Here is a 115343-nt window from a genome sequence, read left to right on the forward strand (position 1 = left end):
GCCGAACACCGGCGCAGGCTGGGCAGTCGGCAATGGTTCTGCGATGGTGGTCATCGCCGTCCTTGTCACTTGACCGGTCGGGGCGGCACGCACCGCCGAGCGAGCGGACAAGACAGTGACGGGTGCTTGCTGGCACAAGCTCCTATGAGGTCACGAACCCTCGACCGGTGAGTGCAAACGAGCCCCGCAGCGGACCGAACCGACAGATCGGCTTGAAGACCCGAAGTCAGTCAGGCGCTGGGTCAGGAACGACCGCTGCGGGGCTCTCCCACATCCTCACTGTCAGGCGCTGAGCGACCGCTGCGCCGGCACGGCGACGGCCGGCTCGGCCCGCGGGACGTCGGCGCTGCGCCCGGCGAGCAGGGCCGCGGTGGCCGGCGTCACGGGCCGGTCGCCGCGAACGACGGCGATCCGGGCCGGTGCCGCGACCGGTGCGGCCGGTGCGGCCGCGGCCGGCCGGCGCGTCGGGAGGACCCGGCGCAGTCCCTTGCGGGCCGGCTCCTCGACGAAGCGGTGGGCCAGGTGCGCCAGGACGAACGTCGACAGCAGCACCGGGGCCAGCAGCAGCGCCCACAGCGAGGTGCCGGCGGCGATCTTCGGCCACCAGTCCATCAGGGTCCAGAAGACCTCGAACACCGGGATGTGCACCAGGTACAGGCCGAAGGAGATCCGGCCGCCGTGCACCACGGACTCCCGGGACAGCAGGGCGCTCAGGCCGGTGCGGGAGAGGGCGAGGGCTCCCACGAGCACGGGGAAGAACAGGACGACGATGCCGCCGAACGCGGAGTGGTCGTTGTCGATCCCCCGCCAGTCGCCCCACCACAGGCCGACGGCGACGGCGCCGAGGCTGGCCAGGGCCCAGGTGGCGGCGGCGGCCTCGACGCGCGGGGTCCGGCGCACCCGGCGGACCACCAGGCAGGTGAGGGCGCCGGCCAGGAACGCCGCGCCGATGCGCAGCAGCCAGGACCACGCGATCACCGGCCCACCATGGACGTAGGTGGTGTAGGCCAGGGGCACCATGAGCAGGACGGCGGTGGCCCCGAGCAGCACCAGCGGCGCGTTGCGGACCCGCCAGAGCAGCAGCGCGACCAGCGGGAAGGCGACGTAGGCCAGCCACTCGGCGCTGATCGACCAGGCCGAGCCCATCCACGATTCGCCGCCCGAGGCGGGGTACCACCACAGCTGGACCATCGTGAGCTGGAGCAGGAAGTTCCAGACGTCGAGCACCGGCTGCTGCACCTGGTAGGCGACGACCCCGTCGGTCACCCGGGTGGCCTTGATCAGCAGCCAGCCGCCGTAGACGACGGTGACCAGGGCGTACACCGGCCAGATGCGGCAGACCCGGGCCCAGAGGAAGGTCCCGGCCTCGCGTACCGAGGGCGTGCGGCCGACGCGCTCGAGGTAGGTCAGCGTGATCACGAAGCCGCTGAGGACGAAGAACAGGTCCACGCCGGTGGCGCCGGCGCGGATCACCGGCCGGAGCGGCTCCCAGTAGCCGTCGTACCCGAGGCCGGGCGTGAACTGGAAGTGGTAGACGACCACCCAGACGGCCGCGACCGCCCGCAGGCCGGTCAGCGACCGGATTTCCCCCGAGCCGACCGGCTGCGCACCGCCCGCTCGGATCGCCTGAGCTGGTGTGGACACGCGGATCTCCCTCGCTGCCGTCTTCGACTACAGGGCGCTCATGTCCCGTGACAGGAACGTAATCAAAGTGCGGCGACGTGTTGAGTTGACGACACGACAGAGATCCCCCGCCGGCATGGCAACACCTGCCGGAGTCCGGCCGTCCGACGCGCCTCCTGGACCGGACGGGGGACGAGTCGTCCGGTGCCACCCGGGCGCGGGGAGCGCGACCCGGTCGAGGCGCTCGCAGGTCCGCTCGCGCCCGGACGCGTACCCTGGCCCTTCGTGACTGCCGTCTCCGAGCGCGCGCCGCGCCGCAGCCGCTCCCTGGGGTCCGTCGTCCGCCACCTCGGGGCCTTCGGTGTCGTCGGCGGGGTCGGCTTCGTCATCGAGGTCGGGCTCTTCCAGCTGCTCTACGGGCACCTGGGCAGCGGCGCGGTCGTCGCGAAGGCGGTGGCGACGATCGTGGCGATGACCGTCGCCTTCTTCGGCCACCGACACTGGTCGTTCGCCCACCGGGCGCGCACCGGGTTCAAGCGCGAGTACCCGATGTTCCTGGCCATCAACGGCCTGACGCTGCTGCTGGGCCTGGGGATCGTCGCCTTCGCCCGCTACGGCCTCGACCTGACCAGCGCGTGGGCCCTGCAGGGCGCCAACCTGGTGTCCATCGCCGTCGGCACCGTCGTGCGCTACCTCATGTACCGACGCTGGGTCTTCCCGGCCGCCGACGCCGTCGGCTGACCGCCGGGACACTCCCGACGGACCGGCCTCAGCGGCGCCGGCCGGCCGCCGGCGCCTCCTCCGCGGCTCGCGGGGCACCCGCGGGCCGCACCGAGGGAGCCGCCGCGCGCGGCCTCGGGGGCGCGTCGAGGGGCCACGGACGGGCGAGGGCACCGGTCACCGGGGCCGGCCAGCGCGACGTGGCCGCCTCCTCCGCGGACGCCGGGCCGGTCGCCGCGGGCGGCCGCTGAGCAGGGACGCCCGTGTCGAGCGCACGCCGCCCGCCCCAAAGGCGGACCAGCCGGCGCCGGGCCGGCTCCTCGACGCCGTGGTGGAGCCCGGCGGCGCCGAGGAAGCAGAGCGCGATCAGCACGGGCACCACCAGGGCACCCCCCGGCGTGTGGGCGCCCCAGCCGGGAGCGGCCGGGTCGCGCCCGAGCACGGCCATGCCGACGTCCCGCACCACCCAGTGCACGAGGTAGAGGCAGTAGGAGATGCGGCCGCCGTAGACCATGGCGTCCCTCGACAGGAACCGCGCCGCGCCACCGTCGGTCAGAGCCAGCCCGGCGATGAGCGGCGGCCAGCACAGCACCGCCACGGCCGCGTACTTGCCGACCTCGCCACCGGCCGCCAGGTCCTGGCCGGACCGCCAGTTGGCCCACAGCAGGACGACGGCCCCGACCACCAGGCCGGCCGTCGTGAGCCGGCGGCCCCACCGCTCGCCGCGCTCGGTGCCCTCCAGCCCGGCGACGGCGCAGGAGCCGAGGATGCCGGCGGTGAAGCTGCAGGCGATGCGCAGCACCCAATTCATCTCGATGTCGTCGGTGCCGTGCAGGAAGGCCGTCAGGGCCAGCGGGGACATCGCCGCGGTCGCGAGGACCAGGTTGGCCGCCGGGTGCGCCCGGAGGAGGGGGCGCATCGCCAGCGCCAGCACCGGGAAGGCCAGGTAGGCCAGCCACTCGGCACTGATCGACCAGCCCGGCGCGACGTAGCTGACGTCGATGAGCGAGGACTCGCCCCACATCTGCGTCATGGTCACCTGGCGGAGCAGGGTCGTGAGCTCCAGCGGCGGGTGCCCGCTGACGACGTTCGGGTTCAGCCCCAGCCGGGGGCACACCACGAGCCAGGCGCAGGCCACCACCGTGACCGCCATCCACGCCGGCCACACCCGGGCGAAGCGGTTGAGCACGAACCGGGCCGCGCCTGCGGTCGACCAGCGCCGGCCGCACTCGTCGAGGTAGCTGCGCGCGATGACGAAGCCGCTGAGCACGAAGAACAGCTCCACGCCGATCCAGCCGGCGCTGAGGACGGCGTGCACACTGGGCAGCTGCTCGACGTAGGGCACGAGCTGGCCTTCGAAGTGGAACAGGACGACCCACGTGGCGGCGACGACGCGCAGCCCGGTCAGCGCCCGGATCTCCGACCGGGACCGGCGCACGGCACCCGTCGCCTGCGGACTGGGGGCGACCGTGCGTGGCGCGACGGACATGGGCGTCTCCCGGGGAGGGCGTGGAGGCGGGCTCCGGACCTGTGGGCTCCCTGGACGTTAGTGACGCTGCGCGCACGGTCGTTGACTCGAAAAGCACCGACAACCGTGGGCGTTCGGGCAGGAACTGCCAGGAGTGCCACTCCCCCGTCACACCCTCCCCAGCGGCCCCGCGGACCCGGGCTCAGCTCGCCAGGCGGGACCCGTGCCGGCCGGCGACGACCTCCAACCGGGTGGGGATGCGGGTGCGCAGCTCCTCCAGGTGGCTGATGACGCCGACCGTCCGGCCACCCCGGCGCAGCTCGTCGAGCACGTTCATGACCGCGTCGAGGGCGAGCGCGTCGAGCGTGCCGAACCCCTCGTCGACGAACAGCGTGTCCATCTGGATGCCGCCGGCCTCGGCGGTGACGACGTCGGCGAGGCCGAGGGCGAGCGCCAGCGACGCCATGAAGCTCTCCCCGCCGGACAGGGTCTTCGTGGGCCGCCGGGTGCCGGTGTACTCGTCGAAGACGTCCAGGCCCAGCCCGCCCCGGGCGCCGTGCCGAGCCTGCGCGTCGCTGTGCAGGAACGTGTACCGGCCGCCGGACATCTCCTGCAGCCGCCGGCTGGCGACCTCGGCGACCTGCTCGAGCCGGGCGGCGAGCACGAAGGACTGCAGCCGCATCCGCAGCGTGTTGGCGCCGCGGCCGTTGACCAGCTCGGCCAGGCCGGCGACCCGACCGGCCCAGGCACGACGCTCGGCGAGCTGCACCTCGGCGGAGACCACCTCCCCGGCCAGGCCGTCGAGCGCACCGGCGCAGCGCCGCGCCTGCACGAGGGCGGCGACCGCCGCCTCGCGTCGGGCGGTCAGCTCCCCGCAGCGCTCCTGCAGCGCGGCGACGTCGGGCGGCGGGGCCAGGTCGGTCAGCTGAGGGTCGGCGAGGGTGGCGGCGAGGACCGACCGGCCCTCGTCGTGCTCCCGGAGCCGCCGCTCGAGGCCGGCCAGCTCCCCGGCCGGGAGCAGGGCGTCGGCGGCGTCGAGCAGGTCGGCGAAGCCGACGCCCGTGGCCCGCTCCCCCGCGGTCTGCCGGGCGGTCTCGGCGGCCGTCCGGGCGCGCTGCTCCTCGGCCGCGGCGGCCAGCACCGCCTCGCAGCGCTCCGCGTGCCCGGTGAGCCGCCGGACCCGCGCCGGCAGGTCGGCGTCCTCCCCGCGGGCGGCGTCGAGCCGCGCGGTGAGCTCGGTGAGCGCCTCGGCGCGGCCGTCGCGCTCCGCGGTGCGCCGGTGCAGCTCCTCGCGGTCGGCCGCGAGCTGCGCCGCCGCGGCGTCACGGCCGGCCTCCCGGGCGGCCAGCTGCCGGCGGGCGGCCTCGGCGCCCTCGGCCAGGGCCGCCACCGCCTCCCGCTCGACCCGGGCCCGCTCGGCCCGCGCGACCAGCTCGGCCGCCGGGAGCTCCCCGGCCCGCTCGCGGAGGACGGCGAGCTCGCGCTCGCGTTGCTCGACGGCCCGGCGGGCGGCGGCAGCGCGCTCCTCGGCCGCGTCGACGACCGCCCGCGCCCGCTCCTCGTCGTCGGCGGCGACGCGGGGGCCGGTGTGCGTGGCCGGCCGCGGGTGCTCGGTGGCACCGCAGACGGGGCAGTCGGCCCCTGGCGCCAGCCCGGCCGCGAGCTCGGCGGCCATGCCGTCGAGGCGGACGGCACGCACCTCGACGAGGGTCTCGCGGGCGTCGACCCACGCGCTCCGCGCGGCCGCCGCGGCCTCGCGCACGGCGGCCAGGTCGGCGGTGACCCGCTCGGCACGGGTGGCCGCGTCGCGGGCCGCGCGGGCGGCGTCGGCGGCGGCAGCGAGGCCGGGCAGCCGGGCGGCGGCCGCCGAGGCGGCGTCGAGCCGGCGCTGCGCCTCGGTGACCCGGTCCGGCCAGCCCGCCGCGGCACGGGTGCCCTCCGCGCAGCGGGCGGCCAGCGCCGCGACGTCCCGGTCCAGCCGGGCGACCTCGCGGGTGAGTCCCGCGGCCCGGTCGGCCTCGGGCACCAGCGCGCGGGCCGCCGCCGCCTGGTCGCGCAGCTCGCGGGCCAGCAGCGTGTCGGCGTCGCGCTCGTCGGCCACCCCGGCCCAGGCGGCCCGCGCCGACTCCAGCGCGGCGGCCGCGGCCTCGGCGGCCAGCGCCGTCCGGCCGGCGGTCTCCAGCACGTCGCGCAGCGCCTCGGCCCGGCGTCCGGCGTCGGCCCGGGACCGCAGCGGGGTCAGCCGTTCCTCCGCCGCGTCGAGCCCGGCCAGCTCCGCGCGGGCCCGGTCGCGCCGGGCGTGCCGGTCGGCCAGGGCCCGGGCCTCGGCCAGCTCGCCGTCCAGGCGCGCGCCCTCCGCGGCCGCCGCCTCGGCCGCCGCGGTCGCGGTGGCCAGGTCGCCGGCGGCGCGGGCGCGCACGGTGGCGACCCACGCGCCGACCGACGCCCCGGGCTGCGCGCCGACCAGCTCGGGCGCCAGCTCCTCGGGCACGCCGACGTCGGCGATCTGCGCGACCCGGTGCAGCAGGGTGCTGATCCGGTGCCGGTCGGCGCGGAGCGACTCCTCCGCGGCGCGCCGCTCGCCGGCCAGCCAGTCCTCGGCGCGGGCGAAGCGGCCCACGTCGAAGAGGGTGCGCAGCAGCCGGGCGCGGTCCTCGGGCTCGGCCCGCAGGAAGCGGGCGAAGTCGCCCTGCGGGAGCAGCACCACCTGGCAGAACTGCTCGGCGGACAGGCCCAGCCGCACCCGCAGGTACTCCGAGCCCTCGTCGATGCGGGTGCTCACCGGCTGCCACACGCCGCCGTCCCAGCGCTGCACGGTCAGCCGGGCCTGTTCGGTGGTCTCACCGGCGCCGCGCTTCTTCGGCCGGGTCTGCTCGGGCCGGCGGACGACGAGCAGCCGCTCCCCTGCCAGGGTCAGCTCGCAGCACACCTCGGTGCGGGTGGCGGCGTCGGCGTGGTCGCTGCGCAGCCGCTTCTCCTCGCCGCGCGCGCCCGGGACGGTTCCGTACAGCGCGTAGACCACGGCGTCGAGCAGCGTCGTCTTGCCCGCGCCCGTGGGACCCCACAGCAGGAACAGCCCGTCGCGGGCGACGGCGTCCACGTCGACGGTCTCGGTGCCGGCGAAGGGACCGAACGCGGTGATCGACAGCGAGTGCAGCCTCACTGGACGAGCTCCTCCCGGGCCGCGGCGCCGAGGGCCCGGACCAGCAGGTCGCGCTCGACGTCGCTCATCGCGATGCCGTTGCGGACGTGGCTGACGAACTCCCGGGCCACCTCCAGGTCGCTGCGTCCGCGCAGCCGCTCCTGGTAGCTGCGCCCGTCGCCCCCGCCGGCGCTGCCGGTCCACTCCAGGTGCACGCAGTGCCGGAAGCGGGTCTGCAGCTGCCGCATCGGGTCCGACGGGCGGACGTCGTCGGTCAACCGGGCGGAGACGAAGTGCTCTTCGACCGTGGCGTGGGCCGGGTCGGCGAGCAGCTCGTCGAGGGTGCCGGCGAGCACGGTCAGCGGGCGCGGGGTGGGCAGCGCCAGCGCGCGCACGCCGGCCAGCCCGGCGGCGTCCAGGTCGACCAGCCACACCTGCTTGTCCTGCCCGGCCTCGCCGAAGGAGTACGCCAGCGGCGACCCGCTGTAGCGCAGCCGCTCGGTGATCGTCTGCGGCCGGTGCAGGTGCCCGAGGGCGACGTAGTCGACCCCGTCGAACACCGGCGCGGGCACCAGGTCGACGCCGCCGACGCAGATGTCGCGCTCGCTGTCGCTGGGCACGCCGCCGCCGACGAACGCGTGCGCCAGCACGACCGACCGGGCGCCGGGGCGCAGGAACAGGTCGCGGCGCACCCGCTCCATCGCCTCGGTCAGCACCGCCTCGTGCGACCGGGCTGCCGACAGACCCAGCTCGTGCCGGGCGAGCTCCGGCTCCAGGTAGGGCAGCCCGTAGACGGCCACCTCGCCGTGCTCGTCGCGCAGCAGCACCGGCTCGTCGAGCCCGGCGGTGGTGGCGCGCACGTGCACGCCGGAGCGGGCCATCAGACCCGCCCCGAAGGAGAGCCGCCGCGCCGAGTCGTGGTTGCCCGGCGTGAGGACCACGACGGCCCCCGCGCTGCGGAGCCGCATCAGCACCCGGTCGAGCACGCCGGTGGCGTCCGCCGAGGGCACCGCGCGGTCGTAGACGTCACCGGCGACGACCACGACGTCGACGGACTCGGCGACCACGACGTCGGCCAGCCCGGAGAGCACCGCCTCCTGCTCGCGCAACAGGTCGGCACCGTGCAGGGCGCGGCCGATGTGCCAGTCCGAGGTGTGCAGCAGCCGCATGGCCGCAGAAGGTAGGTCGGGGTACCGACAGGTTCGCCACGCCACGCCGTGACGGGCCCGTCACACCCGGCTCAGAGCCGGGTGGTGCGCTGCGGGGTGGTCCAGCCGGCGGGGGTCCACCCGTCGTCGTCCCACCCCTGCCGTGGCGGCACGGGGGCGCCGCGCCGGTCGGCGTCCTCCGCCACCAGCGCGACGAGCAGCTGCTGCACCCCGTCGCTGTCGGGGACCCGCTCGAGCACGGTCGTCCCGCCGTCACCGAGGGTCTCGATGGTCAGCGTGCCCGAGCGGACCAGCCGCTGACCCAGCGACTGCTGGAAGGAGACGTCGGCGATCCGGGACAGCGCGATGTCACGGCCCCGCCGCGCGAGGACGCCCTCTCGCAGCAGCAGCCGCTGCGTCGTGATGACGTGGTGCGTGGTGCGCCAGCGCAGCACCGGCCGGAGGACGGCGACGACGAGGACCAGCAGCGCGACCCCCGCCAGCACCGCCCGCACCGTGCCCTGGGAGGGGCCGGCGGGCATTAGTGCTGCACCGAAGGAGGTGCCACCCACCACGAGCAGCAGGACGGCGACCGGCCGGGCGAGGGTCAGCCAGTGCGGGTGCAGGTGCCGGACGACCTCTTCGTCCTCGGCGAGCAGCTTGTCCGGGTAGGGCACCCGGACAGGATCGCCCGGCCGGGCGTCGTCAGGGCGTCCCCGACGGGACACGCGGGCGTGTCCGCACCACGGGCACCACGGGCCGCACCACACCCTCCTCGACCGCGGGGACCGGCAGGACCGACGGCGCCTCGGGCGTCCCGGGGCGTCGGGGCGCGAGGGTCGCGGGGAGCACGCGCAGCGTCTCGTCGGCGGTCTCGTGCCGTGCCGGCGCCAGATGCCGGGGTCGGGCCAGGTCCCGCAGCCAGCGGCGCGCCGGCTCCTCGACGAAGCGGTGGAGGACGTAGGCGAGGGGCACGGTCAGCAGCAGGACGTGCGGCGTCAGCAGGCCGGCCAGGGTGCTCCCCGGCGCCAGCCGCGGGTACCAGCCCATGAGGGTCCAGAACACCTCGAAGACGGGGACGTGCACCAGGTACAGGGCGAAGGAGAGCCGGCCGCCCTGCACCATGGCCGGCGTCCCCAGCGCTCGGCTGGGACCGCGCGTGGAGTGCGCCAACGCGCCCACGAGGAAGGGGAAGGTGACACCGGCGACGCCGGCGTACCCGCCTGCACCCCGGGTCGCGCTCCACCACACGCAGAGCAGCACCTCCGCCGTCGCGAGCGCCGCGATCCACGTCGCCGCCCGGTCGCTCCGCTCGGTACGGGGGATCCGGCGGACGGTGAGGCAGGTGAAGGCGCCGGCCAGGAAACCGCCGCCGATGCGCAGGGCCCAGGCGTACGGGAAGGCCGCGCCACCCTCGGTGAGGGCGAACCAGGCGAGGGGCGCCATGCAACCCACCGCGATGGCCCCGGTGACGACCGGCGGCGCCGACCGCAGTCGCCACAGCAGCAGCGCCAGGAGGGGGAAGCACACGTAGGCGAGCCACTCGGCGCTGATGGACCACGCCGGTCCCGACCAGGAGGCCCCGGCGTGGGAGGGACGGTGCCAGAGCTGGACCATGAGCATCTGCTCGAGCCAGTGCAGCGGGTCCACGACCGGCTGCAGGTGCTGGTAGGCGATCTGACCGTCGGGGACCCGGGTCGCCTTGTAGAGCAGCCAGAACCCGAAGACCGACGTGACGAGCGCGTGCACCGGCCAGAGGCGGCAGACCCGCGCCCACCAGAACCTCGCCACGGCACCGACACCGGGCCGCGGCCCCAGCTGGTCGAGGTAGGTGAGCGTGATGACGAAGCCGCTGAGCACGAAGAAGAGGTCCACCCCCAGCCCGCCGCTGGCCACGAGCGGGCGCAGGGGCTCCCAGGACCCGGTCCAGGTGTTCCCCGGGGTGAAGCTGAAGTGGAAGCAGACGACCCACGCCGCCGCGACGATCCGCAGCCCCGTCAGCGACCGGATCTCGCCGCCCGGAGCGGTGGTCGACGATCGCGTGGCGACCGAGAGTGCTCCCATGAGCACGAAAGGTAGCCGGAGTCGTTCCCCGTTCCCCGTCCCGACGCCGCCCGGGCGGACCCACCCGTCACTCGCGACTGCGCAGGTGCCTCACGTCACCGCTGGCGAGCTGGACCGTGCCCTGCGCCGTCCGGACGGCGAGCCGGCCGTCCCAGTCGACGGACTCGGCCACCCCCTCGAGCGTGGAGCCGTCGGGCAGGGTGACGACGACCTCCGCGCCGACCGTCGAGCACCAGGCGAGGTAGTCGCGGGCCAGGCCGCTGGCGACCGGGTCGCCGAGGGTCTGCGCCCAGGCCAGGTACCGGCGCTCGAAGGTGCGGAGGAACTGCAGCAGCACCGCGGCCCGGTCGACCGGCCGCCCGGCCACCAGGGCCAACGAGGTGCCGGTCTCGGGGAGCTCGTCGGCGCGGGTGGAGACGTTGAGGCCCACGCCCACGACCACCGCCCCGCCGCCGACCTCGGCGAGGATGCCGGCCAGCTTCGCGCCGCGGGGGGCGAGCAGGTCGTTGGGCCACTTCAGCGAGGACCGCACGCCCGGCACCTCGCCCACGGCCTCGGCGAGGGCGACGCCGGTGAGCAGCGAAAGCCACCCGCGGCGCGCGCCCGGGACGTCGGGGCGCAGCAGGAACGACACCGTGAGGCCCGCGCCGGGCGGGGAGGTCCAGACCCGGTCCAGCCGGCCCCGGCCGGTGACCTGGTGCTCGGCCACCAGGACCGTCCCGTCGGGGGCGTCCTCGGCCGCGGCGGCGAGGAGGGCGGCGTTGGTGGAGCCGATCTCGGGTACCACCTCCAGCGAACGCCACAGGGCGCTCTCGCCGGTCAGCGCGGTCGTCAGCGCCGGGCCGTCGAGCGGGGCCCGGGAGGGGCCGGAGGAGGCGGACGGCGGCGACTCGGGCACTCTTCTACGCTACGGAACCCGTGAGCGAGGGAGCTCACTCCCGGGCACGGCAGCGCGCGGACGCGGCCGGCGAGCCCCAGCGAGGAGAGACGTGTGAGCGCTGCTGAACTGGAGAGCGTCGGGGACCCCGTCCCGGGCGACGTCGACATCCACACGACCGCCGGCAAGCTGGCGGAGTTCGAGCGTCGCGTGCAGGAGGCCACCCACGCGGGGTCCGAGCGCGCCGTGGAGAAGCAGCACGCCGCCGGGAAGATGACCGCCCGCGAGCGGATCGAGGCGCTGCTGGACCCCGGGTCGTTCACCGAGCTCGACGAGTTCGCCCGCCACCGCTCCACCACCTTCGGCATGGAGGCCAAGCGGCCCTTCGGGGACGGCGTCGTCACCGGGTACGGCACCGTCGACGGCCGGCCGGTGTGCGTCTTCTCCCAGGACGTCACGGTGTTCGGCGGCAGCCTCGGCGAGGTCTACGGCGAGAAGATCGTGAAGGTGCTCGACCTGGCCATCCGCAACGGCTGCCCGATCATCGGCATCAACGAGGGCGGCGGCGCGCGGATCCAGGAGGGCGTGGTGGCCCTGGGCCTCTACGCGGAGATCTTCCGGCGCAACGTGCACGCCTCCGGCGTCATCCCGCAGATCTCGCTGGTGATGGGCGCCGCGGCCGGCGGTCACGTCTACTCTCCCGCGCTCACCGACTTCGTCGTGATGGTCGACCAGACCAGCCAGATGTTCATCACCGGCCCCGACGTCGTGAAGACCGTGACCGGCGAGGACGTCACGCTCGAGGAGCTCGGCGGCGCCCGCACGCACAACACCAAGTCCGGCGTCGCGCACTACCTCGCCGAGGACGAGGCGGACGCGCTGGACTACGTCAAGGCGCTGCTGTCCTACCTGCCGAGCAACAACCTCGACCCGCTGCCGGCCCTCGAGGTCGCCCCGGCCGACACCACGAACGACGGGGTGACCGACGAGGACCGCGAGCTCGACACCTTCATCCCCGACTCGGCCAACACCCCTTACGACATGCACACCGCCATCGAGCACGTGCTCGACGACGGCGAGTTCCTCGAGGTGCAGCCGCTGTTCGCGCCGAACATCGTCGTCGGCTTCGGCCGGGTCGAGGGACGGCCCGTCGGGGTCGTGGCCAACCAGCCCACCCAGCTCGCCGGCACGCTCGACATCGACGCCAGCGAGAAGGCGGCGCGGTTCGTGCGCACCTGCGACGCGTTCAACGTCCCGGTGCTGACCTTCGTCGACGTCCCCGGCTTCCTGCCCGGCACCTCCCAGGAGTGGGAGGGGATCATCCGCCGCGGCGCGAAGCTGATCTACGCCTACGCCGAGGCGACCGTCCCGAAGATCACCGTGATCACCCGCAAGGCGTACGGCGGCGCCTACGACGTCATGGGCTCCAAGCACCTCGGCGCGGACCTCAACCTGGCCTGGCCGACCGCGCAGATCGCCGTCATGGGCGCGCAGGGCGCGGTCAACATCCTCTACCGCCGCGAGCTGGCCGACGCCGACGACGCCGACGCGCGCCGCACCGAGCTGATCACCGAGTACGAGGACGCGCTGCTCTCGCCGTACATCGCGGCCGACCGTGGGTACGTCGACCAGGTGATCCGGCCGTCGGAGACCCGCATCGAGGTCACCAAGGGGCTGCGCCTGCTGGCCAACAAGCGCCAGACGCTGCCCCCGAAGAAGCACGGGAACATCCCGCTATGACGACGACACCGTCGTCCTCCGGACGACACCGCGACCAGGTGCCGTTCCCCCCGTCCGCGGAGCCCACCCGGCCACTCGTCGGGGACCCTCCGGGCCCCACTCCTCGCGGCCACGAAGTACCAGCAGCACCTCCCCTGCTGCGGGTCGTCAGGGGCGAGCCCTCGGCCGAGGAGCTCGCCGCACTCACCGTCGTCGTCGCCGCCCTGGCACAGCGGCGCACCCGCCGTCGGCCGACCCCGGTCGGGGCCTGGGCGTCGTTCGGGGACGTCCACCGGCGTCCGCTGCGTCCCGGCCCCGGCGGCTGGCGCGCCTCCGGGAGGTTCGCATGAGTGTGGATCGCCGGCTGGTGCTGGCCTCGGCGTCGCCGGCCCGGTTGGCCCTCCTGCGCCAGGCCGGGCTGGCACCCGAGGTCGTCGTGAGCCACGTCGACGAGTCGTCGGTGCGCGCCGCGCGGGTCGGCGAGCAGGTCGCCCTGCTGGCCGCCGCCAAGGCCAAGGCCGTCGCCGAGCAGGAATCCGACGCGCTCGTCGTGGGCGCCGACTCGCTGCTGGAGTTCCGCGGGGAGCCGATGGGCAAGCCCGCCGACGCGCACGACGCCCGCGACCGCTGGCAGCGGATGAGCGGCCGGAGCGGCGTGTTGCACACCGGCCAGGCGCTGTTCGACGTCCGGGACGGCCAGGTGGTCAGCCGCGACGTCGCCGTCGTCTCCACCGTCGTGCACTTCGCCAGCCCCACGCCGCAGGAGCTCGAGGCCTACCTCGCCACCGGCGAGCCGCTGGCCGTGGCCGGCGCCTTCACCCTCGACGGGCTCGGCGCGCCGTTCGTCCGTCGGGTGGACGGCGACCCGGCAGCGGTCGTCGGGCTGTCGCTGGCCACGCTGCGCACCCAGCTCGCCAAGCGTGGGCTGGCCGTCACCGACCTCTGGCGGCGCTGAGCCCGCGCTCGCCCGTCCCACCCGCTGCCCGAGCAGCACGACCCCGAGGGAGAACACCGGTGCAGAAGGTCCTGATCGCCAACCGCGGCGAGATCGCGGTGCGCGTCGCCCGCGCCTGCAAGGACGCCGGGCTGACCAGCGTGGCCGTGTACGCCGAGCCCGACCGCGACGCGCTGCACGTGCGCGCGGCCGACGAGGCCTTCGCCCTCGGGGGGACGACGCCCGGCGACTCCTACTTGGTGATCGACAAGATCCTGGACGCCGCGAAGCGGTCCGGCGCGGACGCGATCCACCCCGGCTACGGCTTCCTGTCGGAGAACGCCGGCTTCGCCCAGGCGGTGATCGACGCCGGGCTCACCTGGATCGGCCCCTCCCCCGAGGCGATCATCGCCCTCGGCGACAAGGTGCAGGCGCGGCACATCGCCACGGCGGCCGGCGCGCCGCTGGTGCCCGGCACCACCGACCCGGTCGGCGGCGCCGACGAGGTCGTGGCCTTCGCCGAGGAGCACGGTCTCCCGGTGGCCATCAAGGCCGCCTTCGGCGGCGGCGGGCGCGGGCTCAAGGTCGCCCGCACCACAGAGGAGATCCCCGAGCTGTTCGACTCCGCCGTCCGGGAGGCCGTGTCGGCCTTCGGCCGCGGCGAGTGCTTCGTCGAGCGCTTCCTCGACCAGCCGCGGCACGTGGAGGCGCAGGTGCTGGCCGACACCCACGGAAACGTGGTCGTCGTCGGCACCCGCGACTGCTCGCTGCAGCGGCGCAACCAGAAGCTCGTCGAGGAGGCCCCCGCGCCGTTCCTGACCGACGAGCAGCGGGCGCGCATCCACGAGTCGGCCAAGGCCATCTGCCGAGAGGCCGGCTACCACGGCGCCGGCACCGTGGAGTACCTCGTCGGCGTCGACGGGGCGATCTCCTTCCTCGAGGTCAACACCCGGCTGCAGGTCGAGCACCCGGTCTCGGAGGAGACCAGCGGCCTCGACCTGGTCCGCCAGCAGTTCCGCATCGCCGACGGCCTGCCGTTGTCGATCACCGAGGACCCGGTCCCGCAGGGGCACAGCATCGAGTTCCGCATCAACGCCGAGGACGCCGGGCGCAACTTCATGCCGGCCCCCGGTCCGGTGACCCGGCTGGAGATCCCGCAGGGCCCGGGCGTGCGCTGGGACTCCGGCGTCGAGACCGGCGGCGAGGTCGTCGGCGCGTTCGACTCGATGCTGGCCAAGCTCATCGTCACCGGGGCCACCCGCGAGGAGGCGCTGCAGCGGGCCCGCCGCGCGCTCGACGAGCTGGTGGTCGAGGGCATGCCGACCGTCGTCCCGTTCCACCGGGCCGTCGTCCGCGACGAGGCGTTCACCAGCGAGCCGTTCACCGTGCACACCCGCTGGATCGAGACCGAGTGGGACAACCAGGTCCCGCCGTACGCCGCGGCCCCCGCCGGGCACGAGGAGCCCGAGGAGCGGCAGACCGTCGTCGTCGAGGTCGGCGGACGACGGCTGGAGGTGTCGCTGCCCGCGGGCCTGGCCGTCGGCGGCGGGGGCGCCCCGGCCGCAGCCAGTGGGGCCAAGCCGCGCAAGCGCGGCGGCGGGCACGGCGGGTCGGCGGCGTCCGGCGACTCCCTGGCCAGCCCGATGCAGGGCACCATCGTCAAGGTCGCGGTCGCCGACGGGGACACCGTGGCCGAGGGCGACCTGGTCGTCGTCCTGGAGGCGATGAAGATGGAGCAGCCGATCACCGCGCACAAGGCCGGCACGGTCAGCGGCCTGTCCGCCGAGGTGGGCGCCTCGGTGACCAGCGGCGCCGTCCTCTGCACGATCGCCGACTAGATGAACGATTCCAAGGGGTCCCGGCTACGGTCGGTGTGATCACAGGCGAGGGTGCTCAGGCTTGGCGTTGCTAACCCAACGTCGAGCCGGGAGGCCCTCGTGGACGCCGACCTGGACACCCTCGCGACGGCACTGTATGCCCGCACCGACGATCTGCTGAAGGCCGCGCCCGAGCGGCGGCCCTGGCGGCCGGCGATCGGCATCACCCCCCGACTCAGCGACGCCGAACTGGTGACCTTGGCGGTGCTGCAAGCCCTGCTGGGGTTCACCAGCGAGGCCCGCTGGCTGCGTTTCGCCGACAAGCATCTGCGCCCGCTGTTTCCCTACCTGCCCGGCCAGCCCGGCTACAACAAGCGGCTGCGCCGGCTCTCGGGCACCGTGATCTGGCTGATCCGGGCCTTGGCGACCGACACCAGCCTGTGGGCCGATGACGTGTGGGTGATCGACTCCACGCCGATCGAGTGCGCCCGCTCGCGGGAGGCGGTGCGGCGCTCGGAGCTGGCCGGCTGGGCCGAGTACGGCTACTGCGCCAGTCACAGCCGCTACTTCTGGGGGCTGCGGCTGCACCTGATCGCCACCCTGCACGGGCTTCCGGTCAGCTTCGCCGTCTCCGGCGCCAAGGCCGACGAACGCCAGGTGCTGCTCGACCTGCTCGGCACCGACCCCGCCCTCGTCCCGAGCCACCGAGGACAGATCCTCATCACCGACAAGCACTACTACGGCCGCCGCTTCGAAGCCGAGCTGACCGACGCCGGCCTGACCCTGCTGCGCCGCCCCCGCAGCGGTGAACCTGACCGGCCCGGGGCGTCGGTGTTCAGACCGCTACGCCAGACCATCGAGTCGGTCTTCGACACCCTCAAAGGCCAGCTCGACCTCGAGCTGCACGGCGGACACACCCCCGCCGGGGTCCTGATCCGGGTGCTGCAGCGACTGCTGGCCCTCACCGCAGCGATCTGGCACAACGACCACACCGACCAAACCGTCCGGCGATCCCTACTCGCCTACGACCACTGACCCCTTGGAATCGGTCATCTAGTCCCCCGGCGGCCTCCCTGCAGGGTCCCGCCGCGAGCCTGCGAGCGGTGGGGGGCAGGGAGGTCCTTCTCCTCAGCCGGTGGTCGTCTCGACCGTGCCGTCGGGCCGCTCGACGAGCGTGCCGTGCTGGAAGCGGACCTGCCAGCCGCCGCCGTCGGGCAGCGCAGCCTGGTCGGTCACCGGGAAGCCGAGCGCCCCGGTCGGTCCCCCCTGCTGCAGCCAGAGCGACAGGATCCCACCCCGGACCGCGTGCGCCCCGGTGGACGGCGACCAGTAGATCGACCCGCCGGCGAAGTCGGTCTTGAACCCACCGGGCACCGGGGTGTCGTCCCCGGTCGGGTAGCCGAGTATCCCGCTCTGCGCACTCAGGGACCGCCAGCGCTCCAGGATCGCGCCGCGCACGACGTGCGCACCGGTCCGCGGCGACCAGTAGACGACCCCGCCCTGCAGGCGGACGAGCGCACCGGTGCCGTCCGCGGTGCCGCCGTCGTCGGCGACCGGGAAGCCCAGCGCGGCCGGGCCACCGGCGGCGACGTAGCGCTGCAGGATCGCTCCCCGCACGAACCGTGCACCAGTGGGTCCCGACCAGTAGATCGAGCCCCCCGCGAAGTCGGTCCTGAAGCCGCCGGGCACCGCGGTGTCGTCGCCGGTCGGGTAGCCGAGCACGCCGGTCTGCGCGCCCAGCGACCGCCAGCGCTCCAGGATCGCCCCGCGCACGTCGTGCGCACCGGTCCGCGGCGACCAGTAGACGACCCCGCCCTGCAGCCGCACCAGCGCACCGGTGCCGTCCGCGGTGCCGCCGTCGTCGGCGACCGGGAAGCCCAGCGCGGCCGGGCCGCCCGCGGCGACGTACCGCTGCAGGATCGCCCCGCGCACCATCCGCGCGCCGGTGGCCGCCGACCAGTAGAGGGACCCGCCGGCGAAGTCGGTCTTGAAGCCGCCGGGCACCGCCACGTCGTCGCCGGTCGGGTAACCCAGGACACCGGTCTGCGCGCCGAGCGACCGCCAGCGATCGAGGATCGCGCCCCGGACCACGTGCGCCCCCGTGCGCCCGGACCAGTAGATGGCCCCGCCCTGCAGGCGGACGAGCGCACCGGTCCCGTCGGCCGTGCCGCCGTCGTCCGCGACCGGGAAGCCCAGCGCGGCCGGGCCGCCCGCGGCGACGTACCGCTGCAGGATGGCGCCGCGCACCATCCGCGCCCCGGTGGCCGCAGACCAGTAGATCGAGCCCCTCGCGAAGTCGGTCCTGAACCCGCCGGGCACCGCCGCGTCGTCCCCGATCGGGTAGCCCAGCGGCCCGGTCTCCGCGCCCAGTGACTGCCAGCGCTCCAGGATCGCTCCGCGCACCACGTGCGCGCCGGTGGACGGCGTCCAGGCGATGACGCCGCCCGCGTACGAACGTCGGCAGCCGTCACCCGTGTACCCGCAGACCAGGCCACTGGTCGGCTCACCGAGCACCCGACTGCCGCCCAGCTGCGCGTAGGCGGCGTCGATGGGGTGCACGGGCGCCGGAGGGCCCGCCGAGACGCGCACCCGGGCTCCGGAGGGGGTGGCCTCCACCACCGTCACCGTGAAGGGCACGGCTCCGAAGGACAGGGGGGTGGTCGGGGGCAGCGCGACGGCGAGATCGGACTCCCAGCCGCTCTGCGAGGACGGGGTGCCGTCCATCAACCACGAGGTGTCGCCCTGGACGTAGGTCTCCTGCCGCAGCAGCACGCCGCTCTGGAGTCGCGCCACATCGGCCGCCGTCCCGAGCCAGCTGTCCTGGCCGGTCGGGGTCCGGTACTCGAGCCAGAACACGTAGCCGTCGCTGTCGACCAGCCGGACCGCCCGGGTACCGGTCCGGGCACCCACCGGCGCCAGGGTGTACTGCGTGGTGGCGGCGCCGGCCGTCAGCGTGGGGGCCGCGCTCGGGGGCAGCAACCCGAGGCTCGCCGCGTGGACGGCGTTGAGCGAGCCGACCTGCTCCCACGAGACACCCATGACGTCGTACAGGTCGTAGTAGCCGGTGACCTGGCAGGGGCCGCTGTCCACCACGCCGTCGCACTGGAGCAGGGACGAGTGCCCGAGGCCGAGGTTGTGCCCGAACTCGTGTGCGATGACCGCGGTCTCCGCCGCCTGCACGTAGGCCAGCCCGCCGGAGCCGAGGCCGTTGCCGATCGTGCCCAGTCCGTAGCCGCAGCCGGGTGAGTCGGCGGGCACGTAGACGAGCAGGTGCCTGCCGGGACCCTCGGTCCACCGGGCCCGGGTCGCCGCCTCCCTCCAGAGCGCGAACGGGTCGCTGCAGGTGAGCGCGGACTGAGTCGTCCAGTCGAGGCCCGCCACCGTACCGAGGCGGACGGCACCGTCGGTCTGCTGCTCCCAGAAGGCGGCGACCGGCCCGTTCACCGCTGCCATGACCTCCGCCAGGGTGGTGGTGTCCCGGGCCGCTCCGGCCGGCTGCAGCATGACCACGGTGACCTGGTGGTTCACCGCACCGGCGGCTGGTGCGGTGGCCTCGGCCGGCGCCGTGAGCACCTCGGCGGCGAGCACCTCCTGCGCGGGGGCGAGGTCGGCGGCGGCCACCTCGTCGGCGACGGCCGCGCCGAGCGTCACCTCGACGGTGGCACCGGTCTCGATGTCCTCGACGTCCGCCGTGGGCACCCGCACCGCGTCACCCGAGTCGGTCTCGATCCAGCTGACCAGGCTGTCGGCGTGGTCCTCGTCGGTCTCCAGAGCGGCCGACGGGGAGGGGTCCACGTAGCCCTGGACCAGTTCGCCGACGATGGTGTCCCCGGGAGCCGGGGCGTCCGGCGCGGCCGGGGCCGGCGGCTCCTCGGCGGTGGCCGGCGGTGCGCCGAGCACCGGGAGGACGGCGGCGGCTGCGACGGCGAGCGCCAGCAGCCGGGGGGAACGCGCAGGTGGCACGGGGTCTCCAAGCGACAGGGGGCCGGTCCCCTCATCGGCAGGTCGGCCCCGGAAGTGGAGGCGGGACCTCACTCCCGGCCGCGCGGACCACGCTTCCGGGTGACCGTCCAGCCGGCGAGCACCAGGACCCCGACGCCCGCTGCCGCCGCGGCCGGCGGCGCCCAGCCTGCGCGGGAGGCGGTTCGGACCGCGGCCGGCGCCGACTCGGTCAACAGCACGCCGGCGGCGACCGGGGCCACGGGGGCCTCTGGGGCCCCGGCGACGGCGGCCGCGGCGACGGGGGTCTCCGGCGCGACAGCCGCGGCGGGGACGGCGGTCACCGCGGGGACCGGCGCGGCGGCCAGGACCTGCGGCGCCGGGCCGGCCTCGGGCAGCGGGGTCACCGGGACGGCGGCGCCGGCCGCGGGGACGACGGTCAGCGTCGCCCCGGCCGCGGTGACGGCGTCCACGGTGACGGTGAAGGATCCACCGGCGACCGGCACCGGCACGCCCACCGGCAGCGCGGCCCGCAGGTCGTCTTCCCACCCGGCGGCCGGAGAAGGGGTGCCGTCGAGCAGCAGCGCGGTGTCGGGCATCCGGCCGGTGCGGTGCAGCAGGACGCCGGCGTCGAGGCCGAAGCGGTTCCCGAGCCCGCCCAGCCAGGCGTCGCGGCCGACCGCGGCGCGCAGCTCCAGCCAGTAGGTGCCGCCCGCCGCGTCGGTCAGCCGCACCGCGCGGGTGCCGGCCCGCGACCCCAGCGGGGCGAGGGTGACCGTCGTGGCCGGTCCGGCCACCTCGACCGGCAGCTGCGCCGAGGCGGGCAGCACGCCCAGCTGCGCGGCCTGCGGGGCGTTGAGCGACCCGACCGCGTTCCACGAGCCGCCCATGACGTCGTAGTAGTCGCGGTAGGGGGCGGTGCGGCAGGCGCCGGTCTCGACCGCGCCGTCGCACTGGTGCCCCGAGGAGTGGCCCAGGCCGAAGTTGTGGCCGAGCTCGTGGGCGATGACCGAGGGCAGCACGTCCCGGACGTAGACCCGCCCGCCCGCGCCGACGCCCGCGCCGACCTGGCCGAGCGCGTAGGAGCAGCCGGGCAGGTCCCGCGGCCGGCTGCTGACGTGGACGACGAGGTGCCGGCCGGGGCTGGGGACGAAGCCGGTGCGGTCGGCGACCTCGTTCCACAGCGCGGTCGGGTCGGCGCAGCCGGCGGTGGTCTGCAGCCAGTCGTGGGCCGCGGTCACGCCGAGCCGGACGGCGCCGTCGGTCTCCCCCGCCCAGAACTCCGCGACCGGCCCGTCGACGGCGGCCACCAGCTGGTCCAGGGTCGCGCCGTCCGCCGTGCCCCCGGCCGGGACGACCATCGCCACGGTCACCTGGTTGGTCAGCCCGGCCACCCGCGCGGCGCGCGCCTCGGGCGCCTCCTGCAGCAGCTGGGCGGCCAGCACGTCGCGGGCGGGCTCGAAGCCCTCCTGGCCGGCGGCGTCGGCGACGGGCGCGCCCACCGTCACCTCGACGGTGGCGCCGACCTCCAGGCCGGCGACCGCCTCGGTGGGCACGCGGACGGCGTCGCCCGCGGGCGTCTCGACCCAGGTCAGCGGGGCCGCGGCGTGCTCGGTCTCCGCGGCGGCACCGGCCAGCCCCGCCTCGGGCCAGGCCTGCACGATCTCGCCGACGACGGTGTCCGGCGCCGCGGCCTGCTCGGCCCGGGCCGCGGTCGCCGGCAGCGTCAGGGAGAGGGCCAGCGCGGTCGCCGCACCGGCCACCGCCCGGAGCGGGCGGCGGCGGGGGGCGGGGGCGTTCCGGTGGGGGCGCATCCCCCCTGTCCTCGGCAGCCCGCGCGCGCGTCGGCACCGGACGACCGGGATCCAGTCGAACCCGCCGTCACACCCGACCCAGGGCCCGCGGGCGCCCCTGCCGTCCCGTCACGTGCGCCCCAGGGGTTCCGCCGCCCCGCTGGGCGGGTCCCACCCGCCCCTTCGGCCCCCTGCAGGTGGAAGGACCCCTCCTCCCCACTGCTCGCAAGCTCGCGGCGGGCCCCTGGAGGGGGCCGGGTGGCGGGGGCAGGGGGTCCTTCAGGCCAGCGCGTCGGCCCTCATCAGCCGGCGGCCGGCCTCGGTGATGGACCCGGACAGCGACGGGTAGATCGCGAAGGTCTGCGCCAGGTCGCTCACCGTGAGCCCCTTGGTGACCGCCAGCGCGATCGGCAGGATCAGCTCCGAGGCCCCGGGGGCGACGACGACCCCGCCGACGACGACGCCGGTCGCCTGCCGGGCGAACAGCTTCACGAACCCGTCGCGCAGGTCGGCCATCTTGGCCCGCGCGTTGGTGGCCAGCGGCAGCCGGACGACCTCGATGTCGGCGCCCTCGGGCAGCGTCTTCTCCTGCACGCCGACCGTGGCGATCTCCGGGTGGGTGAAGACGTTCGCCGAGACCGTCTTGAGCCGGATCGGGGTGACGGCCTCGCCGAGCGCGTGCCACATGGCGATCCGGCCCTGCATCGCCGCGACCGACGCCAGCTGGAACACGCCGGTGACGTCGCCGGCGGCGTAGATGCCCGGCACGCTCGTGCGCGAGACGCGGTCGACGACGACGTGCCCGGCGGGCGCGAGCTCGACCCCGCACTGCTCCAGGTTCAGCCCGGCGGTGTTCGGCACCGTGCCGACGGTCATCAGCGCGTGCGAGCCCTCGACGGTGCGCCCGTCGGTCAGCTCGACGACGACCCCCTTCTCGGTGCGCCGCACCCCCGCGGCCCGGCCGCGCTCGAGGCGCCCGCCACGGGACTGGAAGACGTCCTCGAGCACCTCGGCGGCGTCGGAGTCCTCGCCGGGCAGGACCCGGTCGCGCGAGGACACCAGCGTCACCGGGACGCCGGCCTCCAGGTAGCCGGAGGCGAACTCCGCACCGGTGACGCCGGAGCCGACGACGACCAGGTGCTCGGGCATCTCCTGGATGTCGTAGACGTCGCGCCAGTCGAGGATCCGCTCGTGGTCGGGCTCGGCGCCGGGCAGCACGCGGGGGTCCGCGCCGGTGGCGATGAGGACGACGTCGCACTCCAGCGTCTCGCTGACCGCGCCCTCGGCGTCCTCCACCTGGACCCGGTGCTCCACCAGGCCGCGGACCTCGTCGGAGAGCCGGCCCTGCCCGGGGAGGACCCGCACGCCCTCGGCGACCAGCCGGGCCCGGATGTCGGCGGACTGCGCCACGGCCAGGCCCTTGACCCGCTGGTTGACCGCGGAGAGGTCGATGCCGACGGTGGCCAGCTCCGAGCCCTGGACGCCGAGCGCGCTGGAGTCGCGCACGTTGGTCATCACGCCGGCCGACGCGATGAAGGTCTTGGACGGGACGCAGTCGGTGAGCACGCTGGCCCCACCGACGCCGTCGCGCTCCACCACGGTGACCTCCGCGCCGAGGGAGGCGGCGACCAGCGCGGCCTCGTAGCCGGCGGGGCCGCCGCCGATGATGACGATGCGGGTCATGGGAGTCCTTCTCGGTGCGGTGCGGACACGTGGCGCCCGCCATTCTCCCCGTTCCGGGGAACGACGTGGCCCATCTCCCACCGAGGGGCGCGCCACACGGCCGTAGGCTGCCCGGTGATGGGCCTCTACGCCGCCTACGGGTCGAACATGGACCCCGCACAGATGCTCCGGCGCTGTCCCTCCTCCCCGCACACCGGCACCGGCTGGATCAACGGCTGGCGGCTGACCTTCGGGGCCGAGGAGTACGGCTGGGAGGGGGCGCTGGCCACCCTCGTCCCGGACGACACCACGCCCGGCGAGTCGCTCTCCCCCGGCGTCTTCGTCGCCCTCTACGACCTCACCGAGGCCGACGAGGAGACGCTCGACGCGTGGGAGGGCGCCGACCAGGGCCTCTACCGGAAACTGCACCTGCGGGTGCACTCCCTCACCGGCGACCAGGTGGCCTGGGTGTACGTGCTCGACGCCTTCGAGGGCGGGCTGCCCTCGGCGCGGTACCTGGGCGCGCTCGCCGACGCCGCGGAGGCCGCCGGCGCCCCAGCCGACTACCTCGCCGAGCTGCGCGCCCGGGAGTGCCGCTCCACCGGCGTCTGACCCGCGCGCCCTCGCGATCATGATGTTGCGGAAGCGACATGCCGGGCGAGGTCGGGGTGTCGCTTTCGGAACCTCATGATCGCCAACTGCCAGGACGCAGGCCCAGCGCCCGGGCGGTGACCGCGAGCATCTGCCGGTGCTCGCGGTACACGTCGGCCTTGGTGAAGTGCAGCAGCGTCCAACGGTGCTCCGTCAGCCAGTTGTGCCGGTGCCGGTCGTCGCGGAGCTGCTGAGGGGTCATGTGCGCCTCCTGACCGTCGAACTCGGCACCGACACGCTCCTCGTGCCAGCCGATGTCGAGCCAGCGGGCACGGCCACCGGCCGGCACCCGGACCTGGACGTCCGGGACGGGGAACCGCGCGGCGATGAAGCGCCAGCGCATCCGGGACTCCATCGGGGAGTCGCTCCGCGGGTCGGCGTGGGGCACGAGTCCGCGCAGCCGGACCACCTGACGCAGTCCTGCCTGCCCCCGTGCCGCACCGGCGAGCTCGTCCCGGGTGCAGGAGCGGAGCGCAGCGCGGCGTCCAGCGTGGCCAGACCGTCGATCGGCGGGGTCAGCCGCACCACGTCACACGCCGTCCGGGCAGCCGGAGTGCACCACACGCCGTCGACCAGCACCGCATCCTCCGTACCGAGGCTGGACGGGTGGACCTGGATGCCGGGCCGCCGGCGGTTGACCAGCTCGGGCGGGCCGAGGAAGTGCAGCGTCTCTGAGCCGAGGACGTCGAAGCCCCAGAGCAGCGCAGCGGTCGAGTGGCAGGCCACCAGGTCGCCACCCACCGCGAGCGCCGCGGCACGGACCAGCAGCGCGGGTGCGTCCGGGAGCTCGCCGTCCACCAACACCCCGCGGTACCGGCTCCTGCGCCACCGGCCGCTGCGCACGAGCGCACGGACCTCGGTGTCGCTGCAGTGGTCGAGTGCCTGCGAGGTCGAGACGACCCCGCCCTGGGCGGCGATGAGGCGGTAGAGGGCGAAGTCCACGCCGGGCAGCGTCGGACGGTGCCCGGCGGACGGGGGACGGCCGACCGCACCTGTGGATCACCGCCGCCCTGTGGATGCCCGGTGATCATGAGGCTCGGGAAGCGACACGCGGTCTCGACCCCGCGTGTCACTTCCCGGACTACATGATCGCGGGGGTGGGGCGGCAGCTCGCGCCCCAGCTCAGGCCGGCGTCTCGAGCAGCTTGCGCAGCGCGTCGTCCACCTGCTCGAGGTAGGACGGCGAGAGCCCGAACACCGAGGCGTGGCCGTGCATGTCCTCGATCACCCGGAAGTCGCTGTCGGGGATGAGCTCCTGCTCGGGGGCACAGTCCTCGGGCGGGAAGAACTTGTCGGTGCTGATGGGCATGACGACCGTCTTCGCGGTGATCCGGCCCAGCGCGGCGGCGAGGTCCCCGTCGGTGTGCCGGCTGACGTCGCCGTGCTGCCACTTCCAGGCCTGGGCCAGCAGGTCGCCGGCGTCCATCGGCTGGAAGTAGGCCTCCAGGAAGCCGACCACGAAGTCCTCCGGCGAGCTGAAGCCCAGCGCCCGCCAGTGCTCGCCGGTCCAGAACTCGTTGGACAGCACGTGCAGCGCGAACAGCCCGGCGTGCCGCTGCAGCCCGCCGCGGACGTCCTCCGGGTCGCGGTACCAGCCCCCGGCGTACCCGGGGTCGGAGGTGAGGGCGTCGACCAGCGTCTGCGCCCAGACGACGCAGTGCTGGTACATCCGCGCGGTGCCGGCCAGCGGCGCGGCCCGATGTACCCGGTCGGGGAACCGGACCGCCCACTCGTAGGTCTGCTGGGCGCCCATCGACCCGCCGAAGACCAGCGCCAGCTCCTCGACGCCGAGCACCTCGCGCAGCAGCCGCTCCTGGGCGACCACGTCGTCCCCGATGCGCACCCGCGGGAACCGGCCCCGGCCGTAGGGGCCGGCCAGGTTGTGCGGCGAGGTGCCCAGCCCGCTGCCGAGCTGGTTGACCAGGACGACGAAGTGCTCGGCGGGGTCGATCGGCCGGCCCGACCCGACGTAGGTGTCCCGCATGACCGAGTGGTTGCCCGAGTACCAGGTCGGGATCAGGACCGCGTTGTCCTTGGCCGCGTTCAGCGTGCCGAGGGTCTGATAGGCCAGCTGGCAGCCGCGGAGGGTGACGCCCTCCTCCAGCACGAGGTCGCCGATGTCGGCGAGCTCGAACTCGCCGTGGACCGCAGCGGAGTAGTACGGGTTGTCGATCGGCATGGCCGGCCTCGTCTCGGCAGCGGGGCTGGACCGCGGTCACGGCCCTCACTGGACGCTAATGGTCCGTGACAGTGCTCACACCTCGGGCTCAGGAGTCGTGCAGGAACGTCTCCAGCAGCTGCTGCGCGGCCAGCGCCGGGGTCAGCTCGCCGGCCAGCACCGCCTTCTCCAGCTCCGGCGCGGCCGCCCGGACGCCCGGGTGCGCACGCAGCCGGTGCTCCAGCCCGTCGCGTACCAGCTGCCGGGTCCAGCGCACCTGCTGCGACCGGCGCTGCTCGTCGAACGCGCCGGAGGCCCTCCGCCGGTCCTGGTGCTCGACCAGCTTGGCCCAGACCTCGTCGAGCCCCTCACCGGTGAGCCCGGCGCAGGTCAGCACCGGCACCTGCCAGTCCTCCCCGTGACCGCGCAGCATGCGGATCGCCCCGGCCAGCTCGCGGGCCGCCTTGCGCGCGTCCGGGGCACCGGGCCCGTCCGCCTTGTTCACCGCGATGACGTCGGCGATCTCGAGGATGCCGCGCTTGATGCCCTGCAGCTGGTCGCCGGTGCGGGCCAGCGTGAGGAACAGGAACGAGTCGACCATCTCGGCGACGGTGATCTCCGACTGCCCGACACCGACCGTCTCCACCAGGACGACGTCGTACCCGGCCGCCTCGACGACGACCATCGACTCCCGCGTGGCCTGCGCGACCCCGCCGAGCGTGCCCGACGTGGGCGAGGGGCGGATGAACGCCTGCGGGTCGACCGACAGCCGCGCCATCCGGGTCTTGTCGCCGAGAATCGACCCGCCGGACCGTGCGGACGACGGGTCGACGGCCAGCACCGCCACCCTCGACCCCGACGCGGTGAGCGTCACGCCGAGCTGGTCGATGAAGGTCGACTTCCCCACCCCGGGGACGCCGCTGATGCCGACCCGCCGCGCCGCCCCGGCGTGCGGCAGCAGCTCGACCAGCAGCTCCTGCGCGCGCTCCCGGTGGTCGGTGCGGTGCGACTCCACCAGCGTGATCGCGCGCGCCACGGCCCGCCGGTCCCCCGCGAGCACGCCCTCGACCAGCGCCGGGACGTCGACGGACCGGCCCATCAGTGCCCGAGGTTCGAGGACAGCGTCCGCAGCAGCCGCTGCGCCGCCTCGGCGACCACCGTGCCGGGCAGGAACACCTCGGCGGCGCCCATCTCCTTGAGCGTCGGCACGTCGTCGGGCGGGATGACCCCGCCGACCACGATGACGACGTCCTCGGCCCCGAGGTCGGCGAGCGCCTGCTTGAGCGCCGGCACCAGCGTCAGGTGGCCGGCGGCCAGCGACGAGACGCCGACGACGTGCACGTCGGCCTCGACCGCCTGCCGGGCGACCTCCTCGGGGGTCTGGAACAGCGGGCCCACGTCGACGTCGAAGCCGAGGTCGGCGAACGCGGTCGCGATGACCTTCTGGCCGCGGTCGTGGCCGTCCTGGCCCATCTTGGCGACCAGGATGCGGGGACGGCGTCCCTCGGCCTCCTCGAACGCCTCGGCCATGCTGCGGGTCTCCTCCATCGGACCGGAGCTCCCTGCCTCGTCGCGGTAGACGCCCGAGATGGTGCGCACCTGGCCCGCGTGTCGCCCGTAGACCTCCTCCAGCGCGTCGGAGATCTCCCCGACGGTGGCCTTGGCGCGTGCGGCGTCGACGGCGAGCTTGAGCAGGTTCGCGTCCAGCTCGCGCCCCCGCCGTCCCTCGGCGGCGGCCCGCGCGGCGTCGGTGAGCCGGCGCAGGGCCTCCTGCACGGCTGAGCCGTCCCGGGAGGCCCGCAGCTCCTCGAGCTTGGCCTTCTGCTGGGCGAGCACGTCGGCGTTGTCCACCCGCAGGACCTCGATCGCCTCGTCGGCGTCGACCCGGTACTTGTTGATGCCGATCACTGGCTGCCGGCCGGAGTCGATGCGCGCCTGGGTGCGGGCGGCGGCCTCCTCGATGCGCAGCTTCGGGATGCCGTCGTCGATGGCCTGCGCCATGCCGCCGTGCTCGGCGACCTCCTCGATGTGCGCCCAGGCGCGGCGGGCCAGGTCGTAGGTCAGCTTCTCCACGTACGCCGAGCCGCCCCACGGGTCGATCACCCGTGTCGTCCCGGACTCCTGCTGCAGCAGCAGCTGGGTGTTGCGGGCGATCCGGGCGGAGAAGTCGGTGGGCAGCGCCAGCGCCTCGTCGAGTGCGTTGGTGTGCAGCGACTGGGTGTGCCCCTGGGTGGCGGCCATCGCCTCCAGGCAGGTGCGGACGACGTTGTTGTAGACGTCCTGCGCCGTCAGCGACCAGCCCGAGGTCTGCGAGTGGGTGCGCAGCGACAGCGACTTGTCCCGCTGCGCGCCGGCGTCCTCGACCAGCCGCGCCCACAGCAGCCGCCCGGCCCGCAGCTTGGCGACCTCCATGAAGAAGTTCATGCCGATGGCCCAGAAGAAGCTCAGCCGCGGCGCGAAGGCGTCGACGTCGAGCCCGGCATCCTTGCCCGCGTTCAGGTACTCCACGCCGTCCGCGAGCGTGTAGGCCAGCTCCAGGTCGGCCGTCGCCCCGGCCTCCTGGATGTGGTAGCCGGAGATGGAGATCGAGTTGAACCGCGGCATCTGCTGCGAGGTGAACGCGAAGATGTCGCTGATGATCTGCATCGACGGCTTGGGCGGGTAGATGTAGGTGTTGCGGACCATGAACTCCTTGAGGATGTCGTTCTGGATGGTCCCGGTCAGCTGACCGTGCTCGACCCCCTGCTCCTCGGCGGCGACGATGTAGAGCGCCAGCACCGGCAGGACGGCGCCGTTCATGGTCATCGAGACGCTCATCCGGTCCAGCGGGATGCCGTCGAACAGCTGCCGCATGTCCAGGATCGAGTCGACCGCCACCCCGGCCATGCCGACGTCGCCGACGACGCGCGGGTGGTCGGAGTCGTAGCCCCGGTGGGTGGGCAGGTCGAAGGCGATCGACAGGCCCTTCTGCCCCGCGGCGAGGTTGCGCCGGTAGAAGGCGTTGGACGCCGCGGCGGTGGAGAAGCCCGCGTACTGGCGGACCGTCCACGGCTGCGTCGTGTACATCGTGGGATAGGGCCCGCGCAGGTAGGGCGGCAGCCCCGGGTAGGTCTGCAGGAAGTCCAGACCCCGCAGGTCCGCGGGGGTGGACAGCGGCGGGACGGCGATGCCCTCCGGCGTCTCCCAGGTGGCCTCCTCCACGCCACGGCCGGTGGTCTCCTTGAACCGCTTGGCCCAGTCGTCGGCCGAGGCGGCCGCCGCGGGGCGGCCCAGCTCGACGCCGCCGAAGTCGGGGATCGTGCTCATGCGGGGACTCCCAACTGCTCGTGGACGCTGCGGAGGACGTCGAGCGCGTCGCACCCGGCGTACACGTACCCGTCGACGCCCTCGACGGCGAGCGACGGCTTGCCGGCCAGCCACACCGCGGTGGCCCCGGCGGCGCGCAGCTCCGCGGCGAGTGCCGCCGCGGACTCCGCGTAGTCCCGGTCGGTCCCGCAGATGCAGGCGACCGTCGTCCCCGCGTCGGCGAGGCCGGTGACCCCGTCGCCCGACGGCGTCACCACTCCCCCGGCCTGGAACAGGTTGCCGGCAAAGGTGGCACGGGCGGTGTGCCGGGCGATCGGCCCGATGGTGGCCAGGTAGACCCTCGGCTCGGACCCCGTCTGCCGGGCGGCGTCGGCGCGGTCGCGCAGCTCCTCGAACGCCTGCGCCGCCCGCACCCGCGGCAGCCCCCCGGTCGGCTGCAGGTCCGCGGCGGGCTGCCGCTCGGGCAGCTTCTCGCTGAGGTTGGGGAACTCGCTGACGCCGGTGATCGCGTCGGTGCGGTGCGCCAGCCGCTCGACGCGGGCGTCCCACGCGGCGGCGATCCGGTCGCGGACCAGACCCGAGCCGAGCGCGGCGACCAGCCCGCCGGCCCGCTCGATCTCGGTGAACCAGCTCCAGGCGGCCTCGGCGAGCGCGTCGGTGAGCGACTCGACGTACCAGGAGCCGCCGGCCGGGTCGAGCACGCGGGCGACGTGGGCCTCCTCGACCAGCAGGGCCTGGGTGTTGCGGGCGATCCGGCGGGAGAAGGCGTCGGGCAGGCCGAGCGCGGCGTCGAAGGGCTGCACGGTGACGACGTCGGCGCCGCCCACGCCCGCGGCGAAGCAGGCCACCGTCGTCCGGAGCATGTTGACCCAGGGATCGCGTTTCGTCGTCATCACCGAGGAGGTGACGGCGTGCTGCCGCTGGCCGCGGACGTCGGGCGAGGCGCCGCTGACCTCGCCGACCCGGTCCCACAGCCGGCGGGCGGCGCGCAGCGCGGCGATCGTCGTGAACTGGTCGGCGCTGGCGGCGTAGCGGAACTCGATCGCGGCGAACGCCTCGTCGGTCGACAGCCCGCCGTCGGTCAGCGTCCGCAGGTAGGCCACCCCCGCGGCCAGCGAGCAGCCCAGCTCCTCGACGGCGGAGGCGCCGGCGTCGTGGAAGACCGTGCCGTCGACGACGACGGTGCGCCAGCCCGCGGGCGCCCGGCGGGCGACGTCGGCCAGCCCGGTGAGGTCCTGCTCCTCGCCGGAGGCGGCCTGCACGCCGAGCGGGTCCAGGCCCAGGGAGCCGCCGGGAGCGAGGTCGGTGCGGCCGGCGACGTGGGCGAGCAGCGCCTCCGCGGCCGGCAGCCCGCCGGAGACGGACACCGGCGCGAGGTCGAGGTACACGTCGGCCAGGACGTCGCCGAGCGCGTCGACCGGGACCGCGCCCTCGCCGAGCGCCAGCCACAGGGAGGTGACGCCGTTCTCCAGGTCGGCCGCGATCGCCTCCCTCGTCGACGCGACGTCGGGGTGGGCGTGCCGCTGGCGGACGTCCCAGCCACCGGGCACGTCGCCGCCGGCCGAACCCGCCCGGGAGCCGCGGACGAAGGGGGCCAGCCCCGGGACGCCGACCGCGGCCGGCAGGTCGCCGGCGTCCTCGGCGGTGTAGAGCGGGGCGACGCTGACGCCGGTGGCCACCGGCACCCGCAGGGCGTCCTCGACCGGTTCGGGCAGGTCCTCACGGCCGGCCTTGCGGAGCACCACGGCGACCAGCTCGCGCCACGCCTCCCGGGTCGCGGCCGGGAAGCCGGCGGCGAGCCTGAGGTCGTCGGGGACGGCGTGCTCGGCCGGCACCTCGGCGTCGGCGTGCGCGGTGGTCTGCTGGTCGCTGGAACTCATCATCGGGCTCCCGGCCTCGTCGGACGATCCGCGTCAGTGTCTACCGCCGAGCGCCCGGACCGGAACCGCTGGGGTGCGGCGACGGGCCGGGCGGCGGGGCGCCCGCGTCGGCGGCCAGCGCGTGCAGGGCCGTGCGCGCCAGCAGCCGGACGCCGATCCCGATCGCCCGCTCATCGACGTCGAAGGTGCCCCGGTGCAGGTCCAGCGGCGCGCCGCCGCCGTGGGTGCCCAGCCGGGCGAGGGCGATGGGCAGGACGTCGGCGAACCAGCCGAAGTCCTCGCCGCCCATGCTCTGCGCGGAGAGCCGCAGCCCGTCGCTGCCCACCGTCTCCAGCGTCGCCGAGCGCAGCAGCGCCACCGCCCGCGGGTCGTTGACCACCGGCGGCACGCCGCGGACGTAGTCGACCTCCACGTCGGCGCCGGTGGTGGCGGCTACCCGCTCCACCAGAGAGCGCAGCAGCGTCTCGGCGTCCTGCCAGGCGTCGCGGTCGAGCACCCGCACCGTGCCGCTCAGGTGGCCGCGCTGCGGGATGGCGTTGGCCGCCACCCCGGCCTTGACCGCGCCCCACACCAGCGACATCCCGGCGCGCGGGTCGACCTGCCGGGACAGCAGCGACGGCAGGTCGGTGATCAGCCGGCCGAGGGCGTCGACGAGGTCGACGGTCAGCTGGGGGCGGGCGGTGTGCCCGCCGGGGCCGGTGAGGGTGACGTCCATCCGGTCGCAGGCCGCGGTGATCGCGCCGGTGCGCAGACCGACGCAGCCGGCCGGGATGGAGGGGTCGCAGTGCAGGGCGAACGCCCGCGAGGCGCCGTCCAGCACCCCGGCGGCCACCACCCCGGTGGCGCCGCCGGGCACCGTCTCCTCGGCGGGCTGGAAGACGCAGCGCACCGTGCCGGGCAGGCCGTCCAGCGAGTTCAGCGCCAGCGCCGCGCCGAGCAGGACGGTGGTGTGCACGTCGTGCCCGCAGGCGTGGCAGGTGTTCTCGCGGGTGGAGGCGTAGGGGACGTCCTTGAGGTCGGCCAGCGGCAGCGCGTCGATGTCGGCGCGCAGCACCACGATCGGGTCCCCGGAGCCCACCTCGACGACGAGCCCGGTGCCCGACGGCAGCCGCTTGGGCTCCAGGCCGGCGTTGCGCAGCCGCTGCTCGAGGAAGGACGTCGTCTCGAACTCGGCGTAGGACAGCTCGGGGTGGGCGTGCAGGTGCCGGCGCACGGCGACCAGCTGCGACTGCCGCTCGGCGACCCACTCGTCGACCGCCGTCCCCAGCTCCTCCGGAAAGGAGGTCATCCGGCGATACCCGTCATGCCGCGGCGCCCGTCATGCCGCGTGGCCGCCGGTGCACCGGGCCGGGCCGGGCACCGGCCCGGGCGGCAGGCCGGCCGGGCCGCTGGTGGGCAGGCCGTCCCGGAGCTCGGCGAGCAGGCTGTCGACGACGGCGGTGAGGTCGCCGTCGTGCGCCGCGGCGACCGCGCGCTGCCGCTGGTAGGAGGCGCCGACGGCCAGGACGCGCTCGACGTCGGCCAGCTCGGCCTCGCAGCCCAGCCGACGGGCGGTGGGCTCGAGCTCCTCGACCAGGTCGGCGATCGCCTGCCGCACCGGCCGCACGGTGCCCTTGTCGTCGACGACGATGTCGGCGTCGAGGCCGTACCGGGCCGCCCGCCACTTGTTCTCGCGCAGCACCCACGAGGCCGGCACCGGCAGGGTGTAGCCGCGGTCGAGCTGGGTGTCGAACTGCTCGACCAGGCACTGCGAGAGCGCGGCGACCGCGCCGACCTCGTCGAGGGTCGGCAGCCCGTCGCAGATGCGCAGCTCGACGGTGCCGAAGTCCGGGTGCGGGCGGATGTCCCACCACACCTCGCGGACGCTCTCGATGGCGTGCGTGGAGATCAGCGTCTCCATGTACTCCTCGAAGCGGTCCCAGCCCGACAGCTGGTAGGGCAGCCCGGCGGTCGGCATCCCCTCGAAGACCTTGGAGCGGGCCGAGGCCAGCCCGGTGTCGCAGCCGACCCAGAACGGGGAGGACGCCGACAGCGCCAGGAAGTGCGGCACGTACTGGGTGAGCGCGTTGACGATCGGGATCGCCTTCTCCGGCGCCCGGACGCCGACGTGCACGTGGACGCCGAAGATCTGCAGCCGGCGGGCCAGCCACTGCATCTTCTCGACCAGCTGCAGGTAGCGCTCCTTGGGCGAGATCTGCTGCGTCTGCCAGTCGGTGATCGGGTGGGTGCCGGCGCACATCAGGCCCAGGCCGCGGCGCTCGGCGGCCGCCCTGACCTCGGCGACGGTGCCGGCGAGGTCGCGCTTGGCCTCGTCGACGGTGGTGCAGATGCCGGTGATGACCTCGACGGTCGACTGCAGCAGCTCGTGCTTGGCCTTGGGGTGCTCCTGAGCGCCCTCGGGCCGCATCTCCTCGAGGATCTCGACCGCCCCCGCGGTCAGCTGCCGGGTCTGGACGTCGACGAGCTGCAGCTCCCACTCGACGCCGAGGCTGGCTCGCTCGGAGGAGTGGAAGGGGATCTGCACGCCCGGAGTGTAGGGATGATCAGCGCCGTGCACCCCTCGGGAGCTGCACCGCAACCGGGCCGCAACCGCACCCGACCGGGTCGCAACCAGCCGGGCCTGTGCTGGGGGCCTCAGCCGGGACCGTCCCGGCTCGCGTCCCCGGAGGTCACCGGTCATGACTGTCAGAACCCGCACTTCGCTCACTGCCGCCGCCCTCGTCGCGGGGGCCGCGCTCCTCGTCCCGGCCGTCGCCGCCGCCGACCCACCCGCACTGGACGACCGCCCGGTGCTGTGCAGCGAGGTCCTCGCCCGCGCCGCCGACTTCCCCGGTGGGATGACCGGGGACGACGGCGAGATCCGCTTCGTCTCCGACGGCTACGTCAGCTTCCTCATGCGTCAGCCGGACTGCTCGCAGACCGGGGCCTGACCGACCCCGGCACGGCCCCGCCGTCGCGCCCACCGGCCCCGGCCTGGGGCGACGGTGCGCCCACCGGTCACCTCAGGTCGCTGCACGTCGGCTCGTAGGGCCGGCCGGGGAGGTAGCGGTCCCACTCGGTGGGGGTGAGATCGCGGGCCACGATCGCGCACGCCTCGGCCAGCCAGGCCGCGGGCTCCAGCGGGTACCGCCGTCCCGGCAGCTCCCAGCTGAAGGCGACCAGCTCCTCGGCCGCCCCCGGTAGCAGGTGGACGTGGCTCTCCGCCACCTCATCCGAGGCAGGCAACGGCGGGGCCCGCAGGAGCCCGCGGTCGACGTCGAACAACGAGACGGTGCCGTTGAGAGCCGCCACGACGACCGTCTCCCCGTCGGCCAGCCACTCTGCTTGCAGCAGCGGCGCGGCGAACCGGGCCGGGTCCCCGGCCTGCTCCCCCTCGGCGACATCCACGAACTGCAGGAAACCTTGGACCCCGGCCACCGCGAGCAGCCGCCCGTCGGGTGAGAAAGCCAGGTCCTCCACCGTGTCGGTGCCAGAGAGCGGAACAACGTCCACGGGGTCGAGGGTCAGCGCGTCGATGATGGTGACCCTCGGCATGAACTCACTCGCCACGGCGAGCAATCGGCCATCGGGACTACTAGCCGACACCCGCGCCCGACCAGAGACCGGCACGCGCCGCTCCACCTCCCCGGTGGCGGCATCCACCACCGCGAGGTCCCCCGTGCCGGAGAACGGACTTCCCCATGCGCACAGGAGGAGACGGGTGCCGTCCGGCGTCCACTCGGCGCAGGACACGACCCCGGCGGGCAGCGGTCGACCGTCCCGGCCCGGCTCCCCGGTCGCCGGGAGCTCGATCCGGGTCACCTTCTTCCGAGTGCCCGTGTCGAGCACCGTCGTCACCAGTCCGGTCGTGACGGCGACCCTCGTCCGATCGGGACTCACCGCGACGGAGGTGACCAGCCCCGGTTCAGCCGGCATGTCCGCCACCGCGACATCGCCCACCACGCCGCCGTCCCGGGGATCGATGAACGTCGCCGAGACCGTCCGTGTGTCGGCCGGAGGGAGGAAGATCGGGTCGCCGCCGCCGGTGCGGGACACCGGTCGGGTGGGCACGACGACCAGCCGTCCCGGTTCGACCACCTCGGGCCGCCCGGCCACCCAACGGCCGGGCAGGTCCGGGTAGGGGCCGCCGAAGCCGCCGTCGGCACGCACGTCCCAGACGATGGCCGTGCCGCCGGAGGACACGGTGAACAGCCGGTCGCCCCCGGCGGCGATCTCGACTGCCGACACGACGTCCGCATGGCCGGACAGCTCCTCCGTTGCCGCCACAGGCCGCTCACGGGGTCGACGTCCCACAGGAGCACGCCGGGTTCCCCGCCCGCCGTCGCCGCCCACGTGCCGTCCGGGGACGCCTCGACGTCGGTCACCATTCCCCGATGAGCGTCCAGGTGCTGCAGGACGGCACCGTCCCGGTCGTAGAGCGTGACGGCGCCATCAGCCCACAGCTGCGCGGCTCCGGAGGGCAGCGCGCGGAACCCCATGACGGCTGCGGCCCGCCGCGGGGTCTGCAGCGGCACCGACCGCGCCTGGCTCAGGTCGACCAGTGTCGCGCCGGCACCGGCGTCGACCCCCTCGGCGGTGCCGGCCCCGGCCCACACGACGACAGAGCGGCCGTCGTCGGCGAAGTCGGCGCCCGGGAGGTGGGCGACCCCGGGCACCGTGCCGTGCACCGCGGTGGCGGTGCGCGCCCCGGTCCGTGGGTCGACGTCGACGAGGTGCCAGGCCACGGGGTCGGCAGCTCCGTCCTGACCCGGCGTGACCACCAGCAGCTGGATGCGGGCACCGTCCCCGGTGTAGGAGACACCGAACGGGAACCCACCGACCGCCGGCCCGTCCAGGAGCAGCCGCTCCTTCGCGCCCGCCACGACGACCGGGGTCCCGTCGTCCCTCGTGAGCTCCAGCGGTCCGAGGACCGCGATCCGCATCCCGCGACGCTAGCCCCGGAGACCGGGTGCACACAGAGCCCTGCGCGCCCTCCGTCGGAGCGGCCGGGTCTCTCACCCGACGGGGACGACCTCTTGGTCCGCCGCGGTCCTCGGGCGCGGCAGCCAGCGGGTGGAGGGCACGCGCGCCTGCACCGCCGCGACCGCCCGCCGGCCGAACCGGTCCTCGTCCACGACGGCGCTGCACAGGTTGCGCCCGACGACGAAGACCGCCCGGCCGTCCTGGGTGGGCAGCGCGGCCTCGACCTGCTCCCACGGGATGCTGTGGACGTCGCCGTCGCTGTCGCGGTGCGCCAGCTCGCGCTCGCCGACGACCAGGGCGACCCGGCTCTGCCGCGAGAACAGCCGGGCCAGCGCCGAGGGCCGGAAGGTCTCCCCCACCGGCAGCCGGTCCTGCAGGTTGCAGACGTAGCGGCGCTCGACGGACCCGCCGGGGCCCGCGTAGTCGACCTCCTCGGGCACGTACAGGATCGCCGTCGGCCGAGTGCCGCGCAGCGCCGCCGCGACCCGCTCGGCCGTCGTCGTCCGCCAGGCCTCGAGCACGTCGTGCACCGGCCGGAACGGCAGCCCGCTGACCGCGCAATAGGCGGCGTCGGCGAGCTCGGACTCGACGACGGCGCGCTCGTCGGCGTCCAGCTCCTCCTCGAAACCGGCCACGGCGTGCGCGAGCTCGGCGGCGGTCGGGCCGGCGTCGCACAGCTCCGTGTAGGTCTGCCAGAGCAGCCCCGCGACGTCCGCCTCCCGCCCCTCCCGCGCGTCGACGACGACGGCGACCTCCCGCCGGTCGGCGGTGACGTCGAGGGCCAGCGAGTCGACGGAGTAGCTCAGCCCGCGGGCGAGGCGGGCCGTGTCGCGCAGCCGCTCCTTGAGCACCTCGACGCCGATGGTCAGCGCCGGGTCGCCCGCCCCGCCCGCGGACAGCAGCAGGCCGACGCCGGCGCCGTGCCCCTTGGTCCACACCGGACCCGGCTGCGGCCGGGGCGCCGGGACGGGCCGCTCGGGCCGCGGGCCGGCCGGCAGCGGCAGCCGCAGTCCGGGCGGGAGCGGTCCGGCGCACCACAGCGCGGCGTTCCCGCGGACGAACCAGCGGCGGGCGTGTTCCCGCACGGTCTCCTCGGTGAGGTACTCCGGCCCCGGCCCGTCGGCGACGGCCAGGCCGGGCCCGACCAGCCCGAACCGGGCGGCCCACAGCGCGCCGAGCGTGGAGTGCGCCGGGGAGCAGTTCTCCGCCTGCAGGACGCCGACCTCGACGTCCATCCGCTCGGTCGGCAGGTCGGCCAGCGCGCGGCAGATCCCCTCGAGGAACGCGCCCACGGCCTCCGGGCGGCCGGTGGCGTGGAAGGTCGTGGTGTCGACGTCGGTCACCGCGTTGCACCGCAGGTGCGACTTGGGCAGCGCCGCCATCGCCAGGTGCTCGACGAGGTGGGTGACCTCGATGGTCGCGAACGTCTCGTCGCGGACCCCGACCCCGAAGACGAGAGCGGCGGTGGTCCGCGCCGGGCCCTCGGCGGTGAGGACGGGGACGCCGTCGATGTCGATGCGCTGCACCCCGACACCCTCGGCTGCCCGCCGGCCGGCCTCCAGCGGACACGCCCGCAGCGGGACAGCTGGGACACGTGTGCCCCGTCACCGGCACGGGCGCTGCGTTAGCGTCCGAGCGTGAGTGCAGCCCCCGCGACCGACCCCGCCGCCCTCGCCGCCCGCGCGGCCGACGACCTGACCAGCGCCCTCGGCAGCGGCCACGAGGTGGCCGTCGTCATGGGGTCGGGCTGGGCCCCGGCCGCCGACGCCTTCGGCACCGTCGAGGGCAGCGTCGCCATCGGGGAGCTGCCCGGCTTCGCCGCCCCGACCGCGGTGGGCCACGGCGGCGAGGTGCGCTCGGTGCGGGTGGGCGACCGCCGGGTGCTGCTCTTCCTCGGCCGCACCCACCTGTACGAGGGCCGGGGTGTGGAGCCGGTCGCGCACGGCGTCCGGACGGCGGCGGCCGCGGGCGTGCGCACCGTCGTCCTCACCAACGCCGCGGGCGGGCTGGCCCCCGAACACCAGGTGGGCCAGGCGGTGCTGATCAGCGACCACCTCAACCTCACCGCCCGCTCCCCGCTGGTCGGCGCCACCTTCGTCGACCTCACCGACCTGTATTCCGCGCGGCTGCGGTCGCTGGCCCGCGAGCTGGACCCGTCCCTGACCGAGGGCGTCTACGCGGCGCTGCCGGGGCCGCACTACGAGACGCCGGCCGAGATCCGGATGCTGCGCACGCTGGGCGCGGACCTGGTGGGCATGTCGACGGCGCTGGAGGCGATCGCCGCGCGAGCTGCAGGGCTGGAGGTGCTGGGGCTGTCGATGGTCACCAACGCCGCCGCCGGGATCACCGGGGAGAAGCTGGACCACGAGGAGGTCCTCGCGGCGGGGAAGGCGGCGGCCGGCCGGCTCGGGGAGTTCCTGGTGAAGTTCACCGGGCGGCTGCCATGAGCGAGCTCGCGAGCTCATGCGGAGACACGGCAGCGCCGCCGCGAACGCGGCCGACGAGCGCCAGCGAGGAGGTCAAGTGAGCGGTCCGGTCCTGTTGACCGGCGCGGCGGGGCGGATCGGCACGGTGCTGCGCGGCGGGCTGCCCGAGCGCGGCTGGGCCCTGCGCTCGCTGGACGTCGTCCCGATCGTCGACGCCCGTCCCGGCGAGGAGCACGTCGTCGCCGACGTCACCGACCGGGCCGCGATGGCCGAGGCCGCCTCCGGCGCCGCCGCGGTCGTCCATCTAGGCGGCGTCTCCGGCGAGTCGACGTGGGCGGCGGTCTCCCACGCGAACATCGACGGCACCCAGTGCGTGCTGGAGGCGGCGCGGCGGGCCGGCGTCCCCCGGGTGGTGCTGGCGTCGAGCAACCACGCCACCGGCTTCACCCCGCGCCCGGCGTCCGGCCCCCTCCGGGAGGAAGACGGCCTCGCGCGGCCGGACACCTTCTACGGCGTGTCCAAGGTGGCGATGGAGGCGCTCGGCTCGCTGTACGCCGACCGGTACGGCCTGGACGTCGTGTGCCTGCGCATCGGCACCGCCGCTGCCGAGCCGACGGCGACCCGGCACCTGGCCACCTGGCTCTCCCCCCGCGACCAGGTGTCGCTGGTCGACGCCGCGCTGCGGGCGCCCTCCCCCGGGTTCGCCGTGGTGTGGGGCGTCTCGGCCAACACCCGCGGCTGGTGGGACCTCTCGGCTGCCCGGGCGCTGGGCTACGAGCCGGCCGACGACGCCGAGGAGTACGCGGCGGCGCTCGTCGCGGCGCACGGCGAGCCCGACCTGGCCGACCCGGTGCACGCCCGCGTGGGTGGGGAGTTCACGCTGCCGGAGTACGACGCCGAGGTGGACTCATGAGCCTGGTCGAGACCGCCCGCGCCTGGGCGGACGCCGACCCGCACGCCGGCGACCGCGCCGAGATCGAGGCGCTGGTCGAGGCCGGGGACACGGGAGAGCTGGAGCGGCGGTTCGCCGGGCCGCTAGCCTTCGGCACCGCCGGGCTGCGCGGCCCGCTGCGCGCCGGGCCGGCCGGGATGAACGCCGCCGTGGTCACCCGCGCGGCCGCAGGCCTGGGCCGCTGGCTGGCCGACTCCGGGCACGCGGGCGGCGGCGTGGTGATCGGCTTCGACGCGCGCCGCCGCTCCGACGAGTTCGCCCGGGTGTCCGCCGCGGTGCTGGCCGGCGCGGGGTTCGCCGTCCAGGTGCTGCCGCGGCCGCTGCCGACGCCGGTGCTCGCCTTCGCCGTCCGGCACCTCGGGTGCGTGGCCGGGGTGATGGTGACCGCCAGCCACAACCCGCCCGACGACAACGGCTACAAGGTCTACCTCGGCGACGGCGCGCAGCTGGTGCCGCCGGCCGACCGGGAGATCGAGGCGGCGATCGCCGCGGTCGGCCCGGCCCGCGAGGTGCCGGCGTCCGACGACTGGCTGACCGTCGGGGACGACGTCCAGGCCGACTACGTCGCCGCGGTCGTGCGCGCACTTGAGCCGTCGCACGTCCCCGACCGCGACCGCCTCGTCGTCGCCTACACGGCGATGCACGGCGTCGGCGCGGAGACGACCCGGGTGGCGTTCGCCGCCGCGGGGTTCACCCCGCCGGTGAGCGTGACCGAGCAGGACGAACCCGACCCGGCGTTCCCGACCGTTCCCTTCCCCAACCCGGAGGAGCCGGGCGCGGTCGACCTGCTGACCGCGCTGGCGGAGCGGGTGGGCGCCGACCTGGCGATCGCCGAGGACCCCGACGCCGACCGCTGCTCGGTGGTCTGCGGCGGGCGCCAGCTCACCGGCGACGAGGTGGGCGGCCTGCTGGGCGACTGGCTGCTGCACCGCGGGGTGCGCGGCACGTACGCCGCGTCGCTGGTCAGCGGCTCGCTGCTGCACGCGCTGGCCGAGGCGCACGGCGTCCGGTTCGCCGAGACCCCGACCGGGTTCAAGTGGATCGTCCGCGCCGGGTCCGACGACGAGCCGCTCGTTTTCGGCTACGAGGAGGCGCTGGGCTACGCCGTCGCGCCGGACGTGGTGAAGGACAAGGACGGCATCTCCGCCGCACTCGCCGTCGCGCTGCTGGCCGCCGAGCTCAAGGCGTCGGGCCGGACGCTGACCGACCGGCTCGACGAGCTGGCCCTCGAGCACGGGCTGTTCGCGACCGGGCAGCTGTCGGTGCGGGTCGAGGACCTCTCCCGGATCGGCGCGATGATGGCGCGGCTGCGGTCGTCGCCGCCGTCCCGACTGCTGGGGCGCGAGGTGACCTCCTCCGACCTGCTCGACGAGACGCCCGCGGTGGACGCCGTCCGGCTGCTCGGCGACGGCGTCCGGGTGATCGTGCGGCCCAGCGGCACCGAGCCCAAGCTCAAGGCCTACCTGGAGACCGTCGTCCCGGTGCACGAGGACGCCGGGATCATCGCCGCGCGCGGCCGGGGCGCCGACGAGCTCGACCGGTTGCGCGCCGAGATGTCGGCGGCCCTGGGGCTGTAGTGAACGTCCGCGCGCTCGTGTTCGACGTGTTCGGCACCGTCGTCGACTGGCGCGGCGGCGTCGCCCGCGAGGTGTCCCGGCTGCTGGGTCCGGCGGTGGACGCGACGGCGCTGGCCGACGACTGGCGCGGCCGGTACGTGCCGTCGATGGAGCGGGTGCGCTCGGGCGAGCTGCCGTGGACGCCGCTGGACGCGCTGCACCGCTCCTCCCTCTGCTCGGTGCTCGCGGACGCCGGGCTGGCCCCCGTGCCCGACGACGTGCAGGACGAGCTGGTGCTCGCCTGGCACCGGCTGGACCCGTGGCCGGACGTGGTGCCCGGGCTGCGCCGGCTGTCACGCCGGTTCGTGCTGGCGCCGCTGTCCAACGGCAACGTGGCGCTGCAGGTGGGCCTCGCGCGGCGGTCCGGGCTGCCGTGGGACTGCGTGCTGGGGGCCGAGGTCGTGCGGCACTACAAGCCCGACCCGGAGGTCTACGACTCCGCGCCGGAACTGCTGGCGGTGCCCCCGTCGTCGGTGGTCATGGTCGCGGCGCACGTCGACGACCTGGTCGCGGCACGGGCGCGGGGGCTGCGGACGGCGTACGTGCACCGGCCCGACGAGTTCGGTGGGCGCGTCGTGCCGCCCGCCTCGGATCCGGAAGCCGACTGGTCGGTGGCCTCGTTCGAGGAGCTGGCCGAGACGCTGGGCGCCTGAGACCGGCCGTTGCCGGGGTTCCTCGTGGGTCGCCGGTGCTGCAGCGCCGGCAGAGCGCGAGGAACCCCGGCAATGCGTTCGGGTGGTTGTCCACAGCGGCGCGTGCCCGGGGCGGCAGTGATCCGTAGTCTCCCGGCGACCGGTGATCGACACGGGGGTGGACGACGTGACACGGCGCTGGACCCGGCGACTCGCGGCGGGCCTCGCGGCCGGCGCAGTGGCGCTGAGCGCGTGCTCGGAGCGGCAGGAGGCCAACGACACCCTGCCCGGGGCGGAGGCCTCGCCCAGCGCGTCGGAGCCGGCGCTGCCACCGCTGGGTCCGCCGGACCTGCCGATGCCCGCCGAGGCCCGGACCCAGGACGCCGCCGGCGCCGAGGCCTTCGTCCGGTACTACATCGACCTCATCAACCGGACGTCGACCGTCATGGACGCCGCCCCTTTGCGCGAGTTCAGTGACGGCTGCGTGGAGTGCGATCGGATCGCTACCGACTATGACAGCGACGCGGCAGCTGGTTACCGTTATGAAGGCGGAAAGCTGAGAGTCCGCCAGGTTGGTGAACCTCTAATCAGCGACTCAACCATCGCCGAGCTGGCATTCAGATTCGACTTGGCACCCCTAGCTGTTGTCGACGCAAGTGGCGCCTCGGTTGCCGACTTGACCTTTCCAGGCTCTCAAGACAGCTTGGGCAGCGCCGCTCTTCGATGGGACGCCGCGAGCAACTCCTGGCGCGCGACGCAACTCGATCTGTGATGTTGACGCGCACAGCCGTCCTAGCTGTGGCCACGGGCGTCCTTCTTGCCACAGCCTTACCTGCGGAGGTCGCCAGTGCCGAACCGTGCCGCATCTCCTGCGACCACCCTGAGGTCGGCCTAGCTCCAGGCGCTTTAACGGCTAGCTACGCTGTCCAAGGTCCCGACAGCCAGTGGACTGCGACCAACAGCGCACCTATTGATCATCCGTGGACCTATCAGCTTTTGACCCCCTGCGAATTAGATACAGCTGCAGGCGGCTTGTGTCGGCCGGATGATGACATTGTCTGCGCAACAGTGCCCGACCGCGTATCGCAAGTGATGGTCATTCTGAGGCAACGACTAGTATTGTCTGATGGCAGCACCGTCGACGGCTTCGATGCCGTCGGGGAGGCGCCCGGGACCCCAATTGGGCCTTGGATTCCGCTCGGTCGTGGGTGCGTCGACATCACGGCGCTGAACCCGCCGCCGTCGCCGGGCGAGGTCTACCGCTACTTCCAGACCCTGCCGCTGCCCGACCTGCCCACCCAGCAGCAGCCGCCGGGCAACGCGCTGGCGGGCCTGCCGGTCGTCTTCTACACCGACGGCCCCACCACCCAGACCTTCACCGTGGACATCCGCGGCTTCACCGTCGACATCGTCGCCACCGCGAGCGCCTTCACCTGGGACACCGGCGACGGCACCGTCCTGCAGACCACCGACCCCGGCGCGCCCTACCCCGACCACACGATCAGCCACGACTACCGCAGCGGCACCTACACCGCCTCGCTTACCACCACCTGGAGCGGCACCTACAGCGTCGACGGGGGCGCCACCGCCGACGTCCCCGGCACCACGACCACCGACGGGCCGTCGGCCACCTTCACCGTCCTCCGGGCCAGCCCCGTCCTGACCAACCCCTTCGACTGACCCACTCTCGCGCTGTTGCACCCGCCCTCGCGCCGTTGCAGCAGCGTTGAGGCGTCAGGAACAGCGCGAGAGTGCGGCCATTGCCGGGGTTGCTCGCGCAGTGCCGGCGCTGCGGCGGCGGCAGAGCGCGAGGAACGCCGGCAGTGCCTCACCCCGAGGCCGGGACCTGTTCCCGGCAGCCTGACTCCAGCGCGCGGGCGGCGGTCGCCAGCACCGCGACGACGTCCCGCGCGAAAGCCACGTCGCAGGGGTGCGTCCCGCCGGTCACCACGGCCGCCGCCAGCTCGTCGACCGCCGCGGCGAAGGACTCGACCGGGCTCTCGGTGTCCGGCAGCAGCACTAGCCGGCCGGCGTCCCCGTGCACGAAGAACTCGACGCCCGTCGACATCGGCGCGACGGTGTGCGACAGCGTCAGCGTCGAGGCGACACCGGGCGTGGCGTGCTGCAGCACCAGGTGCACGGTGTCCCCCGCGCCGGCTCCGGCCTGCACCGAGACCACCGGCCCGAGCGTCGGCAGCAGCAAGGAGAGCGCGTGCGGGCCGATGTCCCACAGCGCGCCGTGCTCGCGTCGCCAGGCCGAGTCGAACGGACTGCCGGCCAGCGCGCTCAGCCACGAGCCGGCGCCACCGGCGAGCCGCGTGCGGGCCGCCTGGGCCATCCAGCTCGACGTCCCGGCCTGGAAGCGGAAGGTGAAGAACACCACCGAGGCGACCCCCGCGGCGCGCACCGCGGTGACCACCCGGTCGGCCTCGTCGAGCGAGAGCCCGATGGGCTTCTCCAGGAGCAGGTGCTTCCCGGCCGCCGCGGCCTGTTCGGCCAGCCCGACCTGCACCGATGGCGGGACGGCGATCGCCACGGCGTCGACCTGGTCGAGCAGGGCGGCCAGGTCCGCGAAGCCGGGGACGTCGAAGTCCGCGCCGATCGCCTTGGCCTTGGACAGGTCGCGGCCCCACGTTCCCACCAGCTCGGCGGTCGGGTGCTCGGCCAGGGCGGCCGCGTGGACCGTCCGCGCCCAGTGGCCGGTGCCGAGCACCCCGAAGCGCACGGTCAGACCGCCCCGAACTGACGGTCGCCGGCGTCCCCGAGCCCCGGGACGATGTAGGCCTTGTCGTTGAGCCCCTCGTCGACCGAGGCGGTGAACACCCGCAGCGGGAGCCCGCTCTCCTCCAGGCGGCGGACCCCCTCCGGCGCGGCCAGCGCGCAGAGCACCGTGATCGAGGTGGCGCCGCGCTCGGTGAGCAGCCCGCAGCAGTGCACGAGCGACCCGCCGGTGGCCAGCATCGGGTCCAGGACGAACACCTCGCGGTCGACCAGGGACGACGGGAGCGAGGCCATGTACGCCTCGGGCTGGAAGGTCGCCTCGTTGCGGGCCAGGCCGACGAAGCCCATCTGCGACTCCGGCAGCATCCCGTGCGCGGTGTCGGCCATCCCGAGCCCGGCCCGCAGCACCGGCACGATCAGCGGCGGCGCGGCCAGCCGGTAGCCGGTGGTGTCGGTGACCGGCGTGGTGATCGGCTCCTCGGCGACCGGCAGGTCGCGGGTGGCCTCGTAGACCAGCATCTGGGTCAGCTCCGCCAGGGCCGCGCGGAACGCCGCGTTGTCGGTCCGCTCGTCGCGCATGCGGGTCAGACGGGCACGGGCCAGCGGGTGGTCGACGACGGTGAGCTGCACGCGCGACACGGTAGCGGCCCGGTGGACCCCCGCTGGCGGCGCTGGCACGATCCCCGCCGTGACGACGACGCAGGGGTGGCACCGCCGGTAGGTGGCTGCCCTCGTCGTCCGGCCCACCCGTCCCCGGTGGGCCGCGCACCCGGTCCACCTCCGTCCGAGGAGACCGCCCGTGCCCCCGATCGAGATCGGACCCCTGCCGCCCGGCGCGGCCGGCGAGCTGCTCACCCTGCAGCGCGCCGCCTACATCCCCGAGGCCCAGCTGTACGACGACGTCCGGCTGCCGGCGCTCGTCCAGACCCTGGACGAGCTGGCCGACGAGCTGACGCGCAGCACCTGCCTGGCTGCACTCGCGGGCCGCAGGCTGGTCGGTGCGGTGCGCACCCACGAGCGGGACGGCGTCCTGCACGTCGGCCGGCTCGCCGTCGTCCCGGACCTGCAGGGACACGGCATCGGCACGCGGCTGCTGCTGGCCGCGGAGCGGGCGACGCCACTCGCGCGGGCGACCCTGTTCACCGGCGCACGCAGCACCGCCAACCTGCGGCTCTACCGCCGGCACGGCTACGTGGACGCCCACCGCGAGACCGTGCGCCCCGGCCTGGAGCTCGTGCACCTGGTCAAGGAGCTGCGGTGAGCGAGCTGCCCGGCGCGACCGACATCGGGGACTTCCTGGTCAGCGCCCGGTCGTTCGACGAGTACCGCGTGATGTTCGCCCTGACCGACGCCGACCTGCGCGGCCGGGTCCTCGACTGCCCCGGCGGAGGCGCGTCCTTCACCGCGGCCGCCCGGGTCGGCGGGACCGCGGCGTTCGCCGTCGACCCCGTGTACGCGACCCCTCACCGCGAGCTGGTCGCCCGCCTCGAGGGTGAGCTGGAGCGGGGCAGCGCCTGGGCCACCGCCCACGCCGAGCGCTACGTCTGGGACTTCCACGGCGACCCCGCCGGCCACGCGCGGCTCCGGGCGGAGTCGGCGGCGGTCTTCGCGGGCGACCTGGCCGAGTGCCCGGGACACCACGTGGCGGCCGCCCTGCCGGACCTGCCGTTCGCCGACGGCGCCTTCGACCTGGTCCTCTCCTCGCACCTGCTGTTCACCTACGCCGACCGGCTGGACACCGGGTTCCACGTCGCCGCCCTGCGCGAGATGGCCCGCGTGGGCGCCGAGGTGCGCGTCTACCCGCTGGTCGACCAGGCCGGCCGGGCGCTGCCCGACCTGCTGGCCTGCGTGGTGGCCGAGCTGGGCGACGCCGGCGTGCAGGCGGAGGTCGAGGACGTCCCCTACGAGTTCCAGCGCGGCGCCCGCAGCATGCTGCGGCTCGGGGCGGTCCCCACCCGCACGGGTGTCCGGAACGCGGGCGCACCGGCGGCGGGAGGGAGAATGCCCGCATGACCCACGTGCTCGACCCCCGTGCGCCGGCGGCGGCGATCCCGCCGCGGCGCGAACCCCCGGCGCCGTACCGCGACGTGACCCGCTCCGACGCCGCCTTCCGGGCCTTCCTGCACGGCCTCCCCGGGGTCGACCAGGTGGGCGCCGAGGCCCGCGTCGGCGTGCTCGGCACCCGGTCGATCAAGACCACCGCCAAGGCCTGGGCCATCGACACCGCGATCTCGATGGTCGACCTCACCACGCTCGAGGGCGCCGACACCCCGGGCAAGGTCCGCAGCCTGGCCGCCAAGGCCCGCCGTCCCGACCCGGGCGACCCGACGACACCGCAGGTCGCCGCCGTCTGCGTCTACGGCGACCTCGCCGGCGTGGCCAGGGAGGCCCTGGCGGGAACCGGTATCCACGTCGCCGCCGTCGCCACCGCCTTCCCCAGCGGCCGGGCCAGCCGCGAGGTCAAGCTCGCCGACGTGCGGGACGCCGTGGCCAACGGCGCCGACGAGATCGACATGGTCATCGACCGCGGCGCCTTCCTGTCCGGGCGCCACCTCGACGTGTTCGACGAGATCGTCGCGGTGAAGCAGGCGTGCGGGGACGCCCACCTCAAGGTCATCCTCGAGACCGGCGAGCTGGTCACCCTCGACAACGTCCGCCGCGCCTCCTGGCTGGCGATGCTGGCCGGCGGCGACTTCATCAAGACCTCCACCGGCAAGGTCTCCCCCGCGGCCACGCTGCCGGTCTGCCTGGTGATGATGGAGGCGGTCCGCGACTTCCGGGCCGCCACCGGCCGCCAGGTCGGCGTCAAGCCCGCCGGCGGCATCCGGACGACGAAGGACGCCGTCAAGCACCTGGTCCTCGTCAACGAGGTCGCCGGGCCCGACTGGCTCTCCCCCGACTGGTTCCGCTTCGGCGCCTCCAGCCTGCTCAACGACCTGCTCCTGCAGCGGCAGAAGCTGCGCACCGGCCACTACTCAGGGCCCGACCACGTGAGCGTCGACTGATGGCCGGGCCTGCGGTCCCGACCGTCCTCCAGCCCTCCGCCCCCGACCACGTGAGCGTCGACCAGCCATGAGCACCCAGACCCCACCCACCCACAGCCTGTTCGAGTACGCCCCCGCGCCCGAGTCGCGCTCCATCGTCGACATCGCGCCGTCCTACGGCCTGTTCGTCGACGGCGAGTTCGTCGACGGGTCCGGCACCCCCCTCAAGACGGTCAACCCGGCCACCGAGGAGGTCCTCTCCGAGGTCCCGACCGCCACCGACGCCGACGTCGACCGCGCCGTCCGCGCCGCCCGGCGCGCGTTCACCCGCGTGTGGGGCCCGATGCGCCCGGCCGACCGCGGCAAGTACCTGTTCCGCATCGCCCGGCTGCTGCAGGAGCGGGCGCGGGAGTTCGCCGTCCTGGAGTCGCTGGACAACGGCAAGCCGATCCGGGAGTCCCGCGACGTCGACGTCCCCCTGGCCGCGGCGCACTTCTTCTACCACGCGGGCTGGGCCGACAAGCTCGACTGGGCGGGCCTGGGCCCCGGCCCCCGGCCGCTCGGCGTGGCCGGCCAGGTCATCCCGTGGAACTTCCCGCTGCTCATGCTGGCGTGGAAGGTCGCCCCGGCGCTGGCCACCGGCAACACCGTCGTCCTCAAGCCGGCCGAGACCACCCCGCTGACCGCGCTGCTGTTCGCCGAGGTCTGCCGCCAGGCCGACCTGCCGCCGGGCGTGGTCAACATCGTGACCGGTGCCGGCGAGACCGGCCGGGCCGTCGTCGAGCACGAGGACGTCGACAAGGTCGCCTTCACCGGGTCGACCGAGGTGGGCCGCTCCATCGCCCGCTCCGTCGCCGGCACCCGCAAGAGGCTCACCCTGGAGCTCGGCGGCAAGGCGGCCAACATCGTCTTCGACGACGCCCCGATCGACCAGGCCGTCGAGGGCATCGTCCAGGGCATCTTCTTCAACCAGGGCCACGTGTGCTGCGCCGGTAGCCGGCTGCTGGTGCAGGAGTCGGTCCACGAGGAGGTCATCGCCTCGCTGCAGCGACGCATCGGCACGCTGCGCCTGGGCGACCCGCTGGACAAGAACACCGACATCGGCGCGATCAACTCCGCCGAGCAGCTCGCCCGCATCCGGGAGCTGTCCGACATCGGGGAGGCCGAGGGGGCCAACCGCTGGCAGCCGGCGTGCGAGCTCCCCGAGCGCGGCTACTGGTTCCCGCCGACGGTGTTCACCGACGTCTCCCCCGCCCACCGCATCGCCCGCGACGAGGTCTTCGGGCCGGTCCTGTCGGTGCTCACCTTCCGCACGCCCGACGAGGCGGTGGCCAAGGCCAACAACACCACCTACGGGCTCTCGGCGGGCATCTGGACCGAGAAGGGCTCGCGGATCCTCGCGATCGCCGACCGGCTGCGCGCCGGGGTGGTGTGGGCCAACACGTTCAACAAGTTCGACCCGACATCGCCCTTCGGCGGCTACAAGCAGTCCGGCTACGGCCACGAGGGCGGCCGCCACGGGCTCGCCGCGTACCTGGAGGGTGGCCAGTGAGCCCCGACCGTCTCGCCGTCCGCAAGACGTACAAGCTGTACGTGAACGGCGCCTTCCCGCGCTCGGAGTCCGGCCGGACCTATGAGGTGGCCGACGCCAAGGGGGCCTTCCTCGCCAACGCCGCGTGGGCCTCCCGCAAGGACGCCAGGGACGCCGTCGTCGCCGCCCGGGGCGCCTTCGCGAAGTGGTCGGGCGCCACCGCCTACAACCGCGGCCAGGTGCTGTACCGGGTGGCCGAGGTGATGGAGGGCCGGCACGCGCAGTTCTGCGAGGAGGTCGCGGCCGGGGAGGGCCTGTCCTCGTCGAGGGCGCGCGCCGCCGTGGACGCCGCCATCGACCGCTGGGTCTGGTACGCCGGGTGGACCGACAAGCTCGGCGCCCTCCTCGGCGGGGCCAACCCGGTCGCCGGGCCGTACTTCGACTTCTCGCTGCCCGAGCCGACCGGCGTCGTCGCCGTCCTCGCCCCGCAGCGCTCCTCGCTGCTGGGCCTGGTCAGCGTGCTGGCGCCGGTGCTCACCGGGGGCAACACGGCCGTGGTCGTCACCTCCCGGGCCCGCCCGCTGCCCGCGGTCACCCTCGGCGAGGTGCTGGCGACCAGCGACGTCCCGGCCGGGGTGGCCAACCTGCTCACGGGGGACGCCGCGGAGATCGGTCCCTGGCTCGCCGAGCACGACGACGTCGACGCCATCGACCTCACCGGGGCCCCCGCCGACCGTGCGATGGAGCTCGAGCGCCTCGCCGCGGGCAGCATCAAGCGCGTCGTGCGGCCGCCGGCCGAGGAGCCGGACTGGTCGGCCGACCCGGGACTGACCCGGCTGACGCCGTTCCTGGAGACCAAGACGGTCTGGCACCCGATCGGCCTCTGATCGGCCCCGTCCCGGGTCCCGCCCTGAGCTCGCGAAGGATGGGGAGGACGGGGTCCTCCTCCTGACACCCGATCGAGCTCTGACGGCCCTCAGTCCGCTGCGGGCGGCTCACCGGCCCGGTCGCCGGTGAGCCGCCGCGTCGCCTCCAACTGGGCGGCGGTCGCGGCGCGCAGGTACCGGACGACGGCCGTCAACTCGGTCTCGTCGAACCCGTCCCCCAGCGCCTCGAGCCGGTGCACCAGATCGGCGAAGACCTCCTGCTGGCGCACCAGGTGCCCGGGGTCGATCTCCACGAGGGAACGGCGGCCGTCGGTCGGGTGCGGCACCCGGCGCGCCACCTGCTTGCGCTCGAGCCGGTCCAGCAGCGCGGTCACCGACGCGGGCGCCAGCCCGGTGTGCCGCGCGAGATCGGCGGGGGTGAGCGGGCCCGCGCGGTGGATGACCTCCAGCGCCTTGGTCTCGGTGACCGACAGCCCGGCCAGCGCCCCGACGGCCGTGTGGAACATGACCACCGCCGTCGAGAGCTCGCGGCCGGCGGCCAACGTCTGCGCGACCAGCTCCTCGCGCTCCCTTGACACGACCGGAGCCTAGCCTCGACAGTTGTTTCGTTCGATCGAACGAACTTCTTTGGAGGCAGCGGTGGACGCGATCGTCGTGGGCGGCGGACTGGCGGGAGCGACGACGGCGCTGGCGTTGCACCGCATCGGCGCGGACGTGTCGGTCCATGAGGCGGCCGGACCGGCCGAGGGACTCGGCGCCTGGCTCACGCTGGCCGCGAACGGCCTCGACGCGCTGGCCCCGCTCGGCCTGACCGAGGAGGTGGGTGCGGCCGGCTTCGCCACCCCGCGGATGACCATGCGCACCGCCGCCGGGCGGGAACTGGTCGCCTTCGACTCCTCGGCCCCGCGCCCGGACGGCCTGCAGGCGACCAGCACCCGCCGCGCGGACCTGTATGCGGTCCTGCACGGGGCACTGGCCCGCAGCGGGGTGCCCGTGCACCACGGGCGGCGGCTGCGGGACGCCGAGCACCTGCCCGGCGGCCGGGTGCGGGCGCACTTCGGCGACGGGACCACGGCCGAGGGCGACCTGCTGGTCGGCGCCGACGGTCTGCGGTCACGGACCCGGACGATCGTCGACCCCGCGGCTCCGGCCGCTCGCTACACGGGACTGCTCAACGTCGGCGGCTACGCCCGCAACACGGACCTCGGCCGGCCGCCCGGGGTCATGGACTTCTGGTTCGGCCGCCGGTGCTTCCTCGGCACGGTCGCGAGCCCGGACGGCGACGTGTGGTGGTTCGCCAACCCGCCGAGCGCGCAGGAGCCGACGCGCGCTGAACTCGCGGCCGACGACCCCGAGGCCTGGCGCCCGCGGCTGCGGGAGCTGTTCGCCGGGGACGACCTGCCCGTCGAGGCACTGCTGGCGGCCAGCGACCGCCTCTTCGCCGGCTGGCCGACCCACGACCTCCCCCGGGTGCCCACCTGGCACCGCGACGGCGTGGTGCTCGTGGGCGACGCCGTGCACGCGGCATCCCCGGCGTCCGGGCAGGGGGCGGCGATGGCCTTCGAGGACGCCGTCACGCTGGCCCGCTGCCTGCGGGACCGGGCCACCCTCACCGAGGCCTGCACCGCGTACGAGACGCTGCGCCGGCGCCGGGTGCAGGCCGTCGTCCGGCGGGGCAAGCGGACCGGGGACACCAAGGCGCCGGGGCCCGTCGGCCGCTGGGCGCGCGACCGGGTGGCCATGCCGCTGTTCGCCCGCCACCTCGCCCGCACCGCGCGACGCGGCGCCACGCCCGACGACTGGCTCACCGGTCACCACGTCGACTGGGACGAGCCGGTGCGCGCCTGAACCCGGGGGTGCGCTCCCGGGCCGACCGGGCAGGATGGGCGCGTGGCCCGGCCCAGCATCGTCCCCATCGCCCTCACCCTCGACGACCGCACCGGCTTCACCCTGTGGGCTCCACCGTGGGAGGAGGACGGCGAGGAGTGGCAGGCCTTCCTCGGCACGTCCGAGGACGACCGGGCCCGCGTGCACCTCTTCCCGACGCCGGCCGCGCTGGCCGCGTTCTGCCGCACCCGCACCGACCACGACCTCGCCGACCACCCGGTCTGGCCGGTCGTGGTCGGGCTGGGACCGGCCGACCTCACCCCGGACGACGACCACCGCTACGACCTCGACGGCGTGTACGACATCGCCGCCGAGAACCCCGACCGGTGGGCCGTCGAGGAGCTGGCCGCGACGATCGACATCGTCACCCGGCTGGCCGAGTGCCTCGACGTCGAGGACGACGACGAGGACGACGAGCTGACCGACGCCAACGAGGGCGCGGACGTCGACGACGACATCGAGCTGGAGCGCCGGCCCGACAGCGCCGCCTCCCGGGGCGGCGAGTTCGGCGCGCTCGCCGAGCTGGTCGCGCGCCCGGAGATCGGCTCGCTCGGGCTGGGCGTCGAGGCGTTCCTCGGCCGATCGGGCGAGGACGCCTGGGTCGGCGTCGGCGGCGCCCTCGACGACCTGTGGGAGGACGTCATCGAGGAGCTAGGCGCGCACCTGGACTGGACCGGCGGCGGCACCGTCTCCGTCGACGACTACCCCTCGGCGGCCGAGTCGGACGACGACGGGTACGACGAGGAGGACGACGCGGCCGAGGACGACGCCGCGGCGGCCCGGCGCCCGGCCGGGGGCGCGACCGCGGCCGCGTCCGCCGCGGCCGGCGTCAGCACCATCGCCCGCGCCGGCCGGATCGCCGCGCCGCCCGCCGAGGTGGCGCGGGCCGCGGAGTTCTGGGAGGCCGTGGGCATCCTGCCGGTGGAGGTCGTCGTCCCCGAGGGCGCCGGGCTCACGCTGCGCTGCTACGTCGAGGACCGCGCCCGCTTCCTCGGCCGGGACGGGGAGGTCTTCCTCTTCGACTCCCCCGACGAGCTCACCCGCTTCTGCCGCGGCGACGAGGCCCACGACCTCACCGAGATCGCCTCCTGGCCCGAGGTCGCCGACACCACCACCCCGCCGCTGCCCTCGGACCAGGACCGCTACGACCTCACCGAGCTCAGCGACGTGCTGGGCGAGGTCGCCGACGGCGCGGCCGGGCTGGTCGACCACCGGGTCCTCGCCCAGCAGGTGGAAGGTGTCCGCGACATCGCCGAGTACGCCGGGCTGACCCGCGTCGACGAGCTGCTGCGCCCCGACGCGCCGCTCGGGCGCGCGGTCGCGACGGGCGAGCGGGTACCGGACACGCCGCTGCGCGCGGAGGACGCGGCCGTGCTGCGCCCCGCCTGGGACGAGGTCGTCACCGAGGTCAGCGGAGCGCTGGTCTTCCGCGACTGAGAGGACCCCGTCCTCCCCGCGTGCAGCAGACCCCTCTCCCCGAGTTGATCATGGGGGTGTTGCAGCCGGACACGCGGGCTGTCGGCGTGTTCCGCGGCAACAGCCCCATGATCAACAGGGAGGGCGGGCACCCCCACCACGAACGGCAGCGGCCGGCCCCGGGGATCCGGGACCGGCCGCTGCCGTGTGGCTCTCAGGAACCGCCTCGAGCCCGGCGACGTGCTGCTGGCCCCTGCAGGGTCCCGCCGCGAGCCTGCGATGGCGGGGGGCAGGGGGTCCTTCCTCAGTCCGCCGAACGCTCCGGGCGCCGGCCCTGGCCGCGGTAGGGGCTGGACCGACGCTCCCCGCGCTCGCCGCCGTACGGCCGGTCGCCGTACCCGCGGGAACGCTCGCCGTACGGCCGCTCGCCGGACGCCGGACGGTCGCCGTCCCGGCGCGGCCGCTCCCCGTGGGGACGACGCGGCCGGTCGCCGTCGCGACGCGGCCGGTCGCCGTCCCGGCGGGGACGCCGGCCACCGGGACCGCCGTGCCCACCGGAGGGGCGCCGGGACTCGCGCACCGGGCGCTGCACCGGCTCGACGTGCACGCCGGTGGCGACGAGCTCAGTGATCGGGGCGTCGCCCGGGCGGATCCGGGACACCACCGGCTCCACCTTGGCCTGGCGGAACCGGCGCTTGGCCTGGCCCACCTGGTCGGGCAGCAGCAGCGAGACCACGACACCGCCGGCGCCGGCGCGGGCGGTGCGGCCCGAGCGGTGCAGGTAGGTCTTGTGATCGGCCGGCGGGTCGTAGTGCACGACCAGCGAGACGTCGTCGACGTGGATGCCGCGGGCGGCGACGTCGGTGGCGACCAGCACCGGGCTGCGGGCGTCGGTGAACGCCTCCAGCGCGCGGCGGCGGGCACCCTGCGGCAGCCCGCCGTGGATGGCCTCGGCCTTGATGCCGGCGGCCTGCAGGTTGCCGGCCAGCCGGTCGGCGCCGAGCTGGGTGCGCACGAAGACGAGCGTGCGACCCGGCCGCGCGGCCAGCTGCTCGGTCACCGCGACCTTGTCGCGGAAGGCCAGGCTGTAGGCCAGGTGCTCGGCCGGCGGGGCGTCGTCCCCGGCGCGCTTGACCTCGTGCCGGGCCGGGTCCTTGAGGTACCGGCGGACCAGGGTGTCCACCTCGCCGTCCAGCGTGGCCGAGAACAGCAGCCGCTGGGCGTCGGGGCGGGTCTGGTCGAGCAGCTCCTGCACGACCGGCAGGAAGCCCAGGTCGGACATGAAGTCGGCCTCGTCGATGACCGTCACGGCGACCTCGTCGAGGGTGACCTCGCCCTGGCCGATGAGGTCCTGCAGCCGGCCGGGGGTGGCGATGACGGCGTCCACGCCGCGGCGCAGCTGCTGGATCTGCCGGTACATCGAGGCACCGCCGTAGACGGTGGTCAGCTGGACGCCGATCGACTGGCCCAGCGGCGCGAGGTTGTCGAAGACCTGCTGGGCGAGCTCGCGGGTCGGCACGAGCACCAGCGCGCGCGGGGCACGCGGGCCCCGCCGGGCGGTCTCGCCCAGGCGGGCGAGCAGCGGCAGGCCGAAGGCCAGCGTCTTGCCCGAGCCGGTGGCGGCCTTGCCCAGCACGTCGCGCCCGGCGAGGGCATCGGGCAGGGCGGAGGCCTGGATGGCGAAGGGGTGGCGGATGCCGCGCCGCTCGAGCGCGGTCACCAGCTGCTGGGGCAGGCCCAGCTGGGCGAAGGTCGGACCGGCCGGGGCCTCGACCTCGGCAGTCCCGACCTCGGGGGTCTCAGGGGTGGTCTGGACGTCGACAGTGTCGAACGTGGTCATGCGGGTGTGGGACTCCGATGCTTCTCGGCGCGCGTCCCGTGGTGGTGCGCGGACACCGTCGACCGGCGTCCTCACTGGCGATCACTGCGTCAGGGGACGCTGCGGATCTGCACGGATGCGCTCATGCCCGGACGGACCGTCCGGAGAGGATGACCGGCGACTGCCGGTACACATACCGTAGCAGCGCAGGTCGAGCCCGGATTCCCGCGATCGAGGGTGGCCCCCGCCACGCTCAGCCGCGCAGTGCCGCGTACCCCGGGCGGACGACGTCGGCCAGCAGCCGGGCCCGCTCGTCCTCGGGCAGGAACGCCGCGGCCAGCGCCCGCTCGGTCACCGTCACGACGTCGTCCCAGCCCCAGCCGAACGTGGTGGCCACGTCGGCGAGCTCGCTGGTGACCGAGACCCGGCTCATCAGCCGGTTGTCGGTGTTGACGGTGACCGCGAAGCCGAGCCGGTGCAGCCGGTCGACCGGGTGCTCGGCCAGCGAGGGGTAGGCGCCGGTCTGCACGTTGGACGACGGTGCGACCTCCAGCGGCACCTGCGCGTCGAGCACCCGCTGCGCCACCGGACCGAGAGTGCCGTCCGCGGCGACCTCGTCGGCGATGCGCACTCCGTGCCCCAGCCGCTCGGCCCGGGCGCCGTCCAGGGCGGCGAGGATGCTGTCGGTGCCGGCCGCCTCGCCGGCGTGCACCGTGCGGTGCGCCCCCGCCCGGTCGAGCAGCGCGATGGCCGAGGGGTGCCGGTCGGGCGGGAAGCCGATCTCCGGGCCGGCCAGGTCGAAGCCCACCACCCCGGCGTCCCGGTGGCGCACCACCAGGCCGGCCACCTCGTCCCACCGGTCGTTCTGCCGCATGGCGCACAGCAGCGTGCCGACGGTGATCGGCGTGCCCTGGGCGGCGGCCTCGGCGCTGCCCTTCGCGAAGCCGTCGAGGATCGCCTCGACCGCCTCCTCGATCGGGGTGCCGCCGTCGGTGAGCAGCTCCGGCGCCATGCGCACCTCGGCGTACACGACGCCGTCGGCGGCCAGGTCGAGGGCGCACTCGCGGGCCACCCGGCTGACCGCCTCCGGGCGCTGCACCACCGCGACGGTGTGCGCGAAGGTCTCCAGGTAGCGCACCAGCGAGCCGGAGTCGGCGGCCTGCCGGAACCAGCGGCCCAGCGACTCGGCGTCACCGGCCGGGAGATCGCGGTAGCCGGCCTCGTCGGCGAGCTCGAGCACCGTCTGCGGCCGCAGCCCGCCGTCCAGGTGGTCGTGCAGCAGCACCTTGGGCGCGCGGCGGATCGAGTCGGTGGTCAGCGGTGCGGGCACCGTCTCATTCTCGACAGCGGGGTCCGCCCGCTTGAGCCGGGGAGTCAGCCCTCCCGGTCCTGCCAGCGGAAGGTGGCCGCGCAGAGCACCAGGCCGGCGACGCACCACAGGCCGAGCACCAGCGCGACGGTGCCGAGCTCCCACGACCCGGCCGGCTCGCGGGCGGCCAGCGCGTCGGGGAGGAACACCGACCGCAGCCCCTGGGCCAGCCACTTGACCGGGAAGACCGCGGCGACGTCCTGCAGCCAGCCGGGCACCTGGTCGAAGGGCATGAACACGCCGGAGACGAACTCGAGGACCAGCGCGATCGGGGTGACCGTCGCCGACGCCGACCGGCCGTTGCGGGCCAGCGTCGAGACGACGATGCCGAGCAGCGTGCAGGCCGCCGCACCCAGCACCGACACCCACGCGAAGGTCAGCCAGTCGGCACCCGAGGGCAGGTCGATGCCGTACACGAGGACGCCGACCAGGAGTAGCAGCACGATGGTCGCGACCGCCACCGCGAGCACCTGGGCCACCTTGCCGACGAAGTAGGCGCCGGCCGGCATCGGCGTGCCCCGCAGGCTCTTGAGCGTGCCGTCGGAGCGCTCCCCGGCGATGTGGATCGCCATGTTCTGCAGGCTGGCGCCGACGATGCCGGCGGTGATGACCCCGGCCATGAAGTACTGCGGGAAGTCCACGCCGGCACCGAGGTCGTAGTCGAGCACCGCGCCCAGTCCCAGGAGCAGGATCACCGGGAAGACGAGGGTGAAGACCACCGACTCCCGCTGGCGGAAGAACTCCTTGAGCTCGACGCCGGCGCGGGTCAGGCAGACCCGGCCCAGCGGGGCCAGCGCGGGACGCTCCGGGGCGGCGGCGGTCACGAGTCGTCCCCGATCATCTTCAGGTAGACGTCCTCGAGCGTCGGCCGGGCCACCGTCAGGTCGGGCACCTCACCCGGGAAGCGGGCGGCCAGCTCCCGCACGAACGCGGTCGGCGTGGCCGTCTCGGCGGTGCGCCGGACGCCGTTCTCGGTCCAGCGGACGACGGCCGGTGCGGTGCCCCGCCCGCCCAGCGCGGCGGGGACGGCGACCTCGGCGAGCTGGCCGCGGGCGAGGACGCCGACCCGGTCGGCCAGCGCCTCGGCCTCGTCGAGGTAGTGGGTGGTCAGCAGCATCGTGGTGCCGAGGTCGCGCAGCGAGCGGATCAGCGCCCAGAACTGCCGCCGCGCCTCGGGGTCGAAGCCGGTGGTCGGCTCGTCCAGGAAGAGCAGCCGGGGGCGGCCGACGATGCCCAGCGCCACGTCGAGCCGCCGGCGCTGGCCCCCGGAGAGGGTGCGGCCACGGGCGCCGGCCTTCTCGGTGAGGCCCACGAGTTCCAGCACCTCGTCGGGGTCGCGCGGCGCAGCGTAGTACGACGCCCGCGCCACGAGCAGCTCGCGCACGGACAGCTGGCTGTCGCCCGCGCCGGACTGCAGCACGATGCCCAGCTGCGCCTTCCAGCGCCGTCCGCCGCGTGCCGGGTCGGTGCCGAGCACGCGGACGTCGCCGCCGTCGCGCTTGCGGTAGCCCTCGAGCACCTCGACGGTGGTGGTCTTGCCGGCGCCGTTGGGACCCAGCAGCGCGAAGATCTCGCCGCGGCGGATGTCGAGGTCCAGGGAGTCGACGGCGGTGCGGTCGCCGTACCGCTTCACCAGGCCGCGGACCGAGATCGCGGCGTCCGGGTCCAGCGGGTCGCCGGGCCGGGGCCGGTTGTCGGCCACCACGGGCGCGGACGGACTGGTCACGAGAGTGGATCCTCCCACTCCGTCATCGCGGCCCTCCGGGCCGCACCGCGGCCAACAGCCGTTCCCGACCTACGTGGAGCCCATCCCGGCACTCCTCGGGGACCCCTCCGGGGCCCCGCTCCTCGCGCCGCCGCGGCCAACAGCCGTTCCCGACCTACGTGGAGCCCATCCCGGCCCCTGCCCGCCGGAACGAGATCTGCACAGTGGCGGCCATCGGGAACCGGAAGGCCGCCACTGTGCAGATCTCGCGGGGCGGGCGCGGCCTCAGGCGGTGATGCGGTCCAGCAGCAGGGGCAGCGGCTGCTCGCCGGCGTCGACGCCGACCGCGCCCTCCAGCGCCTCCAGCGCCCGGGGGATGCGCGCGGCGTCGTCGGTGTGCAGCTCCAGCAGCGGCTGGCCGGCCACCACCCGCTCCCCCACCCCGGCGGTCCACACCACGCCCGCGGCGGCCGACACCGGGTCCTCCTTGCGCGCCCGGCCGGCACCCAGCCGCCAGGCGGCCACGCCGAGCGCGTAGGCGTCGAGGCGGGTCAGCGTGCCGGTGGCCGGGGCGGTCACCACGTGCCGCTCGGCCGGCTGGGGTAGCGGGGCGTCGGGGTCGCCGCCCTGCGCGGTGATCATCCGCCGCCAGACGTCCATCGCCCGCCCGTCGCGGAGGGCGTCGGCCGGGTCGACGTCGCCGCGCCCGACGCCGGCGAGCATCTCCCGGGCCAGCGCGAGGGTCAGCTCGACGACGTCGCCCGGTCCCCCGCCGGCCAGCACCTTCACCGACTCGGCCACCTCGACGGCGTTGCCCGCAGCGCGGCCCAGCGGCCGGTCCATCGCGGTCACCAGCGCCACGGTGTGCACGCCGGCCGCCTCGCCGAGGCCGACCATCGTCCGGGCCAGCTCGACCGACGAGGCGACGTCCTTCATGAACGCGCCCGAGCCGGTCTTCACGTCGAGCACCAGCGCGTCGGCGCCCTCGGCGATCTTCTTGCTCATGATCGAGCTGGCGATCAGCGGGATCGACTCGACCGTGCCGGTGACGTCGCGCAGCGCGTAGAGCTTCTTGTCCGCGGGCGCGAGGTCGTTGCCCGCGGCGCAGATGACCGCCCCGACGTCGCGCAGCTGCGCGAGGTAGGCCTCCTCGTGGACGTCGGCCCGCCAGCCCGGGATCGACTCGAGCTTGTCCAGCGTGCCGCCGGTGTGCCCGAGGCCCCGGCCGGAGAGCTGCGGGACGGCGACCCCGCAGGCGGCCACCAGGGGCGCCAGCGGCAGCGTGGTCTTGTCGCCCACCCCGCCGGTGGAGTGCTTGTCGGCGGTGGGCCGGCCGAGCGAGGACAGGTCCTTGCGCTCGCCCGAGTCGACCATCGCCTGCGTCCAGACGGCGAGCTCGTCCGGGGCCATCCCCCGGAAGAACACCGCCATGAGCAGCGCGCTGACCTGCTCGTCGGACACCGCCCCGCGGGTGTAGGCCTCGATCACCCAGCGGATCTGCCCGGCGCTGAGCTGCCCGCCGTCCCGCTTGGTGCGGATGACGTCGATCGCGTCCATCAGCCCTGCCCCCGCTCGGCGGCGGCGACCAGGTCGTCGGGACCGAACGCGTCGGGCAGCACCTCGCGCATCGGCACGATCCCCAGCGACACGGTCTCGATGAGCATCTCCGGCCCGCCGTGCTCCCACAGCAGCTGCCGGCACCGCCCGCAGGGCATGAGCGGCTGACCGTCGCCACCGACGCAGGCCACCGCGACCAGCCGGCCGCCGCCGGTGCGGGCGAGGTCGCTGACCATGCCGCACTCCGCGCACAGGCCCAGCCCGTACGAGGCGTTCTCGACGTTGCAGCCGGTCACGACGCGGCCGTCGTCGACCAGCCCGGCCACGCCCACGGGGAACCGCGAGTACGGGGCGTAGGCGTGCGTCATCGCCTCCCGGGCGGCCGCGCGCAGCGCCTCCCAGTCCGGTCCGGCTGTGCTCACGGTTCGCTCCCGCCCGGCGGAGCCGGCAGGACGGCCAAGCCGTTCACGTCAGTGCTCCCCTCGTCGGTAGACCAACCCGTCGGCCTTCGGCATCCGCAGCCGTTGGGAGGCCAGCGACAGCACCAGCAGCGTGGTCAGGTGCGGGGTGAAGAAGACGATGCCCTCGGGCAGCCGGTCGATGGTCAGGAAGCCGACCAGCGCGGCCACGCCGAAGACGCCGGCGAGCCCCGCCTGGGTCAGCTTGCGCCGCACCGCCTGGTACACCGCGACGCCGGCCAGCAGGACGGCGATGAGCAGCAGCAGGGCCACCACCGCGGTCTGGCTGCGCAGCTGCAGCGCGTCGGCGAACCCGAACAGGCCCGCGCCGGCCGCCAGCCCGCCGGGCCGCCAGTTGCCGAAGATCAGCGCCGCCAGCCCGATGAAGCCGCGGCCACCGGTCTGCCCCTCGCGATAGATGCCCGCGACGAACACCAGGAAGACGCCGCCGAGCCCGGCCAGCGCCCCGGAGACGATCACGGCGAGGTACTTGAGCCGGTACACCGGGACGCCGAGCGAGTCCGCCGCGGCCGGGTTCTCGCCGCAGGAGCGCAGCCGCAGGCCGAACGCGGTGCGCCACAGCAGCAGGTAGGACACCGGGATGAGCAGCACGGCCAGCAGGGTGAGCAGGCCGACGCCGTTGGTCAGCCCGCGCAGCAGCCCGGCCAGGTCGCTGACCAGGAACCAGTGCCGGCCCTCGAGGTCGCCGAGCAGGTCCGGCCCGGAGGACAGCACCGGCAGCGAGAAGGACGGCGGGTCGCTGGCCAGGGACGGCGACTGCGTCGGGCCACCACCGGTGTCCTCGGTGAACAGCAGCTCGGAGAGGAAGCGGACGACGCCCCCGGCGAGGATGTTGATCGCGACGCCGGAGACGACGTGGTCGACTCCGAAGGTGACCGTGGCGATCGCGTGCAGCAGACCCCCGGCCGCGCCGAAGACCACGCCGCCGGCGACCGCGCCGACCCAGCCCCACTGGTAGCCGGCCCACCCGGCGCCCCAGGTGCCGAGGATCATCATCCCCTCGAGGCCGATGTTGACCACGCCCGCGCGCTCGGACCACAGCCCGCCCAGGGCGGCCAGGCCGATGGGGACGGCGAGCAGCAGCGCCGCCGCCAGGGTGGACGACGAGGTGAGCTCCTGCTCGCCCGAGACGACCCGGACCAGCGAGAACAGCAGCCACAGGCCGACGAGCAGCCAGAGCACCCGCCGCACCCGGCCGCCGCCGGTGAGCAGGTCGGTCAGGGGGCCGCGGCTGGGCTGCCCGGTGCGGGTGGTCGCCGTGGTGCTCATACCGGGGCCCCCGCGGAGACGTGGAGCACCAGCGGAGCGTCTTCGTGGGGTTGGTTCATGCCTGCGCTCCCTGCTGGCCGCCCGGCACGCCGGTGTGGACCCGCTGTCCACCGTCCGGCGCGCGGGGTGGTGGCGCGCCGTCGTCCCCGTCGGTCTGCGGACCGGGGCCGGCGGCGGCGCCGGCCCGCTCGGCCGAGCGCAGCGCCAGGCGGCGGGCGATCTCGTTGGCGATGACGACGGCGAGGACGATCGTGCCCTGGATGATCGTCACGACCGAGGACGGGATGTCGGCGAACTGCAGCGGCAGTGCGGCCCGGTCGAGGAAGGCGAACAGCAGCGCGGCCAGCGCGATGCCGATCGGCGTGCTGCGCCCCAGGAGCGCGACCGCGATGCCGAGGAAGCCCAGCCCGGCGGTGAACTCGGTGCCGTAGTCGTACTGCGAGCCGAGCAGGTCGGGCAGGCCGATCAACCCGGCGATGCCGCCGGAGATGAGCATGGTCTTGACCACCATGCCGCGGGCGTCGACGCCGCTGGCGGTGGCCGCCGAGGGCGACAGGCCCGTCGCCCGCAGGTCGAAACCGAACCGGGTGCGCTGGAGCAGCACGGCGACGACGACGCCCACCACGACCGCCACCAGCAGGAAGCCGTGGAGACCGCTGCGCGGCGCGGCCAGGCCCAGCGCGGTGAGCAGCCCGTTGAGGCTCGGCACCCGCCCGGACTCGGGGATCTCGGCGGTCGTGACGATCGAGGCGCCCGGCGGGCTGCCCCGCAGCGGGCCGGTGAGCAGGAAGGACGCCAGGCCCAGGGCGATGAAGTTCAGCATGATCGAGCTGATGACCTCGCTGACGCCGCGGGTCACCTTGAGCACGCCGACGATGCCGGCCCACAGCGCGCCGACCACCATCGCGACCACCACGATCAGCAGCAGGTGCAACGGGCCGGGCAGCGCCACGGCCGCCCCGACCGCGGCGGCGAGGATGGTGGCCATCCGGTACTGGCCCTCGACGCCGATGTTGAACAGGCCCATCCGGAACGCGACGGCCACGGCCAGGCCCGCGAGGAACAGCGGCACCGCGCGGTTGAGGATCACCACGATCGACTGCACCTGCTGCGAGGGGCTGTCGCCGAGGTTGGTCATCACCCGGAACGCCTCGAGGGGATCCTGCCCGATGAGCGCGATGACGACCGCGGAGATCACCAGGGCCACGAGGACGGCGAGCACCGGGCCGAGCAGGGAGAGCCCCACCCGGCGGACGAGGCCGTTCACGCCGCACCCGCCGTCGTCCGTGCGCCGGTCATGTGCCCGCCGAGCTCCTCGGGGGTCACCCGCCGCGGGTCCAGGCTGGCCACCAGCCGGCCGCGCAGCATGACGTGCAGCGTGTCCGACAGGCCGATCAGCTCGTCGAGGTCGGCCGAGATCAGCACGATGCCCAGCCCCTCGGCGCGGGCGTCCTTGAGCAGCTCCCAGATCACCGCCTGGGCGCCGACGTCGACGCCGCGGGTCGGGTGGGCGGCGACGAGCAGCCGCGGCCGGGCGCTCATCTCCCGCCCCACGATCAACTTCTGCTGGTTGCCGCCGGAGAGGGCCACGGCGAGGGTGTCCGGCCCGGGGGCGCGGACGTCGTACTCGCGCATGATGCGGGCGGTGTCGGTCCGGGCGCCGCGGCGGTCGATGAAGGGCCCCTTCACCGCCGGCGGGCGGGTCTGGTGCCCGAGGATGCGGTTCTCCCACAGCGGCGCGTCGAGCAGCATGCCCTGCCGGTGCCGGTCCTCCGGGATGAAGCCCACCCCGCTCTCCCGCCGGGCGCGGGTGCTCCAGGCGGTGACGTCCTCCCCGCCGAGCAGCACCGAGCCGGCGGTCAGCTGGCGCAAGCCCATGATCGCGTCGACCAGCTCGGCCTGGCCGTTGCCCTCGACGCCGGCGATGCCGACGACCTCGCCCTCGCGGACGGTGAGCGTGACGTCGTCCACCACGGGGCGCTGGCCGCCGTCGGTGACGCTGACCCCGACCAGCTGCAGCACCGGGGTCTCGCGCACGGTGGACTCGCGGGTCTCCGGGGTGGGCAGCTCGGCGCCGACCATCAGCTCGGCCAGCTGCTTGGCCGTCGTCGTCCGCGGGTCGGCGGTGCCCACGGTGGTGCCGCGCCGGATGACGGTGATCGAGTCGGCGACGCGGCGCACCTCGTCGAGCTTGTGCGAGATGAAGATGACCGTCAGGCCCTCGCGCTTGAGTTCCGCGAGGTTGCCGAAGAGCTCGTCGACCTCCTGTGGCACGAGGACGGCGGTCGGCTCGTCGAGGATCAGGATGCGGGCGTCGCGGTAGAGCACCTTGGCGATCTCCACCCGCTGCCGGTCCCCGACGCCGAGGTCCTCGACGAGCGCGTCGGGCCGCAAGCCCAGGTTGTAGCGCTCGGAGATCTCCTCGATCCGGCGCCGGGCCCCCGCGCGGTCCAGCCGGCCGCCCTTCGTGGGCTCGCTGCCCAGGATGACATTCTCCAGGACGGTGAAGTTGTCGGCCAGCATGAAGTGCTGGTGGACCATGCCGATGCCGGCGGCGATGGCGTCCGACGGGCTGCGGAAGTGGATCGGGCGGCCGTCGACGAGGATCTCTCCCTCGTCGGGGCGGTGCTCGCCGTAGAGGGTCTTCATCAGCGTCGACTTGCCGGCGCCGTTCTCGCCCACGATGGCGTGCACCTCGCCCCGGCGGACCCGCAGCTCGATGTCCTTGTTCGCCACCACGCCCGGGAAGCGCTTGGTGATCCCGCGCAGCTCGACGGCGAGGGGGACGTCGCCCGCCGCCGAGCGCGCTGCTGGCGAGTCTGCTGGGGCCATGCCGGCATCTCCTCGCTGTGGACCCGCCGGTGGGCGGGAGGTCACTACGGATGGCGCCGGCGTGCGGGATCGGCCGCTCCGCCGGCGTCTCGGGGCCCGGGGGCCGTGGGTATGGTGCCCCACTCGCCGGCCCCGGACCGAGCCCGGGGCGCGCCCCGAGCAGCGCGGGCCCGGGCGATCGCCGCCCGGGCCCGCGTCACAGGGTGGTCCTACCGTGCGGGAACACCCGCACGGGTGTCACTCGATCGTCGTCGGGACCGTGATGGTGCCGTCGGTGATCTGCTGCGCGTACTGGTCGATGTCGTCCTGGATGTCGTCGATGAAGCCGCCCGACGTCGCCAGGCCGATGCCCTCGGTGGACAGGTCGTTCAGCACGTCCTCGGCGCCCTGGACGTTGCCCTCGGAGTAGTCGTTGATGAACTGCTCCACGGCGTTGTCGACCCGCTTGAGCATCGAGGTCATGATCACGGCCTGCAGCGCCGGGTCGCCGACCGTCAGGTACTGGTCGGAGTCGACACCGATCGCCCGGTTGCCGGAGCCGGCGGCCGCCTGGAAGACGCCCAGGCCCGAGCCGCCCGCTGCGTGGTAGACGATGTCTGCACCGGCGTCGTACATGCCCTGCGCCACGATCTGGCCGCGGGCGGGGTCGCTGAACCCGGAGAAGTCACCGGCCGGCGAGATGTACTGCCGGTCGACGCGGATCTGCGGGTTGACCGCCTGCGCACCGGCGACGTAGCCGGCCTCGAACTTCTCGATCAGCGGGCTCTCGACGCCACCGACGAAGCCGATGTGGGCGCTCTCGCTCTTCAGCGCGGCCGCGACGCCGGCCAGGAAGGAGCCCTGCTCCTCGGCGAAGACCAGGCCGGTGACGTTGTCGCCCTTGGCGCCGTCGGAGTTCGAGCCGTCGACCTGGGCGAACGTGGTGTCGGGGAACTGCGGCGCGACCTCGGCGATGACATCGTCGTAGGCGAAGCCGACGGCGATGACCGGGTTGAAGCCCTGCTCGGCCAGCTGGGTCAGCAGCTCGGCGCGGTTGGAGGCGTCCTCGTTGGGGCTGAGCTCCTGCAGGTCGGCACCGAGGGCGTCGGCAGCCGCCGCCGCGCCGGCGTAGGCGGAGTCGTTGAACGACTGGTCGCCGCGGCCGCCCTCGTCGTAGGCCAGGCCGATCCGGAGCTCTTCGGCGGCGGCGCCGCCACCGCCCTCGCCGCTGCCGCCGCCGGCGGGCTCGTCGCTGGCACAGGCTGCCAGGGCCATGCTGCCGGCCAGCAGCACAGCCGCGGCCCTCATCCTCCGGCGCAAGACGGTCTCCTCTCTGGAGGGACGGGCCGCACGGACGAGGCGGCCGGTCCCGGTGGGTCGGGTTCGTGCATGACTGCCGGCGGACGCCGGTTCCCACAGCACGCGACGACGGCACGCTAACCGCGCCCGGCGGCTGCGCCGAACCCCGCGTCGGAGACCGAGACTCGATCGTTGTCTACGCCGTGGCCTGCGCCACCCGCCGGGCCCGCGCGGGACCGGCGACGGCGGGGGCTAGCGTGCCGCCATGCGACCGGCGGTGGCACGGCTGGCCGCCGCGGTGCTGGCCGCGGGGCTGCTGCTCGGCGGGCCCGGACCGGCACTGGCCGAGGAGGCGCGCCCCACCGCCGATCCGTCCGCGCCCACCCCCACGGCGCCGGTGCCGGGCGGCCCGCCGCAGGGCAGCGGGCCCGGCGGGGTGACGGTGGGCGGCGAGGGGCTGGACACCCGCGGCACCGTCGTCACCGACGGCGCTCCACCACTGCCGGCCGGCGTGGTCGCCCCCGGGTGGCTGGTGGCCGACGCCGGCAGCGGCGCGGTGCTGGCCGCCCGCGACCCGCACGGCCGCTTCTACCCGGCCAGCACGCTGAAGACCCTGACCCTCCTGACCCTCCTGCCACTCCTGGACCCCGCGGAGGCCGTCGAGGGCACCGTCGAGGACGAGGCGGTGGAGGGCAGCCGGGTCGGCCTGGTCGCCGGCGGGCGCTACCCGGTGTCCCTGCTGTTCCAGGGGCTGGTCATGCAGTCGGGCAACGACGCGGCCGGCGCCCTGGCCCGCGCGGCGGGGGGCGCGGAGCTCACCGTCCGGGCGATGAACGAGGTGGCGGGATCGATCGGCGCCCACGACACCGTCGCGGGGACGCCGTCCGGCCTGGACGTCGCCGGGCAGACCTCCTCGCCCTACGACCTCGCGCTGGTCTTCCGCCGGCTGGTCGCGGACCCGGCGGTGGTCGCTCTGCTGCGGACGCCGGTGGCGCAGGTCCCCGCGGTCGAGGGCCGATCCCCCGGCTTCCAGATCCAGAACGAGAACCCGCTGGCCGACTACCCGGGCAACCTCGGCGGCAAGACCGGCTTCACCGACGCCGCCCGGCACGCCTTCGTCACCGCCGCCGAGCGGGACGGGCGGCGGCTGGTGGTGAGCGTGATGGGCACCGAGAACGTCCCGCTGCGCGCCGCCGACCAGGCCGCCCTGCTGCTGGACTGGGGCTTCGCGGTCCAGGCCGGGCGAGGTGACCACCCCCACCACCCGGGCCGGCTGGTGGACTCCGCCGCGGCCGTCCCGCCGCCGCAGACGCCGGCACGCCGTCCGCCGGACCTCGCCCGGCCGCCGGTGTCCCTCCCGGTCGCGGGGGACGAGGAGCTGCTGCTGCCGGTGGGGCTGGCCGTGACCGCGGCGGGCATCGTCGTCGCCACCGTGGTCGGCGTCCGCCGGGCGGTGCGGGTGGTGCCCGCGTCGGTCAGGTCGTCCGGCCGTCCCCGGACGGCACCGCCGGGGCGACCACCTCGGGCACCACGCGGGCGCCCCCCTGGACCCGGGGCAGGGTCGCCGTCCATGCGGCCGTGAAGAACGCGAAGCGGCAGACGACGTTGATCCAGATCAGGATGCCCACGGCACCGCCGAAGGCCGACGCGGTCACGCTCCCCGAGATCAGCGAGAGGTAGAGGCTGCCGACCAGCTTCAGCACCTCGAAGCCGGCCGCGCCGAACAGCGCCCCGGGCAGCAGCCGGCGCAGCGGGTAGGAGGTCGAGGGCACCACCCGCAGCAGCCACAGGAAGACGACGACGTCGGTGACGACGGCCAGCCCCAGCCCGAGCACCGCGGTGAGCAGGAACAGGCCGGGCGCCCGCTCCAGTCCCAGGGCCGCCAGCGTCCACGACGTGGCCCGGGTGACCCCGCCGGTGAGGCCGAGGCTGACCAGTCCCGCGAGGCCGAAGGCGGCCAGGGCCAGCAGGTCCTGCAGGTTGTCGCGGAGGAACTCCGGGTCGTCGACGCGCCCCTTCCAGATGCGCTCCATGCCCAGCCGCAACTTGTCCATGGCGCGCAGCCCGGCGTACAGGAAACCGACCAGGCCGATGAGCCCGGTGATCCCCGCGGAGCCGACGGCGCCGTCCAGCTCGCCGGTGACCTCCGCGCCGGTCGGGCCGGGGAAGCTCTCCCGGATGGTCGCGTAGAGCTCCTGCTGCAGCAGCTCGTTGCCGGCGAGGACCAGCCCGATGACCGACGCGACGAGCAGCAGCACCGGCACCAGGCCGAGGAAGACGAAGTAGGTGACACCCGCGGCCATGAGGTCGCCCTGGGTGCGCTGGTAGCGCCCGCCGGCGCGCGCGAGGTGGTCGAACCACGGGAACCGGCGGCGCAGCCGGGTGACCCGCTCCTGCCAGCGGCCGGGCAGCTGGGTGACCCGCGACCAGCGGCCGCCCGGCGGCTGGCCCTCGGCGGGCGCGGGCGCGGACCGCTCGGTCCGGGTGGCACTCACCCGCCCCAGTCTGCGGGCAGACCGCGCCCGCCGCGCCCCGGCCTCGTGACGTCCCGGGCCGGCCCCGTCCAGGGGCTCGCCGCGAGCGTGCGAGCGGTGAGGAGGACGGGGTCCTTCACCCGGTGAGGGGGTACTCGCGGGCGACGACCCAGCTGCCGTCGGGCGCCTGCTCGAACTCCGTGAAGTGCTCCACCCGGAACTCCGCCGAGAGGTCGGACAGGCCGCTGTAGGCCAGGTCGAGCATGTCGCCGGGGACGTCGTGGGCCACGGTCACGTGCGGGTGGTACGGGTAGGACAGCGACCGGGCCAGCGGCCCGCGCCGGACGTCGTTGGCGATCAGCTCGCAGTTGCCGATGCCGCGGGCCACGGCCACGAACACGACCGCCGAGACCGGCGCGAACGTGCCGGTGCCCGACAGGTGCATGTCGAACGGCGGGTGGTTGGCGGCGACCTCGGCCAGGTGCGCGGTGATGGCCGGCCGGTGCGACCGCGGCACCTCGGTGGGCGGCAGCAGCGTGACGTGCGGCGGGACCGAGTTGGCCTGTGGGTCGCCGACCTTGGCGCGCCAGTCCACGAACAGCTGCGACCAGGGTTCCGGGATGGGGACGACGACGCCCAGGACCGCGGTCCGGTCGGCGCCGCGGCTGCGCGGGACGAAGGTGTCGTCGTTCACGCGGGCGCTCCCGCCAGTGGCAGGAAGCCGACCTTCTCGTAGACGTCGGCGACGGTGCGGGCGGCGACCTCGCGCGCACGCGCGGCTCCCTGCCCGAGGGTGCGCTGCAGCTCGGCGGGGTCGTCGAGCAGCTCCTGGGTGCGCTGGCGGACCGGCGTCACGAAGTCCGCGACCACCTCGGCCAGCTCCTTCTTCAGGTCGCCGTACCCGCGGCCCGCGAAGTGCTCCTCCAGCTCGCCGATCCCGCGCCCGGACAGCGCGCTGTGGATGGTGAGGAGGTTGGTGACGCCGGGCTTGCCCTCGGGGTCGGCCACCACCTCGCGGCCCGTGTCGGTGACCGCCGAGCGGATCTTCTTGGCCGTCACCTTCGGGTCGTCGAGCAGGAGGACGCAGCCGGCCGGCGGCAGGCTCTTGCTCATCTTCTTCTCCGGTGACTGCAGGTCGAGGACCTTCGCCGCGCCCTCGGGGATCCGTGCGCTGGGGACGGTGAGGGTCTCCCCGAAGCGACCGTTGAAGCGGATGGCCAGGTCGCGGGTCAGCTCGAGGTGCTGGCGCTGGTCCTCACCCACGGGCACCTCGTCGGCCTGGTAGACGAGGATGTCGGCGGCCTGCAGCACCGGGTAGGTGAACAACCCGACCGAGGAACCGGCGGTGCCCTCCCGCTGGCTCTTGTCCTTGAACTGGGTCATCCGGCTGGCCTCGCCGAAGCGGGCGAGGCACTCCATGACCCAGGACAGCTGCACGTGCTCGGGCACGTGGCTCTGCACGAACAGGGTGCTGCGCGCGGGGTCGACGCCGAGCGCGAGCAGCTGGGCGGCAGCGGTCAGGGTGTTCTGCCGGAGCTCCTCCGGGTCCCAGTCCATCGTGATCGCGTGGAGGTCGACGACGCAGTAGAAGGCCTCGGCCGTCTCCTGCAGCGCGACCCACTGCCGCAGTGCGCCCAGGTAGTTGCCGAGGTGGAAGGAACCCGCCGTCGGCTGGATGCCGGAGAGCACACGCGGAAGAGGCACGACGGCCATCAAACCAGCCGATCCCGGAGCGTGGCGCCGCACATCCCGAACGTCCTCGTCAGCGGCGGGTCACGCGACCGGAGCGGTCGACCGGACCTCGTCCAGCGCGGCGAGCAGGACGTCGTCCTCCTCGGGCGTGCCGACGGTCACCCGGATCCCCTGCCCGGCGAACGGCCTGGTGATGACCGCCCGGACCTCCAGCGCGGCCGCCAGCCCTGCGGCCTCCTCCCCCACCGGCAGCCACACGAAGTTGGCCTGGCTGTCGGAGACGTCGAGGCCCCGCTCGCGCAGCGCCGCGGTGAGCCGCTCCCGCTCGGCGGTGACCGCGGCGCACCGCCGGCGGACCTCCTCCTCGCTGGCGAGCGCCGCGACCGCGGCGGCCTGGGCGAGTGTGGAGACGCTGAACGGCACGTGCGTCCGCCGCACCGCGTCGGCGACCGCCGGGTCCTCCGCGACCAGGTAACCGACCCGCAGCCCGGCCAGCCCCCAGGCCTTGGAGAAGGTGCGCAGCACGGCGACGTTGGGCCGCCCGCGCAGCAGCGCCATCCCGTCGGGGACGTCGGGGTCGGTGACGAACTCGCGGTAGGCCTCGTCGAGGACGACGAGGGTGTCGGCGGGCACGGCGTCGAGGAAGCGCTCGAGCTCCGGCCGGCGCACCGCCGTCCCGGTGGGGTTGTTCGGGTTGCAGACGAAGACGACGCGGGTGGTGTCGTCGATCGCGGCGGCCAGCGCCTCGAGGTCGTGGGTGTCGGCCGGCCCGCCCGGGCGGCCCGGCACCAGCGGGACCGGGATCGACCGGGCGCCGGCCACCTGGGCCAGCAGCGGGTACATCTCGAACGACCGCCAGGCGAACGCGACGCTCGTGCCGGGGTCGTTGAACGACTGCGCCAGCTGCTGGCAGAGCATCACCGCGCCGCAGCCGATCACCACCTGGGCGGGGTCGACGCCGTAGCGCTCGGCCAGGGCGGCGGTGAGGACGACGGCGCCGTTGTCGGGGTAGCGGTTGGTCTCCGCGGCCGCGACGGCCAACGCCTCGACGACGGCCGGCAACGGCGGGAACGCCACCTCGTTGCTGGCCAGCTTGACCGCCCGCTCGACACCGATCTCCCGCGCGAGGTCGGCGGGGTTGCGCCCCGGCCGGTAGGCGGGCAGCTGCTGCACCGCCGGTCGTGCGCTGACCACGTCGGGACCTCCTGACCGCGGCTCCGCGTCGCGGCGGTGGGTGACCGGGCGCGGATCTAGGGTGGGCGCATGCGCGTTCTCGTCGCCGGTGGAGCCGGCTACATCGGCAGCGTAGTCACGGCGGCCCTCCTCGAGGGCGGGCACGAGGTGACCGTCCTCGACGACCTGTCGACCGGGCACGCCGACGCCGTCCCCTCGGGTGCGACGTTCGTGCAGGCCTCGCTGCACGACTCCGCGCCGGTCCTGGCCGAGGTCCGCCCCGAGGCGGTGCTGCACTTCGCGGCCAAGAGCCTCGTCGGCGAGTCGCAGGTCGAGCCGGGAATCTACTGGGACACCAACGTGTCCGGGACGCTCGCGCTGCTGGAGGCCATGCGCGCGGCGGACTGCCGGCGGATCGTCTTCTCCTCCACCGCCGCCACCTACGGCGAGCCCGAGCAGGTGCCCATCCGCGAGGACGCCCCCACCCGGCCCACCAACACCTACGGCGCGACCAAGCTCGCCGTCGACGCGATGCTGACCTCCTACGCGGCCGCGTACGACTTCGCGGCGGTCAGCCTGCGCTACTTCAACGTGGCCGGCGCCGCGTACGGCCTCGGCGAGCGGCACACCACCGAGACCCACCTCATCCCGATCGCGCTGCAGGTGGTCGCCGGCACCCGCGAGCACCTGACCGTCTACGGCGAGGACTACCCCACGCCCGACGGCACCTGCATCCGCGACTACATCCACGTCGAGGACCTCAGCGACGCCCACCTGCTCGCGCTGACGGCACCGTCTCCCGGCGAGCACCGCATCTACAACCTGGGCAACGGCACCGGCTTCTCGGTGCAGCAGGTGATCGACGCCGTCCGCGAGGTCACCGGACACCCGGTGCCCGTCGAGGTCGGGCAGCGGCGGGCCGGGGACCCGGCGCAGCTGGTCGCATCCAGCGAGAGGATCCGCAGCGACCTGGGCTGGACGCCCAAGCACACCGACCTGGCCGGCATCGTCCGCGACGCGTGGGAGACCGCCCAGAAGCGGTCCTGATCTCGTCCGGCCCCCTGCAGGGTCCCGCCGCGAGCCTGCGAGTGGCGGGGGGCAGGGGGTCCTCTTTCAGGTGCCGATCGTCTGGGTCGGCACCTGCGCCGGGTCGACCTGGGGCTGCGGCGCGCGGCTGACCGAGATCCGCGCGATCCGCCGTCCGTCGAGCTCGAGGACCGTCAGCGTGCGCCCCTCGACCTCCACGCCGTCCCCGACGACGGGCAGCCGGCCGAGCTCGGCGAGCACGTAACCGGCGGCGGTCTCGTAGGGCCCCTCGGGCAGCTGCAGGCCGGTGACCTCGCGGAAGTCGTCGAGGTTGAGCAGCCCGTCGACCTCGTGCGGGCCGTCGGGCCGCTCGTGGCCCTCGCCGGCGACGTCCTCGTCGTACTCGTCGTAGATCTCACCGATGACCTCCTCGATGAGGTCCTCGAGGGTGACGATGCCGTCGGTGCCGCCGTACTCGTCGACGACGATCGCCAGGTGGTGGTTCTCCCGCCGCATCTCCGACAGGGCGGTGAGCACGCCGGCCGTACCCGGCAGCCGCTTGACGTCACGGACCAGGTCGCCGACGGTCGCCGCGCGGCCGGCCGGGTGGTTGGGCAGGAACAGGTCGCGCACGTGCACGAAGCCCAGGACGTCGTCCTCGTCCCGGCCGACGACCGGGTAGCGCGAGTGGCTGGAGTCGTGCACCTGTTTGGCCGCGCGACTGGCCGTCATCGACGCGTCGAGGAAGTCGACCTCGGTGCGCGGCGTCATGACCTCGCGGACCTCGCGGTCGCCGGCCCGGAAGACCTCGCCGATGAGCCGGCGCTCGTCAGAGCTCAGCGACTCGTGCGCCGTGACCAGATCCCGCAGCTCCTCCTGGCTGATGGACTCGCCACTGGCCTTTGGGTCGCCACCCACCAGCCGGACCAGCACGTTCGTCGACTTCGACAGCAGCCAGATGACCGGGCGGGAGAGCTTGGCGATCGCGTTGAGGGGTGCGGCGACCAGCAGCGCGAAGCCCTCGGCCCGCTGCAGCGCCAGGCGCTTCGGGGTCAGCTCGCCGACCACCAGGGACAGGTAGCTGATCGCGATGGTGACCAGCACGAACGCCAGGGTGCCGGCGAGGCCCTCGCGCACGCCCAGGTCGACCAGCCAGGCGGCGAGGGGCTCGGAGAGGGTGCTGGCGCCGAACGCGGCCGAGAAGAAGCCGGCGAGGGTGACGCCGACCTGGACGGCGGCGAGGAAGCGGTTGGGGTCGCTGAGCAGCCGCTGCACGGCCTTGCCCCGCCGTCCGCCGTTGTCGGCCATCGCCCGCACCTGCGACTCGCGCAGCGAGACGAGCGCGATCTCCGCCCCCGAGAAGGCGCCGCCGATCAGGACGAAGACGACGACCATCACGATGTTGAGCCAGACGTCGCTCACCGGCGGCGTGCTCCTGTCGAACGGGGCAGTGGGACGCCGTCCATGCTGCCCGCTCGGGGTCGCGGGAGCACCACCCGAGCGGCGTCGGTCCGCACACAGTGACCTCGGCCACATCCCACTGCCGATAACGCTCCGCGTACGGCTACTCTTGCCAGAGTAACGACTCGTGATCTAGCACCAGGTGAGGACCACCTCTCGTGCACCACATGCCGGCGGGTCCGCCGCTCTCTTCCCGCATCGCCGCAGCGCTCTCCCGGTGGACTCGCCTCCTCCGGCTGCCGCACCTGGCGCCCCTGCTCCTCGTGGCCGGCGTCGTCGCCGCCGTGACGGTCGGGGGGCCGATGGTCTCCGGCGCCGTCACCAGCTTCACCGACCCGGTGGCGCTCGAGTCGTCGCCCACCGCGGCCGGCAGCGCCCCCGAGACGGCGCGCACCGGTGGGTCGTCGTCCTCCGGCGGGTGGCTCGACGCGCCGGCCGCGCCGACCGGGGACGCGCCGGCGGTGCAGGCCCCCGGCGCGCCGCCCGCGGCCCCCACGTCGGCGGAGGTGCCGTCGCTGGTGGTGCCGCCGGCGCCCGTCGGCCCGTTCGACGAGCCCGCGGCCGAGCCGGACGAGGCCGCTCCCGTCGAGGAGCCGGCGACCCGGCCCGCGCCGGAGGCCGGCTCCGGGTCCGCGTCCGGGTCCGGCGCGCCCCCCGCGGTGGCGGAGTCACAGCCGGCGCCGGTGGCGCGGGCCGCCGCCCCCGCGGACCCCGGCGCGGAGGCCGCGGTGCTCGCGCTGGTCAACCAGGCCCGCGCCGCCGCCGGCTGCGGCGCCGTGACCGCCGACCCGGCACTGGCCGCGGTGGCACGGGCACACAGCGCGGACATGCGCGACCGCGACTACTTCTCGCATGCCAGCCCGGAGGGCCTGTCCCCCTTCGACCGGGCCGAGCAGGCGGGCATCGACTACTCGCGGGCGGAGAACATCGCCTACGGCCAGGCCGACGCCGCCGCGGTGATGAAGGCCTGGCTGGAGAGCCCGGGCCACCGCGCGAACATCCTCGACTGCGAGCTGACGAGGCTCGGCGTGGGCGTCGCCGAGGGCACCGGTGGCCCCTGGTGGACCCAGCTCTTCGGCGCCTGAGAAAGGACCCTCCTGCCCCCCACCACTCGCAGGCTCGCGGCGGGACCCTGCAGCAGGGCCGGGCCCGGTCAGAGGGCGCTCAGCGTGTGTTCGCCTCCGCCAGCCGCCGGGCTTGGAGTGCCCGCACACGGGCAACCAGCGCCTCCGGCCGCCGGAGGTCGTCGAGGGTGACGTGGAGAACGACCCACCCCGCTGCGTTGAGCCGGTTGAGCCGACGGCGATCGTCGAGGAAGGCCCGCCGCTCCGCGTGCCACAGCCCGTCGTGCTCGACCGCCACCCTCACCTCCGGGTAGGCGAAGTCCACGCGTGCGATGAAGCCGCCCTCGTCATGGACGCGGTACTGGGCCACCGGCGGCATGCCGGCCCGCTGCAGGAGCAACCTCAGCCGGGTCTCCTGGGGTGACGCGGCCAACCCGTCGGCGAGCCGGGCGACCCGCGATGCCTGAGCGCTCCCCCGGCACCGCGGCAGCAACGCTACGGCTGCCTGCACATCCTCCAGGTGGGTCAGCCCGGCCTGCACGAGCCGGTCGAGCAGCACGACGGCCTCGTCGGAGTCGCCGAACCGGATGAGGTCGACGGCCGTCTCCGCACGTGGGAGGAGACGCCACGGTCCGCGCTGCACCAACCGCTGACCGGGGAGGACGGTGCCGACGCGGACGCCGCTGCCGGCGTTCCAGCGCCGACCGGCGGGCAGCAGCACCTCGACCGGGTCGTCGACACCGGCGACGTTCGGGACACCCCACAGGACGGTTGCGCTGAGCCCGGCGAACCCGGCGCCCGCGGGGAGAGTCAACCCCACCGCACCGACCAGCAGCCGGTGCGTCACGGGCAGCGCGGCGTCGGCGTAGACATCCTGCCGCAGCCGGACCCACGCCGAGCTGCGCAGCTGCTTGGGTGTGAGCAGTCCCCGCCGGACGACGGCGCTGCCGCGGAAGACGCGGCCCCGCAGCCCAGCGGGGGGCGCGCAGGCGGGATGGGCACTCCGCGACTCTGCCGTCCCCGCGGGACCCCTCCGGCCCTGTCCACAGGGCGAGAACACGACAGTGGCCGCCTCGATCGCGTCGAGGGGGCCACTGTCGTGTCTCGTCACCCGCGCGGGGTGACGGGACCCGGCACGGGGTCCTCCGTCAGGCCATGGCCTTCTGCAGGTTGCTGTCGATGGCCGCCAGGAAGTCCTGGGTGGTCAGCCACGCCTGGTCCTTGGAGATCAGCAGCGCGAGGTCCTTGGTCATCTGGCCGCTCTCGACGGTGTCGATGCAGACCCGCTCCAGGGTCTCCGCGAAGCGGGTGACCTCGGGGGTCTCGTCGAGCTTGCCGCGGTGCGCCAGGCCCCGGGTCCAGGCGAAGATCGACGCGATCGGGTTGGTCGACGTCTCCTTGCCCTGCTGGTGCTGCCGGAAGTGGCGGGTCACCGTGCCGTGGGCGGCCTCGGCCTCGACGGTGCGGCCGTCGGGGCTCATCAGCACCGAGGTCATCAGGCCCAGCGAGCCGAAGCCCTGCGCGACGGTGTCGGACTGGACGTCGCCGTCGTAGTTCTTGCAGGCCCAGACGTAGCCGCCCTCCCACTTGAGGGACGCCGCCACCATGTCGTCGATCAGCCGGTGCTCGTAGGTGATGCCGGCCTGCTCGAACCGGTCCTTGAACTCGGACTCGAAGACCTCGGCGAACAGGTCCTTGAACCGGCCGTCGTAGGCCTTGAGGATCGTGTTCTTGGTCGACAGGTACACCGGGTAGCCGCGCTGCAGGCCGTAGTTCATCGAGGCCCGCGCGAAGTCGCGGATCGACTCGTCGAGGTTGTACATCGCCATCGCGACGCCCCCGCCCGGGGACTGGAACACCTCGTGCTGGATCGGCTCACCGCCGTCCTTGGGCTGGAAGGTGATCGTCAGCGTGCCCTCGCCGGGGAAGCGGAAGTCGGTAGCCCGGTACTGGTCACCGAAGGCGTGACGGCCGACGACGATCGGCTTGGTCCAGCCCGGCACCAGCCGCGGCACGTTGGACATGATGATCGGCTCGCGGAAGATGACGCCGCCGAGGATGTTGCGGATCGTCCCGTTGGGCGAGCGGTACATCCGCTTGAGGCCGAACTCCTCGACGCGGGCCTCGTCCGGGGTGATCGTCGCGCACTTGACGCCGACGCCGTGCTGCTTGATCGCGTTCGCGGCGTCGACGGTGATCTGGTCGTCGGTCTCGTCGCGCTTCTCGATGCCCAGGTCGTAGTACTCGAGGTTGACGTCGAGGTACGGGAGGATCAACTGGTCCTTGATGAACTGCCAGATGATCCGGGTCATCTCGTCGCCGTCGAGCTCGACGACGGTGCCCTCGACCTTGATCTTCGCCACGTGCGGGTCCCTCTCTACATGCTCCGAGCCGGTACGGCTCAGAGGTCGGCTACGTCGGCCTGCTTGGCGCGCACGGCCTCCGCGGCCTCGCGCAGCCCGGCCAGCTCGCTCTCGGACAGGTCGCCCTCGACCACCCGGCGCACGCCCTCGCGGCCGATCTCGGCCTCGACCCCGAGGTAGACCCCGGAGATGTCGTACTCGCCGTCGACCCAGGCACACACCGGCATGACCGCGCCGGAGTCCTCCATCACCGCGCGCGCCATGCGGGCGGCGGCCGCGGACGGGGCGTAGTACGCCGAACCCGTCTTGAGCAGCGCCACGACCTCGGCGCCGCCGTTGCGGGTCCGGTCCACGAGGTGCTCGATGCGGTCGGCCGGGAGGACGTCGGTCAGCGGCTTGCCGTCCACGGTGCAGCGCGAGGGCACCGGCACCATCGTGTCGCCGTGCGAGCCGAGGGTCAGGGTGCGCACCGAGCCCACCGGGACGCCGAGCTCCTCGGCGACGTTGTTGGTGAACCGGGCGGTGTCGAGCATGCCGGCCTGGCCCATGACCCGGTTCTTGGGGAAGCCGGTGGCCAGCTGGGCCAGCGCCGTCATCTCGTCCAGCGGGTTGGAGACCACGATGACGACGGCGTCCGGCGAGGTCTGCGCGACGTTCTCGGCGACCTGCCGGACGATCTTGGCGTTGGTCTCGATCAGGTCCATGCGGCTCATGCCGGGCTTGCGCGGCAGGCCCGCGGTGACGACGACGACGTCGGATCCCTCGGTGCCCTCGTAGGACCCCCCGCCGACCCCGACGACCTTCGTCTCGAAGCCCTCGATGGGCCGGGACTGGTTCATGTCGAGGGCCAGGCCCTCGGGCTTGCCCTCGACGATGTCGGTGAGCACGACGGTCTCGAACACGTCGTACTCCGCGAGGCGGAGGGCGGTGGTCGAGCCGTAGAACCCGGCACCGACGACGGTCACCTTGCCGTTCCTGGGCTGCTCTGCCATGGCGGCCAACCTATCGCTGGCCGGGTCCCCGCGCCCGATCGGGGTGCGGCCCCCTTGCAGCCTCCGCCACGAACCGGCAAGTGCCGGGGGCGAGGGCGGCCATCTGTCCGGGGCCCGCCCCGAGCCTGCGAGTGGCGGGGGGAAAGGTGCGGCCCCCTTGCAGGGGCCCGCTACGAGCCTGCGAGTGGCGGGGGGCAAGGGGTCCTTCGTCAGGCCCCCGGGATGGACAGCGCGAAGGCGGTCAGCGTGACCCCGACGCCGACCAGCAGGACGACGTCCACCGGACGGCTGCGGACCGCGAGGAAGCCCAGCCGGCGCAGCGGGAGCAGCAGCCGCAGCAGGCCCGCGCCGACCAGCGCCAGCCCGACGACCACCAGGCCCCGCCGCCAGTGCTCGAAGGTGACCATGAGCAGCCCGACGCCGACCGCGAGCAGCACCACCAGCAGCGGCAGCTGCCGCAACAGGCCGGCCAGGAACGGTCGGCGGGTGTGGAGCGGCGGGCGCGTCACTCGGTCTCCTCGGCGGCGCTCATCGGCCGCGTGCCGCGCGTCGCCCCGTCCCCCCGTGACCTCGCGAACTCGGTCACGATGCCGACAGGACCTCGGTCGCGGCGGCCTGCTCGGCGGCCAGGACGACGTTCTGCAGCAGCATCGCCCGAGTCATCGGCCCCACCCCGCCGGGGTTCGGGGCGACGAAGCCGGCGACGTCCACCACGTCGCGCGCGACGTCCCCGGCGATCTTCCCGTCCACCCGGCTGACCCCCACGTCGAGGACGGCGGCGCCGGGCTTGACGACGTCCTTGGTGACCAGCCCCGGGACGCCGGCGGCGGCGACCACGATGTCGGCGCGGCGCAGGTGGGCGGCCAGGTCGCGGGTGCCGGTGTGGCAGAGGGTCACCGTGGCGTTCTCTGAGCGGCGGGTGAGCAGCAGGCCCAGCGGCCGGCCGACGGTGATGCCCCGGCCGACGACGACGACCTCGGCGCCGGCGATCGGGACGCCGTGACGGCGCAGCAGCTCGACGATGCCGACGGGCGTGCACGGCAGCGGGCCGGGCACGTTGAGCACCAGCCGGCCGAGGTTGACCGGGTGCAGGCCGTCGGCGTCCTTGGCCGGGTCCATCGCCTCGAGGACGGCGCTCTCCTCGATGCCCCGCGGCAGCGGCAGCTGGACGATGTACCCGGTGCAGACCGGGTCGGCGTTGAGCTCGTCGACCACGGCGAGGACGTCGGCCTGGGTGGCGGTCGCCGGCAGCTCGCGCTGGATGCTGGCGATGCCGACCTGGGCGCAGTCCTTGTGCTTGGCGTCGACGTACCAGCGGCTGCCGGGGTCGTCGCCGACCAGCAGCGTGCCCAGGCCGGGCCGGTGTCCGGCGGCGGTGAGGGCGGCGACCCGCTCGGTCAGCTCCGCGCGGATCGCTGCTGCGGTGGCCTTGCCGTCGAGAGTCGTCGCCTGCACGGCCTCCAGTCTGCCGGAGGGGGCTCCGGGGTGGCCCACCCCGCCCTAGGCTCGCAGGTGCGGGCGCCTCCCCGCCCGCGAGTGCGCGAGGAGTGCAGATGAGCGAGCGCGAGCAGTCCCCGTCCGCCGGGGCGCGGGGCACCGACGACTGGCGGGAACAGACGATCCCCGGCATCCAGCCGGTCTCTGCCCCGGTGGCCAGCGGTGGCCCCGGCTACGCCCCCGGCCCGCCTCCGCTCCCGCCGGGCTACGCCCCACGCCCGGCGTCCGAGTACTCGACGACGCCCGTGCGGGTGCGGCGTTCGGACAGCCTGGCGAGCCTGCTGCTGCTCCTGGCCGGCATCTCGGCCGGTGTCAGCCTGCTGCTGCGGTGGCTGCCCGGTAGCGACCTCACCGGCTGGGACCTGGTCGACCGCGGGTTCGACGACCTCGCCGAGGGCGGTACCGCCGAGCTGCTGGGCAACGGGTTCTGGCAGCCGATGGCCGTCGTCCTGGGCGGCGCGGTGCTGTTCGTGCTGGGGCTGCTCGCCGTCCTCCCGGCCCGCTCCCACCGCCTGATCGGGGTGCTGGCGCTGCTGGTCGGCCTGGTGGCCGGGGCCGGGGTCCTGGTGCCGTTGGCCGCGGTCGGCTGGGACCCCGACACCATCGACACCGGCTTCTGGTTCGCCGTCGCCGTCCCCGCGCTGGGCCTGCTCGGCGCGCTGAAGGCCCTGTTCACCAGCCCTCGGTGGACGTGAGGCCCCGACACCGTGACACTGCGGTCCTACCGGACCGCACCGCGGCCAGGTGCCGTACCCGGCAGCCGCCGAGCCGCTGCCCGTGTCCCGGGCGGGAGACCTGCGGCCCCCGCGACCGGTCCACCCCGCGGCCAGGTGCCGTACCCGGCAGCCGCCGAGCCGCTGCCCGTGTCCCGGCCGGGAGACCTCCGGCCCCCGCGACCGGTCCACCCCGCGGCCAGGTGCCGTACCCGGCAGCCGCCGAGCCGCTGCCCGACCCGATCCCGGTGGGACCCTCAGTCCACGACGAGGGCGCCGTGGGCGCGGGCGACCTGGACCGACTGCACCAGGTCGAGCCGGACACCGGTCAGCTCGAACGCCCGCCAGTCGACCGCGTCGGTCGAGGCGCCGCGCAGGTCGGCCCCGCGCAGATGCGCGCCCTGCAGCCGCGCTCGGTCCAGGTCGGCGCCGGTGAGGTCGGATTCGCGCAGGTCGGCGCCGGTCAGGTCGGCCTCCCGGAACCGCTGACCGGCGAGCACCAGCCCGGAGAGGTCGGCGCCGCGCAGCGACGTCCAGCTCCAGTCGGTGTCGGTCGTGGTCATCGGCCGCAGCTGCGCGCCGGGGAACTGCGAGCCGGTGAGCTTGCAGCCGTCCCAGGTGACGTCGAACAGCCGCGCGCGGTCGAACCGGCAGGAGAGGAACGCCGTCCCCAGGTGCCGGGCCCCACCCATCCGCACCCCGGTGAGCACGCACGAGTCGAAGACGCAGCGCCGGGTGACCAGCTCCTCCAGCCCGGCGTCGTCGAACCGGCAGCGGGTGAAGGTGACGCCGTCGAGCTCGGTGCCCCACCAGTCGACCCGCGCGAGGTCCTCCCCCTCGACGACCGCACCGGCCTCGGGCGGCCGGACCTGGGGTCGCGGCCCCGTGCGGGACACGCCCCCTCGCAGGGGCCCGGTGCGAGCCTGCGAGTGGCGGGGGGCGAGGGGGTCCTCCATCAGTGGGCGAAGTGCCGGGTCCCGGTCAGGTAGAGCGGGATGCCGGCGGCGGCCGCGGCCGCGACGACCTCCTCGTCGCGCACCGAGCCACCGGGCTGCACGACCGCCCGCACGCCGGCGTCGAGCAGCACCTGCAGGCCGTCGGCGAAGGGGAAGAAGGCGTCCGAGGCGGCGACCGACCCGGCGGCCCGGTCCCCCGCCCGGGTCACGGCCAACCGCGCGGAGTCCACCCGGTTCACCTGGCCCATGCCGACGCCGACGGTGGCCTTGTCGTGGGCCAGCAGGATGGCGTTGCTCTTCACCGCGCGGACCGAGCGCCAGGCGAACACCAGGTCGTCGAGGCCGGCGGCGTCCAGCGGCTCCCCGGTCGCGAGGGTCCAGGTGGTGGGGTCGTCGCCGGGCGCGTCGATGCGGTCGGCGCTCTGCAGCAGCAGCCCACCGCTGACCGGGCGCAGCTCGGTGGCCGGTCGGTCGCTCGCGCCCAGCCGCAGCAGCCGGATGTTCCTCTTCGCGGTGAGCACCTGCAGCGCGTCCGCGGTGAAGGACGGCGCGACGACGACCTCGGTGAACACCTCGGCCACCTGCTCGGCCATGGTGAGGTCCACCTCGCGGTTGGCCGCGATCACCCCGCCGAAGGCCGAGACCGGGTCGCAGGCGTGCGCCTTGCGGTGCGCCGAGGCGATGTCGGTGCCGACGGCGATGCCGCAGGGGTTGGCGTGCTTGATGATCGCCACGCACGGGTCGGCGTGGTCGTGCGCGGCCCGCCAGGCGGCGTCGGTGTCGACGTAGTTGTTGTAGGACATCTCCTTGCCGTGCAACTGCTCGGCCTGCGCCAGGCCCGGGCGGCCGCTGCGGTAGAGCGCCGCCTGCTGGTGCGGGTTCTCGCCGTAGCGCAGCACGTCGGCGCGCTCCCAGCTCGCCGCCACCCACGCCGGGAAGACGGTGTCCTTCTCCGGCGCCAGGACGCTGCCCATCCACGAGGCCACGGCGATGTCGTAGGTCGCGGTGTGCCGGAACGCCGCCGCGGCCAGGGACCGCCGCTCGGCCAGGGTGAAGCCCCCGGCGGAGACTGCGGCCAGGACGTCGCCGTAGCGGGCCGGGTCGACCACGACGGCCACCGACGGGTGATTCTTCGCCGACGCGCGGACCATGGCCGGGCCGCCGATGTCGATCTGCTCCACGCACTCGTCCGGGGCAGCACCCGAGGCCACCGTCTCGGTGAACGGGTAGAGGTTCACCACGACCAGGTCGAACGGCGCGATGCCGAGGTCCTCGAGCTGCCGCACGTGCTCGGGCCTGCGGCGGTCGGCCAGCAGACCGGCGTGCACCGCGGGGTGCAGCGTCTTGACCCGCCCGTCGAGGCATTCGGGGAAGCCGGTGACCTGCTCGACCGGGGTCACCGGGACCCCGGCGTCGGCGATGCGGCGGGCGGTCGCGCCGGTGCTCACCAGCTCGACGCCGGCGTCGGCCAGGGCGCGGGCCAGCTCCTCGATGCCGGTCTTGTCGTAGACACCGAGCAGGGCGCGGCGGATCGGGGTGCGGTCGCTCATCGGGGGTCCTCCGTGGTCTCGGGGCCGAGGCCGGCGACCACGCGCGCGACCGTCTCCACCAGGAGCTCGCGCTCCACGTCCTTGATCCGTTCGTGCAGCCGCGCCTCGTCGTCCCCGGGAAACACGGGCACCTCGCGCTGGGCGATCACCGGTCCGGTGTCGACGCCGGCGTCCACCCAGTGCACCGTGCTGCCGGTGGCGTCGACACCTGCGGCGAGCGCGTCGCGGACGGCGTGCGCGCCGGGGAACGCCGGCAGCAGCGCGGGGTGGGTGTTGAGCAGCCGGCCGCCGAAGCCGTCCAGCACGGCCGGGCCGACGATCTTCATGAACCCCGCGGAGACCACCAGGTCGGGCCGGTGCGCGCCGATGGCGGCGGCCAGCGCGCGGTCCCAGGCGGCGCGGTCGGGGTGGTCGCGCAGCGCGACGGTGAAGGTCGGGACGCCGCGGCGGCGGGCGTGCCGGAGCCCAGGGGCGTCGCGGTCGCTGCCGACGGCGACCACGGTGGCCGGGTACCCCGGGTCCTCCGCGGCGGTCAACAGGGCCTCGCACAGCGACCCGGTCCCCGACAGCAGGACGACGACCCGCGCCCGCGCGGACGTCTCGGCAGCGGGCACGGCAGCGACCCTAAAGGACCCCCTTGCCCCCTACTGCCCGCGAGCTCGCAGGGGGCCCCTGCAAGGGGGCCGGGAGTCTCTCAGCCGAGGGCGCGCCAGCGGGTGACCGCTGCGGCGAGGGCCCCCGCCAGGCCGGCCTGCAGGGCCACCGCGAGCCCGGTCGCCACCGGCGGCGCCCCGACGTCGGCCAGCCAGCCGTCGCCGAGCGAGCCGCCGGCGCCCCAGGTGAGGAGGCCGCAGGCGAGCCCGAGCAGCACGCCCGCCAGGACGCCCCAGAGCCCGGCGACGACGGAGCCGCCGTCGGGGTCGCGCAGCCGCCGGCCGAGCGTGGTGCCGGCGACCAGGCCCGCGAGCGCGGGCAGCACCTGGGAGGCGAAGGCCAGCAGCGGCACCGCCTGAGTGTCGGGCAGGGCGGCCAGCAGTGGCAGGGCCGGGACCGCCCCGAGCGTCACGCCGTGCACGGAGACGAGGGTGCCGCTGCCGACGGCGAACCCCGGGCCGGCGGCCACGCCGATCGCGGCCGCGGCGGCGTTGGGCAGCAGCAGGACGCCGAGCGCCAGGAGCCCGACCGCGCCGGCGCCCGACCCGCCGAGGGACCGCGACAGCGTGGCGTACCCCCCGGTGTCCGCGGCCAGGGCCACCGCCACCACCAGCAACCCGAGGGCGACGGCGGTCAGCAACCCGGCCCCGGTGGCGCGCAGCAGCGGCCGCACCGGGCCGGGCGCGGAGTCCAGCACGTCGTCGAGCAGGCCGGAGTCGCGCGCAGCCCCCCAGCCGACGGCGAGCAGGGCGAGCACCGCGCTGCCGATCGCGGACCGCAGCAGGTCGACCTGCGCGTCCGGGGCGGTGACCAGCAGCCCGACGAGCACGGCGAGCACCGTGTGCGTCGCGACCGCCGTGGTCACGACGCCGACCAGCGGCCGCCCGCCGGGGAGGTCGCAGGCGCGGACGACGCCGCGGCCGGCGCTGGACAGGCCCCAGGCGACGGCCAGGGTGAGCAGCAGCGGCGCGAGCACCAGCGGGCCGGACCCGAGCACCAGGCCGCCGCCCTGGGCCAGCAGCCACAGCCGGCCGGCCAGGCGCGCCGATCCGGCGACCGGCATCCCGCCGGCCGGGTCGAGCGTCTGCACGACGACCGACGCGAGGCCCACGCCGAGCAGGCCGAGCACCGTGACGGCGGCGGTCGCCAGGGCGGCCAGGACGGGGGCGTGCCGCGACGGGGAGGCGCCCGGGTCCCGCTGCCCGGGGAGGCTCAGTCGGGCGAGCAGGGAGACCACGCCACCACTGTCCCAAGGCCGGGCCCCGGATCGCCGGACCACGCGCCCGGCGGATCCGAGGAACGCCGTGAGCCGGACTACGCCGACGGCTCGGACCCGGCGCCCGAGGCCGTCGAGCCGCCCGCCCGGCCGGGTCCCGGCTCGTCCCCGGGCGGCGGCGCGGCCGAGCCGGGCGGGTCCGGCGGGGGCTGCACCGGGGCGGACGGCGACTGCCCGTACCCGGGCTGCGGCCCGGCCGGCTGCCAGGGCTGTCCCGGCGGCGGGGCGGGCCAGCTCGTTCGGGCCGGGGTCACACCGACGCCGGCGTGCGGCCGGCGCACCAGCGTGAGGACGGCGACGACGGCGGCCGCGGCCGCCGTGAGCACGGTCAGCATCGCGAAGAGGCTGAAACCGCCCTCGAAGGTGCTCAGCCACTGGACGAGGGTCAGCAGGAGGGCCAGCGAGGTGAGGCCCACGGTGACCGAGCCGCGCGGGAACGGCAGGCCGAGGTCCACGACGGCAGGCAGCAGGGACCACACCGCGGCGAGCACGAGCAGCCCGGCTGCGGTGGTGACCAGCCAGAAGTCGAAGCCGTTGACGGACTCGGCGAAGCCGAACCCGAAGTCGAAGGTGAACCACGGCAGCGCGGCGAAGAGCACGAACGCCACCGCACAGGCGGCCACGAGCCAGTCGCCGCGGCCCAGGCGCCTGCGGTCGAGGCCGACCTGCGGGCCGCTGCGGGACGGCGCCCACGGCCCGGCCGGGGGTTGCTGACCGTACGGCTGCCCCCCGGGCATCTGCTGGCCGTACGCCGCGCCCGGGCCGTACCAGCCCCACGGCGACTGGCCGTAGGGCGGCTGACCCTCGGGCTGCGGGTACGGCGCGCCGTGGCCGGGCTGCTGCCCGTAGGTCCCCTGCCCGTAGGACCCCTGCCCGTAGGACCCCCACCCGTAGCCGAACCCGGGCTGCTGCCCGTGGCCCGGCTGGCCGTAGCCCGGCTGGCCGTAGCCCGGCTGGCCGTAGCCCGGCTGGCCGTAGCCCGGCTGGCCGTAGCCCGGGTGGCCGTAGGGGCTCTGGGCGTACGGAGGCTGGCCGTGGTCCGGCCCGTAGGGCGTGCCGTAGCCGGGCTGCCCGTACCCCGGTGGGCCGTGGGACGGCGGCTGCTGCCCGTACCCCGGGTGCGCCGGCCCCGGCTCGGCCCGCCCCCCGTCCGGACGGCGCTCACCCTCGCCCTCGCCCGGTTGGCGCCCGTACCCGCCCGGGAGCTGCGGCGGCTGACTGGTCATGGCGGACGCTCCTCGGTCGTGGCCCGGGGATCGCGCGGGCCCTGGACACCGCCCGGCGGCACGTGGACCGCGGCGCCCGGCGTCCCCGGGACGACGGTATCGAGATGCGAGAGCGCCGCTGCCCGGTGACCCCCTGGGGGCCACCGGGCAGCGGGTGGCGTGCTGGAACGGCCACCCTCCAGGTCCCGCCGGCCCCGTCCCGGGTCCCGCCTGAGCTCGCTCGCGAAGGCTGGGGAGGACGGGGCCTTGGACGAGGAGTGGGGAGGACGGGGTCCTCTCTCAGGCGCCGACGAGCTCCCGCATCAGGCGGGCCGTCTCCGACGGGGTCTTGCCGACGCGCACGCCGGCGGCCTCGAGGGCCTCCTTCTTGGCCTGCGCGGTACCGGCCGAGCCGGAGACGATCGCGCCGGCGTGGCCCATCGTCTTGCCCTCGGGGGCGGTGAAGCCGGCGACGTAGCCGACGACGGGCTTGGTGACGTTGGCCGCGATGAAGTCGGCGGCCCGCTCCTCGGCGTCGCCGCCGATCTCACCGATCATGACGATGGCCTCGGTCTCCGGGTCGTCCTGGAAGGCCTGCAGGCAGTCGATGTGGGTGGTGCCGATGACCGGGTCGCCACCGATGCCGACGCAGGTGGAGAACCCGATGTCGCGCAGCTCGTACATCATCTGGTAGGTCAGCGTGCCGGACTTGCTGACCAGCCCGATCTTGCCCTGCTTGGTGATGTTGGCCGGGATGATGCCGGCGTTCGAGCGCCCGGGGCTGATCAGGCCGGGGCAGTTCGGGCCGATGATGCGGGTCGAGCCGCCCTGGGCGTGGGCCCAGACGTAGGTCGAGTCGTGCACCGGGATGCCCTCGGTGATGACGACGGCGAGCCCGACCTGGGCGTCGACGGCCTCGATGACGGCGTTCTTCGCGCCGGCGGGCGGGACGAAGATGACGCTGACGTCGGCGCCGGTCTCCTTCATCGCCTCGGCCACGCTGCCGAAGACGGGGACGCTGGCGCCGTCGAAGTCGACGCTCTGGCCGGCCTTCTTCGGGTTCACGCCGCCGACGATCGCCGTCCCCGAGGACAGCATGCGCTGCGTGTGCTTGCGCCCCTCGGAGCCGGTCATGCCCTGGACGATGACCTTGCTGTTCTCGTTGAGGAAGATCGACATCTGCGGAAGTCCTGTTCTCAGGCGTGGAGGGGGGTGGCCCCTCTGCAGGGCCCGGCCGCGAGCTCGCGAGCGGTGGGGGGCAGAGGGGTCCTCTTTCAGGCGGCGAGCTCGGCGGCCCGGCGAGCGGCGCCGTCCATCGTGTCCACCAGGGTCACCAGCGGGTGGTTGGCCTCGGCGAGGATCCGCCGGCCCTCCTCCACGTTGTTGCCGTCGAGCCGGACGACCAGCGGCTTGGTCGCCTCATCGCCGAGTAGCTGCAGCGCGTGCACGATGCCGTTGGCGACCTCGTCGCAGGCGGTGATCCCGCCGAAGACGTTGACGAAGACGCTCTTGACGGCGGGGTCGGACAGGATGATGTGCAGCCCGTTGGCCATGACCTCGGCCGAGGCGCCACCACCGATGTCGAGGAAGTTGGCCGGCTTCACGCCGCCGAACTCCTCGCCGGCATACGCGACGACGTCCAGGGTGCTCATCACGAGCCCGGCGCCGTTGCCGATGATGCCGACCACGCCCTCGAGCTTGACGTAGTTGAGGTCCTTCTCCTTGGCCGCGGCCTCCAGCGGGTCGGCCGAGGCGGTGTCCTCGAGCTCCTCGTGCTCGGCGTGCCGGAAGCGGGCGTTCTCGTCGAGGGTCACCTTCGCGTCCAGCGCGAGGACGGTGCCGTCGGGGGCCTTGGCCAGCGGGTTGACCTCGACCAGGGTGGCGTCCTCCTTGGCGAAGGTGTCCCACAGCTGGACGGCGATGGCGATCACCTGGTCGCGCACCCCGGCGGGGAAGCCGGCGGCGTCGACGATCTCGGTGGCCTTGGCTGTGTCGACGCCGGTGGTGGCCTCCACAGGGATGCGGGCCAGCGCCTCGGGGCGCTCGACGGCGAGCTGCTCGATCTCCATGCCGCCCTCGACGCTGGCCATGGCCAGGAAGGTGCGGTTGGCGCGGTCGAGCAGGTAGGAGAAGTAGTACTCCTCGGCGATGTCGCTGGCCTGGGCGACCATCACGCGGTGGGTGATGTGGCCCTTGATGTCCAGACCGAGGATGTCCTGGGCGCGGGCACGGGCCTCGTCGGCGTCGTCGGCGAGCTTGACGCCGCCGGCCTTGCCGCGCCCGCCGGTCTTCACCTGCGCCTTGACCACGACCGTCGTGCCGATCTCGCGGGCGATCGCCTCCGCCTGCTCGGGGGTCTCGGCGACGCCGCCGGGGAGCACGGGGACACCGTGCGAGGCCAACAGGTCACGGGCCTGGTACTCGAAGAGATCCACGAACAGGCACCGTATCCCCCGCCCGGTGCGGGCCGTGCACCGGCGCTGGCGGCTTAGGGGGCATCACACGGCAGCGGCGGCCCGGAGCCCGCGACGACGAGCAGCCGGAGCCGGGCGCCCATCAGCTCCCCGCCTCGCGACCGCCCAGCTCACGGCCCGGGGGGCGCCGGCGGGCCCGGCCGGGTGCCCGCCGCGGTCAGCGGCCGAGCCGGCCCCGAAGCCACTCGGTGATCTCCTCGGCCGGCCTGCCGGGCGGGAAGACCCGGGTGGGGCCGGGCGGGTCGGCGTCCGCGCCGCAGGCGAACAGGACGACGTCGTCCACGCCGCGGTCGGCGAGCAGCGCCGCCAGCCGGGCCAGCAGCACGGGCGCGTCGGCGCCGGAGCAAGGGAGACCAACGGCGTCGGCGTCCTCCTGGACGACGGTGGCGGCGAGCGCCTCCGGCGACAGCCGGCCGGCGTGCACGACCTCCATGCCCGCGTCGCGCAGACCACGGGCCACCACGGTGGCGGCGCGGTCCGCGGCGTCGTCCCCCGGTGTGGCGACGACGACGCGGATGCGCTCCCCGCCGGGCGTGGTCACCGGGCCGGCGTGCGGCGCAGCCGCCAGGCCAGCACCGTGAGGACGACGTAGCCGATACCGGCCAGCAGCAGGCCCACGCCGGGCAGCGTCCACTCCAGCTCGTCGGAGACCACGGCGTCGCGCAGCCCGCCCAGGCCCGCGGCGAGGACGACGGCGGCGATGGCGAGCAGGCCGCCGACCGCGGCCAGCCGCGGCCGCAGCGAGGGGGCCAGGACCGAGCACAGCACGACGGCGCCGGCGAGCAGCAGACCCCCGAGCAGGGCCAGCCCCGGACGCTCGAGCAGCCCCTGCGGCCCCTCCTGCTCGACCACGACCTGCAGCCCGGTGGTCGGATCGGTGACGATGCGGTCGGGGAGGTCGGCGGCCGGCAGCACCAGGCAGAGCACGGCGCCCACCCCGAGCAGCACCGCGGCACCGGCGAGGGCCGGGCGGGCGGGGTCGAGGGCGCCGGCGTCCTCCATGACGGTGCGGCCCCAGGCCGCCATCGCGAGCACGCCGGCCAGCACGGTGAGGCCGAGCGCGACGACGCCGAGCACCCAGCCGGACCCGACGTCGACCGAGCTGGTGAGCACCCGCTGACCGGCGATCACCTCGACGCCCGGCCGGACGGTGGAGGTGCTGGCCCGGTACAGCTCGATCAGCAGCAGGCCCACCGCCAGCACGCCGCCGATCCTGGCGAAGGCGAGGCCGAAGCGCGGCACGCGGCCGGCCGCGAGACCGCCGCCGACCGCCGCCGAGGTCAGCGGCACCACCAGGCCGGCGAGCAGGCCGAGCGTCCCCGCGCTCTGCGACACCTCCGTGCCGCCGATGACGAGGTAGGTGGGGAGGAGCCCGGCCGCCCCGGTCAGCCCGGCGAGGGCGAGCAGCACCCCGGTCACGCGGGCGAGCACCGGCGGGTCGCCGAGGACCAGCCCGTCGGCCGGCACCGCGGGGGCCGGCTCGGGCGGGCGGCGAGGTCCGGCGCGGCGAGCGGAGGGGCGCGCCGTCGTCCCCTCGGGCCGGGTCGAGCGGTCGCGGGTGGAGCCATCGCGGGCGACCACGGTTCCCCCTTCGTCTCGGTCACGAACTGGCCTCGGCACGTGGCGTCGATGTGACGATCACCACACCGCAGCTTTACCGTCAGGTGAATTGGGCATCCCACGGAGGCCTCCAACCCCGGGGGACAGCCCGGTCAGCGGTCCCGACGGGGAGGAACGATGCACGCAGCCAGCGACCCGGAGTGCGGTCCAGCGTCGCACGCCGGCAGCGGCGGGCCCGGAGCGCCACGGCACCCGGCGCGGTCGCTGGTGAGCCTGGCCACGCTGACCGGCGGGCTCACCGAACTGGCCCTCGTCGGGGCCCACGCGCTCATCTACCCGCTGGGCACCCGCACCGAGCGGCTGCGCCCCGACCCGCGGTGCCGCCCCGGGGAACAGCCGCCCGCAGTGCGCGCGCTGTTCGCCGACGACCCCCTCGCCGCCCGCGTCCCCGTCGTCCTCGTGCACGGCCTGATCGACAACCACTCGGTCTTCGCGGTGATGCGGCGCAGCCTCCGCCGCCGGGGGTTCACCTCCGTCTGCTCCTGGAACTACAGCCCGCTGCTCGCCGACGTGGCGCGCGGCGCCGCGGACCTCGGCGTGCACCTGGAACAGATCTGCGAGAAGACCGGGCACGAGCGGGTGCACGTCGTCGGGCACAGCCTGGGCGGCCTGCTCGCCCGCTACCACGTGCAGCGCCAAGGCGGCGACCGGCACGTCGAGTCGCTGGTGACCCTGGGGTCGCCGCACCAGGGATCGGTGCTGGCACACCTGCTGCCCACCCCGCTGGTGCGCCAGCTCCGGCCGGGCTCGGCGCTGCTCCAGGAGCTGGCGGAGCCCGCGCCGGGCATCCGCACCCCCGTGACCGCGGTCTACAGCGACCTCGACCAGGTCGTCCTCCCCACCCGCGCCGGGCGCTGCGACCACCCGGACCTGCAGGCCCGCAACGTGCTGGTCCGCGGGGTGGGCCACATGTCCCTGCCCTTCCACCGCACCGTCCTCGACGAGGTCGCCGCCACCCTCGCCGGCCGGCGGCGCCCGCTCGCCGAGACCCCCGCACCGGCCGCCGTCGCCTGAGGACCACACCCCTTCCCCTCGCCGGCCCCGTCCAGGGCACCGCCCCGAGCTCGCGAGGGGTGGGGAGGACGGGGTCCCTCTACCTGCAGGAGGGCCACCTCCTGCCTCCCGCCTGGCAGGGGGGCCGCCCCATGTACCCCGCCCGCCACACCCGCCCCACGCGGAGCAGACGTGTCGACACTCCGGACGCCGGTGACTCACGACGGACCTGACTGATCGTTACGGTCCGATCACGGCGCCGGTACCCACCGGCAGGCGTCCCCGGACGTCCCCGCCGCCGTCGCTCCCCGACGGGTCGCCCCCCGTGGCACCCGCCCGGGGAGGCGCTCCCGAAGAAGGTGCCCCGTGACCCGCTCGACCGGCCCCGCGCTGCTGGAGCGTCCGCGCACCGACGAGGCCGCCACCGGCGCCATCGCCGCCGTCCCCGCTCCCGCCGAGGTGGTCGGCGAGACCCCGGGGACGCCGGCCGCGGAGACCCCCGACGCCGGCGAGCGACCCGCCCCGGTCCGGCGTCGCGCCGTACCCCGCCCGCCGGGCCGGCGCGGCCCCGTGTGGCTGGCCGCGCTCGTCGCGGGCGCCGTCGTCGCCGCCCTGCCGAGCACCCTGGGCGGCGACACGGCCGGGTTGTCGGGGAGCGCCGCCGACTACGGCCTGGGCGTCGCCTCCGACACCGGGTTCAGCGGCGACCTGGAGGACGCCGGCGTGCGCCGGGGCATCACCGAGGCCGAGGCGCAGGCCCGGCTCGGCGAGCTGGCCGCCTCCCGCGCCGCCCGGGAGCCCGAGACGGTGCTGCCCGCGCAGGGCCGGCTCACCACCTGCTTCTGCATGCGCTGGGGCACCATGCACTACGGGCTCGACCTCGCCGGCCCGCTCGGCACGCCGATCCACTCGGCCACCGACGGCGTCGTCCTCCGCGCCGGCCGCGCCTCCGGGTACGGCAACGCGGTCTACATCCAGGACCCCGACGGCAACGTCCACGTCTACGGCCACATGCGCTACTACGACGTCGAGGCCGGCGACCTCCTGCACGCGGGTGACCAGATCGCCAAGATCGGCAACGAGGGCCAGTCCACCGGCCCGCACCTGCACTACCAGATCCACCGCGGCGGCATGAGCGGCCGCCCGATCGACCCGCAGGAGTGGCTCGCCGAGCACGGCGTCACCGTCTGACCCGTCGGCTCCCGGCCGACCCCCGCCGACCGGCCCTCCGGGGCCGCGTCCCGGCGAACTGCGGGACGCCGGCGGTATCAGCGGGCCGTCCCGCCCCTCCGTCCCTGTGTGCACGCCGCACCGGCGTGAACGGAGGGAGGTCGGCCCGTGCCCCACCGTCCCGACCCGCGGCGTCCGTCCGACGGGGGTTCCTGCGCTGCCGGTCCCGCGCCGAGGACGAGGAGGCTCTGGTCCGGGTCGAGGGGGCCGACCGCCTCCCGACCCCACCCCCGGGCGGCGGTCGGCCGCCGTCCCGAGCCGGACCGGGACGTCGTGGAGGAGCCGTGATCGGACGACGAGACCCCCGACCCCACGGCCGCCCCGAGCACGTCGAGACCGTCGTCGTCGGTTCGGGGTTCGGCGGTTCCGTCGCGGCGTACCGCGCGGCCGAGGCCGGCTCCGGCGTGCTCGTCCTCGAGCGCGGGAAGGCGTACCCCCCGGGCAGCTTCCCGCGGACGCCCGCCGCCATGGGGCGCGCCTTCTGGGACCCCGGCCGCGGCCTGCACGGGCTGTTCGACGTGTGGACCTTCCGCGGTCTGGAAGCCGTGGTGGCCAGCGGTCTCGGCGGTGGGTCGCTCATCTACGCCAACGTCCTGCTCCGCAAGGACGAGAAGTGGTTCGTGCGCGAGTCGCCGCTGCCCGGCGGGGGCCACGAGCACTGGCCGGTGAGCCGGGCGGACCTCGACCCGCACTACGACCGGGTGGAGCGGATGCTCGGCGCCACGCCGTACCCGTATCCCGACACCCCGAGGACGCGGGCGCTGTGGGACAGCGCGGAGCGTCTCGGGCTGCGCCCGCAGCTGCCCCCGCTGGCGGTGACCTTCGCCGCCGAACCCGGCGGGCGGCCGGTCCCCGGCGCGCCGATCCCCGAGCCGGCGCACGGCAACCTGCACGGGCTTCCCCGCCGCACCTGCCGGCTGATCGGCGAGTGCGACGTCGGCTGCAACGAGGGCGCGAAGAACACCCTCGACCACACCTACCTCTCCGCGGCCGTGCACCACGGCGCCGAGATCCGGACCCGCTGCGAGGTCCGCGACCTCGTCCCGCTGCCCGGCGGCGGCTACGAGGTCGGCTACGTCGTCCATGAGGAGGCCGACGAGGGACGGCGGACGCGGACCGGCGCGCTCCCCGTCCACCGGGTCACCTGCGACCGGCTGGTGCTGGCGGCCGGCACGCTCGGCTCCACCTTCCTGCTGCTGCGCAACCGGGCCGCCTTCCCCGGCCTCAGCGGGGCCCTGGGCGCGCGGTTCTCCGGCAACGGTGACCTGCTGACCTTCCTGGTCGGCGCCTCGGACCCGGCCGCGCCCGACGGCCACCGGCGGATCGAGGCCAGCCGCGGTCCGGTCATCACCACCGCGATCCGGGTCGGCGACGCGCTCGACGGGGACGGCGCCACCGGACGCGGCTTCTACGTCGAGGACGCCGGCTACCCCGCGTTCGCCGACTGGCTGGTCGAGTCCAGCCAGCTGCCCGGCAGAGCCCGCCGGCTCGCCCGCTTCGCCCTCGCCCGTGCCCGGGCGCGGCTGCACGGCTCACCGCGGAGCGGCATCTCCGCCGACGTGAGCGCGCTGATCGGCCCCGGCCGGCTCTCCGACGGCTCCCTGCCCCTGCTCGGCATGGGCCGCGACGTCCCGGACGGCGTGCTGCGGCTGCGGCGCGGGCACCTCGCCGTCGACTGGACGACCGCCACCTCCCGGGACTACTTCGAGCGGGTCCGCGGCACCATGCGGGCGATCGCCGACGACCTCGACGCCGACTTCCGCGACAACCCGCTGTGGTGGACCCGCCGGGTCGTCACCGTGCACCCGCTCGGCGGAGCGCCCATGGGCCGTTCCGCGCGGGAGGGCGTCTGCGACTCCCACGGCGAGGTGTTCGGCCACCCGGGGCTGCACGTCCTCGACGGTGCGCTGCTGCCCGGACCCGTGGGGGCCAACCCGTCGTTGACGATCGCCGCGCTCGCCGACCGCGCCTGCGACCGCATCCTGTCCGGCCGGGGGACCGCCGCCGCGCGGAGGAGCCCGTCGCCGTCCCCGGACAGCACCGACCGGCCGGCCGGTCCACCGTCCCCCGGCGCGACCAGCCTGTCCTTCACCGAGGAGATGAAGGGCTTCGTCGCCCTCGGCGCGACCGACCCCGGGTCGGGGGCCGCGCAGGGCCGACGGCTCGGCCAGCGCCTCGAGTTCCGCCTGACCATCACCGCCGACGACGTCGACCGCTTCGTCGCCGACCCGGCCCACCAGGCCACGGCGACCGGCTCCGTCGACAGCGACGTCCTCGGTGGCCGGCTGCCGGTGGTGCGGGGGTGGTTCAACCTGTTCACCCGCGACGACGACCCGTCCCGGCGCAGGATGCTCTACCGGTTGCACATGACCGACGGCGGCGGCGACCCGCTGACCCTCGTCGGGCACAAGGACGTGCACGACGACCCCGGTCTCGACGTCTGGCGGGACACCTCGACGCTGTACCTGCGGGTCCTCCGCGGCCACGTCGAGCCCGCCGACGACGCCACGGCACCCGTGGTCGGCGCCGGGGTCGTCACCATCCATCCGGCCGATTTCGCCCAGCAGCTGACGACCTTCCGGACGACGGGACCGCACGGGGCGGAGGCCCTGGCGTCCTTCGGCCGGCTGTTCCTCGGCCAGCTGTGGCAGGTCTACGGCCGCCGTCTCGAGGTGGTGACGACGTGAGGGTCGGTGAGCTGCGCAGCCAGCACGAGGAGGAGCTCGGGTTCCGGCCGGAGGACGCGGTCCGCTGGCTGTCGCCCGCCGAGCTCTGGCGGGCCGGCGTCAAGGTCGTGCTGTCGTCGGTGTTCGCCAGCTACGCCGACAAGCGCGAGGTGCAGGCCGGCCTCGCCGTCCCGAAGCTCCTGCGCGTGGCCCCCACCGCCCGGGACGGCGACGCCGGCGGCGACGTGTGGGTGGACTTCGTCGCCGACCTCGGCGACGGCTTCGACGCGACCTACACCGTCGCCTCGCTGCTCGCCGCCGACCAGCTCCGACCGGAGGGCAGGGACGGGACGGAGGTGCTCCCCCGTGGCTCCCTGCTCGTGCTCGGCGGCGACGAGGTGTACCCCACCGCGTCGGCGCGCGAGTACGAGAACCGCATGAAGGGGCCCTACGCCGCCGCGTTCCCCCGCGACCGCGTCGCCGAGCGGGACCGGCCGTTGATGGTCGTCCTGCCGGGCAACCACGACTGGTACGACGGGCTCACCTCGTTCCTGCGCTTCTTCACCCAGGAGCGGCCGATCGGGGGGTGGCGCACCGAGCAGAAGCGCAGCTACTTCGCCGTCCAGCTGCCGCACCGGTGGTGGCTGCTGGGGCTGGACAGCCAGTTCAGCAACGACCTCGACGAACCCCAGCTCCAGTACTTCGAGCAGCACGTCTCGGCGCACCTGCAGCCGGGTGACAGCGTGATCCTCTGCGCGGCCACCCCGACCTGGGTGCACACGGCGGACGAGGACCCTGACGCCTTCAACTCGCTGCACTGGTTCGACCGCCACTACATCCGCGAGCGGCCGGACGGCTCCGGCGGCCGCGTGTCCACCGGCGCCGCCGTGCGGCTGTGGATCACCGGCGACAGCCACCACTACGCGCGGTTCGCCGAGTGGCTGCCGGGTGACCCGGCCGACCCCGGGGACAGCCCCGCCCAGGAGGCGGACGCCGAACCGTCCCTGCGCCCCGACCCCCGGCGCCGGCAGATGGTCGTCTGCGGCCTCGGCGGCGCGTACCTCTCGGCGAGCCACCGGGTGCCCGAGCTGCTCCAGCTGCCGCCGACGACGGCGAAGATGCGGGAGAAGGACGCCCCGCCGCTGCGGTTCGCGCGCGCGGAGGTCTGCTATCCCGACCGCCGGACGTCGGCCCGCTGGGCGCGCCGGCTGGCCGCCCCGTGGTCCCGCTACTGGCTGCCGCGGCGCAACCCGGGGTTCGGCACGATCGCGGCCGGGGTGCACCTCGCGCTGTTCCTGACCCTCGGCGCGCTGCTCGGGCTCGTCAGCGGCCGCGACCCCGTCTCCGCGGTGCGGGAGGCCACCGTCGGGGACGCGCTGCGGCTGGGCAGCCAGGTGGGAGTCGCCGTCGCCCTCGCACTCCTCGCGCCGTGGGTGCTGCGATCGGTGCGCGGCAGCACCTGGCGTCCCCCGTCGACGGCCGTCGCCGGCGTGCTGCTCCAGGTCGTCGTCGCCGGTGCGGCGTTCGTCGCGGCGGTCGCCGTCACCGGGGAGACGTGGCCGGGTTGGGTCGTCGTGGCCGCGGGGTCCGCGTGGGCCGCGGCGGTCGGCTGGGTGCTGGGCAGCGAGGCCTTCGCCGGGTACGTGCTCCTCGCCCGCTCGGGCCAGGTGTTCGGCTGGCAGATGTCCGGTCAGTCCGTGGAGGACAACAAGGGCTTCCTGCGGATGCGCATCGACCCGACCGGCCGGCTCACGCTCTTCCCCCTGGTCGTGGACGAGGTCTGCCACGACTGGGCGGTCGACCCCGACCCGCGGACGCACCCGGAGGCGACGAGCAGGCGACCGGTCCCGGCCCGGGCCCTGCCGGTCCCCCGCCTGCTGGAGGACCCCATCGAGATCGACCCCACGACGGCGGCGGCAGCGGCCCGGGTTCCCGTCCCGGGCAGCACCGCTGCGCCCCGGCCACCCGAACAGCAGGACCGCTCGACCACAGAGAAGGGAACCGTCCGTGCGTAGCATCCCGCTCTACACGCTGGAGGGGGTCCAGGACGCCGAGGTCCGGCCCTACTCCTTCTCGACCGAAGACGGGCTGGGGCTCAGCATGCTGCGCTTCAGCCGTGGCACCGACGCCGGCGAATCGGTGCTGGTCATCCACGGCCTGACGACGTCGAGCGACATGTTCATCATGCCGGAGCACCGGAACCTGGTGACCCACCTGCTCGACTCCGGCTACCGGGACGTGTGGTGCCTCGACTTCCGGATGAGCAACCGGTACTCCTACAACCTCTTCAAGCACCGCTACACGATGGACGACGTCGCGCTGTTCGACTTCCCGCCGGCGGTCGAGCTGGTGCGGCGGGAGAACGGCGGCCGACCGATCCACGTCATCTGCCACTGCCTCGGCTCGGTGTCGTTCATGATGAGCCTCTTCGGCGGCGCGGTCGACGGGATCGCCAGCGTGATCGCCAACAGCGTCGCGCTGACCCCGCGGGTGCCCGGCTGGTCGCGGGTCAAGCTCGGTGTCGCGCCGTTCCTGGTCGAGACCGTCCTGGGCCTGCCCTATCTGAACCCGCGGTGGAACGAGGACCCGGGCCTGTCCAGGGGCAAGCTGTTCTCCAAGGTCGTCTCGCGGTTCCACGGCGAGTGCGACGAGCCCGACTGCCACATGCTCAGCCTCATGTGGGGCACCGGCTGGCCGGCGCTGTACAGCCACGAGAAGCTCGCCGAGGTCACGCACCGGCGCGGCGGCGACCTCTACGGGGCGACGAGCATGAACTACTACCGGCACGTCCTCCGTATGGTCCGCGCCGGCCGGGCGGTGAAGATGCACCCGGACGACCCGACCCACGACCGGCTCCCCGACGACTACCTCGCCCGCGCGGCCGACATCCGGACCCCGGTGCTGCTGGTCACCGGTGACCGGAACCGGGTGTTCACCGACTCGAACATCGTCTGCCACCAGGAGCTCGAGCGCCGGGCACCCGGCCGGCACGAGCTCGCCGTGCTGCCCGGCTACGGCCACCAGGACCCGTTCATGGGGGCGCACGTCGCGGAGGAGGTCTTCCCCACGTTCGTCGACTTCCTCGACCGGCACCGCACGGCCACCGCGAGCGCGGTGCAGCCGTCACCCGCCGGGACCGGACAGGTGGCACCGGCGATGACCCCTGCCGGCTGACGCCCCGCGCCCGGGGACTCAGCCGTCCCCGGGCCGCTGCGGACCGGGCGGTACGGCGCAGACCTCCGGGTTCGTGAAGAAGCCTGGCAGCAGCGCGAGGATCGTCCCGGTCAGGACGTCGTCCCCGGTCGAGAGCTGCGCCGGCGACCCCATCGCCCGGGCGCGCAGCCGGGCACCCTCCGCGACGGCGTCGAAGACCTCGGCGACGTCGGACCAGGCGTACCCGGGGCGCAACCGGAGGCCGTAGCGGTCCGCGAGGAGCTGGTAGAGCCCTGCCCAGTGCGTGATCCAGTGCTCGTACCGTGCCGTGAGGAAGCCCTGCACTCGTGGGTGGTTCGGCAGGGCGACCCAGACGACCGTCTGCAGGCTCCACAGCGGGTCCCCGGTCGTCAGAGCCATCGCGCGGTCGACGAGCCGGCGGACGAACTCGCCGAAGGAGGCGTCCTCGGGGATCTCCCGGGCGGCCTCGGCCACGTCCCGGACGGCCTGCTCCAGCAGCGCCGGCCGCAGCAGGTACGCGATGAGGTCCTCGGTGTAGCGGCTCTTGTACCGCCATCGGTCCCGGAACATCCCGACGGTGAGCATCCTGGGGTGGTCCCGGTGGGCGTCCTCCTGCTCGGCGCGTTCGACGAGCCGCGCCTGGGACAGCCCCGTGAACAGGCGGGTGCCGGCGTCGTGGTCGTCGAGCAGGTCAGGGCCCCGGTGGTCGAGCAGGTCGTCGCGCAGCAGGTGCAGCCCGAGCTCGAGGAACGCGCGGGTCTCCGGGCTGTTCGCGATCTTCGCGCGCGTTCCCGGCCGGGCGTCCGCGGCGACGTTGGTCAGCACGGGCGCCAGGTCGTCCACGGGCCTGTCGGCCACGGGCATCGGCGCCTCCCGGACACGACGGACGCTCGACCCCCAGCGTAGGACCTCCAGCGCTGGAGGTGTCAGGACCGCACCCGTGGACGTGCCCGCCCACCCCGACGGTGGCGGCTGCGCCCTCCGCGCCACATGGGCTTGGACGTGCCGTGCCGGTCGACCGGACGGTGGTCCCACCACACGCGGACGGCAGCGAAGGACCGACATGTCCGATCACGAACGCGGCCTCGGACTTCCGCAGCCGCACGACCCCGCCCCCGCGGCGGAGCCGGACGTCCTGCCCCCGCCGGCAGGCGGGGAGCCCGACCTGGCGGCGCTCGTCACCGCCGCCAGGGAGGGCGACGAGGCGGCCTGGAGCCGGCTCGTCGAGCTCTTCACCCCCCTGGTGCGCGCGATCACCCGCGGGTACCGGCTCGGCGACCGCGATGCCGAGGACGTCGGCCAGGTGGTCTGGTTGCGTCTCGTCGAGCACATCGATCGGCTCCGGGTCCCGGAGGCGCTGCCCGGCTGGATCGCCACGACGGTCCGCCACGAGTGCGCGCGGACGACCCGCGGCAACCGCCGGGTGCTTCCGGTCGACCCGCTCGACGACTGGGTGCCCCCGCTCACGAACGACCACCCCGACGTCGACGCCGACCTGCTGCACGCCGAGCAGGTCCGGGCCGTGCGGGTCGGGCTCACCGACCTGCCCCCGGCGCAACGCGACCTGCTGCTCCTCCTCGCGACGGACCCGCCGCCCAGCTACCGGGAGATCAGCGCGATGCTCGACATGCCGATCGGCAGCATCGGCCCGACCCGGGCCCGCAGCCTGGCCCGGCTCGGTGCGACGCCGGCCGTCAGCGAGTACCTCGGCAACGGATCCCGCGAGCACGCGCGGCGCACGTGCGCGGCGTGACGGCTGGGGCCTCCTCGGCCGGGTGCGCGGTCTCTGCCGGCGCGGCTCCACCGGCGGGTGGCCGCGGCCCGGTCGGGCCCTACAGCTTGACCAGGGGCGCGTAGCGCAGCACCAGGCGCTTCGTGCCGCCCGAGCCGAAGTCGACCGTCGCCTGGGCCTTGTCCCCGACGCCGTTGACCTCGACGACGGTGCCCAGCCCGAAGGCGTCGTGGCTGACCCGGTCCCCGACGTCGACCGAGATCACCGCCCGGTTCCCCGCACCGCCGCGCAGCCCGCCGGTGGACAGCCCGGTGGCCGCCACCCGCTGCTGCGCCGACCGGTAGCCGGTGCTCGGCGCCGGCGTCGGCTCCTTGCCGGCCCACCGCACGGTGTCCGGCGGCAGCTCGTCGAGGAAGCGGGACGGCGGGTTGTAGGCCGGCTGCCCCCAGCTCGTGCGAACCGTGGCGCGGGAGATGAACAGCCGCTGCTGCGCCCGCGTGATGCCGACGTAGGCCAGCCGGCGCTCCTCCTCCAGCTCGCGCGGGTCCCCGAGCGCGCGCAGGTGCGGGAAGACGCCGTCCTCCATGCCGGTCAGGAAGACGACCGGGAATTCCAGGCCCTTGGCCGTGTGCAGGGTCATCATCGTGACGACCCCGGCCTCGTCCCCGGCGACGGGGATCTGGTCGGCGTCGGCTACCAGCGAGACCTGCTCGAGGAAGTCGGTCACCGAGCCGCCCGGGTTCGCCGCCTCGAACTCCGCGGCCACCGAGATGAGCTCGTTGAGGTTGTCGACGCGGCCCTCGTCCTGCGGGTCGGTGCTGGCCTGCAGCTCGGCGAGGTAGCCGGTGCGGTCGAGGATGCTCTCCAGCAGCGCGGCCGGCCCGGAGCCGGTCTCGGCCAGCTGCTCGAACTCCTCGAGCAGCGCGACGAACTCCTGGACCGCCTTGAGCGACCGCGGTGCGAGGCTGTGCACCTCCGGGCACCGGCGCAGCGCCGAGCCGAACGCGATCCGCTCCCGGTCGGCGAAGGACTCGATGCAGGACTCGGCCTTCTCACCGATGCCGCGCTTGGGCACGTTGATGATGCGGCGCAGGCTGACGACGTCGGCCGGGTTGGCGACCAGCTTGAGGTAGGCCAGCGCGTCGCGGACCTCCTTGCGCTCGTAGAAGCGCACCCCGCCGACCACCTTGTAGGGCATGCCGACGCGGATGAACACCTCCTCGAAGACACGGGAGGCGTTGTTGGTCCGGTAGAAGACCGCGATGTCCTTCGGCTTGGCCTCCCCCTCGTCGACCAGCGCATCGATCTGCTCGGCGACCCAGGCGGCCTCGTCGTGCTCGTTCTCGGCGACGTAGCCCTCGATCAGCTCGCCGTCACCGGCGTCGGTCCACAGGTTCTTGGCGCGGCGGCCGGTGTTCTTCGAGATGACCTGGTTGGCCGCCCTGAGGATGCGCTGCGTGGACCGGTAGTTCTGCTCCAGCAGGATCGTCGTGGCCTGCGGGTAGTCGCGCTCGAACTCGTCGATGTTGCGGATCGTCGCGCCGCGGAAGGCGTAGATCGACTGGTCGGCGTCCCCGACCACGCACAGCTCGGCCGGCGGCACCGGCCCCTCACCCGTGCCGACCAGCTCGCGGACCAGCACGTACTGCGCGTGGTTGGTGTCCTGGTACTCGTCGACCAGCACGTGCCGGAAGCGGCGCCGGTAGTGCTCGGCGACGTCCGGGAACGCCTGCAGCAGGTTGACCGTCGTCATGATGAGGTCGTCGAAGTCCAGCGCGTGCGCCTGGCGCAGCCGCTGCTGGTAGAGCGTGTAGGCCTCGGCGAGCACCTTCTCCGGCGCCGTCCCCGGGACGTAGCTCTCCTCGTCGACGAGCTCGTTCTTCAGGTTCGACACCTGCGCGGCCAGGCTGCGGCCGGGATAGCGCTTGGCGTCGAGGTCCAGGTCGCGGGCGACCATCGTCATGAGCCGGACCGAGTCGCCCTGGTCGTAGATCGTGAACGAGGACTTCAGGCCCAGCTTGGCGGCCTCGGCGCGCAGGATGCGCACGCACATCGAGTGGAAGGTCGACACCCACATCGCCCGGGCGCGCGGGCCGACGAGCGCGGCGACGCGCTCCTTCATCTCCCCGGCGGCCTTGTTGGTGAAGGTGATCGCCAGGACCTCGCCCGGCTGCACGCCGCGGGCGCCGAGCAGGTAGGCGATCCGGTGGGTGAGCACCCGGGTCTTGCCGGAGCCGGCGCCGGCGACGATGAGCAGCGGGCCGCTCTCGTGGACGACGGCCTGGCGCTGCGGCCCGTTGAGGCCGGCGAGCATGCGGTCCAGCTCCCGCCCCACCTGACCGGACGCGGAACGCTGGAGGGACGCGGTGCCGGGGATGGCCTGCTGGACGCTCATCCCGGGGTCCCCACGGAAACGTGGAGCGCCAGCGGAGCGTTTTCGTGGGGTGCGTTCATGACCACACCACTGTAGTTCGGTCGGGTGACACGGCCCGCCCGCGGACCGCCGTCCTCCGGGTCGTGCTGGCCACCCGCGCCGGCCCTGTGGCAGACTCCCCGGCGTGCTGCTCGCCACCGTCAGCTTTTACTACGGCCACCGGGATCCGGTGTCCGTCACCGCTGGCTGAGCAACCGCCGCAACAGACGCCCCGGGCCCAAGGAGCCCGGGGCGTTTCTCGTTCCCGGGGTCCGACGGCCACCGCCCCGCCCCGGAGGACCCCGATGACCGCCACGCTCCCCACCACCCCCACCGCCGACGAGCGCATTGCCGAGCTGCGCGGGCAGATCGACCAGTGCGACGCCGAGATCATCGCGCTGGTGCACCGCCGGCTGGCCGTGTCGCAGGAGATCGGTGAGCTGCGCCGCGCCACCGGCGGCACCCGGCTCTCGCTGGCCCGCGAGAAGCAGGTGCTCGCCCGCTTCTCGGCCGCGCTGGGCGGGGACGGCGCCGCGCTCGGCATGCTGCTGCTGCGCCAGGGCCGCGGCCGTCTCTAGAAGGACCACCCTTCCCCCCACGCTTCGCACGCTCGGCGCGGGTCCCTGAAGGGTGGCCGTTCCATCACCTCAGCTGCGGCGCTGGTCGGCCGGCGGGAGGTCCGCGTGGCGGTGCACCAGCCACCAGTCGTCCTCGATCCGCCGATAGACGTGCGTGACCCGGATCGTCATGGGCCGGGCATCCCCGCCGTCGACGCGCACCGTGCCGTGCTCGGAGCCGACCGTGTAGGCGAGGTCGCCGCTGACCTCGACCACCTCGTACCGCGGCACGAGCTCACCGTCGCTGAACCGGCTGCCGACCCACTCGAAGGTCCGTGTGACGGCGTGGTGGCCCTTCTCGATCGGACCCCAGGCGCCGAACAGGGTCACGTCGGCGGAATCGGCCCAGCAGGCCGTGTAGGGGCCGGGGTTTCCGGCCGCCATCGCCGCCAGCCCGTCGGCGACCCGCTCCAGAGCCCGGGACAGTGCGGCGTCCATGCCCTCTCCCCCACTCGGGTGTGCCGCCGTCGAGCCCGGGCGGCACCGGCAGGGCCAGCATGCGACCGCGGGTCCGCCCGCGGAAGGTGCCACCGACCCGGTCCCGGCCGGCATGTCACGTCCGGGGTCGCCGTCCCGTCTCCATGAGCACCGCACGGAGAGGACGACGACCATGGCCCGCATCCCGCTCGACCCGCCCCGCACCCGGCTGTACCGCCTCGCCGAGTGGTACGCGCGCCGGACCTACGGCGTGGTGCCCGACCCGCTCGCGGCCATGGCGCACCACCCGCGCGTGCTCCTGACCGACGTCCGCTTCGAGACCTCGCTCGCCCGGTGGAACCGACTGGACCGGACGCTGAAGGCCCTCGCCGTGATGGCCTCCGCCGTCTCCATCGGCTGTTCCTGGTGCGTCGACTTCGGGTACTGGATCAGCAGCCAGGAGGGGGTGGACCCCGCGAAGCTGCGTGCCGTGCCGCGCTGGCGGGACAGCGACGTCTTCACCGACCTGGAGCGGCGGGTGATGGCCTACGCCGAGGCCGTGACGGCGACGCCGGTGGCCGTCACCGACGAGATGGTGGCCGACCTGCGTCGCGATCTGGACGACGCACAACTGGTCGAGCTGACCATGATGGTGGCCGTGGAGAACGTCCGGTCGCGGTTCAACAGCGCGCTCGGGCTGACGAGCCAGGGCTTCCGGGACCGCTGCGACGTACCGGCCACGGCATGACCGACGTCCTGACCCCCTTCGACCGCCACCGGCGCCTGCTGTTCACCGTCGCCTACCAGATGCTGGGCAGCGTCGCCGACGCCGAGGACGTCGTCCAGGACGCCTGGCTGCGCTGGTCGGCGGCCGACCGGTCCGACGTCGCCGACCCGCGGGCCTATCTGGTGCGGATCACGTCGCGGCTGGCCCTCGACCGGCTCGACTCCGCCCGCAGCAGACGGGAGAGTTACGTCGGGCCGTGGCTGCCCGAGCCGCTGCTCACCGGTCGGGACCCCGTCGCGGGTGCTCCTCCGCCACCGGACCCGGACGACGCGGCGGTGCTGGGGGAGCAGGTCTCACTCGCTCTCCTGGTGGTCCTCGAGACGCTGTCCCCGACCGAGCGGGCGGTCTTCGTCCTCAGGGAGGTGTTCGGGCTGCCGGCGGCGGAGGTGGCCGCGATCCTGGGCCTCGGCGAGGCGGCCGTCCGGCAGACCGCGCACCGGGCGCGCGAGCACGTGCAGGCCCGGCAGCCGCGCTTCGACGCCGACCGGTCCGCTCAGCGGGTGGTCACCGAGCGCTTCCTCGCCGCCTGCGCCGGCGGGGACGTCGAGGCCCTCCTCACCGCACTCGCGCCGGACGTCGTCCTCGTGACCGACGGCGGGGGCCGGGCGAAGGCGGCGCTGCGGCCCATCGTGGGCGTGGACAAGGTGGTGCGCTTCCTGCTGGCGACCGCTGCCGAGGGCTTGTCCATGCCGCACATGCACGTCGAGGTCGCCGACGTCAACGGCGCCCCCGGCGTCGTCGCGTGGGTCCGCGGCGCGCCGTTCCTGGCGATGTCGCTGGTCGTGGCCGACGGGCTCGTCGAGCAGGTGCTGGTCGTCCGCAACCCGGAGAAGCTCGGCGGCCTGCCGACGACGGCGACGGGAGGCGACATAGGCTCGCGCGGGTGACCTCACCGCAGTCCCGCAGGCCCGCCGAGTTCGTGGAGCGCGCGCTGTGCGTGCTCGCCCACCCCGACGACATCGACTTCGGCAGCGCCGGCACGGTGGCGACCTGGACGGCCGACGGCACCGAGGTCACCTACCTGATCGTCACCGACGGGGACGCCGGCGGGTTGGACGACACCCCCCGCGACCGGATGGGGCCGCTGCGCCGGGCCGAGCAGGAGGCGGCGGCCAAGGCGGTCGGCGTCACCGACGTACGCTTCCTCGGCTACCCCGACGGCCGGCTCGAGCTCACCCTCGACCTGCGCCGCGACATCAGCCGGGTGATCCGCCAGGTCCGCCCGCAGCGGGTGCTCACCAGCTCCCCCGAGCGGGTGTGGGACCGGATCGGGGCCAGCCACCCCGACCACATGACCGTCGGCGAGTCGACGCTGCGCGCCGTCTACCCCGACGCCCGCAACCCCTTCGCCTTCTCGGAGCTGCTCGCCGACGAGGGCCTCGAGGCCTGGACCGTCTCCGAGGTGTGGCTGACCGCCAGCCCGCGCACCGACCACGTCGTCGACGTCACCGACGTCGTCGAGCTGAAGTTCGCCGCGCTGAAGAGCCACGTGTCCCAGGTCGGCCACATGGACGACCTGGAGCAGTTCGTCACCGACTGGATGCGCCAGAACGGCCGCCGCCTCGGCCTCCCGCAGGGCCGGCTCGGCGAGGCGTTCCACGTCGTGCACACCGCCTGAGAGCCAGCCGAAACCGAAGCGCAACACGCCGCGCCCGAACGGAAACACCGCGCACGTAGAACTCGCCCGACTGCCGATCCGAGCACCGGGAGAGCACGTGACCCACACCCCGCACCACCTGCCCACCGGCCGCCCCGACCCGGTCGCCGCCGCCGAGCTGCTGGAGCGCGGCCTCGGCCGGCGCGCCTTCGTCCGCGCCGCGCTCGCCGTGGGGGCGGCCACCGCCGCGGGCGTCGCCACCGCCGCGCCGGCGTCCGCGGCCCCGACCGCCCGGACGCGGCTGCCCGGGGAGGTCCTGCAGCCCGGGACGGGCCCCATCGACGGCCAGCACTACCTGCCCTCGCTGCCCGACCAGGTCTACTGGGGCTTCCTGCCGCGCGTGGGTGACCCCGCGGTCCTGCGGGTCCGCTCCGGCAGCACGGTCACCATCGACACGGTCAGCCACGAGGGGGTCCTCGAGGATCAGGGCCGCGACCCGGTGGCCTGGTTCGGCAGCAAGGGCGTGCCGCGCGAGCAGGTGCTCGACGACGCGGTGGCCGTGGCCCGCGAGTACGACCGGCACCCGCGCGACTTCGACGCGGACGGCCCGCACGTGGTCACCGGGCCCGTGTACGTCGAGGGTGCCGAGCCCGGCGACGTCCTGAAGATCGAGCCGCTGACCGCGCTGCCGCGGGTCCCCTACGGCGTCATCTCGAGCCGGCACGGCAAGGGCGCGCTGTCCTCCGGCTTCCGGACGCCCGCCGGTGAGCTCACCACCGAGGAGGTCATGCCGCCCGTCGCGACCGACAACCGGCCCACCCGGCCGGACGGGTCACGCGGCGGCGGCGATCCCACGAGGTACGGCAACGTCTCGACCTTCACCCCGCTCGGCAGCGGCCGCGGCGGAACGCCGGTCGCCACGCTCCCCGTCGGTCGGAACGGGCGGGTGTCGTGGCCTGTCTCGCCGTTCGCCGGCCTCATGGCGGTCGCCACGGTGCGTGACGCCGCCACGCTGAACGACCCGCTGGTCAATTCCATCCCGCCCACCCTGGGCGGCGGCAACATCGACGTGAACCTGCTGACGGTCGGCTCCGCGTTCTACGTGCCCGTCGTCGCGCCCGGGGCGCTGTTCTCGGTTGGTGACCCGCACATGTCCATGGGCAGCGGCGAGGTGGCGCTGACCGCCCTGGAAGGCTCGCTGCGGCTGACCTTCCGGCTCACCGTGGTCCCGAAGGGGTCGGGGAAGGCGCCGTCGGTCGCCTACCGCTACCCGTTCGGTGAGACGCCGGACGCCTGGGTGCCCATCGGGCTGTCGGACCCCGACGGTTCCCGCGGCGGGCAGGGGATCGACCTCGACGTCGCCAACCGACGGGCGACGCTCAACGCGCTGGACTTTCTGGAGACCGACCTCGGCATGGACCGGGTGACCGCCTACGCCTACCTCTCGGCGGCCGTGGACTTCTCCGTCTCGCAGGTGGTCGACCGGACCGTCGGGGCCCACGCGGTCATCCCGAAGAGCCACTTCCGCTGAGCCGTCCGCCAGATCTGCACACTCGTCGCCATACGGCACCTGATGCGCGCGAGTGTGCAGATCTCGCGGGGTGTCACAACAACCTGTTCGTGGCGGCCCAGCGGGTGAGCTCGTTGCGGTTGGACAGCTGCAGCTTCCGCAGGACGTTGGACGCGTGCGACTCGACCGTCTTCACCGAGATGAACAGCCGCGAGCCGATCTCTCGGTAGGTGTAGCCGCGGGCCAGCAGTTGCATGACCTCCCGCTCGCGGGCGCTGAGCAGGTCCAGGCCGGGGTCGGTGGCGGGGTCCTCGGGTACGGGGGCGGACGGCGTCGTCGCGGCGAAGGCGTCGAGCACGAACCCGGCGAGCCGCGGGCTGAACACCACGTCCCCGTCGGCGACGCGGGCGACGGCGTCCCGCAGGTCGGGCCCGGAGATCGTCTTGGTGACGTACCCCCGCGCGCCGGCGCGGATGACGGCGATGACGTCCTCGGCGGCGTCGGACACCGACAGCGCCAGCCAGCGCACCGACGGCAGCTCGGTGCGCAGCGTCTCCAGCACCGCCCGCCCGCCGCCACCGGGCAGGTGCACGTCGAGCAGGACGACGTCGGGCACGGTGGCCCGGATGCCCTCGACGGCTGTGTCGACGTCGGCGGCCTCGCCCACGACGTCCACCGCGCCGCCGAGCTCGGCCCGCACGCCGGAGCGCACCATCGCGTGGTCGTCGACGAGGTAGACCCGCGTGCTCACGCCGCCGCCTCCTGTCTGGGGAGGCACAGCTCCACCTCGGTCCCCTCCCCCGGCGCCGAGCGCACCGTCGCCGTCCCGCCCAGCCGGGTCAGCCGGCCGGTCACCGAGTCGCGCAGCCCGCGCCGGTCGCCGGGCACCGCGGCCGGGTCGAACCCGGCACCGCGGTCGCGGACGAAGACCTCGACCCGCTGCGGCGTCACCTCGGTGTACAGGTCGGCGGCGGAGGCACCCGAGTGTTTGGCGGCGTTGACCAGCGCCTCGCGGGTGGCCGCGCCGAGGGCGGCCAGTGCGTCGTCCAGCGAGGCGTCGCCGACGACGACCGACTCGACGGTCAGCGCATGGTCGGCCTCCACCTCGGCGACCATCCCGGAGACCAGCGCCGCCCAGGTGCCGCCGCCCGCGGCCGCGGCCGGCTCGTACAGCCAGGTGCGCAGCTCGCGCTCCTGGCTGCGCGCCAGCCGGGAGACCGCGGTCGGGTCGTCGGCGTGCCGCTGGATGAGGGCGAGGGTCTGCAGCACCGAGTCGTGCAGGTGGGCGGCGACGGCGGCCCGCTCCTCGGAGCGCACGCGAGCGGTGCGCTCGGCCTCGCGGGAGGCCAGCAGCCGGCGCCACAGCGGCGCGGTGGCCAGGCCGACGCCGGCCAGGATGACCAGGGTCGCGGCGAAACCGTTGCGGGCGTTGGCGAGCTGCCCGGTGGTGACCAGCAGCAGCACGACGCCGGCGATGCCGAGGAGCACCCCGCCGGCGAGCAGCCAGCGGACGCCGGGGCGGGACAGGGTGCGGTCGGTGTCCAGCTGTCGCCAGATGACGGTCAGCCCGACGCCGACCAGCAGCAGCGGCAGGACCAGGCTGCCGCCGCCCCAGCTGCCGAGCTGTGTCACCAGCACCAGCGCGCCGAGGCCGAGCAGCCCCAGGCCCAGCGTCTGCCGACGGCTGGGCTCCACGGTCGCCTCGTCCACGACCGGGGCGGCGTCGGCGTCGGCGACCGGCATGAAGAACCACAGCAGCGCGTAGGCGACGACGCCGATGCCCGTCGCCGCGAGCACGACGAAGGCGACGCGGACGACGAGCGGGTCGGCCCGCAGGTGCACGGCCGTCCCCGCGGCGACGCCGGCCAGCAACCGGCCCGAGCGCGGGCGCACCAGCGGCGGCCGCGCGGGCACGGGCAGGGTCGTCGTCACGGTGCTGATCGTCGCACCGCCGCGGCCCGCCCCGACACCAGGAACCACCCCGGTCGAGGGACGAGGGTCGGATGGGGGCGTTCCCTGATGGACCGCGTCCCCCGCCGCGAGCAGGGTCTGTGCCATGACATCCGCACCGCCTCCCGCTCCCCCGTCGGCGGACCCGCCGGCGGCCGCGTACGCCCCGCCGCCCGGGCCCCCGGTGCGGCCGCCGCTGCGGCGCAGCCGCAGCGACAAGGTCATCGGCGGCGTTGCCGGCGGCCTGGCCGACTACAGCGGCATCGACGCGCTGCTGTGGCGGGTCGGCCTGGTCGCGCTGGCCCTGGCCGGCCCCGGCGTCCCCGTCTACCTGCTCCTCTGGCTGCTCATGCCGGCCGGCCCGGCCGGTGCGGCCGTCGCCCGGGCCCCACGGGCCACCGGGCCGCGGTCGCCGGTGCCCGGGCTGACGCTGGCCGGGCTGCTCATCGTCGTCGGCTCGCTGGTCCTGATCAGCCGGCTCACCGACTGGGACGTCGGTCCGCGGATCGTCCTGGGCACCGGGCTGCTGGTCGTCGGCCTCGGCCTGGTCGCCGCCGCCTTCTCCGGCGGGCGCACGGCCAGGGGCGGCCTGATCACGCTCGGCGTCGTCCTCTCGGTCGCGCTGGTCGCGGTCGCCGCCGAGCCGTGGCGGGCCGTGGAGGACGGCATGGGAGACCGCACCTACAACCCGGCCGATGCGGCCGCCGTCCGACCGGTCTACGACCAGGGGATCGGCAACGCGACGCTGGACCTGACCGACATCGACCTGTCCCGGCTCGACGGCCCCGTCACCACGCGGATCGACGGCGGCGTGGGCGACGTCGAGGTGCTCGTGCCCCGGTCGGCCGACGTCCGGGTCGACGTCAGCAGCGGCGTCGGTGAGGTCGACGTCCTCGACCTGGACTCCGACGGCGGCTTCTCCCGCGGCACCGGCTCTGCGGCCTGGACCGGTGACGGGCAGCCCGAGATCGAACTGACCATCGACGCCGGCATCGGCGACGTGGAGGTGCGTCGTGCCTGACTACAGCGAGTTCCCGACGACCCCGACCGCCTGGCAGGAACAGCAGCTGCGGGACTGGCAGATCGTCACCCCGCTGACCACCGAGGACCCGCCCCGGCCCGAGCGCCGCGGCGTCGACCTCACCGCGCTCGTCCCGGGACTCTTCTTCGTCGTCCTGGCGGTCGTGCTGATGGCCGGCGCGGTGCTGCCGCTCGGCCTGGTCACCGACGGCGGCCTGCTGTGGCTGGTGCTCATCGGTGGCGGTGTGGCGCTGCTCGTGAGCGAACTGCGCCGGGCACGCCGCAGGCGCTGACCCACCGCACCGGGGGGCCCGGGGAGCACAGGCTCCCCGGGCCCCCTCGTGCGTACGCTCCCGTTGATGAACGCCGGTGGGCGCGCCGCGCTGGCCGTCATCACGGTCGGCGGGGCGGCCCTCGTCGGCGTGACGACCCTCCGGCCCCTGCTCGACCCGCTGGCCCAGCAGACGCCGTTGCCCCCGGCCGCGCAGTGGACCGACGCCGGTGTCCCCGTGCCCGCGTCGGCCGGCCGGTGCGCCGCACAGGACCCCGCGGCCTCGGACTCCGTCCGCTGGTGCATGCCCGACGGGACCAGCGTGGCGACGGTCCACCGGTGGTACCGCGACGTGCTGCCGGCGGGTCGCGATGCCGGTGACCTCCGGTGGTGCGTCGAGCAACGCCGGGGGGACGGCAGCCGGCGCGCACTCTGGTCGACCGGCGCCGGGCTGGTCGGGTACGTCCTCCCGGCGCAGCCGCCACGCCCGCCGACGCAGGAGCTTGAGGACCCCGTCGCCATCGTGGTCGTCGTGCTGCCGGGCCAGGCCTGCCACCCCGCCGCCCGGTCCGACCGGGAGCCGACGTGAGCGCCGGCCTGCCCGGCGACTCCGCCGTCGGCGAGGCCGTCCGTCCGGCTGGCTCCGGCGACCGCCGTGCCGGTCCCTGGGGGGTTGCGGCGGTCGGTTTCGTCGTCGTGCTGGGCGTCGCCCTGCGGGTCCACTCCCCCTCCGCGCTGTGGCTCGACGAGGCGATCAGCGTCAACATCTCCGGCCTGCCGCTCCGGGAGGTCCCGGCGGCGCTCCGCCGGGACGGCGCGCCACCGCTGTACGCCCTGGTGCTGTGGGGCTGGGAGCGGGTGGTCGGCACCTCGACCACGGAGGTGCGGTGGCTGTCGTCGCTCCTCGGCGTCGCCGCGCTGCCGGCCGCCGCCCTGGCCGGCGCCCGGCTGGCCGGCAGGTCCGGCGCGGTCGCCGCGCTGCTGCTGCTCGCGGCCTCGCCGTTCGCGGCCTACTACTCGACCGAGGCGCGCATGTACAGCCTTGTCATCCTGCTGGTCCTCTGCGGCTTCCTCGCCCTCGACGGCTACCTGCGCCGACCGGGAGCGGTGCGCGGCGTCCTGGTGGGGCTGACCACGGCGGCACTGGCGCTCACCCACTACTGGTCGTTGTTCCTGCTCGCCGTCGTCGGCGGGGGGCTACTGGCGTCCGCATGGCAGGCGCGCAGCCGGCCGCCCGCCCGCGCCGTCGGGTGGATGGCCGCGGGCGGGGTGCTCTTCCTCCCCTGGCTGCCGTCGTTCCTCTACCAGGTCGCGCACACGGGGACGCCCTGGGGCGCTCCGGCGGGGTTCACCGCGGTGCTGTCGACGGTCGTCGTCTGGGCCGGTGGAGGAAGCCGGCCCTCGACACTGGTGCTGACAGCCGTACTGCTGCTGCTCGCCGGGCTCGGGGCCGCTGCGGTCTCGGCGTCCGGCTCGCGGGTCGAGCTCGACCTCCGTGGGCGACCACCCGGTCGGGCGCTGGCCCTCGCGGTCGGCGCGACCCTCGCGCTGGCCCTGGCGGTGGGCCGGTTCACCGGCGCGGCGTTCGACGCCCGCTACACCAGCGTGGTCCTGCCGCTGTTCCTCCTGGTGGCCGCCGTCGGTGTCGCCCGGCTCCCGCGCGCGATCGGCACGCCGGTCCTCGCGGTCGCCGTCGTGTCCGGGACGGCGAGCGCGGTGCCCGACGTGTACGTCGAACACAAGACCCAGGCCGCGGCGGTCGCCGACGCGCTGCGGGCCCAGGCGCTGCCCGGCGACGTCGTCGTCTACTGCCCCGACCAGCTCGGCCCCGCCACCAGCCGCCTGCTGCCCGGCTCCCTGCGGCAGGAGGTGTACCCGACCGGCGGGTCGCCGGAGCGCGTCGACTGGGTCGACTACGCGCAACGGAACGTGGGCGCCGACCCGGAGGCGTACGGACGCGACCTCTCCGCCCGGGCCGGCGGCAGCGCCGTCTGGCTGGTGTTCCACACCCACTACCGGACGTACGAGGGCCAGTGCGAGGCACTGGCCGGGACCCTGACGGCGCTGCGCGGGGATCCGCTGCCGCTGGTCGAGCCTGACGGGAGGTACTTCGAGTCGGCGCACCTGGTCGGCTGGGCGCCGCTCCGGGCTCCGGGGCCGTAGGGGCCGCTGCCCGCCCGTGGCGGTCAATGCTCCCTCTCGAGGGGACTCGACGCCTCGCCTATCACGTCGAGGAACGTCAGCGCACGCTGCCACAGCAGCTCCGCGGCCTCGGCGTCGTACTCGGCGGGCAGGCTCGGGTCGCTGAACAGGTGACCGCTCCCCGGATAGCTGAAGACCTCGACGGCGCCCCCTACACGCCGGACGTCGCTGACGAAGGCGTCGAGCCACTCGGCCGAGTGCTTCGGGTCGTCCTCGGCGTGGTGGACCTGCACCGGCACGCCGGCCGGCCAGGCCTCGACCCCGAGCACCGCCAGCGGCAGCGCACCGGCGACCAGCAGTGCGCCGCCGCAGGCCCGCTGGGTGGCCACGTACTCGGCCATGCCCGCGCCGTTGGAGAAGCCCGCGACGACCATGCCGTCGGGCAGGCCCGCGACCGCGTCCACGGCCGCCTGCATCAGCGCCGGGAAGCCGACCCAGTCGACGTGCGCCCCGGCCTCCTCGTAGTCGTCGAAGACCCGGCCGTCGTACTGGTCGACGACCAGCACGTCGTGATCGGCGGTCCGGAGGCGGTCGGCGGCGTCGGTGACCCCGGGTCGGACGCCGAGGACGGAGTGGAACAGCGCGATGGATGCCATGCGACGAGCCTGCCGCGCGCTCGGTGACACCGTCCTGTCACCGACTCCTGCCACGATCCGGGCGTGAACCGCACCGACCGGCTGCACGCGCTCACCGAGGAGCTGCGCCGGGCCGGGCCCCGCGGCCGGACGGCGCAGCGCCTGGCCGGGTGGCTGGAGGTGTCCACCCGCACGGTCAAGCGCGACGTGGCCGCGCTGCAGCAGGCCGGCGTCCCGGTCTGGGCGACCGCCGGCCCGGGCGGCGGGTACGTGCTCGACGCCGCCGCCACCCTGCCGCCCGTGAACCTCACCCCGGCGCAGGCGGTCGCGGTGGCCGTGGCGCTGAACGGGGCCGGCGCCGCGCCGTTCGCCGTCGACGGCCGGGCGGCCCTGGAGAAGGTGCTCGACGTGCTGGGGCCCGCGGCCCGCGCCGAGGTGGAGCGGCTGGCCGGCCGCGTGTGGGTGCGCGGGCAGGCGGCGCCCCGACCACGCGCCGCCGCCGTGGTCGAGCAGGCGCTGGCCGACCGCCGGGTCCTCTCCCTGCGCTACCGCGACCGCCACGGGACGACGACCCGGCGGCGGGTGGAGCCCCACCTGCTGGCCCGCACCGGCGAGCACTGGTACCTCGTCGCGTGGTGCCAGGAGCGGGACGCGCCGCGCTGGTTCCGCTGGGACCGCATCGAGGACGCCGCGCTCACCCCCGAGCCCGCGCCACCCCGCGACCCGGCGCTCTTCGGCACCCCGCCGGACGACGCCCGGAGCGTCCGAGGCGAAGCGGGCTGAGTCACCCGAGGAGGCTCGCGGGGAGCAGGTCGAACCCCTCTGCAGCAGCGGCCGCCCTGAGCTGTCGGTCGAAGGCCGCGAACGTCCGGCACTCCGGGACGGCGTCCCGCGCCGCCGATGCGCAGGCCAGCTGGACGGCGTCGTAGGCGCGTAGCCCGTGTACGGCGCACAGGCGCGCTGCACTCTCGAGGACGGCCACCGTCGCCGTCACGGCTGAGAACCTCGGCGGTTCTGCCTCGGTGCCGGACCAGTCGGCCTCGAAGGCCGACGTCAACAGGCGAGCGGCGTCGAGGTGCAGTTCGCCGAGGCGTTGCTTCCGCCAGATGGCGGAGGGCACCTCGACGCGGGCCAGCTGTGCGACGACGAGGGTGGGCAGCTCGCGAACGCGCTCGTGCCCGGGCTCGTCGGCGTAGAGCTTGACCAGTGCGCTGGAGTCGGCGAAGACCGTCACGCCCGGTCGGACGCGACGATGTCGGACAGCTGCGTCCCCCGTCCGGCAGCGGCTCGTGCCGCTGCCACGGCATCAGGGTCCGGACGCCGACGTGCGTGTCCGGTAGGCGCGAGGAGCCCGGCACGGGCCAGCCGCTCACGGATCCGCTCGGCGTCGTCCCCCGCCAGGTCGGGATCGGTCGCCGCGCCGAGGACGGCCACCACGTACTCGTTCATGCTGCGTCCGAGCCGGCCTGCGGCTGCACGCACGCGCTCGACGAGCTCGTCGGTCGTGCGAACGGTCAGCTGAGCCATGCAATCAGGGTAGCAGGCATGCCTGCATGCCGGGCCGGGTCAGAGGGCGCGGTAGTAGCGCACGAGCGGGAGGCCCGTGAACCCGTGCCGCTCGTACAGGGCGCGGGCCGGCGCGTGGCCGTCGTCCCCGCCGGTGCCGATCACGGCGAGCGGCACCCCGCGTGCCCGGATCCCGGTCACCGCGTGCTCCAGCAGCCGGCCCGCGATGCCCGCCCGCTGGTGTGCCGGGGCGACGGCGATCATCTCGACCTCCCCGACCGGGGTGGCGTCCTCCTCCGTCCAGCGGACCGCCACGAAGCCGACCGGGGTGCCGTCGGCGTCGGCGACCCACGCGTCGACGTCCTCCGCGCGGCACACCTCGGCCACCGCGCGGGCCTGCGCGGTCCGCCAGTCCGGGTAGACCAGGCCGTAGACCCGCGGGCCCATGACCGCCTCGAAGCTCGCGAACACGGGCGCCCACGCGTCGAGGGAGAAGGCGACCACCGCGTCGACGTCGGCGTCGGTCAGCGGCCGGATCGCGACGTCCACGGCGCGGATGACACCACGGATCTCAGCGGCGCGTCATTCCCATTCGATGGTGCCCGGCGGCTTGCTGGTCACGTCGAGCACCACGCGGTTGACCTCGGCCACCTCGTTGGTGATCCGGGTGGAGATGCGGGCCAGGACGTCGTAGGGCAGCCGGGTCCAGTCCGCGGTCATCGCGTCCTCGCTGGACACCGGGCGCAGCACGACCGGGTGGCCGTAGGTGCGCCCGTCGCCCTGGACGCCGACCGAGCGGACGTCGGCCAGCAGCACCACCGGGCACTGCCAGATCTCGCGGTCCAGGCCGGCGGCGGTGAGCTCGGCGCGGGCGATCGCGTCGGCCCGCCGCAGCACGTCGAGCCGCTCCTGGGTGACCTCCCCGATGATCCGGATGCCCAGCCCGGGCCCCGGGAACGGCTGGCGCCAGACCAGCGACTCGGGCAGGCCCAGCTGCAGGCCGACCTCGCGCACCTCGTCCTTGAACAGCGTGCGCAGCGGCTCGACGAGGGTGAAGGTGAGGTCCTCGGGCAGGCCGCCGACGTTGTGGTGGCTCTTGATGTTCGCCGTCCCGGTGCCGCCGCCGGACTCGACGACGTCGGGGTAGAGCGTGCCCTGCACGAGGAAGTCGACCGTCTGGCCGTGGGCCTGGGCGTCGTGCACCACGTCGAGCGCGGCCTGCTCGAAGACCCGGATGAACTCCCGGCCGATGGTCTTGCGCTTCTGCTCCG

The 115343-nt window shown here is 74.8% G+C and carries 102 protein-coding genes (1 of these 102 running past the window's edge); 41 read left to right on the forward strand and 61 right to left on the reverse strand.

Annotated elements, in window-relative coordinates; all coding sequences use genetic code 11:
• Positions 1-282 precede the first annotated feature (282 nt).
• Complete coding sequence (locus BLW63_RS12350; protein ID WP_170856748.1) at positions 283-1644, reverse strand: acyltransferase family protein; 1362 nt, start codon at positions 1642-1644, stop codon at positions 283-285.
• Positions 1645-1908: 264 nt separating this feature from the next.
• Between BLW63_RS12350 and BLW63_RS12355 the strand changes: the two genes are divergently transcribed.
• Positions 1909-2364: a GtrA family protein gene (locus tag BLW63_RS12355; RefSeq protein ID WP_091157155.1), complete on the forward strand. Its 456-nt coding sequence runs from the start codon at positions 1909-1911 to the stop codon at positions 2362-2364.
• Between the two features lie 28 nt (positions 2365-2392).
• Here BLW63_RS12355 and BLW63_RS12360 read toward each other — a convergent pair whose 3' ends face one another.
• The 6 genes from BLW63_RS12360 to BLW63_RS12385 form a co-directional block, all read right to left on the reverse strand.
• On the reverse strand, positions 2393-3832 hold the full coding sequence (locus BLW63_RS12360; protein ID WP_091156319.1) for an acyltransferase family protein: 1440 nt from the start codon (positions 3830-3832) through the stop codon (positions 2393-2395).
• Positions 3833-4013: 181 nt separating this feature from the next.
• Positions 4014-6974: an AAA family ATPase gene (locus BLW63_RS12365; RefSeq protein ID WP_091156321.1), complete on the reverse strand. Its 2961-nt coding sequence runs from the start codon at positions 6972-6974 to the stop codon at positions 4014-4016.
• Positions 6971-8122: an exonuclease SbcCD subunit D gene (locus BLW63_RS12370; protein ID WP_091156323.1), complete on the reverse strand. Its 1152-nt coding sequence runs from the start codon at positions 8120-8122 to the stop codon at positions 6971-6973. Before BLW63_RS12370 ends, BLW63_RS12365 begins: the two co-directional genes overlap by 4 nt.
• A gap of 71 nt (positions 8123-8193) precedes the next feature.
• Positions 8194-8778, reverse strand: a complete 585-nt coding sequence (locus BLW63_RS12375) for a PH domain-containing protein (RefSeq protein ID WP_091156326.1) — start codon at positions 8776-8778, stop codon at positions 8194-8196.
• A 28-nt stretch (positions 8779-8806) separates the two neighbouring features.
• Positions 8807-10165 (reverse strand): acyltransferase family protein, encoded by a 1359-nt coding sequence (locus BLW63_RS12380; RefSeq protein WP_139263530.1) that lies wholly within the window; start codon positions 10163-10165, stop codon positions 8807-8809.
• Between the two features lie 67 nt (positions 10166-10232).
• Positions 10233-11063: a biotin--[acetyl-CoA-carboxylase] ligase gene (locus tag BLW63_RS12385; protein ID WP_091156330.1), complete on the reverse strand. Its 831-nt coding sequence runs from the start codon at positions 11061-11063 to the stop codon at positions 10233-10235.
• A gap of 93 nt (positions 11064-11156) precedes the next feature.
• Here BLW63_RS12385 and BLW63_RS12390 point away from each other — a divergent pair, with 93 nt between their 5' ends.
• From BLW63_RS12390 to BLW63_RS12410, 5 genes are all read left to right on the forward strand, one after another.
• Positions 11157-12782 (forward strand): acyl-CoA carboxylase subunit beta, encoded by a 1626-nt coding sequence (locus BLW63_RS12390; protein WP_091156332.1) that lies wholly within the window; start codon positions 11157-11159, stop codon positions 12780-12782.
• Positions 12779-13111: an acyl-CoA carboxylase subunit epsilon gene (locus BLW63_RS12395; protein ID WP_091156334.1), complete on the forward strand. Its 333-nt coding sequence runs from the start codon at positions 12779-12781 to the stop codon at positions 13109-13111. Before BLW63_RS12390 ends, BLW63_RS12395 begins: the two co-directional genes overlap by 4 nt.
• The gene (locus BLW63_RS12400) at positions 13108-13716 is read left to right on the forward strand and encodes a Maf family protein (protein WP_091156336.1); all 609 of its coding nucleotides are present in this window, start codon (positions 13108-13110) and stop codon (positions 13714-13716) included. The genes BLW63_RS12395 and BLW63_RS12400 overlap by 4 nt, the downstream gene beginning before the upstream one ends.
• A gap of 59 nt (positions 13717-13775) precedes the next feature.
• Positions 13776-15533, forward strand: a complete 1758-nt coding sequence (locus BLW63_RS12405; RefSeq protein ID WP_091156338.1) for an acetyl/propionyl/methylcrotonyl-CoA carboxylase subunit alpha — start codon at positions 13776-13778, stop codon at positions 15531-15533.
• A gap of 99 nt (positions 15534-15632) precedes the next feature.
• The gene (locus tag BLW63_RS12410; RefSeq protein WP_091156340.1) at positions 15633-16547 is read left to right on the forward strand and encodes an IS982 family transposase; all 915 of its coding nucleotides are present in this window, start codon (positions 15633-15635) and stop codon (positions 16545-16547) included.
• A gap of 93 nt (positions 16548-16640) precedes the next feature.
• Here BLW63_RS12410 and BLW63_RS12415 read toward each other — a convergent pair whose 3' ends face one another.
• From BLW63_RS12415 to BLW63_RS12425, 3 genes are all read right to left on the reverse strand, one after another.
• Positions 16641-19475, reverse strand: coding sequence for a hypothetical protein (locus tag BLW63_RS12415; protein ID WP_091156342.1), 2835 nt, complete (start codon positions 19473-19475; stop codon positions 16641-16643).
• Between the two features lie 68 nt (positions 19476-19543).
• A complete protein-coding gene (locus tag BLW63_RS12420; protein ID WP_091156344.1) occupies positions 19544-21265 on the reverse strand; it encodes a reprolysin-like metallopeptidase in 1722 nt (573 codons plus the stop codon).
• Between the two features lie 258 nt (positions 21266-21523).
• Positions 21524-22927, reverse strand: coding sequence for an NAD(P)H-quinone dehydrogenase (locus tag BLW63_RS12425; protein WP_091156346.1), 1404 nt, complete (start codon positions 22925-22927; stop codon positions 21524-21526).
• A gap of 117 nt (positions 22928-23044) precedes the next feature.
• Between BLW63_RS12425 and BLW63_RS12430 the strand changes: the two genes are divergently transcribed.
• Positions 23045-23518: a gamma-glutamylcyclotransferase family protein gene (locus BLW63_RS12430; protein ID WP_091156348.1), complete on the forward strand. Its 474-nt coding sequence runs from the start codon at positions 23045-23047 to the stop codon at positions 23516-23518.
• A gap of 73 nt (positions 23519-23591) precedes the next feature.
• On the opposite strand, the gene BLW63_RS12435 is transcribed toward BLW63_RS12430, so the two are convergent.
• From BLW63_RS12435 to BLW63_RS12465, 7 genes are all read right to left on the reverse strand, one after another.
• Positions 23592-23900 (reverse strand): hypothetical protein, encoded by a 309-nt coding sequence (locus BLW63_RS12435; RefSeq protein ID WP_139263531.1) that lies wholly within the window; start codon positions 23898-23900, stop codon positions 23592-23594.
• Between the two features lie 779 nt (positions 23901-24679).
• Positions 24680-25735: an alpha/beta fold hydrolase gene (locus BLW63_RS12440; protein WP_091156352.1), complete on the reverse strand. Its 1056-nt coding sequence runs from the start codon at positions 25733-25735 to the stop codon at positions 24680-24682.
• Between the two features lie 88 nt (positions 25736-25823).
• Complete coding sequence (meaB, locus tag BLW63_RS12445; RefSeq protein WP_091156354.1) at positions 25824-26813, reverse strand: methylmalonyl Co-A mutase-associated GTPase MeaB; 990 nt, start codon at positions 26811-26813, stop codon at positions 25824-25826.
• The gene (gene scpA, locus BLW63_RS12450; protein WP_091156356.1) at positions 26813-29020 is read right to left on the reverse strand and encodes a methylmalonyl-CoA mutase; all 2208 of its coding nucleotides are present in this window, start codon (positions 29018-29020) and stop codon (positions 26813-26815) included. The genes meaB and scpA overlap by 1 nt, the downstream gene beginning before the upstream one ends.
• Positions 29017-30900, reverse strand: a complete 1884-nt coding sequence (locus BLW63_RS12455; protein WP_091157158.1) for a methylmalonyl-CoA mutase subunit beta — start codon at positions 30898-30900, stop codon at positions 29017-29019. Before BLW63_RS12455 ends, scpA begins: the two co-directional genes overlap by 4 nt.
• Before the next feature lie 40 nt (positions 30901-30940).
• Positions 30941-32188, reverse strand: a complete 1248-nt coding sequence (locus BLW63_RS12460) for an amidohydrolase (protein ID WP_091156357.1) — start codon at positions 32186-32188, stop codon at positions 30941-30943.
• Positions 32189-32218: 30 nt separating this feature from the next.
• Entirely contained in the window at positions 32219-33424 is a 1206-nt protein-coding gene (locus BLW63_RS12465; protein WP_091156359.1) for a glutamate--cysteine ligase, read from the reverse strand.
• 154 nt (positions 33425-33578) lie between these two features.
• Here BLW63_RS12465 and BLW63_RS12470 point away from each other — a divergent pair, with 154 nt between their 5' ends.
• A complete protein-coding gene (locus BLW63_RS12470) occupies positions 33579-33830 on the forward strand; it encodes a hypothetical protein (protein ID WP_091156361.1) in 252 nt (83 codons plus the stop codon).
• Positions 33831-33897: 67 nt separating this feature from the next.
• On the opposite strand, the gene BLW63_RS12475 is transcribed toward BLW63_RS12470, so the two are convergent.
• The gene (locus BLW63_RS12475) at positions 33898-35232 is read right to left on the reverse strand and encodes a WD40 repeat domain-containing protein (protein WP_342028710.1); all 1335 of its coding nucleotides are present in this window, start codon (positions 35230-35232) and stop codon (positions 33898-33900) included.
• Positions 35233-35894: 662 nt separating this feature from the next.
• On the reverse strand, positions 35895-37388 hold the full coding sequence (locus tag BLW63_RS12480; RefSeq protein WP_091156365.1) for a peptidase M16 family protein: 1494 nt from the start codon (positions 37386-37388) through the stop codon (positions 35895-35897).
• A 111-nt stretch (positions 37389-37499) separates the two neighbouring features.
• On the opposite strand from BLW63_RS12480, the gene BLW63_RS12485 reads away from it, so the two are divergent.
• From BLW63_RS12485 to BLW63_RS27950, 6 genes are all read left to right on the forward strand, one after another.
• The gene (locus BLW63_RS12485; RefSeq protein WP_091156368.1) at positions 37500-38309 is read left to right on the forward strand and encodes a purine-nucleoside phosphorylase; all 810 of its coding nucleotides are present in this window, start codon (positions 37500-37502) and stop codon (positions 38307-38309) included.
• Positions 38310-38385: 76 nt separating this feature from the next.
• Complete coding sequence (locus BLW63_RS12490; protein ID WP_211517101.1) at positions 38386-39201, forward strand: NAD-dependent epimerase/dehydratase family protein; 816 nt, start codon at positions 38386-38388, stop codon at positions 39199-39201.
• Positions 39198-40817 carry a phospho-sugar mutase gene (locus tag BLW63_RS12495; protein ID WP_091156372.1) on the forward strand — a complete coding sequence of 540 codons (1620 nt, stop codon included), beginning with the start codon at positions 39198-39200 and terminating at the stop codon, positions 40815-40817. The genes BLW63_RS12490 and BLW63_RS12495 overlap by 4 nt, the downstream gene beginning before the upstream one ends.
• Complete coding sequence (locus BLW63_RS12500) at positions 40817-41509, forward strand: haloacid dehalogenase type II (RefSeq protein ID WP_091156373.1); 693 nt, start codon at positions 40817-40819, stop codon at positions 41507-41509. The genes BLW63_RS12495 and BLW63_RS12500 overlap by 1 nt, the downstream gene beginning before the upstream one ends.
• 142 nt (positions 41510-41651) lie before the next feature.
• Positions 41652-42260, forward strand: coding sequence for a DUF6318 family protein (locus BLW63_RS12505; protein WP_091156375.1), 609 nt, complete (start codon positions 41652-41654; stop codon positions 42258-42260).
• Positions 42261-42607: 347 nt separating this feature from the next.
• Complete coding sequence (locus tag BLW63_RS27950) at positions 42608-43168, forward strand: hypothetical protein (RefSeq protein WP_244522542.1); 561 nt, start codon at positions 42608-42610, stop codon at positions 43166-43168.
• 148 nt (positions 43169-43316) lie between these two features.
• On the opposite strand, the gene BLW63_RS12515 is transcribed toward BLW63_RS27950, so the two are convergent.
• Both BLW63_RS12515 and upp read right to left on the reverse strand, forming a co-directional pair.
• The gene (locus tag BLW63_RS12515; RefSeq protein WP_091156377.1) at positions 43317-44213 is read right to left on the reverse strand and encodes a Gfo/Idh/MocA family protein; all 897 of its coding nucleotides are present in this window, start codon (positions 44211-44213) and stop codon (positions 43317-43319) included.
• Positions 44214-44215: 2 nt separating this feature from the next.
• Positions 44216-44839 (reverse strand): uracil phosphoribosyltransferase, encoded by a 624-nt coding sequence (gene upp, locus BLW63_RS12520; RefSeq protein ID WP_091157165.1) that lies wholly within the window; start codon positions 44837-44839, stop codon positions 44216-44218.
• Between the two features lie 169 nt (positions 44840-45008).
• Between upp and BLW63_RS12525 the strand changes: the two genes are divergently transcribed.
• From BLW63_RS12525 to BLW63_RS12545, 5 genes are all read left to right on the forward strand, one after another.
• Positions 45009-45470: a GNAT family N-acetyltransferase gene (locus BLW63_RS12525; RefSeq protein ID WP_091156379.1), complete on the forward strand. Its 462-nt coding sequence runs from the start codon at positions 45009-45011 to the stop codon at positions 45468-45470.
• Positions 45467-46222, forward strand: a complete 756-nt coding sequence (locus tag BLW63_RS12530; RefSeq protein ID WP_211517102.1) for a methyltransferase domain-containing protein — start codon at positions 45467-45469, stop codon at positions 46220-46222. Before BLW63_RS12525 ends, BLW63_RS12530 begins: the two co-directional genes overlap by 4 nt.
• On the forward strand, positions 46219-47214 hold the full coding sequence (deoC, locus tag BLW63_RS12535; RefSeq protein ID WP_091156381.1) for a deoxyribose-phosphate aldolase: 996 nt from the start codon (positions 46219-46221) through the stop codon (positions 47212-47214). The genes BLW63_RS12530 and deoC overlap by 4 nt, the downstream gene beginning before the upstream one ends.
• A gap of 67 nt (positions 47215-47281) precedes the next feature.
• On the forward strand, positions 47282-48745 hold the full coding sequence (locus BLW63_RS12540) for an aldehyde dehydrogenase family protein (RefSeq protein ID WP_091156383.1): 1464 nt from the start codon (positions 47282-47284) through the stop codon (positions 48743-48745).
• Positions 48742-49611, forward strand: coding sequence for an aldehyde dehydrogenase family protein (locus BLW63_RS12545; RefSeq protein WP_091156385.1), 870 nt, complete (start codon positions 48742-48744; stop codon positions 49609-49611). The genes BLW63_RS12540 and BLW63_RS12545 overlap by 4 nt, the downstream gene beginning before the upstream one ends.
• 89 nt (positions 49612-49700) lie before the next feature.
• Here BLW63_RS12545 and BLW63_RS12550 read toward each other — a convergent pair whose 3' ends face one another.
• Positions 49701-50189 (reverse strand): MarR family winged helix-turn-helix transcriptional regulator, encoded by a 489-nt coding sequence (locus BLW63_RS12550; protein ID WP_211517103.1) that lies wholly within the window; start codon positions 50187-50189, stop codon positions 49701-49703.
• 61 nt (positions 50190-50250) lie between these two features.
• On the opposite strand from BLW63_RS12550, the gene BLW63_RS12555 reads away from it, so the two are divergent.
• Both BLW63_RS12555 and BLW63_RS12560 read left to right on the forward strand, forming a co-directional pair.
• Positions 50251-51459, forward strand: a complete 1209-nt coding sequence (locus tag BLW63_RS12555) for an FAD-dependent oxidoreductase (RefSeq protein ID WP_091156387.1) — start codon at positions 50251-50253, stop codon at positions 51457-51459.
• 42 nt (positions 51460-51501) lie between these two features.
• On the forward strand, positions 51502-52935 hold the full coding sequence (locus BLW63_RS12560; protein ID WP_091156390.1) for a hypothetical protein: 1434 nt from the start codon (positions 51502-51504) through the stop codon (positions 52933-52935).
• Between the two features lie 283 nt (positions 52936-53218).
• Here the strand turns inward: BLW63_RS12560 and BLW63_RS12565 are convergent, their stop codons facing one another.
• From BLW63_RS12565 to BLW63_RS12610, 10 genes are all read right to left on the reverse strand, one after another.
• Positions 53219-54754 carry a DEAD/DEAH box helicase gene (locus BLW63_RS12565; RefSeq protein WP_091156392.1) on the reverse strand — a complete coding sequence of 512 codons (1536 nt, stop codon included), beginning with the start codon at positions 54752-54754 and terminating at the stop codon, positions 53219-53221.
• Between the two features lie 232 nt (positions 54755-54986).
• Positions 54987-56063, reverse strand: a complete 1077-nt coding sequence (locus tag BLW63_RS12570; RefSeq protein ID WP_091156395.1) for an adenosine deaminase — start codon at positions 56061-56063, stop codon at positions 54987-54989.
• A 44-nt stretch (positions 56064-56107) separates the two neighbouring features.
• Positions 56108-56926 carry an ABC transporter permease gene (locus BLW63_RS12575; protein WP_091156398.1) on the reverse strand — a complete coding sequence of 273 codons (819 nt, stop codon included), beginning with the start codon at positions 56924-56926 and terminating at the stop codon, positions 56108-56110.
• Positions 56923-57828, reverse strand: a complete 906-nt coding sequence (locus BLW63_RS12580) for an ABC transporter ATP-binding protein (protein WP_211517104.1) — start codon at positions 57826-57828, stop codon at positions 56923-56925. The genes BLW63_RS12575 and BLW63_RS12580 overlap by 4 nt, the downstream gene beginning before the upstream one ends.
• Positions 57829-58092: 264 nt before the next feature.
• On the reverse strand, positions 58093-59364 hold the full coding sequence (locus BLW63_RS12585; RefSeq protein ID WP_091156401.1) for a thymidine phosphorylase: 1272 nt from the start codon (positions 59362-59364) through the stop codon (positions 58093-58095).
• Complete coding sequence (locus BLW63_RS12590; RefSeq protein WP_091156403.1) at positions 59364-59786, reverse strand: cytidine deaminase; 423 nt, start codon at positions 59784-59786, stop codon at positions 59364-59366. Before BLW63_RS12590 ends, BLW63_RS12585 begins: the two co-directional genes overlap by 1 nt.
• Positions 59787-59834: 48 nt before the next feature.
• Positions 59835-61112, reverse strand: coding sequence for an ABC transporter permease (locus BLW63_RS12595; RefSeq protein WP_091156406.1), 1278 nt, complete (start codon positions 61110-61112; stop codon positions 59835-59837).
• Positions 61113-61167: 55 nt separating this feature from the next.
• Entirely contained in the window at positions 61168-62379 is a 1212-nt protein-coding gene (locus BLW63_RS12600) for an ABC transporter permease (RefSeq protein ID WP_091156411.1), read from the reverse strand.
• Complete coding sequence (locus BLW63_RS12605) at positions 62376-63944, reverse strand: ABC transporter ATP-binding protein (RefSeq protein WP_091156414.1); 1569 nt, start codon at positions 63942-63944, stop codon at positions 62376-62378. The genes BLW63_RS12600 and BLW63_RS12605 overlap by 4 nt, the downstream gene beginning before the upstream one ends.
• Positions 63945-64181: 237 nt before the next feature.
• Positions 64182-65231, reverse strand: coding sequence for a BMP family lipoprotein (locus BLW63_RS12610; RefSeq protein WP_091156417.1), 1050 nt, complete (start codon positions 65229-65231; stop codon positions 64182-64184).
• Positions 65232-65487: 256 nt separating this feature from the next.
• On the opposite strand from BLW63_RS12610, the gene BLW63_RS12615 reads away from it, so the two are divergent.
• Positions 65488-66804 carry a D-alanyl-D-alanine carboxypeptidase family protein gene (locus BLW63_RS12615; RefSeq protein WP_091156421.1) on the forward strand — a complete coding sequence of 439 codons (1317 nt, stop codon included), beginning with the start codon at positions 65488-65490 and terminating at the stop codon, positions 66802-66804.
• Here BLW63_RS12615 and BLW63_RS12620 read toward each other — a convergent pair.
• From BLW63_RS12620 to hisC, 4 genes are all read right to left on the reverse strand, one after another.
• Positions 66698-67717, reverse strand: a complete 1020-nt coding sequence (locus tag BLW63_RS12620; RefSeq protein ID WP_091156425.1) for a YihY/virulence factor BrkB family protein — start codon at positions 67715-67717, stop codon at positions 66698-66700. The two genes, BLW63_RS12615 and BLW63_RS12620, sit on opposite strands and share 107 nt — an antisense overlap.
• A gap of 115 nt (positions 67718-67832) precedes the next feature.
• On the reverse strand, positions 67833-68390 hold the full coding sequence (locus tag BLW63_RS12625) for a 2'-5' RNA ligase family protein (RefSeq protein WP_091156428.1): 558 nt from the start codon (positions 68388-68390) through the stop codon (positions 67833-67835).
• Positions 68387-69409 (reverse strand): tryptophan--tRNA ligase, encoded by a 1023-nt coding sequence (trpS, locus tag BLW63_RS12630; RefSeq protein ID WP_091156432.1) that lies wholly within the window; start codon positions 69407-69409, stop codon positions 68387-68389. Before trpS ends, BLW63_RS12625 begins: the two co-directional genes overlap by 4 nt.
• Before the next feature lie 60 nt (positions 69410-69469).
• Positions 69470-70582, reverse strand: coding sequence for a histidinol-phosphate transaminase (gene hisC, locus BLW63_RS12635; RefSeq protein WP_091156436.1), 1113 nt, complete (start codon positions 70580-70582; stop codon positions 69470-69472).
• Between the two features lie 69 nt (positions 70583-70651).
• On the opposite strand from hisC, the gene galE reads away from it, so the two are divergent.
• Positions 70652-71608, forward strand: a complete 957-nt coding sequence (gene galE / locus BLW63_RS12640; protein ID WP_091156440.1) for a UDP-glucose 4-epimerase GalE — start codon at positions 70652-70654, stop codon at positions 71606-71608.
• A 66-nt stretch (positions 71609-71674) separates the two neighbouring features.
• Here galE and BLW63_RS12645 read toward each other — a convergent pair whose 3' ends face one another.
• Positions 71675-73009, reverse strand: a complete 1335-nt coding sequence (locus BLW63_RS12645) for a hemolysin family protein (protein WP_091156443.1) — start codon at positions 73007-73009, stop codon at positions 71675-71677.
• Between the two features lie 206 nt (positions 73010-73215).
• On the opposite strand from BLW63_RS12645, the gene BLW63_RS27955 reads away from it, so the two are divergent.
• Positions 73216-74133, forward strand: a complete 918-nt coding sequence (locus BLW63_RS27955) for a CAP domain-containing protein (RefSeq protein WP_244522543.1) — start codon at positions 73216-73218, stop codon at positions 74131-74133.
• 79 nt (positions 74134-74212) lie between these two features.
• Here the strand turns inward: BLW63_RS27955 and BLW63_RS12655 are convergent, their stop codons facing one another.
• From BLW63_RS12655 to BLW63_RS12675, 5 genes are all read right to left on the reverse strand, one after another.
• On the reverse strand, positions 74213-75223 hold the full coding sequence (locus tag BLW63_RS12655) for an endonuclease domain-containing protein (RefSeq protein WP_244522544.1): 1011 nt from the start codon (positions 75221-75223) through the stop codon (positions 74213-74215).
• A gap of 37 nt (positions 75224-75260) precedes the next feature.
• Complete coding sequence (locus BLW63_RS12660; protein WP_091156447.1) at positions 75261-76475, reverse strand: NADP-dependent isocitrate dehydrogenase; 1215 nt, start codon at positions 76473-76475, stop codon at positions 75261-75263.
• Between the two features lie 38 nt (positions 76476-76513).
• Positions 76514-77467, reverse strand: a complete 954-nt coding sequence (gene mdh / locus BLW63_RS12665) for a malate dehydrogenase (RefSeq protein ID WP_091156451.1) — start codon at positions 77465-77467, stop codon at positions 76514-76516.
• Between the two features lie 209 nt (positions 77468-77676).
• Positions 77677-77976: a DUF3017 domain-containing protein gene (locus tag BLW63_RS12670; RefSeq protein ID WP_091156455.1), complete on the reverse strand. Its 300-nt coding sequence runs from the start codon at positions 77974-77976 to the stop codon at positions 77677-77679.
• Between the two features lie 73 nt (positions 77977-78049).
• Positions 78050-78922, reverse strand: a complete 873-nt coding sequence (locus tag BLW63_RS12675) for a bifunctional methylenetetrahydrofolate dehydrogenase/methenyltetrahydrofolate cyclohydrolase (protein ID WP_091156458.1) — start codon at positions 78920-78922, stop codon at positions 78050-78052.
• A 98-nt stretch (positions 78923-79020) separates the two neighbouring features.
• Here BLW63_RS12675 and BLW63_RS12680 point away from each other — a divergent pair, with 98 nt between their 5' ends.
• Entirely contained in the window at positions 79021-79659 is a 639-nt protein-coding gene (locus BLW63_RS12680; RefSeq protein WP_091156462.1) for a hypothetical protein, read from the forward strand.
• A gap of 275 nt (positions 79660-79934) precedes the next feature.
• Here BLW63_RS12680 and BLW63_RS12685 read toward each other — a convergent pair whose 3' ends face one another.
• The 9 genes from BLW63_RS12685 to BLW63_RS12725 form a co-directional block, all read right to left on the reverse strand.
• A complete protein-coding gene (locus tag BLW63_RS12685) occupies positions 79935-80573 on the reverse strand; it encodes a pentapeptide repeat-containing protein (RefSeq protein ID WP_170856749.1) in 639 nt (212 codons plus the stop codon).
• Positions 80574-80632: 59 nt separating this feature from the next.
• A complete protein-coding gene (gene purH / locus BLW63_RS12690) occupies positions 80633-82183 on the reverse strand; it encodes a bifunctional phosphoribosylaminoimidazolecarboxamide formyltransferase/IMP cyclohydrolase (protein ID WP_091156468.1) in 1551 nt (516 codons plus the stop codon).
• Complete coding sequence (gene purN / locus BLW63_RS12695) at positions 82180-82797, reverse strand: phosphoribosylglycinamide formyltransferase (protein WP_091156472.1); 618 nt, start codon at positions 82795-82797, stop codon at positions 82180-82182. Before purN ends, purH begins: the two co-directional genes overlap by 4 nt.
• An 80-nt stretch (positions 82798-82877) precedes the next feature.
• A complete protein-coding gene (locus BLW63_RS12700) occupies positions 82878-84074 on the reverse strand; it encodes a cell division protein PerM (RefSeq protein WP_091156476.1) in 1197 nt (398 codons plus the stop codon).
• Positions 84075-84151: 77 nt separating this feature from the next.
• Positions 84152-85339, reverse strand: coding sequence for a hypothetical protein (locus BLW63_RS12705; protein ID WP_091156481.1), 1188 nt, complete (start codon positions 85337-85339; stop codon positions 84152-84154).
• 279 nt (positions 85340-85618) lie between these two features.
• The gene (sucD, locus tag BLW63_RS12710) at positions 85619-86497 is read right to left on the reverse strand and encodes a succinate--CoA ligase subunit alpha (protein WP_091156485.1); all 879 of its coding nucleotides are present in this window, start codon (positions 86495-86497) and stop codon (positions 85619-85621) included.
• A gap of 95 nt (positions 86498-86592) precedes the next feature.
• On the reverse strand, positions 86593-87753 hold the full coding sequence (gene sucC / locus BLW63_RS12715) for an ADP-forming succinate--CoA ligase subunit beta (protein WP_091156488.1): 1161 nt from the start codon (positions 87751-87753) through the stop codon (positions 86593-86595).
• Positions 87754-87949: 196 nt separating this feature from the next.
• The gene (locus BLW63_RS12720) at positions 87950-88333 is read right to left on the reverse strand and encodes a cobalamin B12-binding domain-containing protein (RefSeq protein ID WP_091156490.1); all 384 of its coding nucleotides are present in this window, start codon (positions 88331-88333) and stop codon (positions 87950-87952) included.
• Positions 88330-89373: a hypothetical protein gene (locus tag BLW63_RS12725; protein ID WP_091156494.1), complete on the reverse strand. Its 1044-nt coding sequence runs from the start codon at positions 89371-89373 to the stop codon at positions 88330-88332. The genes BLW63_RS12720 and BLW63_RS12725 overlap by 4 nt, the downstream gene beginning before the upstream one ends.
• Before the next feature lie 156 nt (positions 89374-89529).
• Here BLW63_RS12725 and BLW63_RS12730 point away from each other — a divergent pair, with 156 nt between their 5' ends.
• The 5 genes from BLW63_RS12730 to BLW63_RS12750 all read left to right on the forward strand — a co-directional run bounded on the left by BLW63_RS12730 (position 89530) and on the right by BLW63_RS12750 (position 97475).
• Positions 89530-90426, forward strand: coding sequence for an esterase/lipase family protein (locus BLW63_RS12730; RefSeq protein WP_091156499.1), 897 nt, complete (start codon positions 89530-89532; stop codon positions 90424-90426).
• 345 nt (positions 90427-90771) lie between these two features.
• Positions 90772-91596 (forward strand): M23 family metallopeptidase, encoded by an 825-nt coding sequence (locus BLW63_RS12735; RefSeq protein WP_091156503.1) that lies wholly within the window; start codon positions 90772-90774, stop codon positions 91594-91596.
• A gap of 323 nt (positions 91597-91919) precedes the next feature.
• Complete coding sequence (locus tag BLW63_RS12740) at positions 91920-94322, forward strand: GMC oxidoreductase (RefSeq protein ID WP_211517105.1); 2403 nt, start codon at positions 91920-91922, stop codon at positions 94320-94322.
• Complete coding sequence (locus BLW63_RS12745) at positions 94319-96316, forward strand: metallophosphoesterase (protein ID WP_091156506.1); 1998 nt, start codon at positions 94319-94321, stop codon at positions 96314-96316. The genes BLW63_RS12740 and BLW63_RS12745 overlap by 4 nt, the downstream gene beginning before the upstream one ends.
• The gene (locus tag BLW63_RS12750; RefSeq protein ID WP_211517106.1) at positions 96309-97475 is read left to right on the forward strand and encodes an alpha/beta fold hydrolase; all 1167 of its coding nucleotides are present in this window, start codon (positions 96309-96311) and stop codon (positions 97473-97475) included. Before BLW63_RS12745 ends, BLW63_RS12750 begins: the two co-directional genes overlap by 8 nt.
• An 18-nt stretch (positions 97476-97493) precedes the next feature.
• Here BLW63_RS12750 and BLW63_RS12755 read toward each other — a convergent pair whose 3' ends face one another.
• The gene (locus BLW63_RS12755) at positions 97494-98339 is read right to left on the reverse strand and encodes a hypothetical protein (protein WP_091156510.1); all 846 of its coding nucleotides are present in this window, start codon (positions 98337-98339) and stop codon (positions 97494-97496) included.
• Between the two features lie 199 nt (positions 98340-98538).
• Here BLW63_RS12755 and BLW63_RS12760 point away from each other — a divergent pair, with 199 nt between their 5' ends.
• Positions 98539-99228, forward strand: a complete 690-nt coding sequence (locus BLW63_RS12760) for an RNA polymerase sigma factor (RefSeq protein ID WP_091156514.1) — start codon at positions 98539-98541, stop codon at positions 99226-99228.
• 79 nt (positions 99229-99307) lie between these two features.
• Here the strand turns inward: BLW63_RS12760 and pcrA are convergent, their stop codons facing one another.
• A complete protein-coding gene (gene pcrA, locus BLW63_RS12765) occupies positions 99308-101602 on the reverse strand; it encodes a DNA helicase PcrA (protein WP_091156517.1) in 2295 nt (764 codons plus the stop codon).
• A gap of 323 nt (positions 101603-101925) precedes the next feature.
• Here pcrA and BLW63_RS12770 point away from each other — a divergent pair, with 323 nt between their 5' ends.
• Complete coding sequence (locus BLW63_RS12770; RefSeq protein ID WP_091156521.1) at positions 101926-102198, forward strand: chorismate mutase; 273 nt, start codon at positions 101926-101928, stop codon at positions 102196-102198.
• A gap of 69 nt (positions 102199-102267) precedes the next feature.
• On the opposite strand, the gene BLW63_RS12775 is transcribed toward BLW63_RS12770, so the two are convergent.
• A complete protein-coding gene (locus tag BLW63_RS12775; protein WP_091156524.1) occupies positions 102268-102675 on the reverse strand; it encodes a YybH family protein in 408 nt (135 codons plus the stop codon).
• A gap of 172 nt (positions 102676-102847) precedes the next feature.
• On the opposite strand from BLW63_RS12775, the gene BLW63_RS12780 reads away from it, so the two are divergent.
• From BLW63_RS12780 to BLW63_RS12795, 4 genes are all read left to right on the forward strand, one after another.
• Positions 102848-103402, forward strand: a complete 555-nt coding sequence (locus BLW63_RS12780; RefSeq protein WP_091156527.1) for a carboxymuconolactone decarboxylase family protein — start codon at positions 102848-102850, stop codon at positions 103400-103402.
• A complete protein-coding gene (gene sigJ, locus BLW63_RS12785) occupies positions 103399-104328 on the forward strand; it encodes an RNA polymerase sigma factor SigJ (protein ID WP_091156529.1) in 930 nt (309 codons plus the stop codon). Before BLW63_RS12780 ends, sigJ begins: the two co-directional genes overlap by 4 nt.
• Positions 104325-105059, forward strand: a complete 735-nt coding sequence (locus tag BLW63_RS12790; protein ID WP_091156533.1) for a PIG-L deacetylase family protein — start codon at positions 104325-104327, stop codon at positions 105057-105059. The genes sigJ and BLW63_RS12790 overlap by 4 nt, the downstream gene beginning before the upstream one ends.
• 97 nt (positions 105060-105156) lie before the next feature.
• On the forward strand, positions 105157-106569 hold the full coding sequence (locus BLW63_RS12795; RefSeq protein WP_244522545.1) for an acetamidase/formamidase family protein: 1413 nt from the start codon (positions 105157-105159) through the stop codon (positions 106567-106569).
• Between the two features lie 73 nt (positions 106570-106642).
• Here the strand turns inward: BLW63_RS12795 and BLW63_RS12800 are convergent, their stop codons facing one another.
• A complete protein-coding gene (locus BLW63_RS12800) occupies positions 106643-107299 on the reverse strand; it encodes a response regulator (RefSeq protein WP_091156536.1) in 657 nt (218 codons plus the stop codon).
• Entirely contained in the window at positions 107296-108480 is a 1185-nt protein-coding gene (locus BLW63_RS12805; RefSeq protein ID WP_091156540.1) for an ATP-binding protein, read from the reverse strand. The genes BLW63_RS12800 and BLW63_RS12805 overlap by 4 nt, the downstream gene beginning before the upstream one ends.
• A gap of 124 nt (positions 108481-108604) precedes the next feature.
• On the opposite strand from BLW63_RS12805, the gene BLW63_RS12810 reads away from it, so the two are divergent.
• The 4 genes from BLW63_RS12810 (at position 108605) to BLW63_RS12825 (ending at position 111952) form a co-directional block, all read left to right on the forward strand.
• A complete protein-coding gene (locus BLW63_RS12810; protein ID WP_091156543.1) occupies positions 108605-109519 on the forward strand; it encodes a PspC domain-containing protein in 915 nt (304 codons plus the stop codon).
• On the forward strand, positions 109512-109811 hold the full coding sequence (locus tag BLW63_RS12815) for a hypothetical protein (RefSeq protein ID WP_091156547.1): 300 nt from the start codon (positions 109512-109514) through the stop codon (positions 109809-109811). The genes BLW63_RS12810 and BLW63_RS12815 overlap by 8 nt, the downstream gene beginning before the upstream one ends.
• A gap of 66 nt (positions 109812-109877) precedes the next feature.
• Positions 109878-110378, forward strand: coding sequence for a hypothetical protein (locus BLW63_RS12820; RefSeq protein WP_091156552.1), 501 nt, complete (start codon positions 109878-109880; stop codon positions 110376-110378).
• The gene (locus BLW63_RS12825; protein WP_170856750.1) at positions 110375-111952 is read left to right on the forward strand and encodes a glycosyltransferase family 39 protein; all 1578 of its coding nucleotides are present in this window, start codon (positions 110375-110377) and stop codon (positions 111950-111952) included. The genes BLW63_RS12820 and BLW63_RS12825 overlap by 4 nt, the downstream gene beginning before the upstream one ends.
• Before the next feature lie 23 nt (positions 111953-111975).
• Here BLW63_RS12825 and BLW63_RS12830 read toward each other — a convergent pair whose 3' ends face one another.
• The gene (locus BLW63_RS12830) at positions 111976-112587 is read right to left on the reverse strand and encodes a dienelactone hydrolase family protein (RefSeq protein WP_091156559.1); all 612 of its coding nucleotides are present in this window, start codon (positions 112585-112587) and stop codon (positions 111976-111978) included.
• A gap of 63 nt (positions 112588-112650) precedes the next feature.
• Between BLW63_RS12830 and BLW63_RS12835 the strand changes: the two genes are divergently transcribed.
• Entirely contained in the window at positions 112651-113349 is a 699-nt protein-coding gene (locus tag BLW63_RS12835) for a helix-turn-helix transcriptional regulator (RefSeq protein ID WP_091156562.1), read from the forward strand.
• 1 nt (position 113350) lies between these two features.
• Here BLW63_RS12835 and BLW63_RS12840 read toward each other — a convergent pair whose 3' ends face one another.
• The 4 genes in view from BLW63_RS12840 to guaA are tightly spaced (at most 39 nt apart) and all read right to left on the reverse strand, a layout consistent with a single transcriptional unit that may run on beyond the window.
• Positions 113351-113800 carry a type II toxin-antitoxin system VapC family toxin gene (locus BLW63_RS12840; RefSeq protein ID WP_091156566.1) on the reverse strand — a complete coding sequence of 150 codons (450 nt, stop codon included), beginning with the start codon at positions 113798-113800 and terminating at the stop codon, positions 113351-113353.
• Positions 113797-114093: a transcriptional regulator gene (locus BLW63_RS12845; protein WP_091156569.1), complete on the reverse strand. Its 297-nt coding sequence runs from the start codon at positions 114091-114093 to the stop codon at positions 113797-113799. Before BLW63_RS12845 ends, BLW63_RS12840 begins: the two co-directional genes overlap by 4 nt.
• A gap of 39 nt (positions 114094-114132) precedes the next feature.
• The gene (locus BLW63_RS12850) at positions 114133-114621 is read right to left on the reverse strand and encodes a GNAT family N-acetyltransferase (protein WP_091156572.1); all 489 of its coding nucleotides are present in this window, start codon (positions 114619-114621) and stop codon (positions 114133-114135) included.
• Positions 114622-114654: 33 nt separating this feature from the next.
• Positions 114655-115343, reverse strand: the end of a protein-coding gene (gene guaA, locus BLW63_RS12855) for a glutamine-hydrolyzing GMP synthase (protein WP_091156576.1). The gene runs 874 nt beyond the window's last position; 689 of the gene's 1563 nt are visible here — the last part of the coding sequence; its start codon lies off the right edge, out of view — the gene reads right to left on this strand; it ends in the stop codon at positions 114655-114657.

The sequence above is a fragment of the Geodermatophilus africanus genome (assembly GCF_900107105.1).
Lineage (GTDB): Bacteria > Actinomycetota > Actinomycetes > Mycobacteriales > Geodermatophilaceae > Geodermatophilus > Geodermatophilus africanus.

Coding starts and splice junctions, on each gene's coding strand:
- galE (WP_091156440.1), top strand. CDS start 70,652: ATGCGCGTTCTCGTCGCCGGTGGAGCCGGCTACATCGGCAGCGTAGTC.
- BLW63_RS12730 (WP_091156499.1), top strand. CDS start 89,530: ATGCACGCAGCCAGCGACCCGGAGTGCGGTCCAGCGTCGCACGCCGGC.
- meaB (WP_091156354.1), bottom strand. CDS start 26,813: ATGGGCCGGTCCGTCGACGTCCCGGCGCTGGTCGAGGGCGTGCTCGCG.
- BLW63_RS12420 (WP_091156344.1), bottom strand. CDS start 21,265: ATGCGCCCCCACCGGAACGCCCCCGCCCCCCGCCGCCGCCCGCTCCGG.
- BLW63_RS12755 (WP_091156510.1), bottom strand. CDS start 98,339: ATGCCCGTGGCCGACAGGCCCGTGGACGACCTGGCGCCCGTGCTGACC.
- BLW63_RS12460 (WP_091156357.1), bottom strand. CDS start 32,188: ATGACCTCCTTTCCGGAGGAGCTGGGGACGGCGGTCGACGAGTGGGTC.
- BLW63_RS12380 (WP_139263530.1), bottom strand. CDS start 10,165: ATGGGAGCACTCTCGGTCGCCACGCGATCGTCGACCACCGCTCCGGGC.
- BLW63_RS12615 (WP_091156421.1), top strand. CDS start 65,488: ATGCGACCGGCGGTGGCACGGCTGGCCGCCGCGGTGCTGGCCGCGGGG.
- BLW63_RS12810 (WP_091156543.1), top strand. CDS start 108,605: ATGACATCCGCACCGCCTCCCGCTCCCCCGTCGGCGGACCCGCCGGCG.
- BLW63_RS12610 (WP_091156417.1), bottom strand. CDS start 65,231: ATGAGGGCCGCGGCTGTGCTGCTGGCCGGCAGCATGGCCCTGGCAGCC.
- BLW63_RS12565 (WP_091156392.1), bottom strand. CDS start 54,754: ATGACCACGTTCGACACTGTCGACGTCCAGACCACCCCTGAGACCCCC.
- BLW63_RS12400 (WP_091156336.1), top strand. CDS start 13,108: ATGAGTGTGGATCGCCGGCTGGTGCTGGCCTCGGCGTCGCCGGCCCGG.
- BLW63_RS12585 (WP_091156401.1), bottom strand. CDS start 59,364: ATGGACGCGATCGACGTCATCCGCACCAAGCGGGACGGCGGGCAGCTC.
- BLW63_RS12680 (WP_091156462.1), top strand. CDS start 79,021: ATGAGCGAGCGCGAGCAGTCCCCGTCCGCCGGGGCGCGGGGCACCGAC.
- BLW63_RS12820 (WP_091156552.1), top strand. CDS start 109,878: ATGAACGCCGGTGGGCGCGCCGCGCTGGCCGTCATCACGGTCGGCGGG.
- BLW63_RS12705 (WP_091156481.1), bottom strand. CDS start 85,339: ATGACCAGTCAGCCGCCGCAGCTCCCGGGCGGGTACGGGCGCCAACCG.
- sigJ (WP_091156529.1), top strand. CDS start 103,399: ATGACCGACGTCCTGACCCCCTTCGACCGCCACCGGCGCCTGCTGTTC.
- BLW63_RS12595 (WP_091156406.1), bottom strand. CDS start 61,112: ATGAGCACCACGGCGACCACCCGCACCGGGCAGCCCAGCCGCGGCCCC.
- BLW63_RS12605 (WP_091156414.1), bottom strand. CDS start 63,944: ATGGCCCCAGCAGACTCGCCAGCAGCGCGCTCGGCGGCGGGCGACGTC.
- BLW63_RS12440 (WP_091156352.1), bottom strand. CDS start 25,735: ATGCCGATCGACAACCCGTACTACTCCGCTGCGGTCCACGGCGAGTTC.
- BLW63_RS12455 (WP_091157158.1), bottom strand. CDS start 30,900: ATGAGTTCCAGCGACCAGCAGACCACCGCGCACGCCGACGCCGAGGTG.
- trpS (WP_091156432.1), bottom strand. CDS start 69,409: ATGGCCGTCGTGCCTCTTCCGCGTGTGCTCTCCGGCATCCAGCCGACG.
- BLW63_RS12830 (WP_091156559.1), bottom strand. CDS start 112,587: ATGGCATCCATCGCGCTGTTCCACTCCGTCCTCGGCGTCCGACCCGGG.
- scpA (WP_091156356.1), bottom strand. CDS start 29,020: ATGAGCACGATCCCCGACTTCGGCGGCGTCGAGCTGGGCCGCCCCGCG.
- mdh (WP_091156451.1), bottom strand. CDS start 77,467: ATGGCAGAGCAGCCCAGGAACGGCAAGGTGACCGTCGTCGGTGCCGGG.
- BLW63_RS12780 (WP_091156527.1), top strand. CDS start 102,848: ATGGCCCGCATCCCGCTCGACCCGCCCCGCACCCGGCTGTACCGCCTC.
- BLW63_RS12360 (WP_091156319.1), bottom strand. CDS start 3,832: ATGTCCGTCGCGCCACGCACGGTCGCCCCCAGTCCGCAGGCGACGGGT.
- BLW63_RS12495 (WP_091156372.1), top strand. CDS start 39,198: ATGAGCCTGGTCGAGACCGCCCGCGCCTGGGCGGACGCCGACCCGCAC.
- BLW63_RS12435 (WP_139263531.1), bottom strand. CDS start 23,900: ATGCGCTGGCGCTTCATCGCCGCGCGGTTCCCCGTCCCGGACGTCCAG.
- BLW63_RS12430 (WP_091156348.1), top strand. CDS start 23,045: ATGGGCCTCTACGCCGCCTACGGGTCGAACATGGACCCCGCACAGATG.
- purH (WP_091156468.1), bottom strand. CDS start 82,183: ATGAGCGACCGCACCCCGATCCGCCGCGCCCTGCTCGGTGTCTACGAC.
- BLW63_RS12370 (WP_091156323.1), bottom strand. CDS start 8,122: ATGCGGCTGCTGCACACCTCGGACTGGCACATCGGCCGCGCCCTGCAC.
- sucD (WP_091156485.1), bottom strand. CDS start 86,497: ATGTCGATCTTCCTCAACGAGAACAGCAAGGTCATCGTCCAGGGCATG.
- pcrA (WP_091156517.1), bottom strand. CDS start 101,602: ATGAGCGTCCAGCAGGCCATCCCCGGCACCGCGTCCCTCCAGCGTTCC.
- BLW63_RS27955 (WP_244522543.1), top strand. CDS start 73,216: ATGCCGGCGGGTCCGCCGCTCTCTTCCCGCATCGCCGCAGCGCTCTCC.
- deoC (WP_091156381.1), top strand. CDS start 46,219: ATGACCCACGTGCTCGACCCCCGTGCGCCGGCGGCGGCGATCCCGCCG.
- BLW63_RS12395 (WP_091156334.1), top strand. CDS start 12,779: ATGACGACGACACCGTCGTCCTCCGGACGACACCGCGACCAGGTGCCG.
- BLW63_RS12470 (WP_091156361.1), top strand. CDS start 33,579: ATGACTGTCAGAACCCGCACTTCGCTCACTGCCGCCGCCCTCGTCGCG.
- BLW63_RS12845 (WP_091156569.1), bottom strand. CDS start 114,093: ATGGCTCAGCTGACCGTTCGCACGACCGACGAGCTCGTCGAGCGCGTG.
- BLW63_RS12425 (WP_091156346.1), bottom strand. CDS start 22,927: ATGACCCGCATCGTCATCATCGGCGGCGGCCCCGCCGGCTACGAGGCC.
- BLW63_RS12770 (WP_091156521.1), top strand. CDS start 101,926: ATGACCGCCACGCTCCCCACCACCCCCACCGCCGACGAGCGCATTGCC.
- BLW63_RS12540 (WP_091156383.1), top strand. CDS start 47,282: ATGAGCACCCAGACCCCACCCACCCACAGCCTGTTCGAGTACGCCCCC.
- BLW63_RS12775 (WP_091156524.1), bottom strand. CDS start 102,675: ATGGACGCCGCACTGTCCCGGGCTCTGGAGCGGGTCGCCGACGGGCTG.
- BLW63_RS12760 (WP_091156514.1), top strand. CDS start 98,539: ATGTCCGATCACGAACGCGGCCTCGGACTTCCGCAGCCGCACGACCCC.